Here is a 95,437-nt window from a genome sequence, read left to right on the forward strand (position 1 = left end):
TTGCACCAGCTGCAGTTCACACAAAGCATTCTGTAGTTGAAAAAACTACTTCTGCACCAGCACTCTTGACGCACTCTTCAATGGCTGGACCTGGAATACCATCTCTGTCACCAAGAATAGCCACTTTTTTTCCTTTAAGCATTAACATTAAAATTCACCTCATTTCTTGGTTCTTTATAATATTGCTACCAGGCTGTCAATATCTGACTGGCTTAGTTTGCCGTCAATACGGTTGACAAGCTCTCCTTTATTAAAGAGCAGTACTGCAGGAACCTGCTCAACGTGATACCTGCTGGCCACTAGATGATTTCTATACAGGTCGATTTTGACAAGCTTGGTATTTGGGTATCTGTCCTTATGCTGCTCTATAGTAGACACTGCCACAATGCTTTCTTCATTTTGGGGCGCCCAGAAAACAACCATTACTGGTTCTTTGGCATCAAGAACCTGCATTTTAAAGTTTTCTTCTTCTGCAAGATATTTGTCTGCAGCAAAGGCGGCGACTGCTCCATCAGCTACTGCTGTAACCACCTGTCTTAAAAACTTTTGATTGGCATCCCCTGCTGCATAAACTCCGGGCACTGATGTTTCCATCTTTTCATTGACAATTATATAGCCGTTATCATTGAGTGCTACCTTACCCTTTAAAAATTCAGTATTAGGTACATAGCCCACAAAAAAGAATACACCATTTGTTTCCATTTCTGTTAATTCACCAGTTTTAAGGTTTTTAATTACCACCTGTTCAACTAGACCGTCGCCCCTGATTTCATTAAGAACAGAATTCCAAACAAAGTGTATTTTAGGATTGGCATAGGCCTTTTCCTGGCTTGCCTTGTTGGCATCAAGGATGCCTTCATCATGTATGACAATAATGGTTACCTTATCTGCAAATTTAGTCAGGTAGATGGCTTCTTCAATGGCAGCGTCTCCATTACCAACTACAACAACCTCTAGATCCTCATAAAAGTCAGCATCACAGGTTGCACAATATGATACACCCTTGCCTACAAAGGCCTTTTCTCCCTTGATTCCTAGAGTTCTTGGATTGGCACCTGGGGCTAATACTACTGCCTTGGCATGGTACTCCTGCCCCCTTTTGGTGCGAATTACCTTTACCTCACCCTCTAGTTCAAGATCTGTCACCTGCTCTTTTTCAAAAACTACTCCAAAGTCTTCAGCATGCTCCCTAATGGATTTCATAATCCCGGGACCTGTTGCTCCCCTACCAAAGCCAGGGTAATTCTCTAGTTCTTCTGTAGTAGCCGCCTGTCCGCCTGTACGACCCTTTTCAAGGACTACTGTCTTCAGCCTGGATCTTGCACCGTAGATGCCTGCTGCCATCCCTGCAGGGCCTCCACCGACCACGAGCAAGTCCCATACTTCCTTAATCATATTGCACCCTCCATTCCTATTTAATGCTTTTTTTAAATCTTAACAGGGAATACTGTTTGTTCAGTAATTTCTGTAGTTAAAGAGTCTAATGCCACTCCCACCCTATGGTAGCGTAGCTTCCATTGTTCTTCCTTTGGGGTATTTGGATTGCCCAGGGGATAGGGAATGGATATGGTTGGTACCATTCTATTAGAGCCAACTGTCTTAGCAATTGGAAGCAAATTAGCCATTGTTACAATTGTAATGCCTTTTCTTTCTATTTCCTTGTTTATCGTTGCACCGCAACGCGTACAGGTGCCTCAGGTGGCGGTAAGGATAACAGCGTCCACACCAGCTGTAACCAATTCCTCAGCAATTTCTTGACCCATACGCTGGGCTTCTCCCTGGGTGGTACCTGTACCTACAGTAGTATAGAAATAGTCATGGACCTTGCCAATCTTGCCTTCCCTTTCATACTGTCTTAATGCATCTAAAGGCACTACCACATTTGGATCAGCATTTGCAGCTGCCGGGTCATAACCAGCATGAATTGTTTTGTACTTTCCTGCTTCAAACCTATCCAGCTTTGAAATATCATATTTACCCCATTTGGTAGCAGAAGCAGATTGAATTCTATCTGGATTGTCAACTGGAACTATTCCACCGGAAGTAACAAGGGCAACAGTTGCCCTGCTTAGATCCTTAATAGCAGGAGCTATTGGCACAAGGTCTGATTTTGGAATTGGCAGCTCTGTTTCAAAAGGCTGTCCAGTAACTTTTTTAATAAGCATGTCTACAACCCTGTCAGCACTTCTTACTGGAGGGTTAGTCCATGTTTGATGGCGTTTTCCACGACCAAAGTAGCCTTCCTCTTTTGCTGGCTTAAGCTCGTCTCCTCTAATAATTTTATCTCCAAAGGAGGCCATTTTTCCCAGGTCTTCTTTCATTTTACGAGCACTATTTCCACCTTCAAAGATATAAACATCTGATCTAAACATGTTCACCGCTGGGTTTTCCACATTCATGGACGAAATCACTGGCACGCCAAATTTTTCGTGAACTACTTTGCATATCTTCCCACACGCTGTTCCATATCTACCTGCCAGAAATGCAGGGCCCGCAAAAAACATGTCAAACTCCTTATCCTTCAGAAATTCTAGGATAGTGGCAACCGCCTCTTCTTCTCTGGAACCCATGAAGTTGTCACCACATATAATTGTATGTGTAATCTCAATTTCTTTTAGGGCTTGATTTAAGCCCTGGGCAGGACCCACCAGACCATCATGAATAGTTGGCGCATAATCCGCCTTGTCCTCTCCACCAATCTGACCAAAAAACTGATTAATATAGTGAATTCCCTTTTTCACAATTCCACCTCCTAGTATTCAACACAAATCTTGTAGTAGAGTCCTGTGTTTCCATCTGAACAGAACATGGCGTTGTTTTCCATTATTACCGATCCATCTTCCTTGACACAACCTTCCCAACCACCAGCTAAACCGTCTCTTGCAAGGGCTTCCAGTTCACCGATGACTGTTGGCATTGGGGGAAGCTCAATTATCTCTGATACATTACCAGTAGATACTATTGCATCTGCTTTTTCATCTAGAGCTACCAGGGGCTGTGATCTTCCGTCTCTACCAGTACACTCATTAGTTATGCCAACTGTCTTTACTCCACCATTTTCAAGTTCCACGATGCACTGAATAAAATCAGCATCAGGGTTTCCATAGCCTTCTTCAGCTACTATTGCCCCATCGGCACCTAGTGTTGTAGCAAGTTGTCTTACAAAAAGAGCTGACCTTGTTTTTTCCTCAAGGTTAACATTCAGGTTTGACATTATAACTCCAAGGAAATTGAGTGTTTTTCCGTGTTCTTTATAGAGTCGTTTTATAGTTTCATTGTTGACATGTTCATATGTGGACATTTTAGAGGAGCATGGCATAAAGCTTCCAGATATAATTGCCCCGTCAAGTATTTCATTAGGATGCATGAATGTAGGCAGCATATGGTTAGAATCCCAACCGTATACAAGGGCATTATAGCCATTCTCTTCCATCTGGGATTGGAGTTGAAGCACATATACTACTGAGGGAAGCTTTTGAACTTCTGCTGACCTTTTAGTTACTGGCTCAAGTTCATACGTTATTATCTCTTCAGGCTCTTGATCAGCAACACATTTGCCTATATATTCTGCCAGCCTCATACCTGCCCATCTCAGGGCATGGTTCTTTTTTTGCTGTTCACGCTTCTCAAATTCTTCATCAGTATCTGCCACCAAACAGATATTATTGAGCTGGGAATATATAGTGTGCTTTGCCCCAGGACCGCTCATATCAATTAGCCCATCCTGGAAGCCTCCCCAGTGCTTTCCTACTACAAGGACGCAGCTTCCCTTTAAAACATGGGTCCTACCGCTGCCAGCCATTACAAGCTCATGGGTTACTCCTGGAAACATTACTCCCCCTGAGACCTTGCAGCGAGGTTCTATGGCCTCCTTAACTGGAACAATTCTTACTTGATCTCCAGGCCTTGCCAATACCAGATCAGCTTCAGTAATGTGTTCATCTTCCCTGACAACCTGTAGGGCTTCTTCTTTGTTGATGGTTAAAACCCCATTAGCATAAGATGTTTTCGGCCCGAAAACAATTTCCTTTACAAAAAAGTTTCCGTGTTCAAGTTTCATTTATTTAACAGCTCCTTTCATGTTGTTCCATTCTTACTTTTTTTGTTCAGCAGCATAAAAAAATTAAAGCATTGTCTGAATTGTTTGTTTAAAAGTTTATCATAGTTTTCTAAACATGTATATATTTTAAACATGTTTATATTGCCTTTAAGTCTATGTATTTAAACTTTAAATATATATAAGAAGAATCTATTTAATCTGTCCATAGCTTAATATTTAGTTTGAGCATTACTTATATGACTTATAAAAAATATTATTTATTATTATTGGTAACATATGGGATTTAATCAGCAGTTAAAACACACTTTCTCCTTGTGGGCTAAAATGGAAAACCTAATAAAAAAAACCGCACAATGAATGCACGGTTCCTTTTCCAAGACAATTTAAATTATTTATGTTCCATGTAGCTTCTTATTGCTCTTTCCACATCTTTGTCCAGGAAATTAACTTCTTCAGATAATCTCTCTTTCATCTTGATCCTTGCCCTTGCTGCTGTATCATGTCTTTCTATTCCCCATACATCATAGGCAGACCTATCTGATAGGCTGGCAGGGAAAAACTCACTTCTATGATGCTCAAAGGTATGCATGGATGTTAAAAACTCGCCTCCTGGACCAACTTGCTTTATCAAGTCAGCAGCCAGGGTGTCTTCATTTACAACAATTCCTTTTTTAATTCTTTTAACCATTCCACAAACCTCTTCATCTATCATAAACTTTTCATAACTCATTGCGTTGTAATATTGTAAAATACCTGCCGCGTGTAATACAAAGTTTATACCTGACAAGGCTGTACCGAGCATAACTGCTGCTGCTTCATAGCTGGCCTGATTGTCAGGAATTTTGGAATCAGTGAGAGAGCCCCCGCCTCTAACTGGTACCCCATAGTATTTTGCCAGCTGGGCACTTGCACTGATAATCATCATTGACTCAGGAGCACCTATGGACAGACTTCCATATCTCATTGCTGTAATTGATGATGCAGCTCCATAGACAACTGGGGTTCCAGGATTAATTACCTGGGTCAAGACCATGCCCGCAAGGACTTCAGCATTTTGTACAGCTATTGTGCCTGCAAGGGTAACAGGGCTTGTAGAACCTGCCATTGCCAAAGAAGCTGTTATAACCGGCTGCCCGGCTTCAGCGTATTCCACAAGGGCTGCCAGCATTCTCTCATCATATTTTAAAGGTGTTAATGAGTTAATCAGAGATATCATAACCGGTCTTTGGGCAACAAACTCTCCACCAAAGACCATCTTTGCTATTTCTATAGTGTCTTTTGCTTCCTCTTTACCAGAAGCACTTCCCATAAATGGTTTTGGTGAACATTTCAAAAGGTTATAGGTCATTTCCATATGCCTGATATTTACAGGTATATCATTAGGCTCTACCAATACTCCCCCTGTAACATCAAGATAGGGGCTGCTGCCTGCCAGCTGGGCAAACTTTTTGTAGTCCTCCAGCAAAGCCTTTCTGTTCTTACCATCATCCATAACAAAGGGCGCACCATATCCAGGTGCTAGACAGATGTTGTCCCCTCCAATTATAACATCTTTCCCTTGCCTACCATAAATGGTGAATTCCCTTGGAACAGCTGCTAGATGCCTCATTATTTGTTCCTCAGTAAAGAAAACCCTTGTGCCCTGCACCTTAAAACCAGCCTTTTGAAAGTAATCTAACGCAGGCACGTATAAAAAGTCTATACCAGTATTAGTAAGAATATCCACAGACGACTTATGAATTTGCTCCAGCTGCACCTCACTTAACATCTTTTGCATTTTTTAAGACCCCCTGGTATTTTTATTAGATTCGCAGATTATACAACCCCAATTTTTTTGAAATACTATGACTTCTTAACTTCTTCACCTAAGGCTTTAATCAAAAAATACATCATGACAATTAACCTTTTGTCCCATTTTAACACTCCTTAAAATATTTTGTTAGTTTAAATATATCTAATTTTCTTGCACTTTAAAGCAAAATACACTTTATTTTATCCGATGGTTAACCACCACTAAGACTCCACCTGAAGACAAGAATCCTGTTTATGGCATTTCTATCTTCCTTTTGAAAATAGAAACCTTTAATCATGTATATATTTTAACATAAACATGTTTATTTAGTAAGCATATATATTTATTATATTTTGATTATTTTATTAATTAGTCTGGTATTATCCAATACATTGTAAAATTTAAAACAAAATCTAAAATTAATCTGGATGTTATAAAAACCTGGATGTTATTTCAATATTATTGTATCATTAACTTATAAATGGTATAATTTATAACTAATTTATGTCTTTATATCAAGAGGGAATTATGAGAGAAATTCAAAAGCAAAGAATGATGCGCTACTTTATTGATGGAGCATCACAAATCATTGAAGAAGAAGGCATTGGTGGGGTAACAGTTAGAAAGGTAGCTGACCTGGCAGGCTATAATAGTGCTACCCTTTATAACTATTTTCAAAACTTAGATCACCTTGTTTTTTTTGCATCCATGCGGTTTCTAAAAGAATATGCCCAGAGTCTGCCTAGCTATGTCAAAGAGTCAGCCAATGCCCTTGAGAGATATTATCGCATCTGGGAAGCATTCTGTTTTCATTCTTTTAACAAACCTGAAATCTATAATGCTATCTTTTTTACAAAGCTGGATATTCCCCTGGAAGAATCTATTAAGGTTTTCTATGAACTATATCCTCAAGACCTGGGAGAACAACCCCAAGAGCTATTGCCCATGCTTTTAAAGCAGAATATATATGATAGAGCCAGAACCATTGTAGAGGCCTGCGTAAAGGAAGGCTTTATAAATGAGGAGCATATAGCAGAGGTAAATGAAGCAGTATTACTTATATATCAAGGAATGTTAACCAGGATCATTAACAAGCAGGTTGATTATTCTGTTGAAGAGGCGGTGGAAAAGACCATGGGCTATATTAGAAAAATAATCTATGCTTATCAGTTAACAGACTAATCAAATGACAATACCTTATACAACACCTTATCTATCATAATATCCTTGACAAATAATAATAAAGCGTATAATATATCATAAAACTAAATAAATTCTTATCAAGAGTGGTGGAGGGACTGGCCCTATGAAGCCCGGCAACCCCTATAAAGGAAGGTGCCAAATCCTTCAGTATTTTTATACTGAAAGATAAGATGCGGATGCTTATAAAAGAGCCTTTCTTATCGAGAAGGCTCTTTTTTAATAATAAATTAACAAGGCGGGTGTATGGATATGAAAAGGTTTTTAGCTGACAGAGCCTCTGTTTTAGGAACAGAGGCAGCATTCGAGGTTCTTGCAAAAGCAAAGGAACTTGAAAGGAGCGGAATAAAGGTTATTCACATGGAAATAGGCGAGCCTGATTTTTCTTCCCCTTTTAGAGTTATAAATAGCGCTATTACAGCGATGAATCAAGGCAATACAAAATACTGTGCAGCCGATGGTCTTATTAATGCTAAAGAAGTAATTGCTAACCATGCAAGCAGACTTAGAGAGATAGAATTTACTCATGATGAAGTTGTAATTACTCCTGGAGCAAAGCCTATCTTATTCTATTCAATGCTTGCATGTATTAACCCGGGAGATGAGGTGATTTATCCTAATCCTGGCTTTCCTATATATGAATCATTAATTCATTTTTGCGGGGGCAAACCAGTTCCTGTTCCAGTAGAGGAAATGAATGATAATTTTTCCATAGATATCAATAAGCTTGAACAGCTTATATCAGATAGAACCAAGATGTTAATACTTAACTTCCCACATAATCCAACTGGTGGAATATTAAAGAAATATGACCTGGAGGAAATTGCTCACCTTTGCATAAAAAACGACCTTTTAGTTATTTCAGACGAAGTTTACAACAAGATATACTATGATGAAAAACCCATTTCAATAGCATCCTTACCTTTCATGAAGGAAAGAACTATTATTGTTGATGGTTTTTCAAAAACCTTTTCTATGACTGGTTGGAGACTAGGTTTTGGTCTAATGCCTAAAGAACTTATCCCCCATATTACTCGATTAATAATTAATAATTACAGCTGTACTCCACCCTTCATTCAACTGGCTGGAATTGAAGCATTGCTTAATTGTAGTAGTCATACTGAAGAAATGGTCAAGGAGTTTGCAAAAAGAAGAGATATGCTTGTTAAAGGATTAAATTCCTTATCAGGATTTTACTGCCATAAACCAAAGGGTGCTTTTTATGCTTTTCCAAACGTTAATGGTACTGGAATATCTAGTTCTGTCCTGGCCTCTGAAATATTAGAAAAGGCAGGAGTAGCAACTATAGATGGAGCTTCTTTCGGAAAATACGGACAAAATCACCTTCGTCTTTCCTATGCAACATCAATGGATAACATTTGTGAAGCAATTAATAGAATTGATATGTATCTAACCAAAAACAATAAATAATCTTATTTAAAACTCAGCGAATAAAAAGCTAACTATCTTCACTGCAAAAAACACACAAGGGATATGTAAAAACAGCTATTACACATCCCTTAATTTATTAGAATGGGCCTCATCCTCTAATTAATTATTCCTTGATCTTTTTCACTAACTCGTCAGGCAGTGCAGGTATGTAAAAGCAGGCCATTTTCATGCTTTCGGCTGAATAGTTTTTACACTGATGCTGTACTCCCGCCTTGGCATAAATAACTGAACCAGGCTCTAAATCATAATGCTTGTCTTCTATGATGGCTTCTCCCCTGCCTGTTATTATCAATATCATCTCGTCTACAGGGTGGATGTGAAAATCAGTCTGTCCTGTAAGTGGATAAAGTGTTGACATTAAAAAGGTAAAGTTCTCCATTTCCTCATCCTGTTGGGGTGTATATACCAGCTGTAAATTGCGCATGTTTGGTTCTGGTACAGTTTTGCAAGCAATCTCAAATACTTTTTTAACAAAATCCATGGATAAATCCCCCTTGATATTTTTAATTATATTTTAGTTGTTAATCTGTTGAACATTAGACCTAAAGCCTGGCAACTCCTGATCTTCTTGCAGCAACAGCTACCGCCTCAGCCACTGCAGGAGCAACCCTTTTATCAAAAGCACTAGGTATTACGTAGTCTGGATTCAAATCATCTGCCGATACTAGCTCGGCTATTGCATAGGCAGCTGCTAGTTTCATTTCCTCATTTATATCACTTGCCCTAACATCTAAAGCACCTCGGAATATGCCAGGAAAAGCGAGAACGTTATTAACTTGATTGGGAAAATCAGACCTTCCTGTACATACCACCCTGGCACCTGCTTCGTAAGCTAATTCAGGCATTATTTCCGGGACAGGGTTGGACATAGCCATGACAATAGCATCCCTGGCCATTTGTGAAATCATTTCTTTTGTAGCAATGTCTGGGCCTGATACTCCAATGAAAACATCTGCATCAACCAGCGAACCAGCTAAGTCACCAGCAAATTTTTCCTTGTTTGTAACCCTTGCCATTTCTTCCTTTATCCAGTTTAAACCCTCTCTGCCCTCATAGATTGCACCTTTTCTATCACACATAATTACATTGGAAACTCCTAGGCCCAGCAGCAGTTTAATAATTGCCACACCTGCTGCCCCAGCCCCAGCAATAACTACTTTAATATCTTCTAGCTTTTTATTAACAATTTTCAGTGCATTAATTAGAGCAGCCATGGTTACTACAGCGGTGCCATGCTGATCATCATGAAATACTGGAATATCAAGCTCCTGCTTTAACCTTTGTTCAATGGTAAAACAGGCTGGCGCTGCTATGTCTTCCAGGTTAACTCCACCAAAGCTGGGAGCAATTAATTTTATTGTTTCTATAATTTTTTCCTCATCCTTTGTATCAAGACAAATTGGAAAGGCATCAACATCAGCAAAGGCCTTGAAAAGAATAGCTTTTCCTTCCATTACCGGCATGGCAGCAAGGGGACCAATGTCACCTAGTCCCAATACTGCAGTTCCATCACTTACTACTGCAACCATATTCCCCTTGGCTGTATACTTGTAGCTCAATTCAGGATTAGCTGCAATTTCTTTACAGGGTTCTGCTACCCCCGGTGTATATGCCAAACTCAAGTCTTTTTGTGTACTGACTGGAACTTTAGGTACAATACTTAGTTTCCCCCTGGCAGTTTCATGAAACTTTAAGGCCTCGTCCCTAACTGACATTTTTTATTAACCTCCGCGTGGTATCTCGTGGTCAGGGCTGTAAAGCCCTGTAACCACGGTGTTTTTTACATCAGCTACATGTAGTTGATGTGCCGCATTTATTCCACGGTCCTCTTGACAATGAGCCTCCACCGGCATGTCTGCAGGCATCACCGGCATCCCCCATGCCAGAGCATGGTTGATGCCTGGCGGATCAGCCTAACATGCCGGTACTCATTGTCAAGAGGCTTTCGCGGCATAAACGCTACTGATTTACATGGGCTACTTGGACTACTATGACTACACACCACGAGATTACATAGTAGTCCATGTGAAAATCATCTACATCGACTACTTTAACTACTATGTTTTATAATCACGAGATACCTTAAAAAATATTTACTACATGTACAATTTAATTGTATTAAAAGATTTGAGGGTTAACAATATATTTTGGCCTTTTCCCATTAATATGATCCAGAACGCCCTGGGCAGCATGAACAGCCATGGCTATTAGAGCATCTTCAGTTAAGGCAGCATTATGTGGAGAAACCAGGATGTTATCCAGGGTGAACAAAGGATTGTCCTTTGCTGGAGGCTCTTCTTCGAATACATCCAAAGCCGCGCCTCTTATCTGGCCAGTTTTTAAGGCTTGATACAAAGCTTGTTCATCTACAATTGAGCCTCTAGATACATTAATTAAATAAGCGGAACTTTTCATCATATTAAACTGCTTCTCGCCTATCATTTTACTGGTAGCATCTGTTAAAGGAGTATGAATTGTTATAATATCTGAATTGGCAAGGAGTTCATCTAAAGTTTCCACCAGGGCAATCTCATGCTTTCTTGCTGTATCAGGATTTACATAGGGATCATACCCAATGAATTCCACCCCAAGACCCCTTAGCTTTTCTACCAGCAGCAATCCTATTTTACCCATACCAACCAGACCAACTGTTTTGCCTTTAATCTCTGTCCCTATAATCTTATTTCTTAGATAAAAATTTCCTTTTCTGGTCTCATTGTCTAATTGAACAAAGTTTTTTGTAACTGCCAGAATCATTCCCAGGGCATGCTCTGCAACTGAATGGATATTTGCTTCCGGTGCATTGACAACCATGATCCCAAGTTCGTTTGCTGCTATTAGATCTATATTGTCAACACCAATGCCGTGTTTTGCAATGACTTTTAGCTTTGGCAGGCTCTTGATTATCTCACCTGTTATTTTAGCACTTCTAATTATAATTCCCTGGCAGTCAGCAGCTTCCCTGATGATAGTTTCTGAATCTGTACTTGAGCCAATTATTACATCTACTTCTTTTTTTAAAAGATTAATTCCATCTTGGTGGATTGGCTCTGTTAAAAACACTTTCTTCATAGGCTCATCTCCCGCTAAAAATAAGTTAATTATTGCGTCATCCCTTTGTCTGTTGAATAATCTGTTTGGCTGCGCCGGCTATCATTCCCTGGTCTGTGCTTATTAACAAATACTGGACACCTTTTTCAATAAATTCTTTCGCCTGGGCAGCAGCGGAAACAATACCAACTGCCTTGCCTGCAGCCAGCACCTTTTGAATTATCATGTCTATACTTTCTAACACCTTTGGATGATTGACCTCTCCTATAACACCCAGGGATTGGGAAAGATCCATGGGCCCAATAAAGATAATATCCAGATTTTCAAGCTTTAGTATTTCATCTAGGTTTTCCATACAGGTTACCGTTTCACAGTGTGCTGCCACAAGGGTATTGGCATTAGATTCTTCTACAAATTTTTTTATAGGGTTCATTCCATAGCTTGCTGCTCTAGTAGTTGGAGAAAATCCACGTTTGCCTATTGGGTCAAATTTCACACTATCAATAAGGTATTGGGCTTCTTCTCTTGTATTAACATTTGGAACCTGTACTCCTAGAGCCCCAGCATCTAAAACCTGCAAAATCTCTACCTGATTATTTTCTCTAACCCTTACAATGGGCACTATATTAACTGAATCTGCAGCCCTTATCATATTTACCATGCTTTCTCTGTTCATGGCTATATGCTCATTATCCAAAACAAAAAAATCAAATCCAGCCAATCCTAAAATTTCCACAGAAGACGGATCATTCATTTTGACAAAGGTACCTATTACTGGTTCGTCATTTTTTATTTTCTTTTTAACACTATTCTCTCGCATCATATTATAATCACCCCAGTGTAAATTACATAATTTCCTAAAATTTTCTAAAGAGGAGGTTGGAGCATGTTAATATATAACCTAACATGCCCCATATATATTGGAGGAGGTTATTTGTCATATTTAAAATGTAAACAAGTTTTCAACATCTGCCAACCAGGCAAACCTTGCATCATACACCAGCTTATAGGTTTTGCATTCTCCAGCCAGGCCCCACAACAGGTAATATGTGCAGCCTGGAACAGTCCATGATGTATGGTAACCCTTTGGAATTGCTATGGCAATATCATCACCATCAACGGTATGATATTCATCCCATTTTTCTTCTAGGCTATAAGTATGCTGTATAGCATAACCACCATGGGGAGCCTTTATTTTAAAGGAAAAAATCTCGTCAAGGGGATATTCATTTTCACAGGTGTTTTCATGCTTGTGTGCCGGGAAGCCAATCCATCCCCCTGGCACAGATACAGACTCCCCTACTATTAATTTTTTTGTAACATTTGATTGAGGACTAAAGATAAAGCGATATTTTCTTTTCCAGTTAAGAGCCCCTGGAATGCCCTCTTTAATATCCTTTGGTTGAACAAAGCAGGGATCGTTGCCCTCTACACAGGGTGTAGAAAAAATCCTGGCTTCCATCCCCCCCTCTGTCTTGATTTTAATTTTACTCCCCGGTGGAAGATATACAGCAGTAGGAAGCTCATCATATACTGATTTACGATTTCCGTATATCTCATCAAGACCTTTTCCCTTACTGTACTCCACAGCTCCTGTAAAGTCTCCTCCCTGTAAGACCACTGCCATCTCTTCTCCAACAACCTCGTATTCTAACTCTTGACCACAACTTAAAAGAATACGGCTAAAATTCATATGTCTAAGATTTGAATTTTCTGGGGTAATAACCCTTTCAAAACCTTCTTTACCTTGAAATCTATGCAGTGTAGTATATCCCATTCTTCTACCCCCTAGGCAGCATATTTTCTAAAACTCAATCCAATCTAAACCTAATTCTGCAATTTTTGCTTTGGTGGGAACGCCCTTATCATCCCATCCTGAAATTGTATAAAAATCTTTGATTAATTTATAAAATTCTTCCTTGTCTATGGCTTTTCCGCTAAGGGGGCCCTTGCCCATGGGTTCAAAGAAACGCTCTGGAAGGGTATCATCTTCAGGACCAAAACCCTCTCTAGTGTTAAATATACGAGCCATAACGTTAGCCCTTTCCCCAACTTTCATAATCTCCCACATTCCAGTATGCCAGCCTGTCACAGCAGAAACAATCTCAAGCACCTTTCCAAAGGAAAAGGTAAAGGCTGGTGCTGTTACTAAATTGCAAAAGCCTACTGAATTATTAAAGCAGTAATACATCTGCAAATACTGGAACAATCTAAGTTTTCTTGCCGTTAAGTCCCTAACATCAATGGGCTCATATATTCCAAAAACATTCATGCTGTCTAAAGCAACTGTGTAGTCTGCAAACCCTCCATCATGGGGCATCTCTAAATGATCAGCACCAGTTGGAGACAATGCAAACCCTAAGCCAACACCTGTCTTGCCCCTTGGATCATGGGCTGCAAATTCCTGTCCTTTGACATGCATTGCATACTTTTCTGCACCTTTGCCAAATTTTTTCGCGGCAGCAACAATCCCCTCACCCAGAATATAACCAATACCCTGGCGATGAGCTATCATCTCTACCAGCTTGAGCATGGCTTCTGCATTTCCAAATTCCAGCTTCAAACCATCCGTATCTCCTTCTGTTATAATGCCCTTTTCATAACATTCCATGGCAAAGCCAACTGCCACAGAGGCAGAAATTGTATCCAAACCATATTTATTGCAGAGCTCATGTGCTTTAGCAACCGGCCTTAAATCAGTAATTCCACATATAGACCCAAAACCGCCAATGGTTTCATATTCTGGCCCACCGTAATAGGGATCTACCTGATATTTTTCATCCTTGGCAACCCTTTTACAGCGAATTGGGCATGCATAGCATCCTTCGTTTTTTACAAGGATTGTATCTGACATAGTCATACCATACAGGTTTTCTGCTCCATCAATTACACCGTCTCTAAAGTTATATGAGGGCAGGGTTCCAGTTTCATGAAGGCCCGGTATGGAATGGGCGGTTCCCCATTTATTCAGTCTTACATTTAGTGCATTATTCTTCCAGTTTTGCGCAAACCATTTTACAATTTCTCTAACCTTTTCCTTGTCAGCAACAGGTACTTCCTGTGTACCCCGAACAGCGATGCCCCTTAAATTTTTGGAACCAAATACAGCTCCCATGCCAGTTCTGCCATTGGCATGTTTAGAATTATTTAACACACAAGCATATTTAACAAGCTTTTCACCGCTTGGACCAATCTGTGCTACTACAATCCTTTCATCACCAAGTTCTTTTCGAATAATTTGCTCTCCCTCACCTACTGTTTTCCCCACCAGGTGAGAGGCGTCTCTAATTTCAGCTTTTCCATCCTTTACCCATAAATAAACCGGTCTGGAAGCTCTTCCCTTTATAACAGCTGCGATAAAACCGGCCTTTCCAAACTCAGGGGCCCACCAACCACCTGCTTCAGATTCCCCAAAACCATTGGTCAAAGGTGATTTGGAAGCAATGGTAAATCTTGATGCCCCTGGTATTGGTGTTCCACTTAAGATACTGGCGGCTACAACCAGCACATTTTCTTCACCAAGAGGATCTACTCCTGGTTTTAACTCATTTAAAAGAAAGTAGCCTGCTAAAGCACTTCCACCCATATATTTCCGAAGTATATCTTCCGGTAAGGTTTCAATTGAAATGCTTTCGCTGCTAAGGTCAACCCTTAAAACCTTACGTTGATTAATTTCTGCCACACTCTTTCACTCCTAACATATAATTGCTCATATTATAGCTTCACAAAACAGATTAACCTCCTGTAAAGACAGGTACAATTGCTACTTCATCCCCTTCTTCTAAAACATAGTCCATTTGCTTTATGTGACCATTGACTACAAACATAACAGCCAATTCTTTGCTTATGGGGATTTTATTGGCATTCATCAAATCTTTTATTGTCATGGTTTCTTTAATCTCAAATTCCCTGGTATCTTCATTCAAATTAAGATGTTTAAGATGCTTTAAAGTAACCTTCATTAACCTCACCCTTGTTTTCCTGACATATACAGGAATAGCTATAATTAGTAGTTAGGAGCTCTCTATAGGGAGAATTCCTAACTACTCAAAAACCTAGCACTTATTAATTTGTTTCAATTTTAACTCCAGCAGGGTACTTTTCCTTAATGTGGTTAACTAAATCAACCATTCTATCAACTATAACTTTTACGTACTTTTCTCCCTTTTCGGCAGTTGCTTTAGTTGGGTCCCCAACAACACCAGCCTTGAGATCCTTGTATTCTGGAGCACTTACCGTACCTTCATCAAAGCGCAGTGGCTTACAGGATTTTTCCTGGGTTGGGCCTGTAACAAACTGGCGGTCTAACAATGGTGTTGCCAATTCTTTAACTGCCCTGCTCATATCCACATACTCAGGGAAAAGGTGGAGTGCTATTGAGGTTTCAGCCTCGTCTGCATGCCAGAAGGGATCTTCAAATATATCGTGATGAACATCTCTAACACTATTTTGGAACATGACAGATAGTACATAGTAGCCTTCCTGCCCTAACTCCTGAACAGTATAATTGGTAACAAACGCCTGACCGTGACCAAAAAACAAAATGAACTTGTTGTAACCAGCAAGGGATACACCCCTTACAATATCCTTGATCATTGCCCTGCAGGTATCATTGGAAAGGGGTACTGTTCCTGGAAAATTATGATGATGGTGCGGATGGGCTCCATACCATGGACATGGCAGCAGCATGGCTCCTGTTCTTTCTGCTATTTCTTCCAACATGGGAAATAGCTGTAAAGTATCATGTCCCGTTGGCAAATGATATCCATGCTGCTCTATTGAACCCAATGGAATTATTGCTATATCACATTTCTTTGCATGCTCCACAATTTCATCCCAGCTTTTATGCTGCCACCAGTGAGAATGTTTTTTACCGCTTTGATTTGTCATTTTTACATCACCTTTCTTGTTTTAGTTTGTTTTATTTAAAGAAAATCTTTATTCGTTATAAAAACTCGTTCCAAACTCGTAGAGAGCATCATAAAATGCTACTATATTCTCCGGAGGTACATCCCTTTGGATATTGTGGATTGATGACAGAACCAATCCACCATCTGGTGCCAGATCATTAACACGTCTTTGTACTTCTGCACGTATCTCTTGAGGTGATTTTCTAGAAAGTATATTCTGGCTGTCACAGGATGCACCCCAGAAACAGAGCTTGTCACCATACTCTTTCTTTAACCAAGCTGTGTCATCCATGCCATTGGCAGAAACCTGAATTGGATTCCATGCATCAAAACCCACATCTATAAAATCAGGCAAAAACTCTCTAATAGCTCCATCACAGTGGTAAACAATTTTAACATCAGCCCTGGACTTAATAAAGGCTGCTACTTTTGCCTGCAAGGGCTTGATAAACTGCCTGTACATTTTAGGTGACATTATGGGATACTGCTGTGTTCCCAGGTCATCTGACATAACAGCCACCTGTACATATTTGCCAACTTCATTAAGTATCAATTCCCACTGACCAAGGTGGTATTCAACTACCTTTTCCAGCATTGCCTCAACCACAGCAGGTTCAGCAATCATTTTAATAAAGAAATCTTCATATCCCATCAACCACTGACAGGGTACATATATTCCACCATATAATGGGCCATTCATCACCAGGCAGTAATCTGTATTCTCATACATGTCTTTAGCTTTTTCTTTAATACCCGTTAGTCTGGCAGTATCCTTTGGATCTGGCCATGGATAATTTTCTATATCCCCTAGGGTACAATCCTTTAATGGAGGTTCTACTGGATCATAATATAGTCCGTCCTGTGGACATTTCCATTTGATTCCCCACTCATCCTTATACCAGGTGGAGCCGTCATTTTCTGTGTGTATCTGCAGCTCCAGTTGGCTGGGTCCGGTAGTATAGATGGGATAGCAATCTGCTTTAAATCTTTTACGTAAAAACTCATCTGGCAGTACAGATTGTGAAAGCATGGAAGTAAGTACTGTTTCATGTTCATAATTAAGATAATTTTTTAAATTTTTATAGGCATCCCTATGCAGGGTGGTCAGGTTAGATATGCCCCCAATATCAATGGGAACCCTGTCAGTTTCTTGATGATTTAATGCCCTGACTACCCTTTCTCTGGATGTTAATGCAGCCATTTTTTATCACTTCCCTCCTGGTTAAGTTTAGTTAAGTATCTTGCATTAAAATCTTAAATTCATTAACTTGGGCAAAGTCAGGGAGATGGCAGGAATATATGTTACCAGGACAATTACAACAATCATGAGAATTATCCATGGAACTATAGCTTTAACAAGAAGATCAAACTTCAACCCGCTAATTTGGCTTGCCATAAACAAATCACATCCTACAGGAGGGGTAATGAAACCCGTAACAAGGTTTACAATCATAATCGCCCCAAAATGCACCGGATTGATTCCTAATTCTATTACTATGGGCAAAAGAATAGGGGTAAGGAGGATTATGGCAGCATTGGTTTCCATGAAGGTGCCTACAATTAGCAATAATACGTTAATCATTAATAATATTAAGATTTTACTTGTAGTTATATCTAATATGGCAGCAGATATTTTTTGGGGTACCTGTGCAATAGTTAGAATATGCCCAAAGCCTGTTGATACACCAATAATAGCTAATACTGGAGCACAGATTAATACTGCATTAAAGGCGACAAAAGGCAGTTTGCTAACTTTAACTTCTTTATATACAAAAACACTTAAAATTATTCCGTATAAGCTGGCAACGGCTGCTGCTTCGGTAGGTGTGAATATACCCTTGTAAATACCTCCTAGCACTACAACAGGAATGGAAAGAGGTAGAATTGCCTCAAGAGAAATTTTTAATGCTTCTCTAGCTGAGTATTTTCGAACAACACCTGTATAACCATGTTTTTTAGAATATATAAAGGTGTAGATCGCAAAAACAATGGCAACTAGCAGCCCAGGACCAATTGCTGCTGCAAACATGGCTATTACAGACACACCAGCAGTTACTGCATATACAATCTGAATGACACTTGGTGGTATTAGTGCTCCCATGCCCCCTGACGCAGCAATAAGTGACGTTGCAAAGGGTCTGGAATATCTATGAGCTACCATAGCAGGTATCATAATAACTCCAATGGCTGCCACAGTGGCTGATCCTGTTCCGGATATGGAAGAAAAAAACAAACATGCTGCTATTGAAACAATTCCCAAACCACCGGTTAGTTTACCTAAGACTAGTTCAGAGAAATTAAGAAGACGTTTGGAAACACCGCCTACAGCCATAATAGTTCCTGCAAAGGTAAACAGGGGTACAGCCATCAATGGAAAGGAATTTAATGCTTGAATGGTTGCTTGGCCAAAGGCTTCCATACTCATGGGTTTAAGTATCCAGATTGTAAAAACTGAAGCTAGGCCTAATGAAAATGCTATAGGAACAGACAACAGTAGAAAGAATAGTAGACCCCCGAATAGTATAGCTGATATCATTGATTACACCCCCCACCTTTTTGTGAAATATCCTCATTAGATTTGGTATCATCGTTGTTATCAGCTTTAAATAAATCTAACAAATGTGAGTCATTATAGTAAGTTCCCATTACATTTTCAAAGCGCTCCATAGGCTGATTTAGGTTCATAATTTTCCATATTATACTTTGAATTACTCTGATTGTTATTAAAACTAATCCAACCAAACCTGCAAAATAAAGAAAATTCATAGAAATATTAGCTGAAATCGCTTTATCGCCAAACTTTGCTATGTCTTGAACAAGACCTGTTACTGAAATAAAAACAACAACAGTAAACAGTAAGAAAAATAAATCTGCTGCTATGGCAAAATATTTTTGTGTTTTTTCTTTAAACAATTGAATAAAATATCTCACTTTTATATGTCTTTGATTCCTGGTAGCGTAAGAAATCCCAAAGTACATTAGCCATACAAACATAAACCTGCTAATCTCTTCTGCCCAAGGCAAACCACCCCCAGCAAACTTCCTTAAAGTGATTTGCACAATGAGAAGGGTTAATAATGAATAAAACAACGTCATCATCATAAATGGTTCAAAATTTGCTTCAAGTCTATACAAAAACCTTTTCATACTTCACACCCCTTTAAAGCACAACTGTTAAGAGAGTTTAAATGTTAGCGTCTAGCGCATAACCCTAAACGCTAACACTTTTAAATCATTTATCAATTATTTTCTTGCAGCTGCAACTTCCGCCATTACAAAATCATAAACTTCCTGTCCACAGAGAGCTATAATATCTTCAGCGATAGCGACGTTCATTATCTCCCCTAGTTTTCTCTTTTCTTCTACAGGCAGTTCGTTTATTGTCACACCTAATGATGCAAGCTCCTTAAGTATTTCTTCTTCTTGATCTTGAAGCATTTGTCTTTCTGCTTTAATTGCTTCCCTTGCAGCCCTTTCTACTAGCTCTCTATCAGCTGCAGATAAACCATCCATGAATTTTTTATTAGCCTTCCATAGAAAGTTTGTATAAACGTGTCCTGTTAATGTCCAATAGGGGTTTGGTTCATAAAACTTTGCATTTTGGAAGCTCACAGTTGCACATTCCTGGCCGTCAATCAAGCCTTGCTGGAGAGCAGTGAATACTTCTGCCCAGGTTAAGCTTGTTGTTTGAACGCCTACTGAGTTCCAGGCCTTCATCATTAAAGGGTTATACCCCCTGATTTTTAATCCTTTAAAATCATCAACAGAATAAAGTGGACCTTTACTATTGGAGAAATTTCTAAAGCCTATTTCCATGTAGCCAAGACCTACAAGTCCCATTTTTTCTAACGGCTTCATTAATTCCTGTCCTGCTTTTCCATCTAGCACACTATGAGCATGGTCTAAATTATCAAACAAGAAGAAACTTTCCCAAACTGCAAATTCAGGAATATTTTGAACGTAATGCTGGGTTGCATTCAAAGTCATTTCAATATCGCCACGACGAACCAGCTCAAGGTTGGCCTGGGCATTACCCATTTGAGAGCCCGGGAAAATGGTAACAGTAATTCTACCATCTGTTTCCTCTTCAACTATCTTTTTAAATACTTCTTCCAATGCTACATGAGAGGGGTGTGCAACTTGACTTTCATGGGCAATACGAATCTCAAATTTTTTAGCTTCCTCTTTTGTTCCTGGATCTGGAGCAGGAGTATCCTTGCTGCCGCCACAAGCAGTTAAAAGCATCATTGCTGCCATTAACAACACAATTAAAACCATTAAACCAATAGTTTTTTTCATAAACTACCTTCCTCCCTGTTTTTCATTTTTAAACACACTCCGAAGTAAAGCAATATTCAAAAAACAAGCTACATTATCACCTCCCCTTATCACAAAAACCAATAACCAATTTTATATACATGTCTTTTTATGAATGCGTTTCCATATTGTTGAAAAAAATATTTTTTAAACTTCTAAATAAATTGTTGTTAATTGTCATTTATCTGAATACGCTTCCATATTTTGCTGCATTTTTGTAGGTTTAATATTTGCAACACATTATTATTTTCTATAACCACACGTGTTGCGTATGATAAGCTGTGGTTCCAAAAGAGTATGAATTGGTTTTATATTATCCGGTCCTTTATCTATCATTTGAATTAACCCTTCTACTGCTAATCGCCCTATCCTTGATTTGTCCTGCGCCACTGTTGTTAAACCTATCCTTTTATGACTACTCATGACAACATCATCGTATCCAATAATTGCAACGTCTTCAGGAATGCTTAATCCCATATCCAGAATTGCTTCCATAACTTTAAAAGCCATAACATCATTAGTTACAAATATAGCAGTAGGTGGAGCTTGCATTTTTAACAATTCCTGTGTGGCCTGGTATGCATATTTGGGACTGAAAGATTGATCTTTAACGTAATCAGAGTTAACAGCCAATCCAGCCTCGTGCAATGTTTCTTGGTAGCCAAGAAATCTTTCATAAGCCGTAGAAATTGTATCAGGCCCAGAAATATATCCTATCTTTTTATGTCCCAAATCTAAAAAATGACTTACAGCCAATTTTGCTCCCTGTTTATTATCCGTAACAATAAAACTTGCTTTTTTAAGTTTAAGTCTTGAGTTTATGAATATAACAGGATAATTATTAGCAATAAGCTCCTCTGCTTTCTTGTCCTTAAGTTTTATAGAAGCGAAAATAATTCCATCAACTCTTCTTTGCTGCAAAAATTCAATATAAAAATTTTGAACACTTTGTACATGATCAGTGTTACACAAAATTATTTCATAGCCTAATTCCTTTGCTTCATCGATTATATTCTTAGCAATTTCGCTGTAAAAAGAGTTAACAATATCAGAAACTATGAGACCTAAAGCATTGGTTTTTCGCAACGCCATACTTCTTGCAACATGATTGGGGTGATATCCTAATTCCTTTACAGCTTTCAGCACCTTCTCTTTTGTATCAACATTAATATAGTGATGTCCATTCAATACTCTGGAAACAGTGGTTTGTGAAACTCCAGCCCTTTTGGCTACGTCTTTCGCAGTAAATCTCATATGCAATTCCTCCTTGTATACTATGAGCAGCCCCCGATTTGGACGTTAATTTCCAGTTGGGACATTGCTCATTTTTTAATGTAGATCTTTAACAACTACAACAACAAGTTATTCATCGTAGCAGGGCTTGTGGGTATGTGGGCAATGCTTTAGCATTGTCCAAGCGATTGTGGACCCTGTGGGCAGGTGCGCAGCAGCTGTCCACAAGTCCACATGAGCGGCATATCCACAAGCCAATAACTAATATGCTATCTTTTTTAAAAAGGGTTTACAGTCCTGGGATGTCTTTGGGAAAATATAGCCAAAGGTGTCTACCAAGGGAATGTTCCATTTCCTCCAGTTGCCCCGTTATAGGGTGTCTTCCATTTTTAGAGTGTTCCCCTGGCCCCATGTTATAGACCTACACGCTGACTGTTTCCCGGTTTGCCTCTCCCTCTGTTAGCAGACGGAGGCCAGTGCACCGAGGGGATCCGGTGTATTCCTATAGCTCGCAAGGCTGTCGTTCATGGGTTTCCCAGGGACATCCCAAGACTGTAGACATCTATATATTTTAAAGTGAAGGAGGTGATTAAGATGTCTAACCCTTTGTTTGTCGGTATCGATATAAGCAGCAAGGACAATGTTGTTTGTTGTTTGTCTAATGATGATGAAAAGCGTCCTATAAGCCGGTTTAGTGTTTTTAATAATAGACCTGGTATTTTTGAGCTTAAGGATCGTATCAACCAGTTGGTTAGTAAACATGATTTTGATAGAATACTTTTTGGTTTAGAGCACACCGGTTGCTACTCTACCCATGCTGCCATCTACTTGCATCGCCATTTGGACTTTGCCTGCCCTGATGTTAAGGTCTACATGTTTAACCCTAGTCTGATTAAGGAGTTTAAAAAGGCTCATTTCTTGGATGCTCCTAAAAATGATAGGTTCGATGCCTGGTATATTGCTGCTAGGCTTAAAAGTGGCTATCTGCCTCATCCTTTTACTTGGAGTGAACCTTTGATGGCTCTTCAAAGGCTTACTCGGGCCAGGTACCACCTCATGCAGGCTCTAGTACGTGAAGCTAATTTTCTTATGTCTAACCTGTACCTGAAGTGTAGTGATTACTCTTTAGTCTTTTCTAACAAGTTATCTGCTACTTCTCTGGCTGTTTTGGAAGAGTTTGAGTCCGCTGAGGCTCTAGCAGATGCTTCTTTGGATGATCTGATGGAGTTTTTAATTCAGCATGGTAAAAACCGCTTTGATGATCCTCAGGCTGTTGCTAAACAGTTGCAAAAGGCTGCTCGTTCTTCTTACAGGTTGCCCAAGGCCATGTCTGATTCTGTTAACTTGGCCATGGCCTCTAGTATTAGGGTTATTAGAACAATCCAGGAACAGCTGCAGTCTTTGAAAAAGGCTATTGAGGACCATTTAAAGACTATTCCTCAAACTCTAGATTCTGTTCCGGGTATCGGTCCTATTTTTGCTTCTGGTATTATTGCTGAAATTGGTGATATCCATCAGTTTGACAGCCATAAACAGGTAGCTAAGTTAGCTGGTCTTGCCTGGACCCAAAATCAGTCTGGTGATTTTACTGCTAGTAGTACAAGGCTTATTCGCTCTGGCAACCGCATTTTAAGGTATTACCTTATTGAGGCGGCAAGCAGTGTTCGGGTGCACGACCCTGTTTTTGCCGAGTATTATGCCATGAAAAAAGCGGAGCCTAAGCAGTATGCTCATAAACGCGCCCTTGCTCTTACTGCCCGTAAACTGGTACGGTTAGTCTTTTTTCTGCTGAAGTCTAACCAACTCTACCAACCGAAAGGGGGAAACCGACAATTAAATTAGAATAGACCAAAGCTCAGGATTCCTTCCACCTATTTATTGTTATATTTGTAATAAATATACTTGTCATAGGGTGGGCTTGTTTAGTGTTGCCTTTTTTAGGCAAGCACCCCCTTTTGTGCAGCGAATTCTTTGAAAAATTTCCAATTACCTACTTGACATCATACCGCTGCTCTAATAGATTTAAGGCTGTAAAATGTGTGCGTATTCATATTTGTTTTTATTCGTCAATTAATTTAAAATTCCTTCTTTAAAAATAATTTTTTAAAGAAATTTTCAAAATATTTTTTGCAATTATAAGCTTTTATATATCAAGCTTTTCAGAAGCAAGGAGGGATTTTAAGATTTTTGCAAGAAAATTAAAGCTTTAAGGAAGGAAAATAAAAACATATGAAGAATCTTAACTTAATATGCGAGCGTATTCATTTTAGAAAATTCTAAAATATGTAAGGGGGTGCCTTTATTAAGATTACTATTAAGTGCCACGGAGGAATTGAAAAGTTTTCTAAACTTACTAATAAAATAGAAACTTTTACAGTTCCAGATAAAATTAGCGTTAAATCACTGTTAGATTTTTTGTCTTTTCCTAAGGGCTCTGTAGAAATAATTACTGTAAATAAAAAGCTAGCATGTTTAGAAACAGAAATAAGTGAAGGAGATACTGTTGATTTATACCCTATATTTCCAGGAGGATAACACAAAACAAAGTTAGGAGGCCAATTAAATGGCATATGGCTATATGGGCAAGAACTTGATTGTAGATTTAACAGACCAAAGTTTTCAAATTGATGAAAAAGATGAGTTGTTTTATAGAAAGTATTTTGGAGGTCCTGGTATAGGTGCCTATTATGCACTTAAATATATTAAACCTGGAATAGATCCATTATCCCCAGATAATGTTCTAATCTTTAGTACAGGCTTGCTGACTGGTACACCAGCACCTGCCATACCTAGATATACTGTTTGTGCTAAATCTCCATTGACAGGAGCTGTTGGAAGGTCAGAGGCTGGGGGCTTCTGGGGTCCTGAACTAAAAAAGGCTGGATTTGATGCTGTAATAGTAAAAGGAAAATCCAAAAACCCAGTATATCTAAAAATTGAAGATGGAAAATATTCTATAGAGGATGCATCCCATATCTGGGGCAAAACAACTCATGAATGTCAAGAAATTATAAGAGAGGAAATGGGTTTAAGGGCTAGAGTAGCACAGATTGGCCCAGGCGGAGAGAACCAGGTTCTGTATGCTAACATTGTTAATGAATTAGCTCACTTTAACGGCAGAAATGGTATGGGTGCCGTAATGGGTTCAAAGAACCTTAAAGCAATAGCTGTAAAGGGAAGTAATAAAGTTCAATGCATGGATTCTGATAAGGTTAAAGAAATGACCAGGTGGGTTTCTACCAATATGAATGACCATCCCCTTGCCTACGGTTTGTACCGCTATGGAACATCAGCTGGCATTGCCGGCAATAATGCTGGCGGCGGCCTGCCGACAAATAACTGGCAGGAAAATACCTTTGAAAAAGCCTCAGCAATAAATGCAGATAAAATGGAAGAAATTCTTATTCAGAGAAAAGGCTGCTTTTCCTGTCCAATACGATGCAAAAGAGTGGTTCAAATAAAAAAAGAAAACTGTATTGTTGATCCTGTCTTTGGCGGTCCTGAATATGAAACACTGGTCTGCCTGGGTTCTAACCTGGGAATTGGAAACATGGATATTGTGGCAAAAGCTAATGAATTATGTAATAAATACACTCTGGATACTATTTCCCTGGGTATGACAATATCCTTTGCCATGGAGTGTTACGAAAAAGGGTTAATAACTAAAAATGATACCGATGGTATTGAATTGACCTTTGGCAATGAAGAAATTATTTTGAAGCTTATTGAGGATATTGCATTAAAGAGAGGCTTTGGTGGCAAATTAGCCATGGGTTCAGTAAGATTGGCAAGGGAAATAGGAAAAGGTGCAGATAATTTACTTCTTGAAACAAAAGGCCAGGAAATACCTGCACATGATCCTAGAATAAAAACAGGTCTAGGATTGCAGTATGCCCTGGCAAGTCACGGTGCAGACCATTGGAATGCCCAGCATGATCAATTATTTCAAGAAAGCGGTTCTCTTGGTCTTAAAGGAGTAGAGCCCCTGGGCATACTTGAACCGGTTCCTGCCAGCCAGCTTTCTCCTGAAAAAGTACGCTTATATCACTACACCCATCTGCTTACTATAATGTATGACTGTCTAGGTATTTGTACTTTTGGTTTTGTTTCCAGGAGCATTGCTACCCTTGAAATGCTATTTGACATGACAAAGGCAGTTACAGGCTGGAACACAAGTTTATGGGAAATGCTCAAAGCTGGCGAAAGAGCATCAATCATGCTTAGAGTATTTAACAACAGAGAAGGGTTTTCCAGACAAGATGATACCCTGCCTAAAAGACTATTTGCACCCATTCCTACAGGTCCTTTAGCAGGCAAAAATCAAATTAGTGAAGATGATTTTAATAACGCCATCTCTTTATACTACCAAATGGCTGGACTAGATGAAAATGGCAAACCGCTTCCCGGCAAATTGCATGAGCTTGATTTAGGATGGCTAACACAATAACCAGTAGGATTTAGTAAAAAAGTAGTGAGGTAAGAAAAATTGTGCTTGTTTCTTACTGCACTACTTTTTGATTATTTCTATACATACTTTTAAACTCAATCTATTATTCGCCTGCCTACTTGCCTAAAATTTTCATAAGAATTTTTCTTCCATTGTCTGACAACCCCGAATCATCTATTTCATCCCGAAGCATAGCTAGTGTTCCGTATCCGCCAACATACCCATTAATACGGGCAGCTGCTGTAGATTTAACAAAATCCTGAAAGTCAGGATAAATTGCCCTTAACTCCTTCATCAGTTCAGGAATTCTCTGTAAATAGTATTTCTGGTGATAGTCTTCGGCTGGATAAAAGGTATCCAGCTTAGCCACTTCAGTATAAATCTTTTTGCCTGTTTTTCTTGCAAATTCACTTTTTGAATTCATAATAGTTTCTTTTTGCTCGTCATTATTATAGAAAAAGATAGACATGTACTGCCTTGACCAGGAACCTCTTGTAGGGTTATGGCTTTTCCAGAAAAGATCTAATAGGTCTTTCAATGATACTAATACTGGATTAAATTCAACCTCCAGGGTTTCTGTATGGTCACCCATATTCCTGTAAGTAGGATTAATGGTTGTTCCACCTGCATATCCTACAGTAGTGCTAACGACTCCCTTTATTAACCCAAACTGGGCATCAGGACCCCAAAATCAGCCTAATCCAAAGACAGCCTTTTCCAGTTTATCAGGTATATCCAAATCAATTTTAGGCTTACTGTGGTGTTGTTCCATAGTCTACTCACCTTTAACCTTTTCCTTTTGTTCATCCCTTTTAAAATCCATTGCAGCAGAGTTTATACAATAGCGCTTACCTGTAGGTTTTGGTCCATCATCAAAAACATGACCTAAATGACCTTCGCACCGTGCACACAATACCTCAGTTCTTTCCATGCCCAGGGATTTATCTGTTTTTGTTGTAATACTTTCATCTGAGTAAACATCATAATAGCTTGGCCAGCCTGTTCCGGAATCAAATTTCTTGTCTGAGGTGAACAATAGATTCCCACAGCCTGCACAGTAATATTTACCCTTTTCCTTGAGCATAGTACTTGTTATTTACGAAGGGTCTTTCTGTTCCCTTGTGCCTTAGTACATAATAAGCTTCCGGGTCAAGTTGTTTCTTCCATTCCTCATCAGTTTGTTTGATGGTTTCTCGTTTTTTAACGCCAATAGCTTCATTTTCTTTAGAATTGCCCATAAAACCTACACCTCCCGTTTGTTATTTATTATTTTACCCCAATTAAACTAATTTTTTTGTGAATTTTATATGTTTTTATTTTTACTTTCTACATGTAGCCACTGCTAAATAGTACTTCTTGCCTGGTATAGGTTTTTCAATGACTATGTCCTTCTGTAAAAAAATTTCAACCTCATTGAAGTTTTTTTCTAATAGCTTCTGAAATTCTTCTAATGTGTATTGAAAAAAGTGAAAGGGGCAGGTGCAGGGCTTATTCCGGCCTTGTCCCAGGGGTGTTGAGATTATAAGCAGACCATCATCTTTAAGCACTTTTTTAAGATTTTCTATGAAAGCCTCATCCTGCTCTAGATGTTCTATGGTTTCAAAGCTTATTATTGAGTCAAAAAGCCCCACACTTTTATGCAAATTTGTGTCCAGGGCATCGCCTAACACAAAATTAGCTTTTGGGTGGAAATAGTACCTTCTGGCATATTCTATGGAAGCTGAATCACTGTCAAGTCCAATCATTTCCTTTACCAGCCATCTTCCTGGGCCCTTTAAAATAATTTCACTTCCATAGCCTACTCCACAGGCAATGTCCAATACCCTTCCCCATACAAAACTGCCTGCAAATTTATACCTGGCAACATGTTCCATTAATAATCCATTACGAGGATTCATGTTTTTTGGTACTACCCTTTCATCTCTTGGATCTACCATAACAGACGCTAACCTCCCGTTCAGTCTAAAAAACATCTATACCATGGTTTTTATTCATTTCATTTAGAAATACTGCATTGGCTATTCTATCGTCAGAAATAACACATTTCTCAAAAACCATGACAGCCAGGCCCCTAATCTTGGCCTCTAGAGCAGCAAAAAAGACATCTGTATTGGTATATGCACCCACTAGAACTATCTCTGAAATGTTTTTTTGGCTAATTATACTTTCAAAGGATGTATTATAAAAGGCGCTTAAGGTTTCCTTATGAATTACATACTCACCATCCACCGGCTTAACTTCTTCTTTAATTTTGAAATTAAACTTTTGCTTTTTTGTGTCTGGAGTATATGGAAGGTTATTGAGATAGATAACAGGGTTTCCAGCTTTTCTTGCTATTACTAACTTATCATGGATATTTCTAACAACCTCTTGACAGTTGTTGCCTATATATTTTTCACCATTATGGTCAAAGTATTTATTTATACAGTTTATAATGACTAAAGCCGAATTAATAACCATCACCTTCTTAATAGATATATCCAAGTGCTGTATTGAAGTACTCTTATACTATATTTTACCACACGGGCCAGGAAAAATAAAAAACGAGAGTATCCTTCAAAACTTAATGTTGCTGATAAATTTGTTACAACATATTTAAAATACCGGAAACTTTTTGAATGAAAATGCCTATATGTCTTAATATATTCCTTTATTCGACATTTTTTGCTAAAGGAATTTCATTACAAAGATTGAATTAAGCTTAATGAGTCTCTTTTTAGGTGGTGGCTACATGCCCATTGTAAGGTGGTATGGTTCATCAGGAATGCAGAGAAAAGCTTACCATAGTAAGATAAAAGCACCAGAAGCCGTAAAAGCCCCCTATTCTAGTAAGAATACATTTGAAGAAGAACTTAGCCTGTCAAAAGAGCTTTTCTACAAGGCTTTTCAGAACAACCCAAACCTACTATTCATATCCACTATGGATGGTGAGCTTATAGATGTAAACAAGGCTGTTTTAGAAGTAATAGGTTATTCCTGGGATGAGCTATTAAATATTTCTAAGATTCAAAAGGACTTCTGTATTATAAAAGAAGAAAACGCCCTACCCTCTGAAGAGGAGTCAGGCAATAAATGGGTAACCTTTCAAACAAAGCAGGGCCAAATTAGAAAGGGCATATTAACAGTAGAACATTTACATGTTAATAACAATACATATGTTTTAAAAGAAATAGTAGACATTACCGAAAAGAATAAATTTAACCAGGAAATGGAGCATTTGGACAGACTTAGCATTGTTGGTAAAATGGCGGCTGCCATTGCTCATGAGGTTAGAAATCCTCTTACAACTGTTAGAGGCTTTCTGCAGCTTCTGCAAAAAAAACAAGAATGTTCCCAGTATATGGACTATTTCAATATTATGATTGATGAAATTGATAGAGCTAATAAGATTATAAGTGAATTTTTATCCTTTGCAGGCAATAAAACAAAGCCCTCTTCCAAGGGTAACCTAAACGCTATTATTGAAGGCCTGGTGCCCCTGTTATATGCTACAGCAACCCAGGACAGCAAGGATATTAATGTCCAGCTCCAGGAAATTCCACCAGTTCTGTTAGAAGAAAGTGAAATTCGGCAGCTAGTATTAAACCTTGTAAGAAATGGCCTTGAAGCAATGGATAATGGGTGTGAACTAATTTTAAAAACCTTTTTAGAAGACAATTCAGTTGTTTTAAGTATTATTGATGAAGGGCCCGGTTTTTCCAAGGAAGCTTTAGAAAATCTTGGCAATCCCTTCTTTACTACAAAAGATAAAGGCACCGGCCTTGGACTTTCAATTTGTTACAGTATTGTCCGCAGGCACAATGCCAAAATGGAAATAGAATCTGTTCCGGGTAGAACAAATGTTATGATTAAGTTTCCTATAATTAATAATTAATACTTAACACCTTTAACCCCCAATAGTGGCTAAAGGTTTTTTAATGTTTATCTTTTCACTTTAACCTTTGCCAGCTTCTCAAAATATTGAATCAGTGCTCCATGATCCGCTTCTCCTAATCCATCTGTCTTGAGTGCCTGCATCATCTCCATTATGGATGCAGTTAAAGGTAATGGCACACCAACCTCATGACCTGTATCCATTACATTTCCAAGGTCTTTAATATGGAGCTCAATCCTAAATCCAGGTTCAAATTTACGATCCATTACCAGGGGAGCCTTGGCATCCAAAACCGTGCTGCCTGCCAGACCACCCCTAATTGCATTGTAAACCTTATCCGGATCAACTCCTGATTTAGTCGCTAATACCAGTGCTTCACCCATGGCAGCTATATTGCCGGCAACAATAATCTGGTTGGCAAGCTTTGTCACATTACCTGCCCCAATATCACCACATAAGACCGCTGAAGCTCCCATGACCTTTAAAACTGGCAGACATTTATCAAAATCTTCCTGTGCACCCCCCACCATGATGGAAAGAGTTCCTTCAATGGCTTTAGGTTCACCACCACTTACTGGTGCATCAATCATTCTAATTTGCTTTGCCGCTAACTTTTCTGCTATTTCTCTACTAACAAGTGGTGCAATAGAACTCATGTCTACAACAATGGATCCAGGCCTTGCCCCCTCAATAATACCATCCTCACCTAACACAACCTGTTTTACCTCTGGAGAATTTGGAAGCATTGTTACTATAATTTCTGATCTGGCTGCCACATCCTTAGGAGAAATTCCAGCAACAGCACCTGCTGCTACAACCTCTTCTACTGCTTCTGGAACAATATCAAAAACCACCAGATCATACCCTGCTTTTATAAGATTTTTACTCATTGGTTTACCCATAATACCCAAACCTATGAATCCAATCTTCTTCATTAATCATACCTCCAGTAATATTATTGGTTACTGCACATGACCAACTACAGTTTATATGGAAAGTTTTTAATCCATTCTAAGGACTCAACAGTATTTGGTTGTGGCTTGTACTCCATGCCTATGTAGCCTTCATAGCCTAATCTTTCAATTTGACTTAAAACAAATTCAAAATCAATAACCCCTGTTCCCGGCTGGTTCCTGCCGGGGCTGTCGGCAATTTGAATATGGCCAATTCTATCAAAAATGTTTCCAAGAATCTCTTTATGGGATTCCCCTTCACGCTCAGCATGGTAGACATCATACTGAAGATATACATTGGAACGGCTAACATCTGCAAGCAGCTTCAATACCTGTTCAGTGGTATTAAGATAAAATCCAGGGACATCGTAATGATTAATGGGCTCAACCATTAAATCGATCCCATGTTTTCCAAGCTCATCAGCTGCATAACAAACATTTTCAACAAGGTTTTCCCACAGTCCATTATCTAAAGTAGGATCGTCTACCTTGCCTACTAAACAATTAACTCTATCAACACCAAACTTTTGAGCAGCCATAATAGTTTGACTAACTCCCTTTCTAAACTCAGTTCTACGGCCAGGGTCTAGAGCTATTCCACGATCCCCATTGGCCCAATCACCTGCAGGAAGATTAAAAAGAACCAGTTGAAGCCTGTGTTGCTTAAGCTGTTTCTCTATCTCGTCTAAATCAAAATCATAGGGAAACATAAATTCAACATAGTTGAAACCTGCCTTTTTGGCCGCTTCAAAACGTTCCATAAAAGGCAGCTCTGTAAATAAAAATGTTAGATTTGCAGCAAATTTAAGCATTTTATCCCTCCTATCTAATTCTCTATGTCTATTCTACCGTATTATGCGTTAATTTCAAATTAATTACATGAAGATAAATCCATTTATTTAATTTACTTTCAACACATCCCTATAAATTCCTGCACAAAATCCAATTGGATAACTCTCTAAATAGCAAAATTAATAAAGGAATAGAAAAAACTTTGTGGAATAATCAGCTTACATGGAATTAAATCTTTATGAATTAAATAGTGAACATGGGAAATAAATATACTAATGTTTAGCAAGAGGGGATTATAATGGCTTATTTTTTACTGCTTTTGGGATTTGTCCTTTTAATTAAGGGAGCAGACTTTTTTATTGATGGTGCAGCTGGGATTGCAAAAGCACTAAAGCTTCCGCCCATGATAATAGGACTTACAATCGTTGCCTTTGGGACAAGCTCTCCAGAGGCTGCAGTAAGTATTAGCGCCGCCATTAAGGGAAGCAGCGGCATATCATTAGGAAACGTTATAGGAAGCAACATTTTTAATATTTCCTTTGTTATTGGAATAATGGCACTACTAAGCCCTTTAAAGGTGGAAAAACAGACAACACGTAAAGAAATTCCCTTTGCCCTTTTATCAAGCATCCTTTTGCTCATTCTAGTTCTTGACAGGTTTTTACAGCAAACTAAGAGCGATGTCATAACAAGGGGCGATGGATTAGTATTTTTAATTTTCTTTTCAATTTTTATTTATTACCTTTTTGAAATGGCTTTAAAAAACTCAAATAACAATCATGAGATTATAGAAAACCCAGGGTATGATAAAAGTGGAAAAATCTTCTATTTAATTATTGGGTTAACTGGTATTATTCTTGGCGGAAAGCTTGTGGTAGATAGCAGTGTTATAATTGCTTTAAACTGGGGTCTTTCCCAAAGCCTTGTAGGCTTGACAATAGTAGCTGTAGGGACTTCCCTGCCAGAATTGGTTACTTCAATAGCTGCTGTCTTAAAGAAGGAAAATGAAATTGCCATAGGCAATCTTATTGGGAGCAACATCTTCAATATTCTCTTCATATTAGGTACTGCTTCTGTTATAAGTCCAATCCATGTAGAACCACTCCTGATCAAAGATACGTTTTTAATGATTTTTTATACCATCTTCTTATTTATTTTTGCAATGAGCCATTATAGAATATCAAGGAAGGAAGGTTTTATTCTGCTTATGTCCTACCTGGTGTATCTTGCCTTTATCATTAGTAGATAGAGCACTTTATAGCATACTTCTCAAATATATAAAAGGGCCCTGCTTATATCATAAGAGAGCCCTTTTGTTTTATATGTTTAATTAAGCAAGACCATTTTGCATTTCACAAGCCATTATTGTCTGCTTGCAAAGTACAACTGTGGTTACAGATCCTACGCCCCCAGGAACTGGAGTAATCTTATCAACTATTGGTTCAACTGCATCAAAGTCAACATCTCCACAGTACTTTCCAGGATTGTCCGGATCCTCATTAATACCAACATCTATGACAACCTGTCCTGGTTTAACATAGTCTGCCTTGACCATTTTGGCACGACCCACAGCAGCAATTAATATATCTGCATCAGCACATACTGCAGGCAGGTTTTCTGTTTTTGAATGACATATGGTTACTGTAGCATTTTCACGAAGAAGAAGCATTGCCACTGGCTTGCCTACAACCAGGGAACGACCAAGGACAACTGCTTTCTTTCCCTTTAATGGAATGTCAAAGAATTTGAGCATGTCCATACATGCTGTAGGAGTACATGGTGGAAAGCCTGTCAGATCATCAGCAAAAACCTTTGCCGCACTTCCCAGAGTCATACAATCCACGTCTTTTTCCACAGGGATTAAGTCCCTGATTTTCTTTTCATTCAAGTGCTTTGGTAAAGGAGCAAACATTAAAATGCCATTAATCTCTTTATTCGCTCCTACCTCTATAACAGCCTTCTCAAAGGCTTCCTGCTCTATGTCCTGTGGATATTCAAAAACCTCATATGCCATTCCTATTGTTTCACATGTCTTCTTTGCTCCACCTTCATAGAAAAGGTCGTCTGGGCGGGCCCCTACTCTAATTATACCTAGTTTAGGTGTTATACCCCTGGCTTTTAGCTCCTCCACCTTTTTACTTAATTCTTCCTTCATTGCATCTGCAACTGGTTTTCCCTTTAACAATTCTGCCATTAAACTTACCTCCTACTTCTTAATTTTATTAATTACTAATTCTAGTGTTTCATCTGCTATTCTACTGCCATCTGTTAAAAGTTGATTCATTTCCTCTGTTGTAGCTTTTACATATTCTTGATCCTTAATAGAGTTAAGGTTAATAATTACATTCAATGATCCGCTAATCAAAGCAGCTTTAAGAAAAACAACTCCACAGCCCACATCAGAGATTGCAATCATAGTACCTATTTGTCCCATTCTCTCGTGTATCTTTATGCCATCATAGGACTTTCGCATTATTTCCATGGGAACTGAGCAGGCTTCCTTGGAGCAGTTCTCTAAAGTTTCCTCCTTGATTTTAGCTTGTTCAGGAGTGTCCTTGGGTAAGCCATACGCCTTTGATAAGGGCTCAAATACCTCTGCATCCTTATCAACTAAAACCTTTAGTTCTTCAATTACTTTATTTCCCTTTTCTATTAAATCTTTTACTTCATCTTCCACCTCTGCATATTTCTTTTTGCCTACAGTCAGATTCCCTACCATGTTGGATAAAGCCATGCCAATAGCCCCGCCACATGCGGCTGCCCCTCCACCACCTGGTACTGGAGCCTTTGAGGCTAATTCTTCCAAAAATTGATTGCAGCTTTTTTCTAACATTGACATAAAAAGTCCTCCTCGTATAATATGTTTTGTAAACCTAAACTTTAGAATTTCCAGTTAGAATTTTGTTCTTTGAAAAGTGAATAATCACTTTTACAGACTAAGGTTAGCCCGTTCACTTTACCCTTGACAGGGAGTGGTCCATAATGGTAGGCTCATTAGCCGCACAGACACCCCAAAGGGGAGGTGGCTGGCTAAGTCTGTGTAATCCATTATGGACAGAGGCTCACTGTCAAGGGCGGGCTCTTAGTACCTACAAACTTGTTTTAAATTAGGGCTTGGATTTTTCGTGATGTTCCCAGACAATAGTCTTAAGGATTATTTGGGGTAATGCTTTTTCCTCCTGTAGCTTTGACTACTTTTAAAAGTCTGTTTCCCCAGTACTCGTTTGAACTTCTAACCCGCAGGCTGTTCCTCCTGGCAACCCATGCTAGAAGACAGCAGCTTCTAGGTAGCCCATGGATCAGGATGAGTTCATATACACGAGGGTGATGATCTACGAGTTCCCTGGGGGCGTCCCGGAAAGTCCAATCCCTTTAATCCTAATTTGAAAGGAGGGATAACCCTTATGAAGTTGTTTGTAGGTATAGATGTAAGCTCTCTGGACTTAAGAGTACGTGTTATTAATTGTGATGGCGATACTCTTGATAAGTTTACTGTAAGTAATAATCTAAATGGTGCCACCCATTTGCGTGATAAGATCATTACTTTAGCAGAGAAGCTCTCTTGTACTAATATTCAAATTGGTATGGAGTCTACTTCTGTTTATAGCTGGCATCCTTCTATGTTCTTAAATGAGGATGAGGCTCTACGTAAGCTTAATGCTAAGGTTTATACCATCAATGCTAAGCTTGTGAATAAGTTTAAGGAAGCTTATGCTGATATGGAAAAAACTGATGATATTGATGCCTTGATAATTGCTGATCGTTTACGGTTTGGTAGACTCCCTTTTACTGTTATCATGCAGGAACAATATATTGCTCTGCAAAGATTAACACGAATGCGTTATCGTCTAGTTCATAATCTGACTAAGGAAAAACAGCATTTTCTTCAAAACTTATTTTTAAAGTGTAATGCTTTTACTTCTGAGGTTGATAGTTCTGCTTTTGGTAATGCCATGATGGATCTCTTTTTAGAAAAGTACAGCCTTGATGAAATATCTGCTATGGATGTTGCTGATTTAGCTAATTACCTTAAGGATAAAGGGAAAAACCGTTTTCCTGATCCTGAAGGTGTAGCTAAGTGTATCCAAAAGGCTGCCAGGTCTTCTTACAGACTCTCTAAGTGTATTGAAGATTCGGTTGATATTGTCCTTGCTACTTCTATTGAGACTATCAGAAGCCTTAACAATCATATTAAACAGTTAAACAAGGCTATAGAAAGAGTTCTTGATGGCATCCCTAATACTTTACAAACTATCCCTGGTATTGGCCCTGTTTTCTGTGCCGGTATTCTTGCTGAAGTTGGCGATATTTCTCGCTTTAAGGATCAGGCTGCTTTAGCTAAATATGCAGGGCTTAGCTGGACTAAACACCAGTCAGGAAAGTTTGTAGCTGATGAAACTAAGCTAATACGTTCTGGTAACCGTTATCTCCGTTATTACCTTGTTGAGGCTGCCAACTCGGTAATGCGCTATGAGCCGGAGTTTAAAGCTTATTACCAGAAAAAGTATCGTGAGGTGCCTAAGCACCAACATAAAAGAGCACTCGTCTTAACTGCAAGAAAACTTGTGCGTTTGGTTGATACGCTGCTGCGTAACGACCAAATCTACTCGCCTAGAAGGAAGGTGAATAGTTAGGTCAACACCCCCTAATTTGCCCTTCGGTTATTTCCAGTTTTTTACTACTCAAACTGGGTTTGTTAAGCATGCCCTTTTTTAGCAAAATTAGCAAATTAAATTTCCAATTTTATTATTTAGGGTATTGACATATTACCGCAGGACTTTAATTCTTTCTTTGTTTATGTAATCATCACTTGATTCAACTATGTATTCGAACTAATATTTTTCCAAAAGAGGTCGAATCTCCTTGTGGAAATCATCATATTAATATATTTTACCATAATTCTCTGCTATATCCCATCTAGCTTGGCCAACAATTATTTTTATTTGTTTACTTAAGTAATATAAGTATAATAGTAAGGCCCCATCTTCGAGGTCTTAAATATTATGGTTCAATACAAGTAAAGATTTTATAAAACTCATATTTAGGGTATATAATTAAGAAGTTGTTTGATAAAATTATGTTTAATAGTCTTAAACATCTAATTAATTGATATCTTCCAATGAAAGGGGTTTTTGATATGGGATATTATCCAGGAGTTTTTGGCGGGAACATTTCCATAGATTATTTGAAAAAGAAAGCACCTGTAACTTTAGCTATCATTGCAGTTAACCTGACAATTTTTGTTTTAAGCTATCTTTTTGGCTATGAAAGACAACTGATACTTTTAGGAGGAATGGCCCCTATTGAACTTGTTCTGGCTTCAGGTGAGTATTGGCGATTTTTCACATCCATGTTTATCCATAGCGGAGCAATGCATGTTATATTCAACATGATTATCCTGCTCCATTCAGGTGGATACCTGGAACCATACATGGGGCAAAAGAACTTTGCTGTATTTTACTTACTTTCGGGCCTACTGGTTTCATTCTTTTCTGGTATTTTCACAAATGCCCTTTCAGTAGGAGCCTCGGGAGCAATATTTGCCCTGTTGGGATTTATCCTGTATTTTGATTTGCAGGCAAGAAAATCAGGCCATAAAACAAGCAGCCTCATTCTGCCTTTAGTAGTGATTAACATGATTATTACCATAATAATTCCCAGGGTTAGCTTTATCGGACATTTTTCTGGTCTAGTCATTGGCTACCTCTTCGCTTATTACAGACACAGATCAATATTAGACAAAATCAAAACTCATTGAAAATCAGGGTTAGACAGGCCTCAGCCTACTCTAACCCTGATTTTGTATATCAGAAACTTTAGGCTTTACTGCTCTAAGTTTTTCAACAATCTGTCTAAAGCAGCTTTTAAAATACTTAAACATTAAAACATTAAGTTTTTATATTTTGAAACATTCGTGCCCTTGTACTCGTCTAATAACCTAAAACCAATAACGGGGAGGTTTATCATATGAGAAACAAAAAAAAGATACTCTTGGCAAGTATAATGTCAGTTCTTATAGGTGTATTTTTAATATCAGCTATTTTCATTAGTCCTGGAAAGGCATCAGACCAGATCAAGGTATACGTTGACGGGAAACAGGTTAGGTTTTCAGTACCACCTGAGCTAGTTGGCGGAAGAACCTTTGTTCCCTTTATGGAAATCTTTGAAGCCATGGGCGCAGAGGTGAAATGGGACAATAAGGAGCAGCTTGTTACCGCATCCAGGGGGACAGACCTGCTCACCCTCCAGATTGGGCAAAAAACCGCCAGTATAAATGGGCAAAAAGTCACCCTTGATGCTGTTCCCAGAATTGTGCAGGGCAGAACCCTTGTCCCCTTGAGATTTATTGGTGAAGCCCTTGGGGCAGATGTAAATTGGAATAAAAAGAACCTCTCAGTCTACATTAATATGGAGAATTTGGCGCAGGGCAACCTGCCTGTAGTAGGCACGAAAGAAAAATTAAAGGAGCTCCTATCCCAGGGACAAGTAAGTGGGGGAAGACTCTCAGGGCATGGTATTTTTAGAACAGGAGCTGATATGGCCCAGGCTGAAGAATCCATGAAAACAGCAGCTAGTCCAGAAACTGTCAATAATTCAGACTTTTCCTCCACAAATATACAGGTTCAAGGTGTTGATGAAGGGGATCTGGTTAAAACTGACGGCAAATATATTTACCAGGTTAATAACCAGCGTGTTGTAATAGCCAGGGCTTTTCCAGTCCAAGACATGAAAATTATAAACGTTATAGACTTAACAAAGGGGCCCTTTCATCCCACAGAGATGTATCTAGACGAGAAATTTTTAGTGGTCATAGGTATATCCGAAAGCTATTACCCCATGCCAAGGGCTTCAGCGGAAAAACTAATGGCACCTGATATGATGCCCCCAATCCATGGCTACAGGCCCATGGTTAAGGCAATGGTTTATGACATTTCTAACAAAGAAAACATTGAGCTTGTCAGAGAAGTTGAATTAGATGGGCACTACGTATCCTCTCGCAAAATTGGCTCTGCTCTTTATTTAGTTGCCAATAAACACATCAACTACTACGTACTGGAGCAGGGAAAGGATCTGGAAAAACCAATGTACAGGGACACAGCCGGGTCCTCTGAGTTTGTGGAAATTGACTATGAAGCTATACGCTATTTTCCTGGATCAATTGAGCCAAACTACTTGTTAGTTGCAGGTGTTGATCTGTCCCAGCCCAGCAAACAGGCCGAAGTATCAACTTTTCTGGGGTCAGGGCAAAACATTTATGCCTCATTGCAAAACCTCTATGTTGCAGTTACACAGTATGATTTTAACGAGAAAGCTTATATAGATAACAGAAGCACCCTTGTTTATAGTTTTAATTTAGATAAGGGCAGTATCAGCTATAACGGCAAGGGCAGGGTGCCGGGCTCTCTCCTAAATCAGTTCTCCATGGATGAGCACAATGGATATTTTCGCGTAGCAACTACAACTGGAGATATATGGCGGACAGATGAACATACCTCAAAAAACAATATATATATTTTAGATAAAGCCTTAAATATAGTAGGCAAGGTTGAGGATATAGCTCCAGGTGAGACAATCTATTCAGTTCGTTTCATGGGTGACAGGGGCTATATGGTTACCTTTAAAACAGTAGACCCCCTCTTTGTCATTGATTTAAAAAATCCTGAAAGGCCGGCAGTATTGGGTGCATTAAAAATTCCCGGCTACAGTGATTACCTTCATCCCTATGATGAAAATCATTTAATTGGCTTTGGCAAGGACGCCGTTGAAGTGGATAATATGGCCTATTATCTGGGCATGAAAATGGCAATTTTTGACGTAAGCGATGTGAATAATCCTAAAGAAAAATTTGTAGAGATGATTGGCGACAGGGGAACCGAATCTGAGCTTTTAAGAAATCACAAGGCCTTGCTTTTCTCAAGAGAAAAAAACCTCCTAGCTTTTCCAGTTACAGTCATGGAGGTTAAGCATGGCAGGGATTATAATTATAAGGGAATCCCCCCTTACGGGGAATTCGTCTTCCAGGGTGCCTACATCTACCATATAGACACAGAAACAGGCTTTAAGCTTAAAGGGAAAATATCCCATTTGTCTAATGAAGATTATTTAAAAGCAGGAAACTACTGGTATGACAGCAATAAAAATATTGAAAGAATTCTTTATATAGGCGATACCCTATATACACTATCAAAGAAAACATGGCAGGCCCACGGACTAAACAAGTTAGAATATAGAAGCTCTCTGGAAATTCCAGAAGCATCTCCAATAAGAGACACAGTATATCCTATAGGTGAACCTGGACAAAGTGACCCAGGAGTCAAAACTGAACAATAATAAACTTGTCAAAAACAATATATAAAACCCTTTATCAACAGAAAGATAAAGGGTTTTATATTTACATACTTTTAAATAAATTTTAATCTGGGTTTTACCTAAATATGCTAATTTAGAAACAAACTCTTTGTCGAATCGGAGATGTTTATGACGAAATTTGCTATGCTTAAATATTTGCAAAATTTACTACAAAAGGGAAAAGGCACAAATAATCCCATGGAAGGTCTTTACTCACTGAGTATATTAAAAAAATCAAAAAGCAACTTTTTGTATAATGTGATCAAGGATAATATAGATGCTGGAAACACTATATATGTGTTTTTCTTTGATATTATTGGTTTCAGCGGCTTTGAGGAAGAATATGGGTCTCATATGTGTAAAAGTATACTCAAATCTTTTAAAAGTATAATTACTGAAATTTCAGTTCAGCAGTTACCTTCTAAAAATTTTTTAGGTTCTATTAGTTTTGGAGGCGATGATTTTGCAGTATACATGAGTTCAATAGAAAATGAACATGATGCAGAAAAAATTTATGAACTCAGCCTTTCTATCAAAACTGCTGTGGATATAAAATTAAATAATAACTTTTCTTCAATTATTAATAAAAAAATAAAAACCCATGTAGGCTTTTCCATGATATCTCCTAATTCCCCTTTTAGCCTTGAAAGCCAGATTTATCATAGCGCCAAGGAAGCCTTGTCCATGGCAAAAAGAGATATAAAGCCTCAGATGGCCAAGTTAAAAATAGAACTGCAAAACATTATATTTCAAAAAAAGATAAAAACTGTATACCAACCCATAGTGTCCTTATCTAGTGGACAGGTATATGGATTAGAAGCCTTGACTAGAGGCCCTGAAGATTCCTTTTTTTACAATCCACTTAATATGTTTGCATTTGCAACAAAGGAAAAACTGGTTTATCAACTAGACAGGGTTTCCAGGGAAAGTGCTATAAAAAACTTTCCAAGAACATATGATAATGATAAAAAGCTTTTTTTGAACATAGACCCGCAAATAGTAAATTCAGGTTCATTTTCAGCTGGATTTACCAAGAAGTTGGCCTTAGATTATAATATAAAACCTCATAATGTAGTATTTGAGCTTACTGAAAGGGAGCACATTAAGGACTACTCTGTTTTCACAAAGGCATTAGAGCACTACAGAAATCAAGGTTATTTAATAGCCATAGATGATGCGGGAGCAGGTTACTCCAGCTTGCAATCCATTGCCGAATTGAGACCCGATTTTATAAAGATTGACATGTCTCTAACAAGAGACATCCACAAAAATTCTATCAAGCAGTCCCTATTAGAAACCTTCATGACCCTTTCACAAAAGATAAATTCAACCATAATAGCCGAAGGAATAGAAAATGAAGAAGAGTTAAATGAGCTTATAAAAATAGGTGTTCCCTATGGGCAAGGGTACTATTTAGTCAGGCCGGCATTTCCCCCTAAAAATCCCATGGAAACAGTCTGTGAAATAATAAGAAGCAGCCATCGAAAATATTTTGATTTTAGTAGCCATGACCTTAAAATTGGCTCAATCGCTGAAAATGCAATAACAATTGACCCAGATTGCTTGACCCAGGTAGTAATTGAATATTTTGATACCATGGAAAACATTGATACGATAGTTGTCCTTGACAATTCTCAGCCCATAGGCATTATTACCAAGGACAACCTTTATCATAAATTAAGCCAACAATATGGTAATTCTCTCTATCCCAAAAGAAAAGTTTCCATGATAATGTGCAAACATCCCCTTGTCATTGAAGAAAATATAACCATAGAGAATTGTTTAAAGCTTGTAGCAGGTAGGACGACCAATAGACTTAATCAGGATATTATCATAACCAAGGAGGGTAAGTTTAAGGGAGTTGTTCCAGTAAAAAAACTTTTAGAAACAATATCGGAAATTCGTCAGGAGAATGCACTTTTTTCCGATTCATTAACTGGTCTTCCCGGCAACATAATAATTGAAAGACAATTAAAAACTAGAACTGCAAGGAGAGAAGAATTTGCCTTTATATTCGTTGATTTAGACCACTTCAAAGAATATAATGATAAATATGGTTTTGAAAAGGGAGATATGATCATAAAAATGACAGCTGATATATTAACAGAAGCTGTTCAAAAAAATGGTTCTACATATGATTTTATAGGCCATATTGGCGGAGATGACTTTGTGTTAATAACAGATATGGATTCTGTTGATGGGCTCTGCAGCTATATCATTGATTTGTTTGATAAAGACATTCTTTCTTATTATTCTCCTGCAGATGCCGATAATGGATATATTGTATGTAATGACAGACAGGGTAAGCTGTCCAAAATACCAATAATGTCCATTTCCATTGCAGTAATTGAAAATAAAAACAACTACAAGAACCACCTGGAAATCAGTGAAAAAGCAGCTGAACTGAAGAAATACGCCAAGAGCCTGGCTGGAAGTGTCTATGTGAAAGAAAGGAGGCAGCATTAATAAAATTACTTGTTAGTTAATTCTTGGATTTTATTTCTGCACAAGTAAAGAAAGCTTGCCGTGGATCTTTGAGCCAAGCCTAATAAATGCCTGGTAGCCTCACTCCTCATGCTCAAGTCTGATTTATCTATGAGCTCTTTATATTCCATGGCTTTAATTGCATTACTATTAATAATTTCTAGAGGACTTGTAAAATCATACTGGGCACCAGCATCTATTCCATAATCCATATAATGATTAACTACCCAATCTTCATATTCCCTATGTCCATGTAATAGCCTGCCAAATACATGCTGTGGTACGCACATATCCTGAATTATGTGCAAAACAGCTCCAATATAAAAGAAAAAGTTGCTGGTGGCTTTTTTCTTGTATGCATCCAAGGCCTGGTCAAAATAGTTTATGAGTTCAGTATCTGCTCCTGTTAATCCCAGAATACCCTTCTTGGACTTGGGGTTATAAAAATGGTGTATATTCTTGAAACCCTGATCGCTCCAGCTGTTTCCCCTGTTTATGGTTCCTAAAAAATCCTTTACAATATCTGCTACATAGGTATTAGTGTCGTTTTTAAGTATTTTTATTGCCTGATAGTTACAAAAAGCATGGACAAGACAAATGGATGCATCATGTTTAGGTAGTGTATTCATAGTGCCTCCTTATTGGTTGTACCAGTTCTTCTAAAATAATCCTGCTGATTTCTCTTGCAGCATAGGGTTTGCTGTATTTTAAACCCTGCTTTGATATTTCTTCCAGGATTTTTGGATTAGCTAGTGCATTATTTACTATTTCAACTAGTTCCTCTGGGCCTTTAGCCCAGTAAGCTCTTTTTTGCATGCAAAAAAATCTAGCATTTTCTTCTTCGTGTCCAGGAATAGGTTTATATATGATTATCGGCAGCCCACAAACAGATGCCTCTGTTAAAGTAACTGCTCCGGCCTTGGTTATTAAAAGACTTGCTTTTTTCATGTACATATCTACCTTGTTGGTATAATCAATGATTTCCCACTTCTTATTATCCCCCAATTTGTTCTGTAAATAGTTATAGAGGCCAGCATTTTTACCAGTCAGCACTGTACCTTTAAATGGAAGGGTTACCTTATCCAGGCTTTCAAGAATTTCTACCAATGAACCTATTCCAAGCCCTCCGCCCATTATCAATAAATTGGGCACATCAATGTTTTGCAAATGCCCTTTTTGGATGGTGGTATGCGCTTTCAAAAGAAATCGCTGGGATACAGGGATGCCGCTTACATGTATGCTTGTTTTGGGATAACCCTTAATAGATAGTGAGTTTGCAACCTGCTCATTACCTGCAAAATACCCTGATATTTGGGGATTATACCAAAAGGGATGAAAATCATAATCTGTAATAATAGCCCATGCAGGAGATAGAGACTTGCTGTTATAAGAAGCTACAGGAAAGGGATGTGTAAAAACAAAAATATCCGGTCTAAAGCTTAGCTGTATCCTCTGCAGGAATTTATAGCACAGGTGATTATAAATACTTAAAAACCTGAGTTTTTTTTGCTTTTGAGACCAGTAGTATGCTTTACTATACACACTAGGTGTTTTATCTAACACCCCCAGGTATACATGTTTTACAAACTGATATATTTTTTGTTCATCCAGGAGATCATATATAACAATCTCAGAATCCGTCATCATACGCTGCAGGTTTTCTTTTACATACTTTGCCACCTGATTGTGACCAGAGCCTATTGAAGCCGAAACGATGGCTACTCTCTTCATTCCTTTCCCTCCATGATATTGATTTACATAATCCTAATGTAATTATAGGCTTAGTAGTTTAAACCAATATGAATTTTTAGTAAAATTATCGTAAAATAGTTGAAAAAAACCCCTGTGATAACAGGGGTTGAATTTGTTTAATGTAAGATTTTAGATAGGCTTCTCCGCCTATATATACTTAGTATTGCTCCTACCGCTAATGCGTTAACAATTAGCTGGGACCCTCCATAGCTTATAAAGGGTAAGCCTACCCCAGCAATGGGAGCAAAACCCAAGTTCATAAAAATATACCATATGAACTCTATAGAAAAAACAGCAACAAACCCCCTTATTAATAATTTCCCATAACTATTTTTAACTACAGTTGCAACATGAGCCATCCTTACCAGAAATGCTGCGGCCATAGCTGCTATTACAAATGCAGCAATCCAACCAAAAGTAAAGATTATATAGGCAAATATAAAATCCGTATGTAACTCAGGCATAACTCCCTTCTCTAACACAAAACCCTGTCCATAGAGACCTGCCGACTTAATTAAATTACTTAACTGCATATATAAATAACCACTACCTAAAGGATCTCCATGTGGATTAATAAATGCAAGCAAACTTTGAAGCTTATATGGACTGTTTAGCAATGGCAGGGCAATAACAGTCATCATTAAGCTCATCATAAATATGCTAACCCGATATCCTGCTCCTGAAGCTGTTAAAACTGTAATACAGGCGATGATATAAATTAACGCTGCGGGAAAAAATGAACCGTTGGCTACCAACAAAACTAATGGCATCAAACTTAGTAATATTCCATGGATAAATTTCTTATTATCACGCCAATCTATATTATTTAAGATTCCTGCCAGGGCTATTACGAACAAGAATGGTGATATGCTTACAATGTCAATGCTAATACCTCCTATACTTAACCAGCGTTTACCGTTTATGATGGGATTTGCTATTAAGGTTAGCACCAACAGCATAATGGAACCCATGTAAATGTTTTTTGAATAGGCTTCAAGCTTCCTATAATCAAAGAAATACAAACCAACTATAATAATAGCGCCAAGTACCGTATAGCTTAAACTTCTTGCAAATAAGGAAAAACCACTTAAACCTTGACTATCCATAATGTGCATTAACAATAAACCTAAGCTAACAAATAAAAGGCTTAGGAGTATGATACTCCATTCTGGTTTAGGCTTATGTACTTTAGCCAGTTCCTTACCCACAATGGATGAATTACCCATATGAGCAATTGCCTTTTCAACTGCCTCATCCATATTAAAGCCTTGGGCCAAATAATCAGCAACCATTTCTTGGATATGACTCATCAGCTCAAGTTTTATTTCCTGGTGAGATTCACGCAGCCTAATTTCTGAACATACACTATTAAGATATGACTGAACTTTTTCATTATCCATCAGCATACATACACCTCCTGTGTAATGACCTTATCCACTGCTGAACGAAAAGTCACCCATTCCTTTTCTTTTTCTTTAAGGTGTTGTTTCCCAGGGCTTGTTATACGATAATACTTTCTTTGGCGGCTGCCTTTACTGCCTAACCAGTAAGACTCAATCATACCATCGGCTTCTAATGAATGTAAAATAGGATAAAGGGTTCCCTCTTTAAAGGTAAATACGCCACTAGATTTCTTTTCAATTTCCTTTATCATCTGGTACCCATACATTGGTTCTTTGTCTAGCAAGCTAAGTACTAGTATAACAGTACTTCCCTTTAGCATTTCCTTACTAATTTTCAATCCTCAAATCCTCCTTTATAATACTTTTTATATCTATGCATAGTATATCTATGTATTATTCTAAGCTATACTCCTTTTTTTAGCAATACTTTTTTTCTTAAAAATAAAAACCTTCCATTGGAAGATTTTTAATATTAGTAGGTTAATTATACGCAATAGTTCCTCACAAGATCTTCAAAACTATCTCGTTTGCGAATCAGCCGATGAGCTCCGCTTTCAGTAATCAATACCTCTGCCGGGCGGAGACGAAAATTATAGTTGGTTGACATAACATGCCCGTAGGCTCCGGCATTCAGAACAGCTAAAATATCACCCTCATGTATTTCCGGCAGGAGTCTTTCCTTGGCCATAATATCACCGGTTTCGCAAATGTTTCCAACAACTGTCACCTGTTTCGCAAGTCCACCAGGCTCTTTTTTGCTGAGAACCTCAACTTCATGGTAGGAATCATACATGGAAGGGCGCACCAGGACATTCATGCCCAGATCTGTACCTATGTAAGTCTTGTCATAATTTTGTTTTATGGAGTAAACCTGGCCCAGCAGGATTCCGCATTCAGCTGCAATGTATCTTCCAGGCTCGATTTTAAATACAACCTCCTTGTTATCATACTCATGAAGAAATTCATTCAATACAGCAGAAAGCTTTTCAGACAGGGCCAGAAGATCAAGACGGTTTTCGCTCTTTTTATAGGGAACTCCAAAGCCTCCGCCAAAATCTATAAATTCAAGACCTGGAAATTGCTTAATGATTTCTAAAAGCCCTTTTACACCATTTATATATTCATCCTCATCTAAAAAAAGGGACCCTATATGCTGATTAATGCCAACTAGCCTCAAGGCATGCTTTTGCAAAATAGTCTTTACTTCATCAACGAACTCTGCCTGGACACCGAATTTTGTGTTCTTTCCTGCTGTAACAACCTTTTCGTGGTGTCCAGCCCCAAAGCCAGGGTTAAAACGTACGGCAACTCGTCCTCCTGCATTGATCTTTCCATAAAGTTCAAGCTGTGAAAGACTGTCAACACTAACTAGAATGTCCCGGTCTATGGCATATTTCATTTCCTCTGCTGATACATTGTTGCCAATATAGAAAATTCTATCTGGTGTAAATCCCGCCAGCTCCTCCACATATATCTCACCAGGAGACATGGCATCAACATTAAGGCCTTCATCCAGAACAATTTTTAAAAGGTGAGGATTGCTGTTTGCCTTGATAGAATAATTAACCTGTAAATTAAGTCCAGGAAGAAGGTTTTTTAGTTCATTACACCTTTTACGTAAAATGGTCTCATCATATACATACAATGGACTGCCGTAGGTTTCAATTAGCTCAAAGGCTGTTTTTTTATCAATAAACATGGTTATTCCTTCCCTTCTCTTTTTAGGCTGATAAGGTCTATTTCATTTCTAAGGGCCTCTTTAAACAGGGTAATTAGGGTTTTGTTTTGAGTAAACAAACATGTTGCCGGATTGCTTTTATCATGCAGATTACCTGTTAATACAAAAGCCGAGTCAGCGATTAAGCGAATTTGAAAGGGCTGTTTATTTGTATAATAGATTTCTGCACCCTTAATACTAAACCCGTCTGAGGTTATAATTACAACCTTCAATCCACGATTAATTGCCGAAGCAAGCTCCTCTTCAATAAGTTCACATTCTTTTGCCGACATGGAAATATACAAGCGCTCCCTGGCATTTTCAACCATATTCTTCATCTTATCAATTATACGCAAATCACCGGAAATGGTGATATAGGCATCAGGGGCAGCAGCACTTGTAGGTGCATTTTCTTTTATGTATGAAAGGATCTTGCCAAAGGCACGCTCCTTATTTCTGCAGTATTCCTGTGGTTCTAGTGGAGAATACCTGATGCTTTCACCGTCAATCTTGTATGCTGCACCCTTTTCCACAAGGCCTTCAAGGGCATTATAGACATTTGATCGTGATATACCGGACAGCTTGGCCGCCTCATACCCGTTTAGTGCCCCCTGGGAAAGCAGGGTAATGTATACCTTTGCTTCATAGTTAGTTAAACCTGTTGCCATTAGGCAGCTTGTTAAATCCATAACACCACCTCAATTTTAGTATTTCTAATTAGTAATACTATATATGCTTGGGTGTTTTTTGTCAATTAAAAAAACGCCCAAGCTATCGGACGTTTCTTACTAAATATTCTATCTTCCACATTATTCAATTTCCACATCTGTGCCTTCGAGGTCTGTTTCTTTTATCCCAAGCTCCTGCATAGCTACATGGGCAGGAATAAAATCCTCTGGTTTGGCCTTTTCTACCCGTTTTTCAGCTTCGATAAACAACCGGTAATTTTCCAGGTTCTCCAGCAGTTCCTCATAAGCTTCGGGGGTTAACAACACACAAGCCGGCGAGTTGTTTTTTAGCACAATTTTAAAACCGGTTTCTTTAAGTTCCTCAAATATTTTGTTGGCTTCCCCTTTATTAAAACGAGAAATAGGTACAAGAGAATTAACCACATCGCTAACAGAAATATTATTAAGCATGATACTAACTCCTTCCATCAACCACATTATTAACATGCTGCCTTATCTTAATAATATTCTATTGTTTATCTATAAATTTATCAATAAATTTGTAGATAAACTTCCTTGCAATAAATCTTCCAATGACTTCAACTCTATGGTTTAACTAATTATATTCTCGATGCCTGTCCCGATGCTGCAAGAGGCAATTACTGCATACCTTTCAAACCGTTTCTTTGCAGTAAAGCCTTTAATTGTGTGGGTAGGTTTACTAAAACTTGAATAATGTATTGCTAAACGTTATACAATAGAATATAATAATTAAAAGGAAAGGTGGTGCTATTATGGCTGCTAAAACAGCAAATGTCCTCGCTCGTGTCGAGCCAGAAATAAAAGAAAAAGCGGAAGCTATTATGGCAAAACTGGGGATTCCGGCTTCCGTTGTTATCAATATGCTCTATAAGCAAATCGTTATGACTAGGAGCATTCCGTTTCCCCTGTCGCTTCCTGCTGCTCCAATGACATGGGATGAAATGGATGTAGACACGTTCAATACAATCATGCAGAATGGTTTGGATGAAGCAAAAGCCGACCATTCTCGTCCTGCTTCTGAGGTGCTTACGGATTTAAGACGGGGATTGTAATTTATGGCAGACAGTACGTATACGGTTAAAATCACCTCGCAGGCAGAGGAACAGTTGGAAGGGCTTAGCTTCGTTTGAAGCTAAGCCCTTCCGTGTTATTTCAAGGCAGACAGTTAAATTACTGCCAGCCTCCGAAATTACCCATGGTTAAAATCTTATACCAAAGGACCAGGCAATAATCTGCCTGGTCCTTTATATTTCTCCTTTTCGTACCTTTTCTATCAAGTCATTTACCTTATCCTTAATTATATCCCTGGTCTGGCGATAGCCTTCAATAGGACCACCAGACGGGTCCTCCAATCCCCAGTCAGTCCTATAGCTGCATGGAATAAAGGGACATTCTACATTGCACCCCATTGTTATGAGTATATCTACTTTGTTAGGAATGTCACTTAGAAGCTTTGGATAGTGACTGCTCATATCCACTCCCGCTTCTTCCATAACCTCTACAGCTAAAGGCTTTACTTCTGGGTATTCTTCAGTTCCAGCAGAATATGCATCTAAAGCATCTGCTCCTAATTTTTTGGCCCAGCCTTCTGCCATCTGGGAACGGCAGGAGTTGTGTACACAGACAAAAGCTACAGTTTTTTTCATTGTTACTAAGCCCTCCCAATATCGAATTTAGTTAAATCTTGTAACAATCTTTTTACTTTATATTCCATCTCATTTTGCATTCAGTCATATTTACCATTAGTATAATAATTTATAGCATGAATAATATACTGCCTCCTATAGCCCCTGTAAGAACTATTATTAATGGCTGCAGTTTCCAGTACTCCAGCATGCCAAAAAGGACTGCCGCAAAAGCAAAATCTAGCGGCCTATTAATTGAACTAGTCCATATAGGATCATACAAGGCTGCCAGCAATAATCCCACTACAGCTGCATTTACTCCAGTTAATGCCCCCTGAACCTTTGGATATTTACGAAGACTGTTCCAGAAAGGCAGTATCCCCAAGATTAATAAAGCTGCTGGGAAAAATACTGCCAGGGTAGCAATTATTGCTCCTGACCAACCTGCCGTTACAGCCCCTAAATAAGAACCGAAAGTGAATAATGGTCCGGGAACAGCCTGGGCAGCCCCATACCCGGCAAGAAACAGCTCCTGGCTAACCCATCCTACAGGTACTACTTCTCTTTCTAAAAGGGGTAGCACCACATGTCCCCCGCCAAAAACCAGGGCACCAGCCCTGTAAAAGCTATCTAACAAGGCCATGGCCTGGAAAGAAAATACCTGTCTTAAAATAGGTAAAACAACCAGTAAACTGAAAAAGAGGGCAATACATACCATGGCAAACCTACGGCTTATGGATAAATTGATACTAGATACATTTGGTATAACTTTATCTTTATAAAGAAAAACTCCTGTTACTGCAGCTGCAAAGATTAAAAAAACCTGGGTAAAAGCTGTATGCCATAAAAGTATTATAATGGCTGTAACAATTGCAATTGTAGCTCTGTCTCTATCCGGGGTCAGCTTTCTACCCATACCAAGGACAGCGTGAGCAACTATTGCTACAGCTACTATCTTTAACCCATAGATGAAACCTGTATTATTTAATTGCAGGCTTTCAAGGAATAGGGCAAAGAAAACTAAAATCAGAAAAGAAGGAAGGGTAAATCCCAACCAGGCAGCAACAGCCCCCATGACCCCTCCCCTCATGGCCCCAATCCCCATGCCCACCTGGCTGCTGGCAGGCCCGGGCAGTACCTGGCATAGAGCCACCAGATCTGCATAACTCTTTTCATCTAACCATTTACGCCTCTCAACATATTCATTATAAAAGTATCCCAGATGGGCTATTGGACCTCCAAAGGATGTAAGGCCAAGTCTTAGCGATACAGTGAAAATCTCTGCAAGCCCATGCAGCCTGGTTGAATTGGCTTTATTCATGGTCATCCCCCATTCCCCATTGCGCGCTTATTATTATCAACTTTCAATATGGTTTATTGTTATTACAGTGCATATGATACTTATGTAATTGATAATACAATTCACAAATTCTTTCAACCTATTGAAAGTTCTACAGAACAGACACTTTTCCTTTGGTATTGTAAAAACTTAACCTGGTCTTAAACTATTCTTAACTTAAGTACTGTTTCTGGCCAGCACAAGGGTAAAATCTACAGTTATCTTCTTAATTTCAGAAGCAATGACTTTATCAAGCCTGTCTTTTGGTACTCCCCAGGATAATGGGGTCATTCTAGTAATCTCTTCCAGCACTTCTCTGGTTACAGCAAATTCATATTTAATTTGCTCCATGTTTATAATGTTAAAGCTGCTGCTAAAATGCTTTATAACCTGCTCATTGGAGTATGCTTCCTTATCAGTTTGATCATAAAAAACACTTCGTAATTCCCCTAGATAATCAGTTCCAGGAACAACCTTAAGCAGCAAACCATTCCTTGCCAGGATTCTTTTGAATTCCTTGTAGTTTGAAGGAGATAGTATATTAAGGATAATATCTATCTTACCATCCTTTATGGGTATTCTGGCAAGGTCAGCCACGCACCAGACTATATGATGGTAGTTTTTAGAAGCTATTTGTATTCCTTCCCTGGATATATCAATACCAATACCCGTTATCTCTTCTGGTGGAAGTTTTCCTGAGTTTTGGAGATCAGCCAGAACCTTTGCCAGGTGGGTTCCCTCTCCACAACCGGCATCTAAAATTTTTATGGACGCAGGCTGAAAACCAGGTATGGCTTCTAAAATTAAACTACTTATCCTTTCTAGTAAGGGATCAAAGAAGCCCCTATCGCAAACCTGCTTTCTAGCTTCCAGCATCTCCTTGTTATATTCATCTTTTCTTGAGCCTGCTAGAAGGTTAACGTAGCCCTTTTTTGCCAGGTCAAAGGAATGGTTATCTGTACAAACCAAACTCCTGGTTTCATTAATTCCCATGTCTTTGCCACATATTGGACATTTAAAAAGGCTGACATTGTCTATAAATTTTTGCTTGCGAAGGAAATTGACCCCCTTGCTTGACATGGGTATCACCTCTTTTTAGCAATTATGATCTTAATATGGGTCTGGCTTCCTTATCCAAGGAACAAAAAATCTGCGCAATTAAAATGGACTAACCAGGGCTGTTCCTTGTCTTTAATGGACTTCCATAAGTCCCTGCTAACTTCCATTTCTATATGCTGCTGCCCCTCTATCCATTTCTGCCCTTGCATTTTTGGATTTTCGTGGAGGTATAAATACAAGATTACTGTATAGGGAGATTCCTTTATACCGGCAAGCCATGCTGGATAAGTATTTTCCATCAGCTTATCAACAATTCGGAGATGGCTTGGCCTCATTCCCACATAAGCAGTATTTTCTGGAACATCCTTATTAACCTTAAATCGGCATTTCCAGTTAACAGCCTCTACCTCATTATTTGCCTTGATTTTAATCTGACTTAAATTACTGCAACCTGTTAAAACGGCTGCAGCATGGGTTTCAGGTTTATAAAATACCTTGTCTCTGGAACCCTGCTCAACGGTTTTTCCTTCTTTAAAGATGACAATCTCCTTGGAAATACGATATGCCTCATCTATATTATGGGTTACAAATATGGAGGCACCTTGATAATTGGAAAGAATTTCTAAAAGTTCGTACTCCATCTCATTTCGCAGCTGGCTATCCAATGCTGAAAAGGGCTCATCTAGTAAAATAATATTTGGCTCAAAGGCTAATACCCTTGCTAGAGCAACCCTTTGCTGCTGACCCCCAGATAATTCATGGGGCAAACTCTTTGCATATCCTTCTAACCTAACCAATTCCAGCATTTCTTTGGTTCTTTGAACTTTATATTTTGCGTCTCTGTTTCTCAAACCAAAGGCAATATTGCCCTCGACAGTCATGTGCTTAAATAGGGCATAGTTTTGAAATACATAACCTGTTTTTCTTTCACTTATGGGAACATTGATACCTTTTTTGGAATCAAAAAAAACACAGTCATCTATTACTATTTTCCCTTCATCTGGTGTCATTAATCCTGCAATACACCGCAAGGTCAGGCTTTTTCCCGAGCCCGAAGCACCTAAAAAACCTAAACTATACTTGTCAGTATGAAAGGAAACATCAAGGTTAAAACCCGGCAATTGTTTTTTTATATCTACAAGTAAGCCCATAATTACCTGCTCCCACGTATTATTCTCTGGCTTTTTTGATTGTTAGTATAATAATTTAAAGCCAAAATAGTCATTAATGATAATATTATTATAATCAAGGTCCAGACTGCCGCTGCAGTTCTATTTCCGCCCTCCACTGCAAAATATATGGCTATGGGAATAGTTTGGGTCTTGTTTGGTATGTTGCCGGCTAACATCAGGGTGGCACCAAATTCGCCCAGGGCCCTGGCAAAGGATAGTATAATACCTGCCAGCAGGCTTGGCCAGGAAAGGGGCAAAAGCACTCGCCAAAAAACCTCCCATTCTGAAGAACCCATTGTCCTTGCAGCATCAAGGACATTTGGGTCAACCTGTTCAAAGGCACCCCTTGCCGTTCTGTACATAAGGGGAAAAGCCACTACTGATGCCGCTATAACTGCAGCGGGCCAGGAAAAGACTATGGTTATATCCACAGCTGCAAGAAGTCTGCCTATGGGCCCAGTACGTCCAAGGAGAACTAATAATATAAACCCAATGACTGTAGGAGGAAGAACCAGGGGAAGTATTAATACTCCATCTAATATTTCCTTTCCCTTCCAGGCAGAAAAAGCCACAAACCTGGCAAATGCCAGGCCCGCAACGATAGCAATGATAGTTGCAACACCAGCCGTTTTTATCGAAATCCACAAAGGCATTAAATCCATTGTCATAATAAACTTTCTCCCAATTGTTTATTTCATCATTATCTTCCATCTGTCAATCTATCAGGACTGAAAAACCATGCCTTGCAAATATCTCCTGGGCCCTAGAAGTGGTAAGAAAATCTAGAAAATTCTGGGCTTGCTCAGCATGCCTGCTGTTTTTAATTACAGCTGCAGGATAGATAATTGGCTCATGAGACCCCTCTGGAGCTTCAGATAGGATGCGAATCTTATCAGCCTGCACAGCATCACTGGCATAAACTATGCCTGCATCCACATTATTGGTTTCGACCCAGGTTAAAACCTGGCGAACATCCTTTCCATAAATAAACTTTGCTTCTATATCCTTTAGTATACCAAAATGCTCAAAAACCTGGGTGGCATATTTGCCGGCAGGAACACTAGCTGGTTCACCTATGGCAATTTTTTTAATTTCATCCTTTACCAGCACTTGAAAATCATCACTTTGAACGACCGAGGCTGCTGGAACAATTAAGACCAGTTTGTTCATGACCAGGTCTATTCGTGTGCCATCCATAATTAAATTCTTTTGCTCAAGGTCATTCATGTACCTGGATGCTGCTGATATGAATACATCAACTGGAGCTCCTTGCTCTATTTGCTGCTGAAGAGAACCAGACCCGGCAAAATTATAGGTGACAGTAATATTCTTATTCTCTTCTGTATATAATTCTTTTATTTCTTCCAGAGCATCTGTCAAGCTTGCAGCAGCAGAAACCAGAAGTTCTACAGTTTCATCCTTATTTTGATTTTGTATACACCCAAATAAAACAAGGTTAGATACTATAAAGCTTATAAGTATTATTATCAAGATCAAGAATTTTTTCATTTCAGACTTCATCCCCCTGAACTTTTCGTTATGTTTATTTGAGTATAACGTTAATTGTTCTTTTTGTAAATCTATTTTTTATATGCTAATTTGTTTATAATATTTGTGAGGTGATAAATGAAACTTGGGGGTGTTATAACATGTACACATATAAGTTCAAATTGTGGTTAGATAAGGAAGGTAAAGTTTTCGGGAAAGGCCCATATGAACTCCTGCAGGGAATTGAAGAAACCGGCTCCTTGATGCAGTCAGCAAAAAAATTAGGCATGTCATACAGTCAAGCCCATGGTTTGCTCAAAAGGATTGAAGAAAAGCTGGGTTTTACACTTATATGTTCCAAAGCTGGCGGAGCACAGGGAGGCGGATCCATACTCACAGATGAAGCTAAAACCCTAATGGCAAAATATAATGCTTTTTATGAAGAAGCAAATGAGATGATAGATATGTTATATAAAAAGCATTTCGAATAAATCTAATTATGATCACTGCCAAAAAGCAGCACTGGAATCAGTTGCAGCTAGATAGCAGAAAAAAGGGGCTCCCCAAAGTTAATTACTCCAAAACTTGAAATAATGCTTTTAGCATTTTCCTTTCTTATCCAATCAGCAAATATAGAAGCTTCCTTGAAATGCACACGGGATATGACTTCAGGGTTGACAAGTATTAGCGAGAATACATTGACCAGTTCCTCATGAACCACCCCATTATTATCTTTGTCACTAATAATGATCATTTTATCCTTAGCATCTGATACTAGAAAAGTTGCATAATCCACAATGGAACATGCATTTTTCCCCACTGCCATTTTTAGAACACCTAAATTGCCCATCAGCCCCGATGTTTCAATATACCAATCTCCTTTAGGCTCAATACCTGCAGCTCTCCAGATTTCTAATTCCTTCAAATGGGTTCCAGATAAATCATTTCTGCTGACAAAGGGAACAGCACTCTTTGCAATTTGTTTAAATACTTCCACTGGGGATATGTTCTGGATTGCTTTTGGGCCTACTATTACATAATTATTGGCCATAACTGGTATTTTTTTTAAGCCATAGCCTTGTGCTATAAACTCTTCTTCCAGCTCTGGTGCATGGGTAAGAACCATATCTGCTCGACCTTCTTTAGCCAGCTCAAGGGCACGGCCACTACCAAGGGCAATATGCCTTAAAACGATTCCTGTATCTTGAAAAAATGCCTGCTCAAGTACATCTAAAAGACCAGTTTCAACAGGTTCAATGGTACTTGCAATAATAAGCTGCTTGTTTAACGATGCAGATGCCGAGTCTTTTTTGTCAGTGTCACTTTCTTGTGACTGTTTATTCAGAAAGCTCTGAAGCTGGCTGTCCACCTCATTTTTAAAGCCTTTATAATTAGCCAGAAGGTTTTTTCCTTCACTTGTTAAAAACGTCCCGCCCCCCGTGCTGCCCCCTACTTTCTTTTCAACCAGTTTAATCCCCATGGTCTCCTCGGCATCTCTTATTAAACCCCAGGAATACCTATAGGAAAGCCCCGTTATGGCAGCTGCCCTGCTTATGGAACCATATAACATTATGTTATCCAGAATGGAAAAAAGGTGGGTTCCTGACAATGACTTTTCTTCCCCCAGCTCAACGGAAACCCGTAAATTAGGCATGGACTTTCTTTTCACACTTATCACTCCCGAACTATTAAGTAATTCCATAGATTTATTATAATTATAAACCAAAATAGTGAAAAAGAAAAAGAAGGCAACATAAAGTTACCTTCAACAAGTATATTGGCTGGCTGTGCCAATTATAATAATCAAGAAGTCTCAATAAGATGTATATTCTTGGGATTAATGCTGACTGTTAATCTGTCATTGTTTTTTAGATTTAACTCAATAAACTGCTGCTTGCTGATAACAACACTTAGTTCAAATCCACAGTCCAACAGTACCTTATACTGAAACCCATGGGGGGATATTCTTTTTACATATCCCTTCAGCTTGTTTTCCAGTTCTGCTCCCAACCCAATATCATCTGATCTAATAAAAGCCTTAAGCCTTTGACCTGAAGTGAAATTTTTGGGCTCAGCTGTATGAACTACCAGATTAGTATAGGATTTATTTAGTCTAATGCCATATTTATTCGGCGAATACCTTTCTGAGATGGTAATCTCATACTGGTTATCAGCCCCTACCAGGCTTGCTACCACTTCATTAACAGGTCTATAGAAAATATCTTCAAGTGGCCCCTGTTGAACAATCTCCCCCTCTGACATTACATAAACTTTGTCTGCCATGAAGGGAATCTCAGAAAAATCATGTGTAATGAATATGCTTGTTATACTTGAGTGTCTTATAAGCAGGTTCATTTCCTCCAACAGCTGTGCCTTTGTTGGTGCATCTAATGCAGTAAATGGTTCATCTAAAAACAAAATTTTTGGTTCTAATGCCAGGGCCCTGGCTATACTGGTTCTTTGGGCTTCTCCTCCAGACAAATTCTTGGGATATCTGCTTTTCAAATGGGATATGTTTAACCTGTCCAGCCAGTAATCAACCCGTTCTTTAATGTTAATATTCGCCTTTCTAAGCTTTAAACCATATGCAACATTGTCATAGACATTCATATTTAAGAGCAGGGGTTCTTGAAATACTACTGCCATCTCTCTTCTTTTGCCTATAATTGAACTGTTACGGCTTATTCCTTGAAAAACTATTTCTCCCGCTGAAGGTTTTTGTAAATATGCAAGAAGTTTAATCAGGCTGCTCTTGCCGCTGCCATTTGGTCCGATTAATGCAACATGTTCTTCAGGGCAGATCTGAAATTTATTGACTTTTACTATGGTTTTGCTATTAACTTTCCACAAAAGGTTTCTTGCTTCTAAAATAGGTGCACCCATTATTTTCTCTCCTGCTGTTGAATTAATGTTAGTGCCAGGGTTATAAAATAAGCTACAGCCATGAGTATAATGGTTAAAGCAATACCTTTTCCGAAATTACCCTTGGCCACTTCAAGAACAGTAGCTGTAGTGAGTACCCTTGTTAAGCCCTGTATATTTCCTCCAACCATCATGGATGCCCCTACTTCCGAAATAGCTGCCCCAAAGCCAGCTATAACAGCGGCTAGCAGGGGAAGTCTTGTTTCTCGAATAATTGCCCAGAGATATTGTATTCTAGATGCTCCCAGGGACCAGATCTGCAGGTGGAGCTTGGGATTTAGCTGCTGTACACCTGCAATTGTAAAGCCTGTGACCATGGGAAAAGCAATAATAAACTGGGCAATTATCAAGGCATAGGGGGTATACACTAACTTTAAATGGCCTAATGGCCCGGTTCTCCAAAGAAATATGGTAACCCATAGACCAATTGCCACGGGAGGAAGGGCCATTCCAGTATTGATGATACTAATCAATAAGCGTTTCCCAGGAAAATCATTTAATGCCAACCATAGGCCTGATGGCACTCCAACTATCAAGGCAAGCAAGGTAGCTGTAGTTGAAATCTGTAGAGTTCTAAAGGTTATGCCAAATATTTCTACATCAAAGGTTAAGAACAGCCAAATTGCCTCTTTAATGCCATCTATGATTAAATCCAATTCTTAAACCACCTATCTGATAATTTCCTTCACTCTCACCTATAATAGCTCTATCTCTATCAATACTTTAGGCCATATTCAGCAGGATCCCTGTGAGCATCGGGGAAAAATAAGGGAGAACCAAACTTGTCTACACCAAACTCACCAATTATTTTTTGCGTCTCCTCTGATATCATAAATTCTACAAAAGCCGCAGCCCCTTCTGGGTTTATAAGTTCATTTTTTTCTGGATTGACCTGCGCCACGTGATAAATATTAAGAAGAGCCGACTCTCCCTCAACAAGGATTTCTAGATGAAGGTTTTGCTTTAATGCCAGGTATGTCCCTCTATCTGTAAGACTATACCCATCCTTTTCTGATGCCACATTTAAGGTCTGCCCCATACCACTGCCTGTTTCAATATACCAGCTGCCCCCTGGTTCAATACCAGCTTTCTTCCATATGGATAGCTCTTTTTTATGGGTTCCAGAATCATCACCCCTGGAAACAAAAAGGCTCTCTGATGCAGCTATTTTTGCAAATGCATCGGCAGACTTTTCCATGCCCCTAATACCAGCTGGGTCAGCACCTGGCCCTACTACTACAAAGTCGTTGTGCATTACCATTCTATAATTAAGTATATCACCAGCTTCAAGTAATTCCAACTCTGCTGAAGGAGCATGTGTTAATAACACATCTGCTTCACCTCTTTTGCCCATTTCTAAAGCCTGACCGGTGCCTACTGCAATTGTTTTAACTATATAGCCATGCTTTTCTTCAAAAATGGGTATCAGCACATCTAGAAGGCCGCTATCCTGTGTACTGGTTGTCGTGGCCAGGATTATTTCCCCTGGAGTTGTTGTATTGTTTTCTGTATTGCTATTGTTATTGATGCAAGCAGTAAGGGTTAACAGTGTCATGACAATTAATAATGATATGAGTATTTTTTTCATAAAGTACCTCCAAATATTAAAAATGTAGTTTTACTTTAGTAAACATGTAAAATTAAATCCTAATAATACTTTTTTAAAAACAACACCTCCCTTCATGTTAACATGTGAAAGGAGGTATTATATCATTCATTTATACAGCTTCTCTCCTTTCCACCATGGGAGGCAAGCAGGTTTCCCCAGCCTGCCCTACGACTAAATATTCCTGCCAATTGGATTAGAATATTTAGTTCGGAGATATTTAGTTTTCGTTATGCACGTATATACATATTCGGCAATTGTTCTTTATTTCCTTCTTATTTGTAAATTTTTAAAGGTTAATTAAAACCTTTCATAATGAACTTTATCAAAAGGTAATTTGGAAGCATGGTGAGCCTCTTTGTCCTCACCCTTATAGCCAATACCAATTATACATTCAACTTTATACTTATCAGGTATTCCAAGAACCTCCCTGATATAATCCTCTGCTTTTTTGCTATCCGAGTGCATTCTTTCCCTCACCTGCACCCAGCACGAGCCAAGTCCTAGAGAGTGGGCGGTAAGCTGGATAATAATTGCGGCAATGGAAGTATCCTCTACCCAAACATCACAGACTTCTGGATCAGCTATGACTACTATGCCCAGGGGAGCCCCTTCTAGAAATTGTGAGCTGTGCTCTCTACACCTGGACAATTTTTTAAGGAGTTCCTTATCAGTCACAACAATAAACTCCCATGGCTTCCTGTTCCTGGAGGATGGGGATAATAAAGCACCCTTTAAAATGGCATCAACCTTTTCCTTTTCAATATTTTTATCCAGAAATTTTCTTATGCTTCTCCTAGTTAATAATAAATCCAGCATTTTTTACTCATTCCCTTCATTATTATATTTTTTAAACCAAAATATATAATCCTAAACTTCTGTTGTTTATATCCAATTCTTAGGATAGAACAACACAAAAACTGTGAATATCTCTAATCGTCCTATTAACATTAAAAATACAAGAAAATACTTGCCCATAACAGGTATATCTGCATAGTTCATGGCGGGACCGACTATTCCCAAGCCTGGTCCAATAACCCCAATACATGCAAGAACAGAGGTCAGGGCACTTTCTAAATCCAGACCAAAGCTTGACATGACAATAGTGCTGATTCCAACAATACTTATATATGCAAAAAAGAAAATAAAAGTATTAATTACTATTTTGTCATCTACTGAGTTATTGTTTATCTTCAAGCTTCTCACTAATCTAGGGTGAATGGAACGAACTAGTTCTGATAGTGTGTATTTAATTAGTATTAAAAACCGACCGATTTTTATACCGCCAGCTGTAGAACCCAGGCTGCCCCCAATAAATAGCAAAATAAACATTACATTTCTTGCAAGATTTGGCCACACATCATAATCTACAGTTGCAAAACCCGTAGTAGTCAAAATAGAAACCACCTGAAAAAGTGCTGTAATAGGAAGTATGCCCTGACCCTCTGGCATATTTAAATAAAGGCTTATACTTACAAGCACTGTAGCTATAATAACAATCTTAAAGTACAGCATGAACTCTTCATTATGCAGGAAAACCTTTAATGTCTTATTTTTCAATACTAAATAGTATAAGGCAAAGTTGGTGCCTCCTAAAAACATAAACAGTATAATGATTAACTGAATAAATGCATTATCCAGATAAAACCCAATACTGGCATTTTTTGTAGAAAAACCACCAGTAGCGATAGTAGTAAAGGTATGTGACATGGCATCATAAAAGGTCATACCTGCAATAGCTAAGAGTATTATTTGCATTAAAGTAAAAATCATATAAAATTTCCATAGGTTCTTGGCAGTATCACTTATCCTGGGAGTTAGCTTTTCCAAAACGGGACCTGGGGCTTCAGCATTAAAAATTCTATTAGCACCTGGTCCAAAGCGGGCTACCAGGGCGACAAATAATACTATTATTCCCATGCCTCCCAGCCACTGGGTCAAAGAACGCCACATGAGTATGCCTTCAGGCATTGCTTCGACATCTTTTAAAATACTAGCGCCAGTAGTGGTAAATCCAGACATTGTTTCAAATAGAGCATCAGTAAAATTCATTGTTCCAGAGAACAAATAAGGTAATGTCCCAAATAAGACAACTGCTAACCAGGCACATGTTACTATCAAGTAACCCTCTATGTAACGCAAGTGAGTATTCTCTAATGGAAATAGGATATATATTATTATACCGCTGCCAATGGTAATAACCATGGAATATACAACAGCCGGCCAGCTGCCATCATTAAAGTATAACGCCCAAATTAAGGGAATTGTCATGGACAGGCCAACGACTATTAAAAGCCTGGACAATGAAGCCAGAACCATTTTCCATCTCATCTTTAAAACCTCCAAACCTATATATCTTTTTATTTTACACTTTTGTATGTACTTGTGCAAAAAAATTTAAAGAAATACTCCTCAACATCCATTATCAAGAAGCATTTCTTTTAAAAATATAACACCACATATTCATCTAAAAACTATAATAACCTCCTAGATATAAATATCCATAAAAATATCTATAATTATGGATATTACCAAAAAAACATTGTAACCCTTTGACATTTTAATTGCCGGCTTCATCAGTTATCTGGTCTAATAAGTGGCTTATACCTACAACCCTCTCAACCTCTAAAACAAAGGCAATGCCCTTCCCAGGCTTGTTTAAATCTGTTGCTTCAACAATAGCACTTAAGACCTTTTCACATATTTCCCTTTTGATTAATGTTAGGACTATTTCTTTTTCTGGCTCGATTGTGATGCCAAAGAGCTTGGCATGCTCATGGATCCCAGTCCCTCTTCCGCAAAGGAGAGTGCCTCCCTCAGCTCCGGCTTTTTTTGAAGCTTCTACCACGTTTTTAGAGTTTCCCTTGTTCACAATTGTGATAATTAAATCATGCTTTATATGATCCACACCAGTAACCTCCCTATGGGTTTTACCTGACATATGCATACAGCCGGCAAGCTTTTTTACATCAATGACAAAAGCAATTCCATTGCCTGGTTTATTGAGTTTACTAGCTGTAATTATTGCATCCAGGACTTTGTCCAAGATTTCTTCAACGGTAAGGGTAAGCACTATCTCCTTTTCCGGTTCTACATCAATGAAAAACAGCATCTTGGCTTCATGAATGCCTGTGCCAGTTCCCATAATTATTGTAGCCCCTTTAGCTCCCGCTTCCTTAGAGGCTTTAACTATCTTTTTGGCTGTTCCCTTTTTTACGATTGTCATTATTAACTTCTGTTTCAAGTTCACATTCTCGTTCAATTTCTTTCTCCTTTCTACCATACAGTATACCTAGTATTAATACAGATAATATAGGGGAGAGGGCTACTAAACTAATCATGCCAAAACCATCCAGCAGTGGATCTCGCCCTTCAACAGCTGAAGCCACTCCAAGGGCCATAGCTAAAACAAAAGTAACAGTCATGGGCCCTGTAGCTACTCCCCCAGAATCAAAGGCTATGGCAACAAAGGTTTGGGTTGAAAACCTGATTAGAATAAGGGCAATTAAGTATCCTGGCACTAAAAAGTACCAAAGAGGAATACCATATATTATTCTTCCCATGGATAGAGCTATGGAAACTGCTACCCCAATGGATAGAGTGTAAAGCATTAGCTGTTGGGGAATGTATCCACTAGATACTTTTTCCACCTCATAGTTTAAAATGCGAACTGCCGGTTCAGCAAAGGTGGCCACAAAGCCCAGTACAAATCCTATGACAATTAGTATCCATTTATTTGGTAGGTTTCCTAGAACACTGCCCATTTGCTCACCTACGGGCAGAAAGCCTATATGAACACCTTGAAGAAATAAGGCTAAACCTATAAAAGTAAGCACTACACCAACAGCCAGATTAATTAGCTTCTGTTTTGATAGCTTTAAGTAAAAGATTTGAAAAAACACAAATAAGATTAATAACGGTATAAGGGCAAAGGCAACTTCAATCAACATATGACTAAATCCATAAAAGATCTTTATATCTCTCAACCAAATATCACCCCCAGCAGCATCACTGCCAATACTGGTCCGATTGACGCTAGAGCAACTAAACCAAATCCATCTGCAGAAGCGGATTGGCCCCCTAGAACCCTGGCAACTCCAACTCCTAGAGCAAGTATAAAGGGAACAGTCATTGGCCCTGTAGTTACCCCACCTGCATCAAAGGATATTGGTATGAAATGAGGAGGAGTAAAGGCAGCCAGTATAAATATTGATCCATATCCTATAACTAGTATATAGTTGATAGGTATATTTAAAATAATTCTCAGCATGGCCAATCCCACAAATATTGCTACACCCAAGGCAACCACAAAAATAAGCAGGTTTTTAGAAATTTCTCCTTGAGAAACAAGATCTATCTGTGTGGCCAATACTCTTACATCTGGCTCAGCCACCGTTACAACAAATCCCATTAAAAAACCAAAAAGTACAACCAGGTAAGCCTTGCCTGTATTGGGTAAAGCCGAACCTATCATTTCACCAATAGGCAGTAATCCAATATGCACCCCTACAAAAAACAATATTAAACCTACCGTGACCATAACGAGCCCTACTAAAAACTGCAGGAAAATCTCCATGGGCAACCAGATTAAAGTAAACTGCAGTATGAATACCACTACAGCAACAGGCAGCACAGCAAATATAACTTCATGTATTGTATCCTTAATGCTCTGCATATATATCTCTCCAAAATAATTATTTGCAATTTGGGTAAGATACAAAAACCACAAAATATATGATTGTGGTTTTGTTTCTTAAGCTAATACTATAGACTATATAATTATAACATAAAATCAAGAAACCCTTAAATGTTTTTAATGCACATAAATTCTTTAACATTTTCACAGGTCATGCCGCTTTTCTTGTATTCTTTAAGTTTATCAATATCTCTTTGAAGCTGTCCATCCTTTCCTAGCTCCTTATTTAGTAATTGTTTGAGGAATGGATATGTTTCTAAAGTGTTTTTGTTAATTTTATAGAAGACCCATTGTGCCTTTTTTTCATTAGTTATAATCTTTAACATCCAAAGTTTATTTAAATGTCTAGATGCATTTGATTGATTTATTTCCAGAAGGTATTCCAATTCGCATACACATAGCTTTTCCTGATTTAGTAAATTCAGTATTCTTAATCTTGTTTCGTCTGCTAATGCTTTTATGATCTGCACTAATTCCAAGTTTATTCACCTCCATAGCCAGCCCTTTTCCTTGGGAACCAATGCTTGGTCTTTAAGCAGATTCTTACTAACATAAGCATTACTGGAACCTCTATCAGCACGCCTACAACAGTTGCTAATGATGCACCAGATGCAATGCCAAAGAGGGTTGCTGCTGTTGCAATGGCTACTTCGAAATGGTTACTGGCACCAATCATGGCAGAAGGGGCAGCGTCCTCATATGTTAGTTTTAGCATTTTGGCAGCGCCATACGCTAAAAAGAATATGAAGAAGGTTTGGATTGTAAGGGGTACTGCAATCATTAATATAACTAGAGGCTGACTTAGTATTACCGACCCCTGCAGCATGAATAAAGTAATTAGTGTTAAAAGCAGTGCAGTCATGGAGACCTTGCCAGTATACTTTAGGAAAATACTTTCATACCATTCTATCCCCCTGGACTTGATTAATTGGGTTCTTGTAAAATAACCAGCAATTAAGGCTATACCTACATAGAAAAGGATGGATAACGCCAAGGTAACAAAGGGAATAACTATATCACTTATTCCCAATAGAAAGCTACCAAGGGGTGCGAATAAAAACAGCATTGTTAAAGAGTTTACCGCTACCATCACAAGGGTATGACCCATATTAGCTCTAGCCAGGTAACTCCATACAAGAACCATTGCTGTACATGGCGCAATTCCAAGGAGAATCATGCCAGCCATATATTCATCAGCCATATTTTCTGGAATAAAGGGAGCAAATATAACCCTCATAAACAGCCATGCAAAAAACACCATGGTAAAGGGCTTAATTGCCCAGTTAATTACTAAAGTTAAGGCTACTGGTTTTGGGGTTTTTCCTGCTTCAATTACCTGTCTAAAATCAATTTGCACCATGATAGGATACATCATAAAAAATAATAGTATTGCAATTGGAATGTTAACCTGTTCAATAGATAAACTATTAATTACCTCAGCCGCTCCAGGAAATAGTGCACCCAGGCCTATTCCTATAGCCATACATAGTATTACCCACAAAGTCAAATACCTTTCAAAAAATCCTAGTTCCCTGGCTTTTTCACCTACCGATTGTGTACTCATAATCATAGCCCTCCATTTTTGCTAATATGTGTATATGAATCTATAATCATATAGTAATTTGCATTTTCCCATTTGTCAATTTTTTTATTATATATTAGCTTATATAAATAGACCAAAACTTTGAAAAATCTTCATTTGATTTTTGGAGAGAAAGTGATAAGCTTAAAGTAATAGTAATTATCGTTACTAATCAATGCTGTGACATAAAGGAGGCAATTTTTGTGAAAGGTAAAGGAATTCTAGTTATCCTTATGGTTTTATTAGCAGGAATAATATTAATTGGTTGTACATCTTCAAACAACTCCAGTGACCTTGAAGCACAGTTACAGGAAAAAACAGCCTTAATTAACCAGTTAACAGCCGAAAATGAAGCATTATCAGCTGAAGTGGCAGAACTACAATTGATACTAACTTCTCAACAGCAGAATTCTCTTTTGATGACCGCCTTGACTGTAGTGGGATTGTTGGAAAATCAAGACATGGAAGGCCTGGCTTCCTATATCCATCCTGTGGAGGGAGTGCGTTTTTCACCCTACACATACGTGGATTTACAAGCTGATCTAGTATTTAGTGCCCAGCAAATTGAAACCTTACTGCAGAGTACCCAGACTTATAATTGGGGGAGCTTTGATGGCACAGGGGACCCTATAGTTTTTACTTTTAGCGATTACTATGATAGATTTATTTATGATCAGGACTTTGCAAATCCCCATCTGATTGGTAATAATGTAGAAATTGGCACTAGCAGTATGATTAATAATATTATACAAGCCTATCCAAATGGAATGTTTGTAGAATTTCATTTTACAGGGTTTGATCCTCAATACATGGGAATGGACTGGAGAAGCTTAAGGTTAGTTTTTGAAGATGTAAATGGTTCCTGGCATCTAGTGGGCATAGTCCATGATGAATGGACCACTTGATAAACTTCTTTTACACTCAAGGACTAGCTATGGAAGCTAATTTACTAAACCAATAAAAACCAAGGAAAACAAATAAGTAAAAAAGGAAAGGGCTGTGAGTGTAAAGTGCTGCAGCCCTTTTAGTATTTCAAGATAATTGTCATCCGTCCATCTTCTCTTTTTCATTATTTTTTTCTTTATTCTCATTGCCCTTGCGGGAGGCTAAAAACCATTTCTCAGGATCTGGCAGCAAGGACCTGATTTCCATGGGCAGGGGAAACAGTATAGTGGTGCCTTTTGAATCAGCTGCTTCAGAAAGAGATCTAAGCATCCTTAGAGTCATGGCTCCTTCCTGGGCACTTAGGATACCAGTAGCCTCTGCTAGCCTTTCGGCAGCCTGCCTTTCTCCTTCTGCCTGTATTACTATGGCTCTCCTGTCCCTTTCTGCTTCCGCCTGTCTAGCAATGGCTCTCTGCATTTCAGTGGGCAGTATTACATCTTTGATTTCTACTGCAGTTACTTTTATGCCCCATGGGTCTGTAGCCTCATCAACTATTCTTTGAATTATTTTATTGAGCTTCTCTCTTTGTGACAAAAGTTCATCCAGATCTGCCTGGCCCACAACGCTTCTTAAGGTTGTCTGGGCAAACTGACTTGTTGCATCATGAAACTTTTCCACATTGACAATGGCTTTTTCAGGAGCAACGGCCCTGTAATATAAAACTGCATTAACCTTGCACGTTACATTGTCCTTTGTAATTACCTCCTGGGGAGGTACATCAAATGTAATTGTACGCAAGGAGACTCGCTCAATCTTGTCAATAATGGGAATAATAATTACTAATCCTGGACCTCTTACTCCAACAAGCCTGCCTAATCTAAATAATACACCTCGTTCATATTCAGGTAAAATTTTTATTGCCATGCTTAAAATAGCTAGTATAAAAGTAGCTACTACTATTAGCGATAACAAACTTTCTGAAATAAACAGCATTTTTTATTCCTCCCTTTCACTAATATTTGTTCTTTCGGGTTCAACAACTAAATACATACCCTTTCTTCCAATGACCCTGACATTTTCACCCTGGGAAATGCTTATGCCACCTTTGCTTACGGCTTTCCAAATCTCTCCCTTTACTTTTACTAATCCTTCTGGATTAATGTCTTCAATTACTGGCACAACTTGATTGGAAAACTCTTCATCACCATGGATTTTTTGTACCTTGCGCAGTTTTATTATTCCTGAAAGTAAGATTATTAACAAAGCCCCACTTACAATGCCGATACCTATAGCCGTCATTCTAAATCTTGAAAACCAATCAGTTGGCATCATGGGCTCTATGGGCAAGAAAATACTGCCCAAAACAATACTAATCACTCCGCCTACCCCCAGGACCCCATAGGTTGGAGTAAAGGCTTCTGCAACGAGGAGCAATATCCCTATAATTATCAATAAACCTGCAAGAATATTTACTTCAAACAGGCCCAAACCATATAAAGCCAGTATCAAACTTATTACACCCATTACTTCCGGCAAAAAGGTACCTGGAGAATTAAAGCCAATTATAAGCCCATATACACCTAGCAGCAAAAGAATAAAAGTGACCTGGGGATTGCTGACAAAATGGGTTATTCTTTCAGAGGTCTTCATTTCAACAGTTTGAATATCTGCTCCCAAGGTATTTAAAACAACAACCCTTTCTTGAATGGTAATTTCCTTGCCATGTATCATCTCTAAAAGTTCTCCTAGATTGACAGCAACATGGTCAATTACCTGCTTTTCCAGGGCTTCTTTGTAATCTATAGTTAAATTTTCTTTAACAAATTTTTCAGCTATATCTACTGGACGTCCACGTTCTTCAGCAATACTTCTCATGTGGCCTGCTAGAAAATTGATAGTTTTATCATCAGCACTTTGGGTTCCTTCTCCAGTAACTGGAGCCATTGTAACTGGCATTGCAGCACCACATGTAGTTGCTGGGCTCATTGCGGCCACATGACCACAAATAAGAATAAATGTACCTGCTGAAGCAGCAATTGCCCCTGGCGGGGTGACATACGTAATAACTGGAATTTGGGCAGCTGAAATGTCCTGAATAATGTCTAAGGTTGCGGTAACTAATCCCCCTGGAGTATTTAGTTGTATTACTACTGCCTGGGCCCCTTGCTTCTCTGCAAGCTGGATGGCTCTTTTAATGGTGCTTGCTGTACCGGCGGTTACCATATCATCTACTGCGACAGTAATTACCTTTGGTTGAACAGCAGCTCCTGCAGAAGCAGTAAATGTTAATAAAAGACATAAAACACACAGCATGGTTAGTTTGCAAATTTTCCGAATCATTTGCCTCCCCTTCTCTTTATACTCTTTGGTTTTCTTCTTTTGACAGGGAATTATGTAATTAATTGTAATCCAATTATACCATAATTTTTGCTAGTTTTTGCACAAATAAGGACATTTCCATAATGCTTTAGTATTTTATTAAAATTTTTCTTTGGGTATAGGAAGCATTACATAGCAATAAAGGCACTCCCAATTAAGGAAATGCCTTCACTTAAAACAAAACTCGGCTTGCGTCAAGTCTTTGACGCTGGCGGAAGCCTTAGTCTTTGTGGTTACTATCTACCTTGTGGAACTTATACTTTCTGCCCTGATAGTGTAAAAAATTTATTTACTTGGAATGCTGAAGCCAAATGTACTTCCTTTCCCCTCTTGACTGCTTACCCAGACATTCCCTCCATGTGCTTCAATAATACTCTTTACGATAGCTAATCCAAGCCCTGTACCTGTTTTGCCCCTTTTTCGGGATTTATCAGCTTTATGAAACCTTTCCCATACTAAATCTAAATCTCCTTGGGGGATACCGCAACCGGTATCACTAACTTCCACATGAATCTGTTTTGAACTGTCTGTATATGCTTTAAGAGTTATTTGACCTTCTACTGTATGATTGAGGGCATTTTCAACTAAATTAATCATAACCTGATGCAGTCTATCATAATCACCATCAACATCTGGCAAATCTTTTTCAATAATTGTCTCAAACCTTAAACCTGTTTTTGAAATAGCAGGTTTGTACTTCTCCTGAATTGTATTTAAAAGACTGGCAATAGAGATTCTTGTCTTTTCTAAAGTAAAATTTCCAGTTTGCAGCCGTGAAAGATCAAAAAGCTCATTTACCATTCTTTTTAATCTTAGAGTTTCTTGAAATATAACTTTAGCATATCTATCCTGCTCACTTGTATCTTCAGCTACGCCATCAATTATGGCCTCGGAATATCCCTGCAGCAAGCTCAAGGGAGTTCTTAATTCATGGGATACATTGGCAATAAAATCTCTACGCATCTGCTCCAGCTCTCTTTCCCTGGTAACGTCCTGCAGCACTCCAACTACTCCTATAACTTCATCTGTTGTATTATCTATTAATGGCGCCATCCTTGCAGATATGGTCTTTTTAGTTAGCCCAATATCCCTTTGATTAATTGATTTGCTTTCTATAACCTTGCTAAAAAGCTCCTTAAGCTCGGCAAAACCAGGATTCTTAAAAAAGTTACCTCTAAGCTCCAAATCCTTATTTTCTTTCTGAAACAGTTTTTCTGTTTGATTGTTTACCAGAATCACATTACCTTTATTATCTAGAGTAATAACTCCATCAGACATGCTGGCTAATACTTTCTCCAGTTTAGACTTTTCATGGGAAAGTTCGTTTATTTTACTTTTTAACTGGTCAGATAGGTTATTTAAACTAGCCCCTAACAATCCTACCTCGTCATTACTATTAACTTCCATCTTATTGTCAAAATTGCCCTTGGCCATTTCATTTGCCACTTTATTCATCTGCACCAGGGGCTTTGACAAGGTTTTAGATAAAAAGTAGCTGACTACACTTGCCAGTATAATAGCAGCCATTGCACTATATATGATCAATCCTCTCATTGAGTTAACTGTATCTGTAATTGGTGCAATGGGCCTAAACATCATTAGCACATTTTCCACTTCATCGCCCTCATAAACTGGAATAGCAACAGAAAGCATGGGTCCTTCAAAGTGATGGTGATGAAAACCTCTTTTGATAATACTTTCTCCTGCAAAGACCTTTGCCAGTTCTGCAGTGGTAAGAAAATGTCCCGTAGGCGGTCCCATCATTAAATCACATGCTTGTGTTGTTCCATCCCTATCCACTATAATTATATGGGCATTAAGAAATTCACTTAAAAGGGTTAATTCATTGGTTAAATGTGTTGGATCATCTTCTTTATTAATAATGCTCGTTAACTTGTGACCACTTTCAATAAGGTCAGAGGATATTTGTGAATAATAAAAGTCTTCTAATAACCTAATTAGTCCAAAACTAAGAAACAAGAGTATAATCATTATAAGCAGGATAATGGCTACCCACTGTTTTAAAATTATACTCCTGCTAATCATTGGCAGCCTCAAATTTATATCCTACTCCCCAGACTGTACTTATATAATCAGGGCCACTATTTCTGCCTAACTTTTCTCTTAGCTTTTTTACATGAGTATCAACAGTTCTAAAATCTCCAAAAAAGTCATATCCCCATATATTTTCAAGAAGCTGTTCACGGGTAAACACCCTGCCTGGGGAACTGGCTAAATAATACAGCAAATTAAATTCTTTAGGAGTTAAATTTAGCTCCTTCATGTCTAACAGAACTTTTCTCGTTACTGGATCTATTTCCAGACGAGTAAATTTTAGTGCTTTTTCTTGTTTATTAATAGGCAAGGTTCTTTTTAACATAACCTTTACCCTATGAGCTAACTCTCTTGGACTAAAAGGTTTCACAACATAGTCATCACACCCTAATTCAAATCCAAGTATTCTTTCATATTCTTCTCCGCGGGCTGTGAGCATAATTATTGGCTTGTCACTAAAACTCCTTATTTCCTTCACCAGGCCAAAACCATCCATGCCAGGCATCATTACATCTATTACAAATAAGTCATATCCAGTATCCTCTATTTTTTTTAAGGCTTCTTTTGAATCTGCTGCTGTATCAGCAGCTATTCCTTCTTTTTTTAAATATATTTTAACCAGTTCTCTAATGCCATCTTCATCATCAACTACTAAAACTATTGGTTTATCCACATTTACACCCCCAAACACTGCCAACTAAAATATTTTTCATTATACCATAAAGCTTTTAAATACATTCAAGGCTTTTATGATCCTTTTAATATTTTTCTTTTGTGTTTATATTCCGCCTCTGTAATTTCCCCAGAAGCCAGTTTCTCATCTAGTATTCTAAAAGCTGAGCTCTTATCCTCTTTTGTTGTTATTTTATTTACCAGCAGTACAATTCCTACAATTAAAAATACCCAGAATAACATGTGTGCCGCCATCCAAAGCCATCCACTTCCAAAACCGTATCCAAACATTGGCATCATATATCATCTCCTTCAAAATTAATTTATTTGTTAAAACAAAGTTAGTTTGCCTAATACTAATTATAAAAGTAATTTTTGACGAAACTATGATTATAATTAGTAGTTTTTGTTGCAAAAAGAGAGCTACCTAACGTCTAGATGAGCTCTCTCCCTGGCTATCCTTTTTAAAAGTTTAAATACTACCAACTATTAAATCTGATTTTGAGTACTAGTACACTTTACTTTCATTTCTTTGCTGTAATAAGCTTTACAATATCAGATAGCAGGTTTTTTACTTCAACTATTGATAAACCGGCCTGCAGCATATTAGCTTCTGTTCTTCTGTTTATATTAACACCTTGGAATCTAACTGTTAATGGGTTTAATAAATCCATCACAGTCCCCACTACTGCTCTTTCACTTCTTACATGTTCCAGGAGGTACAGCCTGCCATCTTGTTTAACTACCCGTCTTAATTCTTGAAAACCTTTCACTGGAAACGGTACAGAACAAAAGACACAAGCAGTTATTATGGTGTCAAAGGTATTGTCAGCAAATGGCAGCTCCTGGATATCAGCTAATTTTAATTCAATGGGAACCTTAGCCTGGGATATTTTGCTTTCTGCTATTTCTAACATGCTCTGGCTAAAATCTATTCCTATGACTTTTACCCCCTGAGGATAATATGGAAAATTGGCTCCTGTCCCTACACCTGCTTCCAGCACTAAACCCTTTGCATTTTTGCACAGCATTTCTCTCCACTTTCCCATCATCATCCTGTCCATGGGGCCCATTATTTTGTCATAATTCTTTGCTTTTTTATTATACTTTTCTCTCACCTGCTGTGTAGTTTCCCTGTCAAGAGTTTCATAGTCCAAAATAATCACCCTCTTGTTTTTTATAGATTTCAATATGACACTATCCATACTATTTTACCCTTTTGTCAATGAATGTAAAAGAAAGAAATGCCCGATCCTGCTTGTGCTGCTTTATCCCCCCTTTAGAAATTTTCTTGGGTTTATCTAAGTATAGAATGAAGATTTGATGAAAATATGACCATATTTAGAACATTTAAGTATAAATGAAAAAGCAAGAGGTGTATATTACTCACACCCCTTGCTAAGGTAACCAATCCTAATGCATATATATCAGTGCCAGGAAATAGACAAGCCATTCCTTTTTCATGGAACATTGCAGGCAAATATTTATTTCTTTGTACCTTGCGAGACCACAATGGGAGCAAGCACACTATCCTTTAGAAGTTCAACACATTGACCCATGTAAGCCCCAATTTTTTCTGAAGGGTCATTAGTAGGAATTCCTATAGCTCTAGCCACCAGTTCTGTTAAATCCATTTGCTTAACTTTTGTACCCATGGCATGGCAGGTAGCATTAAACTGGGAACCACATCCGGCACAGTTTGTAACCAAATATTCTGCTCCGGTAGCCTCTGCTTCCCTTACCCTTGTCATTCCACTGTGGGCAACAGATGGTAAAGAATCAAAAGCTGAAACAAGCCCGCAGCATAAGCCTTGTTCTTTCACATGCTCCATTTCACGTAGTTCAAGTCCGGGAATGGCCAGTATAATATTTCTTGGTTCATGGTAATGACCAAACCAACGTCCTACGTGACAGGAGTCGTGATAAGTAACCTTGTGATTAAGGGGAGTGGTAAATGTTAATTTACCATCTGCAATCAACTCACTAAGATAAACTACTATATGTTTAAAACGAATATTACATTCTAGCCCCATTTCTAAAGCCATTTGGGGATAGTTTTCATTAAATGTAGCATAACACCCTGGACATGAAAAAACTATGGTTTCAACACCAGATTTTTTAAACATTTCCAAATTGCTTTTTACTAATTCTTGAAAGTCTTTTTTGTAACCTCCTAGAGCTAAATACAACCCGCAGCAGCGTTCATCTTCACCATAGTGGACAAAAGGTATTTCTAAATGTTCCAATATTCTTGTGGTATTTTGGGCCATATTGTCCATGATTGTTGCGGCCCAGCAACCTGACCAATAGGCAATTTCCCCATGTTTTTCTGTTGCTACATCCAACCATTTTAGTCTCTCCTGGGCAGGTATTCCCCAAAAATTACCTGTTGTTAAAACATTGTTGCGAATAAACTCTAATCCTGTATTATGAAGTTTATTTTTATAAAACTCGTAACGCAGGGCCATCCAGTGGTGCGCATTATGGGCACGAATTTGGCAGACTGTATCACACTTTTTGCAGGTCGTACAAGCATATAATGCTTTTCCTACTTCATCATCCATAGGTATCTTTCCCTTGATATATTGATTAAGCAGAAAATATTTACCTCGCGGCGAATTACTCTCCCAAGGCATAGCATCAAATACCGTACATACATTTCGGCAGTAACCACACATTGCACATGAAAATGTATCGTCTGTAAGATGTTCATCAAGGGGTGATTCAAAATTATTCCCCTGCCATTTACTGAGCAGTCTTCCAGCAAGACCAATCAAACCACTGCCGGCATTAGCAACCTTCATGGCAGTAGTAAGCTTTTTTGTAGGGGAGTTTTTGTCTATAGACGGGGGTATAATCTTTCCAGGATTCATTAAGTTTTCCCTGTCAATTGACTGTTTGTATCTCCAAATCTCATCCAATTGCTGCACACCATAAAAGTTCCTGGCCCTGTCTGTAAAGTACATACCAATTGAGAAAACCTTCCCATCATATTTTTCTCCGGTATCAATGACATCTAGAGCACAGGCATAAGCCAGGGGAAAACCTAGTTTACGCTCGTCTGCCAACATGAATCCCAGTATGGAAATCTTGTCTGAACCTACCATGGTGCCTTCTAAAGCAAATTCGCCCTTGTACTTTCGTTCAATCTCACTGACAAAGCTCTCTACTTCCTTGATTGGGATGACAACCTCACTGGCAACCAGAGTAGGTCCTAATTTTTTAAAGCGCATGGGATAAAATTTGTCTTCCCATTCTTCTTTGGCCAGTTTTTCCCGCATAATTTTGCCGTTATAAGCAGCAGTTAGGTCTTGAATTTGTTTTTCAACAGAAGAACGACGCGGTTTTGGAAAAACCATGGTTACAAGATACTGATCTTCAGGTAAGACATAGTGTTCTAAAGCTTTTTGCTTCAAAGCTGTATAGGCAGGAGTAGTCAAACTCACATTCCACAAGAGAATTTTTTTCTCCGAGAGTCCATTTAAAAATTTTGCCGTGCTTTTCATATCTGGAAAAGCGGAAAGAATTACACTTTCTTCATCCTTTTCCCGGGCCTTGACCTCAACCTTAACAATCATACCTGTAATGCCACAAAGATTGTATATATATTTTAAGCCTTCACCGGAAAAGGTTTTAAGCTCTCCATTAGGCAAAACCACATCTGCAGAAATAATATTTTGGCTGCAATCACCAAATTCATAACTGCCATATCCACTTCCCCCCTGAGCAACCCAGCCCGCCACAGTTGAACTGTTAGCACTGGACGGATAAGCTCTTAATGCTAATCCACGCTTATTTAATTCTTTTTCCAGATTGCTCCAAATAACACCTGGTTGGACGCAAGCTGTCATTTTTTCTGTATCAATAGCCAAAATCTGATTCATTCTCACAAAATCAACCACTACACCTGCTTTTGCCGGGACACTTCCTCCAAAGCCAGCACTGCCTGCCCCCCTTGGCACAAGGGGAATATTTTCTTCACACGAGATTTTACATAAGGCAATAACCTCTTCCACATTGATTGGTTGGACAACAGCATCAGGTACACATTCCATCAAACCCCTGATCTGTTCGGGCATAATGCCCATGTCATGGGAATATACTATCCTTTCCACTTTGTTAAAGCGCACGCGCTCACCAAATATTTCTTGAATTCTTACCATCTGCTTGGCACTCAAATTATTTTTCATGATTCACTTCTCCTCCTTGGTTTTATTTTAAAAGGGTTAAGACCCTTAATATGTTTTGTTCAATAAAATTGTTCTATTACTAAATCATTGGTTAAAAAAATATAAAATACTTGATGAAGTGAATGCCTTTTCTTGAACCTTGGTTCAATTTAATTGAACTTATTTTTAATTTATTATTCGTGATAGGATTTTATATTCCTGCAAATATGGGCTTGTTTTTAAAGATTTTTTTAAAATAACCAAAAACAAAAAAGCTGCCGCAGCAGCTAGATAACTATATTTTTTCCATATTTCTGTTTCCATTTAAGGTTCCATTTAATAGGGGTTTGTTACGTTTAAAAAATTGGATATAGTTTAATATAAACTTCAGGTCTCCGGCTTCCAAATCCCTTATTGCTCTTAATACAGCCTGAACCCTTGGATCACCCAACAGTGATAAAAGATCAGAATTAAGAGAGGAAATGAGATTTTCCACATCTTCCTGTTCTAATAAAAAATAGCAAACAGACACGCCCAGGGCTTGAGCAATACTTTCCAGAGTATCTAATGACGGTTCGCTCTGATCATTTTCTATCTGGCTCACCATGGCAGGACTGATATTTGCTTTATCAGCCAAAGCCACTCCTGTTAGGCCTAATTTTTCTCTTTCCCTTCGAACCCGTTCTCCAATGGACACACTATCGGCATTCTTCTCCAAAAAGTATCTAATGGTAACATTCAGTGTTTCAGCCAGGCGTTCTAAAGTATCCAAGTCCGGTTCCTCTGTTCCTTCTTCAAATGCTTCAATCTTATCTGCAGAAATTCCGGACAGATCACTTAATTCTTCAATACTTAAGCTTCTACCCCTTCTAATAAACCGAATTTTTTCACCATAAACTTTTTCTGCTTCAAAAAGGTAGGTAGGTGAAATATTTAATATGTGTGATAATTTTTTCACCATAGCAATGGAAGGCTTTTTAACGTCCCGTTCCACAGCGCTCAAATAAGAATATGAAACTTTTAATTGCTCAGCAAGTTCTTTCAGCTTCATCCCTCGCTGTTTACGAAATCCACGTAAATTTTTGCCTAAACTCATTTATTTCACCCTGTCCAATAATTAATTAACTTAAACTATAGCATATACTGAAAAGAAAAACCAGCAGTTCCAAAGTCTCTCCATACGAAACCCATATGCTTACTGATGACTAGAAATTACAACGGTGTTTTTACCAGATTTTTTAGCCTTTAACAGTGCTTCATCTGCTTTCTTAATCAGCTCTTCCTTATTATTTATATCAGAATTCAGTGAAGAAATACCTGCACTAATAGTTATTTGTGATAAATCACCATTTTTAAAATTATTAATACCTATATGATTTAGAAAATTGACTAATTTAGTTTTTAGAGATAAATTTTCTTTTATTTCATCTTTTGTTTCTATAATAGTTTCTCTGTCAATGGTAAAAATATGTTCTTGTATTTTCAGCCTTAGTCTTTCCATTAAATTATATGCATCTTGCTCATTTGTTTCTGGCAAAATAATTACTAATTCATCCCCGCCATACCTGGCAAGAATATCTGATTTTCGTAAATTGTTTGATACAATAGCACCAAGCTCTCCTTGAACTTAGAATTGTCTACAAAGCTATTATACAGTATAAGCCATAAGTCAGATATTATTTTTTAAAAAAGTTAGGCTTCCACCTTTTGTGTCGGAATTAGTAACAGTTTGTGAACAATTGGTGAACTCTATTTATTTACTAAGAATTTTAAAGTAGAATAAAGTCAGTTACCAAGACCCAGTAACACAGCAATCCAACTTCCTTTGTTCAATTCTAAAGCACCACATGGGAAACCAAAGTGGTGCTTTAGATATTATCACCTGAAAGGAGAATTATAGTTATGAAAGAGCTATTTTCCATAGGTCCATTTACAGTGCATTTCTTTGGTGTAATGATTGCAATAGGTGTGATTGTTGGTCTGCTAGTGGCTTTACGTGAGGCAGAAAGAAAAAATCTGGACCATGCCAAAATATTTAACTTACTATTGTATACACTATTAGGAGGATTTCTCGGTGCCAGATTAGTCTATGTATTCATTTACAATCCAGGATACTATTTATCCAATCCAGTTGACATACTATATGTACACCAGGGTGGTTTATCAATTCATGGTGGTATCGCTGGAGGTATTATTGCAGGAGTTCTTTATGCACGAACTGCAAAGCTACCCTTATGGAGAACATCTGATGCTCTTATTCCCGCTTTAATCTTGGGACAAGCTATTGGAAGAGTTGGCTGTGATGTCTTTGGTGTTCCAATGGAAAATCAATATTTCTGGGGAATCCAAGTCCAAAACTCCCTTCTGCATCCAGTACAGGTATATGAATTTATTCTGAACTATTTGCTTTTTGGATACCTATGGGTTAAAAGGTTAAATATAAGATATGATGGACAGCTTTTGGTAAACTATTTATTGTTTTTCCCAGTAATCAGGGGCATAGTAGAATTGTTTAGAACTAATCCAATTTTTTTAGGAAGTATAAGTGTAGCCCATTTAATGAGTGTTATTTTTATAATTTTTGCTCTAGGACTTAGAAGTGTCCTGATTAAACATTCATATTATCCTAAAAAAGCTACAGGCCTTAAAAAATCTGAAGTCCTTAAAACAACCATTTTCATCCTGGCACTTATAGTGTTATCTTTGATGATTTTTTATGGGGTACAAGGAGTTTAGACTAAACTAAGCAGGATAAAGCAACAGGTCATATACCCTGTTGCTTTTTTAGAACAGACCCATGTAATATGTTCCCTAGTCAGTTAGTTCTGAAGCAGCCTTAAAGGTTTTTAACCTCATTGTATTAAGGACTACTGAAAGAGAACTAAAGGCCATTGCAGCAGCCGCAAGCATTGGGTTTAAGATTATACCAAAGAGCGGCCATAGTAACCCAGCTGCTACAGGTATTAATACAATATTATAGGCAAAGGCCCAAAATAGATTCTGCCAGATCATAACCATGGTTGCCTTGGAAAGTCTAATAGCTGTGGGTACTCCCCTCAAATCACCCCTGATTAAGGTTATATCAGATGCCTCCATGGCCACGTCAGTACCGGTACCAATGGCTATCCCTACATCTGCTTGTGCTAATGCAGGTGCATCATTAATCCCATCACCAACCATTGCAACTATTTTGCCTTCCTCCTGGAGCTTTTTCACCTCTTGTGCCTTGTGTTCTGGTAATACTTCTGCCAGCACACGGTCAATTCCAACCTGACGTCCTACAGCATCAGCTGTACGTCTGTTGTCTCCTGTCAGCATAATAACCTCTATACCCATCTTTTTAAGCTCTTTAATAGCTTTTATTGAAGTTTCCTTCACCGTATCTGCAACAGCAACCACACCTGCTATATTTCCGTCTACAGCTACAAACATGGGTGTTTTTCCTTCATCAGCTAATGCATCAGCATTAGCCAGCATGCTGTCAGAAATCTCAACATTTTTGGATTTCATTAAACGAAGGTTCCCTATGAGAATAATCTTTTTTGATACCCTGGCCAGAATTCCATGGCCTGGAATTGCTTCAAACTCTTCAGGTTCTTCCAGATTAAGTCCTTTTTCCCTTGCACCTTTAACAATTGCCTCCCCTAATGGATGCTCTGACCCGCTTTCTACAGAGGCTATCAATCGTAAAACCTCATCCTCATGAAAACCGTCATTTACTATTAAATCTGTTAGAGAAGGCTCTCCAAAGGTAATGGTACCGGTCTTGTCGAATACAATAGTATTTATCTTATGAGCTGTTTCCAGACTTTCAGCACCTTTTATCAAAATACCATTTTCCGCACCTTTACCTGTACCTACCATTATGGCTGTAGGAGTAGCCAGGCCCAGGGCACAGGGGCAGGCAATAATTAATACTGCGATAAAGGTAGTTAAACCAAATATCAAGGATGGTTCCGGTCCAAAAGCCCACCATAGGACAAAGCTTAAAGCTGCTATGATTACTACACCTGGAACAAAATAAGCTGATATAACATCCACCAGCTTCTGAATTGGTGCTTTAGAACCCTGCGCTTCCTCAACCAGTCTTATAATCTGGGCTAACATGGTGTCCCTGCCAACTTTTGTTGCTCTAAACTTAAAAGTACCAGTTTTATTAATTGTAGCACCAATTACCTCGTCACCCACTGACTTTTCAACTGGAATGCTTTCTCCTGTTAGCATGGATTCATCTAAAGCTGAACGGCCGCTTACAATTTCACCATCCACAGGCACCTTTTCACCGGGACGAACTATTACTATATCACCTATGACTACATCCTCAATGGGAATGTCCACTTCCTGCTCATTTCTAATTACCCTGGCTGTCTTTGCCTGCATACCCATTAGACGGCGAATGGCTTCTGATGTTTTACCCTTGGCTTTTGCTTCTAATAGTCTTCCTAGAAGAATTAGGGTGGTAATTACTGTAGCCACATCATAGTAAAGCTGATATGGAAAGCCTAGTCCCGTTAAAAAAGCAGGGAACAATGTCATGGCTGCACTATAAAACCAGGCTGAAGAGGTACCCATTGCTACTAAAACATTCATATCACTAGTGCCATGGGATAAGGCTGCATAGGCTCCCCTGTAGAATCTCCATCCTGATATAAATTGAACTGGAGTTGTTAGTATTAATAGTGTTAGTGGCATTGTTAAAACTGCGGGAACCCATTGTCCCCAACCCTCCATCATATGAGGCAGAGAACCAATTAGAACTATAGTTGTCAATACTGCTCCCAGGATAAAATCAAGGGTTAGCCTTTTCATTTCTTTTTCTCTTTCTAACCTTTCCCTGTCTTCACTAGTCTCCCTTTGCCCATCAAAAACCTGGTAACCAAGTTTTACTATTACCTTCTTAATATCAGCCAGAGAAATTGCATCACTATCATACTCTACAGTAACCCTTTCTGCTGCCAGGTTAACTGAAGCAGAAAAGACTCCTGCCACCTTTTTAACTTCATTTTCAATACGCCGTACACAAGAAGCACAGGTCATACCCCCAACAGGCAGGGTCACTTTTTCAACATTAGCTGGATAGGCATTATATCCAATTTCCTTTATAAAATTAACTATTTCCTCCACCCTAACTACTGTATCGTCATAATCAATAGTAACCTTCTCAGTACTGAGGTTTACATTAGCTTCAGAGATACCATCTAACTTTTTAAGACCTGTTTCTACCCTGCGAACACAAGACGCACAGGTCATGCCTTTAATTTTTAAAGCTATGTGAGCCATAATAACATCTCCATATCTTGTATATTTATTTTTTATACCAATTCTACTTTGCATATTTATCGATAAGTTCAATAACCTCATCTATCTTTTCATCGCCATGACCTTCTGAGAAAGCCTGCCTAACACAATGCTTAATGTGTTGATCAATTATTCTTAAGTTTGCTTTCTTAAGGAGTGCCTGTACTGAAAGAATCTGTTTAGAAATATCAACACAGTATCTATCATCTTCCAGCATTTTAATGATACCCTCCATTTGCCCTTTGGAGGTTTTTAAAAGATTCATTACCTTTACTTTTTCCGACCTTTCCATAGCTAAACACCTCCAAGCTTATAATGCCCAACTATCAAAATACAATTGCCCATCCCCTCATGGGGTGGGGTTATGGTTATAATTATAATACCTTTTTCCTATCTGTCAAGTAAGAATTTTAGTATTGTACTTTAACTCACATTACAGGTCTAATAATTCCCTCTGCTTTTACAAATAATAACAACCATAAGAAGTAATATTGCAGGTATTTAAAGGTGGGAGGTTAAGAAAAAGCAAATGAATAATTATCGAGGAATAATTATTGGCATTATAGTACTTGTAGGCCTATTTTCTATACCCTTCTGGTATAATACAGGCCAGCAAAACGAAAGGCCGGAAATAAGTTTAGATACCCCGGAAATACAGGCATTAGAAGTAAAGGAATGCATAGAGGACACAGAATATATGCGTGCAAACCACATGAAGCTCCTTGCTGAATGGAGAACTTCAGTAGTTAGAGATGGCGCCAGGATTTATGCAGCAAGTGATGGCCAAGAATACGTGAAATGCGTTCAAGAAACCTGCTTATATTGCCATTCTAACAGGGAACGGTTTTGTGATGCTTGTCATAGTTTTGCAGGAATAGAGCCTAATTGCTGGGACTGTCATGATAGTTTATAAAGCTATTGTCTCTTTCTGAGCATTAGGACTATGGTAATTATTAAAATAGTGGTAAAAACTACAGCCAGCCAAAAGCTGCTAAGTTGAATAATTTGATAGGCTACTAAAACTTCGAGTGCAATGGAGGGTAATTTCCCCAGGGCTGTAGCAACCAAAAAAGGCAGAAGATGCATGTTGCTTACAGCCCCTGCCAGGGTTACTAAACCAGATGGCACATAGGGAAGCAGCCTGGCCTCAAATATTAGGATATTAATTTTAAACCCTTGGGCCTGAGTAATCTTTTTAATTAGTGGGTAATTCATTCCTATTTGTTCTGTTCGATGTTTAAATCCCCAGCGGTAAAGCTTAAAAGAAATACCGGCACCAATGACTTCTCCGAGCCATGAAATCAATAGTCCATTATAAATACCAAAAAACAAGACATTTGCTCCTGTAACAAAGATTGACGGCAGCACACCTAATATGGCAATCAGGATGCTGATTAATAAGCTTACTACTATTGCCCAATTATGCCATTTTTCTAATATATGTAATACCCACTCTGTTGACAGCATTTTAAAATGTCACTCACTTAAAAAAGATTTAAAAAAAAGACCTTTAACATAACCAATTTATACTGATTATGCTAAAGGCTTGATATTAAATATACAATTATTAATAAGTATTGTCAATTTATTAAAGAATCATATGCATATAACTAATGATTACAGCTCCCGCATCCACTGCATGTATGTTTTACCAGGGTAAAGCACCTTGGACAACGAATGATTTCGGAACTGGTCAGAATCATCTTGCAGTTTTCGCAAAGAATGTCTTTTTTCTCCTTCTCTTGAAATACATCTCCACCCTTTATGATCTTCCCAATTAAAGACATTATCACTTACTCCCTTATTTAAGACTATATTAATACTTGAGCAAGTATTCCACCAAACAAGAACGCCAGTATTATAACTGAAATCCAGATAATAGCTGCAAGCTTTTTATTAAGTTCTTTAATTATAATCATTCCAGAGGCAATGCATGGAACAAATAGTGATATTGTAACCGATGCAATTAAGGTTTGCATTGGTGTTATAGTCAAATCAAATAAACCAGCAGCTCCAAAGTCTCTCCGAACAAAACCCATTATAAATGCTGTTGCAGCTTCCCTGGGCAGCTTGAGCCAGCCTTCAGTTAATGGAGCCAAAGCAACTTGAATCATTTCCAGCAATCCCGTTAGATCCAAAATACCAAGGATAAGAGCTCCGATAGCAAATAAAGGAGTAGCTTCCTTCAAAAAATGCCATGATTTAGTAATGGTCTTTTTTAATACATTATCCACTCGCGGAATGCGCAAGGGCGGTATATCTATCAGCAGATGAGTAGATTCTCCTGGAAACAATTTATTTAGGATTGTTCCTACAATTACCAGTATAGAAAACATTATGGCAATATAACCAATTACATAGTTTAATCCCAAGCTTCCAATAAGCACCGCTATTACACCTATCTGAGCTGAACAGGGTATGGCTAATGCCAAGAGAAAAATGGCAATTTTTCGCTCGCGATCAGATCCAAGTAGTCTAGTTGTAATTGTGGCCATTGTTACACAGCCAAATCCAAGAATAAAGGGAATTATAGCCCTTCCATTTAGTCCTATAAAAGCTAAAGCCCTATCAACCATAGCTGCAACTCTGGGCAAATAACCTGAATCTTCCATGGCCGATAAAAAGAAGTAAAATCCCAGGACAAGGGGCAGCAATAGACCTAAAATATAAATAACAGTCATGGTTAAAATGCCAAATTCACCTATAAGCAAAGCCCCTATGAATGATTCCTCTGAAATTAACCTGCCAACTAGATTGATGATAAAGGGCTGATAGATTTCCCCCATGACCATGCCCTCGGTAAACTCAACTACTGTTTGGGCAATAAACACAGCAACAAGTTCATACATTAAATACATTACCCCAAGTAAAATTGGAATACCAGTTAGAGGATTAATCATCCAGCGACCCAGTTTGGTTGCAAAGGAAGCTCCTTTGATTACATCCTTTGAAACATGTTGAATAATATCATTGACACGTAAACGTCTTTGCATATAAATCTCTTCTCTATAAGGCTCTGGCTCTATTCCATGGCGTCCTGCTACATGGGGATCACCTTCCAAAACCAGCAGTGCCTCACCTTGAGTACCTACCTTTTCCAGCAACTTGGTCAGCTTCCTCTGGAGTTCAGGCTCAATATGCCCAACCCTCGCCTTTTCAATGCTCTGTTTAATTTCATCCAAGCCTTCTTTTTTCACAGCAACTGTAGGAATAACAGGAACGCCAAGTAAATCAGAAAGCAGGTCCACATCAATCTCTATTCCCTGCTTTTTTACTTCATCAAGCATATTCAATGCTACTATCACTGGTATACCCATATCAATAATCTGCTGGGTTAAAAACAAATCTCTTTCTAAATGAACTGCATCAATTACATTAATGACAATATCCGCGCCTAAAATCACATCTCTAGCAACAATTTCTTCTTGATTAAAGGATGATACTCCATAAACACCTGGAGTGTCAATTATTGCATATGGTCCCACTATACCATAGGAAATATCCAGGGTAGTTCCTGGAAAATTAGAAACATCAACATACAATCCTGTAAGTGCGTTAAAAACAACTGATTTGCCCACATTTGGGTTGCCAACTAGAACAACTTTTTTTGCATTTTTAGGAATATTAATATGATTACTTAAATCATGACAATGCATACCTTTACTTCCCCCTATAATCTAATTATGAAGCCACCTGTTCAACTTTTATTTGCCGAGCAAGGTTGCGCCCAATAGCAATTTCCTGTCTGTTACGACTAACTATAATTGGTCCTGTAGGAACAACTTCCTCACATGTGACTACTGACCCCTCCATAATCCCAAAACGAATTACCTGCGACCTAACTAGTTCATCAGGTATATTTACAATCTTAATCAACATTCCCCTTTTGCCTTTGTCTAAAGTCATACGGTTTTCCTCCTTTGCTAATAATAATTTCGCACTTAATGATAATTCTTATCAATTAAGCCTTAAAAAAATATGTATTTCTTGGAATTGATATTCATTTTCATTTAATTTTTCCTTGATTTTATTGTAACTTAGCAATATAAGTTATGCAAGACTTTTTTTTAGCAAAAATTAATGAAAATTCGTCTTAATTGTATGCAAAAACTATTCATAGCTGAGTAATACCCAGATTATTGACAAAAACAGATAAAGGCACTTCCCTAATGGAAATGCCCTCACTTACCATTTGATTTATCTTACAGCAGTAACGTTAGCTGCCTGTGAACCACGATTACCCTCGACAACATCAAATTCAACACTTTGACCTTCTTCTAAGGTCTTAAAACCTTCGCTTTGAATGGCAGAGAAATGTACAAAAACATCTCCTCCTCCATTACTCTCAATAAATCCAAAACCTTTTTCTGCATTAAACCATTTTACTTTTCCTTGCATAGTATTATGGCCCCCTTAAAAATAATTTGAATCAAAAAGCAGAATAACGTAAAACATCTTTTTTTCTGTAACAATAACCAGAGGCCAAGAAAGTTTAAGTTTTTCACATCTTCTTAAAACTATGTATAATAGTATCATATGAAGTTTATAATTGCAAGCAATTTTTGGAAGTATTTACCCAAGTTTTAACCTTCTTTATTTCTCCTACGTCCTGAATATTTCACTTGCCATTATCTCTAAACCTTCGAAAAAATAAGAAGTTATAGTGTCTTCAATTTTATAAGTGGTATACTCATCGATTTCAAAATCCTTAAAACCGTATACCAGAACTGAATATTTAAAAGGGTCTACGATCCAGAACTCTCTGACACCGGACAACATATAAGTATTGAGCTTATCAATCATATCTTTTGAGCGGGTGCTTTTTGATATAATTTCAATGCATAATGTTGGGGTCCCCATATATCTTCCTTTTTCATTAACAGTATCCTCCATATCACATGCAATGAGCAAATCCGGCTGCATAACATCAGGCGTATCAAAATCCTTTTTATGAAAATGCACATCAAAGGGTGCATAAAAAACCTTGCATTTCTTGTTATTCAGGTATGTTCTTAGATGAATGTACAGATTACCAGAAATATCCTGATGAAAGGTGTCAGGAGAAGCTAAAAGTACTATTTCGCCATTGATATACTCCATTCTTAGCTCGCTTTTTTCATAAATCTCCATAAATTCTTCATATGATACTTTCTTACCACCGTACTGATAGTCCAATGCATTTTCCTTAACCATAAAGTATCGTTCGATTTCTGTAATATAGGGCGTAAGTCTTACGGCTTTTTTGCCGTTTTTAGTAATAATAACTTCATTATTATCAATTACATAGTCTAAATACTTTCCTAGATTTGTTTTAAACTCAGTGGCTGTAATAACTTTTGTGGTATCTTTCATTTTCAACACCTCGCACGAACATTATAGCATATCGCACTAAATTAATAAATAATATTTATATCGTGCGATATGCTATTTAAAACCCCGATCAGAAACCTAGCACACAAAACTATAAGTAGCTTAAGATCCTTTAATATCATATGAAGGTATGAGGCTGTTATAGTTTTTGTAATCAATTAATCCGTCATGCTGTAAACGACCAATTAGTATAAATGGAGCTATGCCAATCTTTGCTGCATAGTCAATAATTTCACTCTTATCATCATAGGAGTGTTTTTCTATAAAACTTGCCCACATTTCCTCAGCTTCTTGCAATGAAATTTGTTTGTTCCTAATCTTTTTTCTAAAAATACTCCCTATTTCAGCCCATGCAAAAGCTGGTAGAACAATAATTTGATCATTTTCTATGACTTTCAGCATTAACTCCCTGGCTTTAAAGCTATCCTCTTCTTCAAAAAATAATTTAATTAGGACCGAGGTATCAATACAAATATATTTACTCATGTCGGTTGTTTCCATCTCTTAACTTTCTAATTAATTCTACGGAGTCTTCTTGTCTACCAATTTTACTAGCAACCCGTTTTTGTAACTGGGTTATTTCTTCTAATTTTTTTTTCCGATTCTCCATTAAGTAATTTTCTCCTTGAAAATGCATTTTAGTATAACTCTCTGCATCAACAATATAGGCGATATGCTTGGATCTTTGTAAAATAGCGATTGGACTCTTTGTTCTTGTCAAATCTGCCAAAACTGCTTTGGCATTTCTCCGTATCTCGGTTATGCTAACCATTCGCATAGTAATATCACTCCTAAATGTGTCTTTAAAAGCATTATAGCATATTGGCTTTATTATTCCAATTATACTGCGCACATAATCTATATCTACTACGTCATATGTGGAAAACCGCAACATATCTGTACTTAAAGTGTGCACATTGTTAAGACAAAGATTTTATTAACTACATAGAGACTTGGTATAATTCAAAAAGGTCTCACAGCAGTTTAGACTACATGTCACCCATGGAATATGAAAAATATCATAGGGAGAACCAGTCACTAGTAGCTTAAAGAACCACAGACATTGCAGGCAGTCAAGGGCCGGCTTTAGCCGGGCGAAGCTTTACCCTTTACTGCCACGAAGGCAATACCCTATTGTTAGTTGGTCTTGCAAAGCATGACCAACTGCCTACCGGCGAGGGCGGGTGTGGGCAGAGCCCACAAAATAGACAAAAAAGAGAAACAGAGTATTTGTATGAAATAAAGAGAAAAGGAAACTTTATGCGTGTCCAGCTAGGCCTGAGCACTCCACCCCATTATTTCTAGTTTCCCTTTCCAGATTTTCTGGTACCAAAGTGATGTCATCTTCGTAATCATTTAAAAGTTTGGAAATTCCAATAGTTTTATAATCTTTTTCGTCATTTTCCAGGTTAAATTGTAGGTTGCAGCTTTCACATTCTAAATCACATTCGTTATGTCTGTAGTCGTCTGGCATCTTATAGGTGGTAATTACTCCTTCATAGTTTCTGAGAACTACTTTGTTTGTAGACCAGGAGATAAGATAATTCGGCATTATCGGGATTTTTCCTCCTCCACCCGGAGCATCGATAACGTAGGTAGGAATAGCAAAACCGCTGGTGTGACCTCTTAAGTTTTCCATGATTTCTATCCCTTTACCAACATTTGTTCTGAAATGTTCCAAGCCTTCCGATAAGTCACATTGATATATATAATATGGTCTAACCCGGTTTGCAGTCAGTTTGTGAACCAGACTTTTCATGATTCTCGGGCAGTCATTTACATCTCTTAAAAGTACCGACTGGTTTCCTAAAGGGATACCTGCTTTAGCCAGTTTTTTTAGTGCACGTTTTGAGGATCCTGTGATTTCCCTGGGATGATTGAAATGTGTATTAAGCCATATGTTGTCATACTTCTCCAGTACTTTGATTAAATCATCAGTTATTCTGTAAGGAAGCACCACAGGCATCCTTGATCCAATTCTTATGACTTCAACATGAGGAATTTCGGCTATTTTACTAAGTATCCAGTCAAGATAATTGTCAGGCAACATTAATGGATCCCCACCTGAAAGCAAAATATCCCTGACCTCAGGATTACTTTTTATATATTTTATACCTTCCAGAACTTCATCTTTTGAGGGTATGGAATCTACATCTCCTACTTTTCTTTTTCTTGTGCAATGTCTGCAATACATGGCACATACATTGCAGACATGAAATAAAACTCTGTCCGGATATCGGTGAGTGATTAATTGGACAGGACTATCTTTGTCCTCGTGAAGGGGATCAACCATGTCGCAGTTTGAAAGGCTCAGTTCTTTGATGTTAGGGAAACATTGTCTAAATACGGGATCTTTTTCCGGATCATCTGTATTGACTAATGATAAATAATATGGTGTTACAGCCATAGGAAATTTATCAATGGTCCTCTGGATGGCCTGTTTTTTTTGCTGTGAAAATTCTATACCTAATATTTTTTCCACGGTTTCTACTGTTCTAATGGTATTTTTTATCTGCCATCTCCAATCATACCATTTGTCTGTAATTTTTTTTGGGAGTTCTTCTTTGTTGATTTTATTCTTTGTAATACTAATTGTTTCTTGCATTGTTTCTCCTTTCTAAGATAAAATGTGTTTTAAAAAGTTATATAAAACAGTTTTTTTAAAATAAAAAGCACTCTAACACTGAATAATCAGAGTTAAGGTGCTTATAACCCCAAAATAATAGACCAAAAATTATAACAGCATGAACATACATAAGTTAATTTATATTTTGCAATTTTAAAATTTAGTGTATTATATCATTCCTAGAAAAGATTGTCAAAGTTGGATCACAAAATACAGAGCTTTTTCATTTTAAAATGCCCATTTCTTTCAGCGTCTTTTTTGTTACCTATCATCCTGTTTCTTATACTCCTCTGTATATTACATCCATGGTATGCTTTGCTCCCGCAAGGTTTCTATAAAATCAGCAAGGGTTTCTCCAGATAATTCTGCTGGGCTTTAATTTCTTATATTTAATACATTAGGTTCCTCAACTTCTGGACATGAGATGTAAAGTTCTTCAGGATCAAGGTCAAGACAATTAGCTGGATCATAATTACCTGTAATATCCCATGCCAATGTGTTATTCATAACTGTACAAGTATTCATAAAAAGGTCAATGTCTTGAAGCTGCTTAATTAAAGTGTGCACATTGTCAAGACAAAGATTTTATTTTTTAAGTGAACCAGATATTTCCAATTGCCATGCTTATAAAGATAACAGTTGGCGGGAGTCAAGGGCGAGCGTAAGCGAGTTCATCTTTGACCCTTGACTCCCCTTACTAACCCAAATCCTATTAATAGGTGGTCGAAGCCAGACCACCTGCCCTCCGGCGAGGACGGGGTTTGGGGCTGGCCCCAACAATATTAAGCCGCCACTTTACCTAGATACACTTAGTATGGAGTACTATAATTGTGCGTTTGATGAGGGCGTTCGTTGTTATATTCCTGGACATATTCACGGATTCCAATTCGTAGTTCTCTTGGTGAAGTGAATTCATAAGGATATATCCGCTCTATTTTAAGGCTACGGAACCACCGTTCAATGACAACATTATCAATCCAACGTCCTTTACCATCCATGCTTTGTTTAATATTTTCTTGTTTTAAGTAGCTTGTATACTCATCGCTAGTAAATTGACTGCCCTGGTCGCTGTTGATGATCTCTGGTTTGCCATATTGACTAATCGCCTTCTTTACTGCAGCGAGAACCGGTGCTGTATCCAGAGTATCTGACAGTTCCCAGCCAACTATGTAACGGCTGTACCAATCAATGATAGCTGTCAGATACATATGGCTCCGACCCATTTTGATATAGGTGATATCCACTTTATCCAAATATCGGAATAATGGAGATTATCCCGATGAAAAAGTTATTCCGACACTTGACCAATATTAAGCTGATTTAGTTAAATGTGACCAAAAAAATCGGAATAACTTTTGAATCATTACTTTAAACCATAGAGCCGTCTTAGAGTATCATCATCCAATTCGGCAGCATTAAATTTCTGAGCATTTCGAAGCGGATGATTGGCTACTGTTGCTTTTTCAATCGCATTCCGTTTCATTTCTATGTCAGCGTAAGCGTAAATCCAAGTAGTTTGAAGGTTTGAGTGTCCAAGCCATTCAGAAATAAGAGGTAACGGTACCCCTTTCCTGTACAGATTAAGCGCTCTACTGTGGCGAAACATATGAGGAGTAACTCTGTCAGGAACTTCAGGACATGAGTTCTGAGCCTGCAAGGCATATTTCTTTACGAAACGTGTAACGTTATCATCAGACATAGGTTGCCTATTACCATGGATTTCTGTATAAAACAAAGGAATATTATCCATCGAGCCATTATGGAATCGACTCATGTAGCTTTTGTAGTGTTGTACAGTTTCTTTCACGATGGGAACTAAGCGTATTTTTTTACCTTTTCCGTGAATAATTATGTAGGGCGATTCTGTATCAGCCACTACGTCTTTAGGAGATAGATTTAGGATTTCGCTGTTGCGTGCACCAGTATCATACATTAAAATCATATAAAATAGATTTCTGTGACCTTTCATCGTTCGAGGGTTGGGCTGACGGAGAATAGCATCCAGCGCAGTCTCGCTGAAATGATCAACGGTTAATTTCTTTTCTGTTTTTCGTCGGGCAACCTGCCCGGCTGATAGGTTGATTCAATGTGGTTAGTCCACAATGCCGTTCCGTATCCAACCATTCTAGGAAAGCATTAATGCTATCGCTAGAAATGTTATTGAACGAAAGATCCTTCAAAGATTGTTTGCCGTAATTACAAAGAAACTGAAGATAAAGATTCATTGTTTCTTTGTAAGACTTTACTGTATTGGAGCTTACAGTCCTCTGCATCGGTAGGTAGACTGCAAGATATTCCCTAATAAGTTCGAATAAACGTTAACTACTATGATTTATGACCACGAGTTATCTGACTACAGTTCCATTCGGTCAGTGTTGAATACTTAAGATGTCTAGGAACAAGATGAATATAATAAGCGGTATATTCTAATGATGAATGCCCCATATAGGTGCTCAGGTAGGGAAGAAGATTCATTACATCCTTCTTTTCATTCATCCATTTCAAGATTACATGGGTAGCAAAGTTGTGGCGCCAGTCGTATACCCGAGGTTTACGATCTTTTGTGAATGATATACCAGCCTCTTTCCAACACCTATAAAATTGTTGCTGAATCCATGCAATTTTGTATGGTCCACCATGCGGGTTTTGAAAAAAGTACTCTCTGGAGGGCATCATATTCTGCATGTGTGTGTCATATTTAATACATAAATCAAATAATTCCTGTGACATTGACACAATCCTATCCATATTTCTCTTGGAATCGGAAATATAAAAAGTTCCTTCATCTAGATTTGTATCGCTTACCTTGATGTGTCTTACTTCCTGGGGACGCAAACCGCAGCAATAAAGAACTCTAAACATCACAGGAACAACATATTCCCTGAATGGTGACAATGGATGTGATGGCAGTCGATCTGCACCAACAAAAAAATCGCTGAGTTCAATATCGTTATACAAGTATGGAATGAATTGTTCGCCTTTTCCGGCGAAACCATCGGGAATAATATACGCATTCTTTCCGATACTTACTAGATATTTGCTAAATCCTCTAATTATATTTGTTCGAAGCTGTAACGTTTTAGACTTTTCGTTTGGTTTCTTGGTACACCAAGCTTCAGTTATTTCTCTAGATAGAACATCTTCATGTGGATACTGTTCTACACAAAAGATATCAAATGAATGGAGCCTACGTGCGTAAGTATCTTCCTCATTACCCAAAGAGACCCTTAGTTTTATATATGCTACAATGTCATTAGCAAACAGACTTTTAAAGTGATATTTCATCTGTATACCTCCGACTGCACTGGAATTGCATCAAATCCAAGTGCACAGATATTGAGCTTAGATGCCTCGAGCGGAAGATAACGTTTTAATACACCCTTGCCGCGATGTCCCAATATTTGTGAAATCATCTCTGGTGAAGAGGATGTATCGAGCAACCAAACTCCCATGCTTCGCCTAAACGCATGAAATGATTTTCCGTCATATGCTTTCTTTTCTATACCAGCAACTTTGATGTGCTTATTAAGGATATTAGATACGCTTGATTTATCGCTTAGTTTTCTGTATGGAGCAGCTTCTGTTAAAAACACATATGGGCTTTCTATATCGGGGCGTCCGTTTAATATGTAGTCCGCAACAGCAGCCGCAGCGCTAGAATCAAATGGGAGTGAAAGTCCATATCCAGTTTTGTGTTGGACAAAATGAATAGTCATTTCCATCCAGTTAATGTCAGTCAACTTTAAATTTGCTATATCAATTGCTCGTATCCCTGTAACAGAAGCAAGCATTAGTATTGCATAATCTCTTTTCCCAGCGTGCGTCTTTGTATCAGGACTTAAAAGTACCCTTTCCATATCTGTTCGGTTAAAAGACGGAAGAACTTTCTTCATGGAAGGCGCTAAAGCAAAAGGCAACAACTCAGTCGGCATGTTATGAAATCCTTTGTTGTGAAGGTGCTTACAAATTAATCTGACAACATACATGACGTTGTGCATACAGCCCCTATGATCCTTATATTCCTGCATCAGAAAGTCATAAATGGTTTCTTGATGTATAGTTCTCAAATCAGAAATTTTCAACTGCTGAAGATAATAGAAAAAATCTCTGGCAATGGAATATAGTATTGGCACTGTACTCTTTTTTACAGTCAGACTACCTTTAAAGTCTTCGGCAATAAATTCATAAAAAGGTTCCAGCTGATGTTTGTAGCGGCTCATAATCGGATACTTATAATGAATTGGGAGCCCCTTGTAATAACCATCAAGCATTCCCAGAACACGAAAGACGTATCTTTCTCTGTTGTACTTGAAGGTTTGATTAACAGATATCTCCAAATGGAGTCCTTGACGAATCTCCTCGTTGATGTCTGCGCAATAGTTGATATGTTGTTGCTGATGGTAATACTTCTGGATGAATTCACAAGCTTTTGTATATTTTCTTACTGTTTCTCGACTGCGGAAATCTTTGCAAAATTTCATGACCGCATCAATTCCGTTGGTGATAAGTTGTGATTGCATTAAAATCCCCCTCTCTTGTTGTTGGTATAAATATAAACCACAAGATAAGAGTATAATAGCAATCAATATATAGCTATAAATTATTCCGAGCTTTCATACAGGTTACTCTTTATTATCATGAATTTGAATTAAAACATCGGAATAACTTTTTCATCGGGATAATCCACTGCCCAGACTTGATTAGAGCGGTTAATTTCAAGGTTGCGTAGCAAATACGGGTAGATCTTATGCTGCTTATTACGCTTTGAAAGGTTTGGTTTTGGGCACATTGCATATATGCCCATCTCTTCCATGTATCGTTTGATTAGCCTGCGTCCGACGGGAATTTTATCTATTTTTTGCAGCTTGTCCCGGAGTTTCCTGACTCCCATATATGGCATCTTTGTATGCCAATAGTCAAGCCTGTTCTTAACCATATTTTCAAAGTCACGGTCAGGTTCTACAGGTGTGTAATATACACTGGTCCTGTTAACTTCGAGTAATTCGCATTGTCTGGTCACCGAGAGCTTATCTTCTTTTGAAACCAGATTTAGTCTCCCATTCGGAGCCAAACATTTCTTTAGATTTTTTTTCAGCCAGTCATTCTCAATTGTGAGCTGACCGACTTTTGCCATTAGTTCATGTAGTTGTTCGTCCATTTCTTTTTCTCTAACACGTAGTTCTTTTTCTTGGCTGCTCTCTGAAAAGACCTTTGGTGCGTTCTCCAGAAACTCTTTTTTCCAGTTTCTTAGCTGAGTTGGACTGATGTCATGCTCTTGAGCAATCTCACCGAGCTGCTTTTCTTCTCGGAGTAATTCTAGTACAAGCTTAGTTTTGAATTCTGCTGAAAATGTTCTTCTTTTCACCATTGTATGCGAACCTTCTTTCCTGACAGTTTCCTGTCTTGTATTATATCAGGTTCACTTAGGTTTTAGAAAATTATGTCTGGTTTTATGTGTACATTATAGCATGCCGGTGTAGCCGCAGATCTTACAACCGAACATGTGAAAAAAAATTTCCCCGGAAAGTGAATTAGTGGTAATATTTCTCAAAAAATTGTCAATACTAATCATGTGATTGGTTTTAAAAAGGGGAAGTTTGGTGTTGTGCCGCTTCCTCTTTTTCCTTTCTATACTTTTTTAATAAAGAGTATTGACAGATTATTTAATTTGCATAACTAAAAGGCAGATTATTTAATTTGATATAGTTTTTAATGGTGAAAATATTTTGCAGTTTTCATCACAGATATGGCTAGTATATTTTGCTGTTTTACACAATACTAAAGACCTTACTACCTAAAAAAAAAGCCGGATTCACCAGCTTTAAAACAAATAATAACATTGAAGGTATATTGCGGGTTATTCTTCTAGGTAAATACTGTTGAGTACTTAAAACTAGCAACAGGCATTTAGCTTTGATTCTGCCCTTTCAACTACCGCCCTAATTTTCTTTTGAACATCCTTTGGCAGTGGCTCTGGCTCGTAATTCTCAATTATATC

Annotated in this window: 93 protein-coding genes, 3 pseudogenes and 2 riboswitches (1 of these 98 running past the window's edge); of the genes and pseudogenes, 17 read left to right on the forward strand and 79 right to left on the reverse strand. The window is 38.2% G+C overall.

Annotated features, from left to right (window positions below; all coding sequences use genetic code 11):
- The 5 genes from grdA to K364_RS0102610 form a co-directional block, all read right to left on the reverse strand.
- Positions 1-142, reverse strand: partial view of a glycine/sarcosine/betaine reductase complex selenoprotein A gene (grdA, locus tag K364_RS0102580; RefSeq protein WP_277995531.1) — the 5' portion only. Its footprint begins 320 nt before the window's first position; only the first 142 of its 462 coding nucleotides appear in the window; the start codon lies at positions 140-142; its stop codon lies beyond the left edge, outside the window.
- A 32-nt stretch (positions 143-174) separates the two neighbouring features.
- Positions 175-1,395: a thioredoxin-disulfide reductase gene (gene trxB / locus K364_RS0102590; protein WP_207640815.1), complete on the reverse strand. Its 1,221-nt coding sequence runs from the start codon at positions 1,393-1,395 to the stop codon at positions 175-177.
- Between the two features lie 32 nt (positions 1,396-1,427).
- On the reverse strand, positions 1,428-2,741 hold the full coding sequence (gene grdH / locus K364_RS0102600) for a betaine reductase selenoprotein B (protein WP_084295454.1): 1,314 nt from the start codon (positions 2,739-2,741) through the stop codon (positions 1,428-1,430).
- Between the two features lie 11 nt (positions 2,742-2,752).
- Entirely contained in the window at positions 2,753-4,060 is a 1,308-nt protein-coding gene (locus tag K364_RS0102605; protein ID WP_028306724.1) for a glycine/sarcosine/betaine reductase component B subunit, read from the reverse strand.
- 388 nt (positions 4,061-4,448) lie between these two features.
- Positions 4,449-5,837: a trimethylamine methyltransferase family protein gene (locus K364_RS0102610; RefSeq protein WP_028306725.1), complete on the reverse strand. Its 1,389-nt coding sequence runs from the start codon at positions 5,835-5,837 to the stop codon at positions 4,449-4,451.
- A 543-nt stretch (positions 5,838-6,380) separates the two neighbouring features.
- Here K364_RS0102610 and K364_RS0102615 point away from each other — a divergent pair.
- Together K364_RS0102615 and K364_RS0102620 are read left to right on the forward strand one after the other, a co-directional pair.
- On the forward strand, positions 6,381-7,034 hold the full coding sequence (locus K364_RS0102615) for a TetR/AcrR family transcriptional regulator (RefSeq protein WP_035267650.1): 654 nt from the start codon (positions 6,381-6,383) through the stop codon (positions 7,032-7,034).
- Between the two features lie 92 nt (positions 7,035-7,126).
- Positions 7,127-7,227, forward strand: a riboswitch (SAM riboswitch).
- A 77-nt stretch (positions 7,228-7,304) separates the two neighbouring features.
- Entirely contained in the window at positions 7,305-8,483 is a 1,179-nt protein-coding gene (locus K364_RS0102620; RefSeq protein WP_035267688.1) for a pyridoxal phosphate-dependent aminotransferase, read from the forward strand.
- Positions 8,484-8,607: 124 nt separating this feature from the next.
- Here K364_RS0102620 and K364_RS22600 read toward each other — a convergent pair whose 3' ends face one another.
- The 14 genes from K364_RS22600 to K364_RS0102690 all read right to left on the reverse strand — a co-directional run bounded on the left by K364_RS22600 (position 8,608) and on the right by K364_RS0102690 (position 22,036).
- Positions 8,608-8,985 carry a cupin domain-containing protein gene (locus tag K364_RS22600; protein WP_035267653.1) on the reverse strand — a complete coding sequence of 126 codons (378 nt, stop codon included), beginning with the start codon at positions 8,983-8,985 and terminating at the stop codon, positions 8,608-8,610.
- A gap of 61 nt (positions 8,986-9,046) precedes the next feature.
- Positions 9,047-10,219, reverse strand: a complete 1,173-nt coding sequence (locus tag K364_RS0102630; protein WP_028306728.1) for an NAD(P)-dependent malic enzyme — start codon at positions 10,217-10,219, stop codon at positions 9,047-9,049.
- A gap of 6 nt (positions 10,220-10,225) precedes the next feature.
- Positions 10,226-10,372, reverse strand: a complete 147-nt coding sequence (locus K364_RS26540) for a hypothetical protein (RefSeq protein WP_156946381.1) — start codon at positions 10,370-10,372, stop codon at positions 10,226-10,228.
- A gap of 250 nt (positions 10,373-10,622) precedes the next feature.
- The gene (locus tag K364_RS0102640; RefSeq protein WP_028306729.1) at positions 10,623-11,576 is read right to left on the reverse strand and encodes a hydroxyacid dehydrogenase; all 954 of its coding nucleotides are present in this window, start codon (positions 11,574-11,576) and stop codon (positions 10,623-10,625) included.
- Between the two features lie 37 nt (positions 11,577-11,613).
- Positions 11,614-12,378, reverse strand: coding sequence for an HpcH/HpaI aldolase family protein (locus K364_RS0102645; protein WP_028306730.1), 765 nt, complete (start codon positions 12,376-12,378; stop codon positions 11,614-11,616).
- A 120-nt stretch (positions 12,379-12,498) separates the two neighbouring features.
- Entirely contained in the window at positions 12,499-13,332 is an 834-nt protein-coding gene (locus K364_RS0102650) for a 5-deoxy-glucuronate isomerase (protein ID WP_028306731.1), read from the reverse strand.
- A gap of 27 nt (positions 13,333-13,359) precedes the next feature.
- Positions 13,360-15,237, reverse strand: a complete 1,878-nt coding sequence (locus K364_RS0102655; protein ID WP_028306732.1) for an aldehyde ferredoxin oxidoreductase family protein — start codon at positions 15,235-15,237, stop codon at positions 13,360-13,362.
- Between the two features lie 52 nt (positions 15,238-15,289).
- Positions 15,290-15,517, reverse strand: coding sequence for a MoaD/ThiS family protein (locus K364_RS22605; protein ID WP_035267656.1), 228 nt, complete (start codon positions 15,515-15,517; stop codon positions 15,290-15,292).
- 103 nt (positions 15,518-15,620) lie between these two features.
- On the reverse strand, positions 15,621-16,445 hold the full coding sequence (locus K364_RS0102665; RefSeq protein ID WP_028306733.1) for a creatininase family protein: 825 nt from the start codon (positions 16,443-16,445) through the stop codon (positions 15,621-15,623).
- Between the two features lie 48 nt (positions 16,446-16,493).
- Positions 16,494-17,666 (reverse strand): uroporphyrinogen decarboxylase family protein, encoded by a 1,173-nt coding sequence (locus K364_RS0102670; protein ID WP_028306734.1) that lies wholly within the window; start codon positions 17,664-17,666, stop codon positions 16,494-16,496.
- A gap of 45 nt (positions 17,667-17,711) precedes the next feature.
- Positions 17,712-19,001: a TRAP transporter large permease gene (locus K364_RS0102675; protein ID WP_028306735.1), complete on the reverse strand. Its 1,290-nt coding sequence runs from the start codon at positions 18,999-19,001 to the stop codon at positions 17,712-17,714.
- The gene (locus K364_RS0102680; RefSeq protein WP_028306736.1) at positions 18,998-19,612 is read right to left on the reverse strand and encodes a TRAP transporter small permease; all 615 of its coding nucleotides are present in this window, start codon (positions 19,610-19,612) and stop codon (positions 18,998-19,000) included. Before K364_RS0102680 ends, K364_RS0102675 begins: the two co-directional genes overlap by 4 nt.
- Before the next feature lie 96 nt (positions 19,613-19,708).
- Positions 19,709-20,764, reverse strand: a complete 1,056-nt coding sequence (locus K364_RS22610; protein ID WP_035267659.1) for a TRAP transporter substrate-binding protein — start codon at positions 20,762-20,764, stop codon at positions 19,709-19,711.
- A 261-nt stretch (positions 20,765-21,025) separates the two neighbouring features.
- Positions 21,026-22,036, reverse strand: coding sequence for a LacI family DNA-binding transcriptional regulator (locus K364_RS0102690; RefSeq protein WP_035267662.1), 1,011 nt, complete (start codon positions 22,034-22,036; stop codon positions 21,026-21,028).
- 573 nt (positions 22,037-22,609) lie between these two features.
- Between K364_RS0102690 and K364_RS0102695 the strand changes: the two genes are divergently transcribed.
- The 3 genes from K364_RS0102695 to K364_RS0102700 all read left to right on the forward strand — a co-directional run bounded on the left by K364_RS0102695 (position 22,610) and on the right by K364_RS0102700 (position 26,462).
- Positions 22,610-23,857 carry an IS110 family RNA-guided transposase gene (locus tag K364_RS0102695; protein ID WP_028306738.1) on the forward strand — a complete coding sequence of 416 codons (1,248 nt, stop codon included), beginning with the start codon at positions 22,610-22,612 and terminating at the stop codon, positions 23,855-23,857.
- Between the two features lie 471 nt (positions 23,858-24,328).
- A complete protein-coding gene (locus tag K364_RS27780; protein ID WP_422857198.1) occupies positions 24,329-24,550 on the forward strand; it encodes a MoaD/ThiS family protein in 222 nt (73 codons plus the stop codon).
- A 28-nt stretch (positions 24,551-24,578) separates the two neighbouring features.
- On the forward strand, positions 24,579-26,462 hold the full coding sequence (locus tag K364_RS0102700; RefSeq protein WP_028306739.1) for an aldehyde ferredoxin oxidoreductase family protein: 1,884 nt from the start codon (positions 24,579-24,581) through the stop codon (positions 26,460-26,462).
- 115 nt (positions 26,463-26,577) lie between these two features.
- Here K364_RS0102700 and K364_RS27695 read toward each other — a convergent pair whose 3' ends face one another.
- The 5 genes and pseudogenes from K364_RS27695 to K364_RS25380 all read right to left on the reverse strand — a co-directional run bounded on the left by K364_RS27695 (position 26,578) and on the right by K364_RS25380 (position 28,922).
- Entirely contained in the window at positions 26,578-26,757 is a 180-nt protein-coding gene (locus K364_RS27695; RefSeq protein ID WP_340622494.1) for a hypothetical protein, read from the reverse strand.
- 24 nt (positions 26,758-26,781) lie between these two features.
- Positions 26,782-27,141, reverse strand: a pseudogene (locus K364_RS27700) (peptide-methionine (S)-S-oxide reductase MsrA); the annotation flags it as partial.
- Between the two features lie 96 nt (positions 27,142-27,237).
- Positions 27,238-27,700: pseudogene (gene msrB, locus K364_RS27785) on the reverse strand (peptide-methionine (R)-S-oxide reductase MsrB).
- An 81-nt stretch (positions 27,701-27,781) separates the two neighbouring features.
- A complete protein-coding gene (locus K364_RS0102720) occupies positions 27,782-28,399 on the reverse strand; it encodes a class I SAM-dependent methyltransferase (RefSeq protein WP_028306741.1) in 618 nt (205 codons plus the stop codon).
- Positions 28,400-28,424: 25 nt separating this feature from the next.
- Positions 28,425-28,922, reverse strand: coding sequence for a cysteine hydrolase family protein (locus K364_RS25380; protein WP_028306742.1), 498 nt, complete (start codon positions 28,920-28,922; stop codon positions 28,425-28,427).
- Positions 28,923-29,193: 271 nt separating this feature from the next.
- On the opposite strand from K364_RS25380, the gene K364_RS22625 reads away from it, so the two are divergent.
- Positions 29,194-30,336, forward strand: coding sequence for a two-component system sensor histidine kinase NtrB (locus K364_RS22625; RefSeq protein ID WP_051533765.1), 1,143 nt, complete (start codon positions 29,194-29,196; stop codon positions 30,334-30,336).
- Positions 30,337-30,383: 47 nt separating this feature from the next.
- On the opposite strand, the gene garR is transcribed toward K364_RS22625, so the two are convergent.
- Entirely contained in the window at positions 30,384-31,271 is an 888-nt protein-coding gene (gene garR / locus K364_RS0102735; protein WP_028306743.1) for a 2-hydroxy-3-oxopropionate reductase, read from the reverse strand.
- Positions 31,272-31,315: 44 nt separating this feature from the next.
- The gene (locus tag K364_RS0102740; RefSeq protein ID WP_028306744.1) at positions 31,316-32,101 is read right to left on the reverse strand and encodes a hydroxypyruvate isomerase family protein; all 786 of its coding nucleotides are present in this window, start codon (positions 32,099-32,101) and stop codon (positions 31,316-31,318) included.
- A gap of 278 nt (positions 32,102-32,379) precedes the next feature.
- Between K364_RS0102740 and K364_RS0102745 the strand changes: the two genes are divergently transcribed.
- Positions 32,380-33,330, forward strand: coding sequence for a calcium/sodium antiporter (locus K364_RS0102745; RefSeq protein ID WP_028306745.1), 951 nt, complete (start codon positions 32,380-32,382; stop codon positions 33,328-33,330).
- 81 nt (positions 33,331-33,411) lie between these two features.
- Here the strand turns inward: K364_RS0102745 and K364_RS0102750 are convergent, their stop codons facing one another.
- Together K364_RS0102750 and K364_RS0102755 are read right to left on the reverse strand one after the other, a co-directional pair.
- The gene (locus K364_RS0102750; RefSeq protein WP_028306746.1) at positions 33,412-34,275 is read right to left on the reverse strand and encodes a bifunctional 5,10-methylenetetrahydrofolate dehydrogenase/5,10-methenyltetrahydrofolate cyclohydrolase; all 864 of its coding nucleotides are present in this window, start codon (positions 34,273-34,275) and stop codon (positions 33,412-33,414) included.
- Positions 34,276-34,287: 12 nt separating this feature from the next.
- On the reverse strand, positions 34,288-34,920 hold the full coding sequence (locus tag K364_RS0102755; RefSeq protein WP_028306747.1) for a cyclodeaminase/cyclohydrolase family protein: 633 nt from the start codon (positions 34,918-34,920) through the stop codon (positions 34,288-34,290).
- A gap of 565 nt (positions 34,921-35,485) precedes the next feature.
- Here K364_RS0102755 and K364_RS0102765 point away from each other — a divergent pair.
- From K364_RS0102765 to K364_RS0102780, 4 genes are all read left to right on the forward strand, one after another.
- Entirely contained in the window at positions 35,486-36,715 is a 1,230-nt protein-coding gene (locus K364_RS0102765) for an IS110 family RNA-guided transposase (RefSeq protein WP_028306748.1), read from the forward strand.
- A 503-nt stretch (positions 36,716-37,218) separates the two neighbouring features.
- Positions 37,219-37,839 carry a rhomboid family intramembrane serine protease gene (locus tag K364_RS0102770; RefSeq protein ID WP_028306749.1) on the forward strand — a complete coding sequence of 207 codons (621 nt, stop codon included), beginning with the start codon at positions 37,219-37,221 and terminating at the stop codon, positions 37,837-37,839.
- A 209-nt stretch (positions 37,840-38,048) separates the two neighbouring features.
- Positions 38,049-40,412, forward strand: a complete 2,364-nt coding sequence (locus K364_RS22630) for a beta-propeller domain-containing protein (RefSeq protein WP_242841639.1) — start codon at positions 38,049-38,051, stop codon at positions 40,410-40,412.
- 147 nt (positions 40,413-40,559) lie between these two features.
- The gene (locus tag K364_RS0102780; protein WP_051533766.1) at positions 40,560-42,896 is read left to right on the forward strand and encodes an EAL domain-containing protein; all 2,337 of its coding nucleotides are present in this window, start codon (positions 40,560-40,562) and stop codon (positions 42,894-42,896) included.
- Between the two features lie 5 nt (positions 42,897-42,901).
- Here the strand turns inward: K364_RS0102780 and K364_RS0102785 are convergent, their stop codons facing one another.
- The 7 genes from K364_RS0102785 to K364_RS0102815 all read right to left on the reverse strand — a co-directional run bounded on the left by K364_RS0102785 (position 42,902) and on the right by K364_RS0102815 (position 48,925).
- Complete coding sequence (locus K364_RS0102785) at positions 42,902-43,543, reverse strand: zinc dependent phospholipase C family protein (protein WP_028306751.1); 642 nt, start codon at positions 43,541-43,543, stop codon at positions 42,902-42,904.
- A complete protein-coding gene (locus K364_RS0102790; protein ID WP_028306752.1) occupies positions 43,527-44,645 on the reverse strand; it encodes an MGDG synthase family glycosyltransferase in 1,119 nt (372 codons plus the stop codon). The genes K364_RS0102785 and K364_RS0102790 overlap by 17 nt, the downstream gene beginning before the upstream one ends.
- A gap of 137 nt (positions 44,646-44,782) precedes the next feature.
- Positions 44,783-46,072 carry an FtsW/RodA/SpoVE family cell cycle protein gene (locus tag K364_RS0102795; RefSeq protein ID WP_028306753.1) on the reverse strand — a complete coding sequence of 430 codons (1,290 nt, stop codon included), beginning with the start codon at positions 46,070-46,072 and terminating at the stop codon, positions 44,783-44,785.
- Positions 46,066-46,407, reverse strand: a complete 342-nt coding sequence (locus K364_RS0102800; RefSeq protein ID WP_028306754.1) for a PadR family transcriptional regulator — start codon at positions 46,405-46,407, stop codon at positions 46,066-46,068. Before K364_RS0102800 ends, K364_RS0102795 begins: the two co-directional genes overlap by 7 nt.
- A 146-nt stretch (positions 46,408-46,553) precedes the next feature.
- Complete coding sequence (lysA, locus tag K364_RS0102805; RefSeq protein ID WP_035267663.1) at positions 46,554-47,768, reverse strand: diaminopimelate decarboxylase; 1,215 nt, start codon at positions 47,766-47,768, stop codon at positions 46,554-46,556.
- A 2-nt stretch (positions 47,769-47,770) separates the two neighbouring features.
- Positions 47,771-48,475: a TrmB family transcriptional regulator gene (locus K364_RS0102810; RefSeq protein ID WP_028306756.1), complete on the reverse strand. Its 705-nt coding sequence runs from the start codon at positions 48,473-48,475 to the stop codon at positions 47,771-47,773.
- A gap of 120 nt (positions 48,476-48,595) precedes the next feature.
- Entirely contained in the window at positions 48,596-48,925 is a 330-nt protein-coding gene (locus K364_RS0102815) for a hypothetical protein (protein WP_028306757.1), read from the reverse strand.
- A gap of 323 nt (positions 48,926-49,248) precedes the next feature.
- Between K364_RS0102815 and K364_RS0102820 the strand changes: the two genes are divergently transcribed.
- Positions 49,249-49,548 carry a type II toxin-antitoxin system RelB/DinJ family antitoxin gene (locus tag K364_RS0102820; RefSeq protein ID WP_028306758.1) on the forward strand — a complete coding sequence of 100 codons (300 nt, stop codon included), beginning with the start codon at positions 49,249-49,251 and terminating at the stop codon, positions 49,546-49,548.
- Positions 49,549-49,740: 192 nt separating this feature from the next.
- Here the strand turns inward: K364_RS0102820 and K364_RS0102825 are convergent, their stop codons facing one another.
- The 6 genes from K364_RS0102825 to modA all read right to left on the reverse strand — a co-directional run bounded on the left by K364_RS0102825 (position 49,741) and on the right by modA (position 55,200).
- Entirely contained in the window at positions 49,741-50,142 is a 402-nt protein-coding gene (locus K364_RS0102825; protein ID WP_028306759.1) for an arsenate reductase ArsC, read from the reverse strand.
- 109 nt (positions 50,143-50,251) lie between these two features.
- Complete coding sequence (locus K364_RS0102830; protein WP_035267665.1) at positions 50,252-51,448, reverse strand: chromate transporter; 1,197 nt, start codon at positions 51,446-51,448, stop codon at positions 50,252-50,254.
- Positions 51,449-51,637: 189 nt separating this feature from the next.
- Entirely contained in the window at positions 51,638-52,540 is a 903-nt protein-coding gene (locus K364_RS0102835; protein WP_028306761.1) for a putative RNA methyltransferase, read from the reverse strand.
- 50 nt (positions 52,541-52,590) lie between these two features.
- Positions 52,591-53,670, reverse strand: a complete 1,080-nt coding sequence (locus K364_RS0102840) for a sulfate/molybdate ABC transporter ATP-binding protein (RefSeq protein ID WP_028306762.1) — start codon at positions 53,668-53,670, stop codon at positions 52,591-52,593.
- A 2-nt stretch (positions 53,671-53,672) separates the two neighbouring features.
- Entirely contained in the window at positions 53,673-54,359 is a 687-nt protein-coding gene (gene modB / locus K364_RS0102845; protein WP_028306763.1) for a molybdate ABC transporter permease subunit, read from the reverse strand.
- Positions 54,360-54,405: 46 nt separating this feature from the next.
- The gene (gene modA, locus K364_RS0102850) at positions 54,406-55,200 is read right to left on the reverse strand and encodes a molybdate ABC transporter substrate-binding protein (RefSeq protein WP_028306764.1); all 795 of its coding nucleotides are present in this window, start codon (positions 55,198-55,200) and stop codon (positions 54,406-54,408) included.
- A gap of 140 nt (positions 55,201-55,340) precedes the next feature.
- On the opposite strand from modA, the gene K364_RS0102855 reads away from it, so the two are divergent.
- Positions 55,341-55,670: a winged helix-turn-helix domain-containing protein gene (locus K364_RS0102855; RefSeq protein WP_028306765.1), complete on the forward strand. Its 330-nt coding sequence runs from the start codon at positions 55,341-55,343 to the stop codon at positions 55,668-55,670.
- 47 nt (positions 55,671-55,717) lie between these two features.
- Here K364_RS0102855 and K364_RS22635 read toward each other — a convergent pair whose 3' ends face one another.
- From K364_RS22635 to arsB, 11 genes are all read right to left on the reverse strand, one after another.
- Positions 55,718-56,848 (reverse strand): substrate-binding domain-containing protein, encoded by a 1,131-nt coding sequence (locus K364_RS22635; protein ID WP_051533767.1) that lies wholly within the window; start codon positions 56,846-56,848, stop codon positions 55,718-55,720.
- A 134-nt stretch (positions 56,849-56,982) separates the two neighbouring features.
- Positions 56,983-58,062 (reverse strand): ABC transporter ATP-binding protein, encoded by a 1,080-nt coding sequence (locus K364_RS22640; RefSeq protein WP_084295459.1) that lies wholly within the window; start codon positions 58,060-58,062, stop codon positions 56,983-56,985.
- Complete coding sequence (locus tag K364_RS0102870) at positions 58,062-58,757, reverse strand: ABC transporter permease (RefSeq protein ID WP_028306766.1); 696 nt, start codon at positions 58,755-58,757, stop codon at positions 58,062-58,064. Before K364_RS0102870 ends, K364_RS22640 begins: the two co-directional genes overlap by 1 nt.
- Before the next feature lie 59 nt (positions 58,758-58,816).
- The gene (locus K364_RS0102875) at positions 58,817-59,689 is read right to left on the reverse strand and encodes an ABC transporter substrate-binding protein (protein ID WP_028306767.1); all 873 of its coding nucleotides are present in this window, start codon (positions 59,687-59,689) and stop codon (positions 58,817-58,819) included.
- Positions 59,690-59,816: 127 nt separating this feature from the next.
- Positions 59,817-59,935, reverse strand: a riboswitch (molybdenum cofactor riboswitch).
- Between the two features lie 72 nt (positions 59,936-60,007).
- Positions 60,008-60,526, reverse strand: a complete 519-nt coding sequence (locus tag K364_RS0102880) for a nitroreductase family protein (RefSeq protein ID WP_028306768.1) — start codon at positions 60,524-60,526, stop codon at positions 60,008-60,010.
- A 66-nt stretch (positions 60,527-60,592) separates the two neighbouring features.
- A complete protein-coding gene (locus tag K364_RS0102885) occupies positions 60,593-62,038 on the reverse strand; it encodes a TrkH family potassium uptake protein (protein ID WP_028306769.1) in 1,446 nt (481 codons plus the stop codon).
- A 229-nt stretch (positions 62,039-62,267) separates the two neighbouring features.
- Positions 62,268-62,933 carry a P-II family nitrogen regulator gene (locus K364_RS0102890; RefSeq protein WP_035267671.1) on the reverse strand — a complete coding sequence of 222 codons (666 nt, stop codon included), beginning with the start codon at positions 62,931-62,933 and terminating at the stop codon, positions 62,268-62,270.
- On the reverse strand, positions 62,893-63,693 hold the full coding sequence (locus K364_RS0102895; RefSeq protein WP_028306771.1) for a DUF1538 domain-containing protein: 801 nt from the start codon (positions 63,691-63,693) through the stop codon (positions 62,893-62,895). The genes K364_RS0102890 and K364_RS0102895 overlap by 41 nt, the downstream gene beginning before the upstream one ends.
- Complete coding sequence (locus tag K364_RS0102900; protein WP_028306772.1) at positions 63,690-64,382, reverse strand: DUF1538 domain-containing protein; 693 nt, start codon at positions 64,380-64,382, stop codon at positions 63,690-63,692. The genes K364_RS0102895 and K364_RS0102900 overlap by 4 nt, the downstream gene beginning before the upstream one ends.
- A gap of 128 nt (positions 64,383-64,510) precedes the next feature.
- Positions 64,511-64,882, reverse strand: coding sequence for an ArsR/SmtB family transcription factor (locus K364_RS0102905; protein WP_028306773.1), 372 nt, complete (start codon positions 64,880-64,882; stop codon positions 64,511-64,513).
- 2 nt (positions 64,883-64,884) lie between these two features.
- Positions 64,885-65,967: an ACR3 family arsenite efflux transporter gene (gene arsB, locus K364_RS0102910; RefSeq protein WP_028306774.1), complete on the reverse strand. Its 1,083-nt coding sequence runs from the start codon at positions 65,965-65,967 to the stop codon at positions 64,885-64,887.
- Between the two features lie 221 nt (positions 65,968-66,188).
- Here arsB and K364_RS0102915 point away from each other — a divergent pair, with 221 nt between their 5' ends.
- On the forward strand, positions 66,189-66,890 hold the full coding sequence (locus tag K364_RS0102915) for an FtsB family cell division protein (protein WP_028306775.1): 702 nt from the start codon (positions 66,189-66,191) through the stop codon (positions 66,888-66,890).
- A 139-nt stretch (positions 66,891-67,029) separates the two neighbouring features.
- On the opposite strand, the gene K364_RS22645 is transcribed toward K364_RS0102915, so the two are convergent.
- The 9 genes from K364_RS22645 to K364_RS0102960 form a co-directional block, all read right to left on the reverse strand.
- The gene (locus K364_RS22645) at positions 67,030-67,863 is read right to left on the reverse strand and encodes a slipin family protein (protein WP_084295460.1); all 834 of its coding nucleotides are present in this window, start codon (positions 67,861-67,863) and stop codon (positions 67,030-67,032) included.
- Between the two features lie 3 nt (positions 67,864-67,866).
- Entirely contained in the window at positions 67,867-69,210 is a 1,344-nt protein-coding gene (locus K364_RS22650; RefSeq protein ID WP_051533769.1) for an NfeD family protein, read from the reverse strand.
- 324 nt (positions 69,211-69,534) lie between these two features.
- Positions 69,535-71,295, reverse strand: a complete 1,761-nt coding sequence (locus tag K364_RS0102930) for an ATP-binding protein (protein WP_028306776.1) — start codon at positions 71,293-71,295, stop codon at positions 69,535-69,537.
- Positions 71,288-71,977 (reverse strand): response regulator transcription factor, encoded by a 690-nt coding sequence (locus tag K364_RS0102935; protein WP_028306777.1) that lies wholly within the window; start codon positions 71,975-71,977, stop codon positions 71,288-71,290. Before K364_RS0102935 ends, K364_RS0102930 begins: the two co-directional genes overlap by 8 nt.
- 74 nt (positions 71,978-72,051) lie before the next feature.
- Positions 72,052-72,276, reverse strand: a complete 225-nt coding sequence (locus K364_RS0102940; RefSeq protein ID WP_051533770.1) for an SHOCT domain-containing protein — start codon at positions 72,274-72,276, stop codon at positions 72,052-72,054.
- 224 nt (positions 72,277-72,500) lie between these two features.
- Complete coding sequence (locus K364_RS0102945) at positions 72,501-73,133, reverse strand: class I SAM-dependent methyltransferase (protein WP_035267718.1); 633 nt, start codon at positions 73,131-73,133, stop codon at positions 72,501-72,503.
- Positions 73,134-73,460: 327 nt separating this feature from the next.
- A complete protein-coding gene (locus K364_RS0102950; protein WP_028306780.1) occupies positions 73,461-76,166 on the reverse strand; it encodes an FAD-binding and (Fe-S)-binding domain-containing protein in 2,706 nt (901 codons plus the stop codon).
- Between the two features lie 274 nt (positions 76,167-76,440).
- Positions 76,441-77,241 carry a helix-turn-helix domain-containing protein gene (locus K364_RS22655; protein ID WP_051533772.1) on the reverse strand — a complete coding sequence of 267 codons (801 nt, stop codon included), beginning with the start codon at positions 77,239-77,241 and terminating at the stop codon, positions 76,441-76,443.
- Positions 77,242-77,340: 99 nt separating this feature from the next.
- Positions 77,341-77,751 carry a GGDEF domain-containing protein gene (locus K364_RS0102960; protein WP_156946384.1) on the reverse strand — a complete coding sequence of 137 codons (411 nt, stop codon included), beginning with the start codon at positions 77,749-77,751 and terminating at the stop codon, positions 77,341-77,343.
- Between the two features lie 296 nt (positions 77,752-78,047).
- Here K364_RS0102960 and lgt point away from each other — a divergent pair, with 296 nt between their 5' ends.
- Complete coding sequence (lgt, locus tag K364_RS0102965; RefSeq protein ID WP_028306782.1) at positions 78,048-78,881, forward strand: prolipoprotein diacylglyceryl transferase; 834 nt, start codon at positions 78,048-78,050, stop codon at positions 78,879-78,881.
- A 75-nt stretch (positions 78,882-78,956) separates the two neighbouring features.
- On the opposite strand, the gene K364_RS0102970 is transcribed toward lgt, so the two are convergent.
- Together K364_RS0102970 and K364_RS0102975 are read right to left on the reverse strand one after the other, a co-directional pair.
- Positions 78,957-81,425 (reverse strand): heavy metal translocating P-type ATPase, encoded by a 2,469-nt coding sequence (locus K364_RS0102970; RefSeq protein ID WP_028306783.1) that lies wholly within the window; start codon positions 81,423-81,425, stop codon positions 78,957-78,959.
- A gap of 43 nt (positions 81,426-81,468) precedes the next feature.
- Complete coding sequence (locus tag K364_RS0102975) at positions 81,469-81,735, reverse strand: metal-sensing transcriptional repressor (protein ID WP_028306784.1); 267 nt, start codon at positions 81,733-81,735, stop codon at positions 81,469-81,471.
- A 237-nt stretch (positions 81,736-81,972) separates the two neighbouring features.
- Between K364_RS0102975 and dsrJ the strand changes: the two genes are divergently transcribed.
- Positions 81,973-82,356, forward strand: a complete 384-nt coding sequence (gene dsrJ, locus K364_RS0102980) for a sulfate reduction electron transfer complex DsrMKJOP subunit DsrJ (protein WP_028306785.1) — start codon at positions 81,973-81,975, stop codon at positions 82,354-82,356.
- A 2-nt stretch (positions 82,357-82,358) separates the two neighbouring features.
- Here the strand turns inward: dsrJ and K364_RS0102985 are convergent, their stop codons facing one another.
- The 8 genes from K364_RS0102985 to K364_RS0103020 all read right to left on the reverse strand — a co-directional run bounded on the left by K364_RS0102985 (position 82,359) and on the right by K364_RS0103020 (position 87,591).
- Positions 82,359-82,907 carry a TVP38/TMEM64 family protein gene (locus tag K364_RS0102985; RefSeq protein WP_051533781.1) on the reverse strand — a complete coding sequence of 183 codons (549 nt, stop codon included), beginning with the start codon at positions 82,905-82,907 and terminating at the stop codon, positions 82,359-82,361.
- Positions 82,908-83,053: 146 nt separating this feature from the next.
- Positions 83,054-83,230 carry a hypothetical protein gene (locus K364_RS26550; protein ID WP_156946385.1) on the reverse strand — a complete coding sequence of 59 codons (177 nt, stop codon included), beginning with the start codon at positions 83,228-83,230 and terminating at the stop codon, positions 83,054-83,056.
- 24 nt (positions 83,231-83,254) lie between these two features.
- Entirely contained in the window at positions 83,255-85,099 is a 1,845-nt protein-coding gene (feoB, locus tag K364_RS0102995) for a ferrous iron transport protein B (RefSeq protein ID WP_028306787.1), read from the reverse strand.
- 25 nt (positions 85,100-85,124) lie between these two features.
- Complete coding sequence (locus tag K364_RS0103000; protein ID WP_028306788.1) at positions 85,125-85,349, reverse strand: FeoA family protein; 225 nt, start codon at positions 85,347-85,349, stop codon at positions 85,125-85,127.
- 291 nt (positions 85,350-85,640) lie between these two features.
- Positions 85,641-85,841, reverse strand: a complete 201-nt coding sequence (locus tag K364_RS0103005; RefSeq protein WP_028306789.1) for a cold-shock protein — start codon at positions 85,839-85,841, stop codon at positions 85,641-85,643.
- Positions 85,842-86,045: 204 nt separating this feature from the next.
- Positions 86,046-86,795 carry a type II toxin-antitoxin system Phd/YefM family antitoxin gene (locus tag K364_RS0103010; protein WP_028306790.1) on the reverse strand — a complete coding sequence of 250 codons (750 nt, stop codon included), beginning with the start codon at positions 86,793-86,795 and terminating at the stop codon, positions 86,046-86,048.
- Positions 86,796-86,915: 120 nt separating this feature from the next.
- Entirely contained in the window at positions 86,916-87,299 is a 384-nt protein-coding gene (locus K364_RS22660) for a type II toxin-antitoxin system VapC family toxin (RefSeq protein WP_051533773.1), read from the reverse strand.
- A complete protein-coding gene (locus K364_RS0103020) occupies positions 87,292-87,591 on the reverse strand; it encodes a type II toxin-antitoxin system Phd/YefM family antitoxin (RefSeq protein ID WP_028306791.1) in 300 nt (99 codons plus the stop codon). Before K364_RS0103020 ends, K364_RS22660 begins: the two co-directional genes overlap by 8 nt.
- A 158-nt stretch (positions 87,592-87,749) precedes the next feature.
- Between K364_RS0103020 and K364_RS26555 the strand changes: the two genes are divergently transcribed.
- Entirely contained in the window at positions 87,750-87,863 is a 114-nt protein-coding gene (locus K364_RS26555) for an IS3 family transposase (protein WP_156946388.1), read from the forward strand.
- 208 nt (positions 87,864-88,071) lie between these two features.
- On the opposite strand, the gene kamA is transcribed toward K364_RS26555, so the two are convergent.
- From kamA to K364_RS22685, 8 genes and pseudogenes are all read right to left on the reverse strand, one after another.
- Entirely contained in the window at positions 88,072-89,418 is a 1,347-nt protein-coding gene (gene kamA / locus K364_RS0103025) for a lysine 2,3-aminomutase (RefSeq protein WP_035267676.1), read from the reverse strand.
- A gap of 396 nt (positions 89,419-89,814) precedes the next feature.
- A pseudogene (locus K364_RS27790) lies at positions 89,815-89,967 on the reverse strand (DUF2442 domain-containing protein); the annotation flags it as partial.
- 281 nt (positions 89,968-90,248) lie between these two features.
- Positions 90,249-90,683: an IS3 family transposase gene (locus K364_RS22665; RefSeq protein WP_156946386.1), complete on the reverse strand. Its 435-nt coding sequence runs from the start codon at positions 90,681-90,683 to the stop codon at positions 90,249-90,251.
- Positions 90,684-90,802: 119 nt separating this feature from the next.
- Positions 90,803-91,522 (reverse strand): tyrosine-type recombinase/integrase, encoded by a 720-nt coding sequence (locus K364_RS22670; RefSeq protein WP_340622496.1) that lies wholly within the window; start codon positions 91,520-91,522, stop codon positions 90,803-90,805.
- Positions 91,464-91,742, reverse strand: coding sequence for a site-specific integrase (locus K364_RS27795; RefSeq protein ID WP_422857200.1), 279 nt, complete (start codon positions 91,740-91,742; stop codon positions 91,464-91,466). The genes K364_RS22670 and K364_RS27795 overlap by 59 nt, the downstream gene beginning before the upstream one ends.
- A 22-nt stretch (positions 91,743-91,764) precedes the next feature.
- Positions 91,765-92,724 (reverse strand): tyrosine-type recombinase/integrase, encoded by a 960-nt coding sequence (locus K364_RS22675; protein ID WP_051533776.1) that lies wholly within the window; start codon positions 92,722-92,724, stop codon positions 91,765-91,767.
- Positions 92,721-93,959: a tyrosine-type recombinase/integrase gene (locus K364_RS25385; RefSeq protein WP_051533777.1), complete on the reverse strand. Its 1,239-nt coding sequence runs from the start codon at positions 93,957-93,959 to the stop codon at positions 92,721-92,723. The genes K364_RS22675 and K364_RS25385 overlap by 4 nt, the downstream gene beginning before the upstream one ends.
- Positions 93,960-94,087: 128 nt before the next feature.
- Positions 94,088-94,807: a transposase gene (locus tag K364_RS22685; RefSeq protein WP_051533778.1), complete on the reverse strand. Its 720-nt coding sequence runs from the start codon at positions 94,805-94,807 to the stop codon at positions 94,088-94,090.
- Positions 94,808-95,437 lie beyond the last annotated feature (630 nt).

Source organism: Desulfitibacter alkalitolerans DSM 16504, assembly GCF_000620305.1.
Taxonomy (GTDB): Bacteria; Bacillota; DSM-16504; order Desulfitibacterales; family Desulfitibacteraceae; genus Desulfitibacter; species Desulfitibacter alkalitolerans.

Bases quoted from the DNA above. Each gene is read 5' to 3' on its own strand.
- K364_RS25385 (WP_051533777.1), bottom strand. From the start codon at position 93,959: ATGCAATCACAACTTATCACCAACGGAATTGATGCGGTCATGAAATTT.
- K364_RS22630 (WP_242841639.1), top strand. From the start codon at position 38,049: ATGAGAAACAAAAAAAAGATACTCTTGGCAAGTATAATGTCAGTTCTT.
- garR (WP_028306743.1), bottom strand. From the start codon at position 31,271: ATGAAGAAGATTGGATTCATAGGTTTGGGTATTATGGGTAAACCAATG.
- K364_RS22625 (WP_051533765.1), top strand. From the start codon at position 29,194: ATGCCCATTGTAAGGTGGTATGGTTCATCAGGAATGCAGAGAAAAGCT.
- K364_RS22650 (WP_051533769.1), bottom strand. From the start codon at position 69,210: ATGATTCGGAAAATTTGCAAACTAACCATGCTGTGTGTTTTATGTCTT.
- K364_RS22600 (WP_035267653.1), bottom strand. From the start codon at position 8,985: ATGGATTTTGTTAAAAAAGTATTTGAGATTGCTTGCAAAACTGTACCA.
- K364_RS0102970 (WP_028306783.1), bottom strand. From the start codon at position 81,425: ATGGCTCACATAGCTTTAAAAATTAAAGGCATGACCTGTGCGTCTTGT.
- K364_RS0102690 (WP_035267662.1), bottom strand. From the start codon at position 22,036: ATGAGATTTACTGCGAAAGACGTAGCCAAAAGGGCTGGAGTTTCACAA.
- K364_RS0102815 (WP_028306757.1), bottom strand. From the start codon at position 48,925: ATGCTTAATAATATTTCTGTTAGCGATGTGGTTAATTCTCTTGTACCT.
- K364_RS26550 (WP_156946385.1), bottom strand. From the start codon at position 83,230: ATGTCTTTAATTGGGAAGATCATAAAGGGTGGAGATGTATTTCAAGAG.
- K364_RS27695 (WP_340622494.1), bottom strand. From the start codon at position 26,757: ATGAAGGAGTTAAGGGCAATTTATCCTGACTTTCAGGATTTTGTTAAA.
- K364_RS0102795 (WP_028306753.1), bottom strand. From the start codon at position 46,072: ATGCTGATGGATAATGAAAAAGTTCAGTCATATCTTAATAGTGTATGT.
- K364_RS0102680 (WP_028306736.1), bottom strand. From the start codon at position 19,612: ATGAAAAGGTTTTTGTATAGACTTGAAGCAAATTTTGAACCATTTATG.
- K364_RS0102885 (WP_028306769.1), bottom strand. From the start codon at position 62,038: ATGAGATGGAAAATGGTTCTGGCTTCATTGTCCAGGCTTTTAATAGTC.
- K364_RS0103000 (WP_028306788.1), bottom strand. From the start codon at position 85,349: ATGACTTTAGACAAAGGCAAAAGGGGAATGTTGATTAAGATTGTAAAT.
- K364_RS22660 (WP_051533773.1), bottom strand. From the start codon at position 87,299: ATGAGTAAATATATTTGTATTGATACCTCGGTCCTAATTAAATTATTT.
- K364_RS22655 (WP_051533772.1), bottom strand. From the start codon at position 77,241: ATGAGTTTAGGCAAAAATTTACGTGGATTTCGTAAACAGCGAGGGATG.
- arsB (WP_028306774.1), bottom strand. From the start codon at position 65,967: ATGAGTACACAATCGGTAGGTGAAAAAGCCAGGGAACTAGGATTTTTT.
- K364_RS0102745 (WP_028306745.1), top strand. From the start codon at position 32,380: ATGGCTTATTTTTTACTGCTTTTGGGATTTGTCCTTTTAATTAAGGGA.
- K364_RS0102890 (WP_035267671.1), bottom strand. From the start codon at position 62,933: ATGACAATCGTAAAAAAGGGAACAGCCAAAAAGATAGTTAAAGCCTCT.
- K364_RS0102930 (WP_028306776.1), bottom strand. From the start codon at position 71,295: ATGATTAGCAGGAGTATAATTTTAAAACAGTGGGTAGCCATTATCCTG.
- K364_RS0102770 (WP_028306749.1), top strand. From the start codon at position 37,219: ATGGGATATTATCCAGGAGTTTTTGGCGGGAACATTTCCATAGATTAT.
- K364_RS0102780 (WP_051533766.1), top strand. From the start codon at position 40,560: ATGACGAAATTTGCTATGCTTAAATATTTGCAAAATTTACTACAAAAG.
- K364_RS0102605 (WP_028306724.1), bottom strand. From the start codon at position 4,060: ATGAAACTTGAACACGGAAACTTTTTTGTAAAGGAAATTGTTTTCGGG.
- K364_RS0102810 (WP_028306756.1), bottom strand. From the start codon at position 48,475: ATGGATTTAACAAGCTGCCTAATGGCAACAGGTTTAACTAACTATGAA.
- K364_RS0102825 (WP_028306759.1), bottom strand. From the start codon at position 50,142: ATGAAAAAAACTGTAGCTTTTGTCTGTGTACACAACTCCTGCCGTTCC.
- dsrJ (WP_028306785.1), top strand. From the start codon at position 81,973: ATGAATAATTATCGAGGAATAATTATTGGCATTATAGTACTTGTAGGC.
- K364_RS22610 (WP_035267659.1), bottom strand. From the start codon at position 20,764: ATGAAAAAAACTATTGGTTTAATGGTTTTAATTGTGTTGTTAATGGCA.
- K364_RS25380 (WP_028306742.1), bottom strand. From the start codon at position 28,922: ATGGTTATTAATTCGGCTTTAGTCATTATAAACTGTATAAATAAATAC.
- K364_RS0102645 (WP_028306730.1), bottom strand. From the start codon at position 12,378: ATGATGCGAGAGAATAGTGTTAAAAAGAAAATAAAAAATGACGAACCA.
- K364_RS0102675 (WP_028306735.1), bottom strand. From the start codon at position 19,001: ATGATATCAGCTATACTATTCGGGGGTCTACTATTCTTTCTACTGTTG.
- K364_RS22640 (WP_084295459.1), bottom strand. From the start codon at position 58,062: ATGGGTGCACCTATTTTAGAAGCAAGAAACCTTTTGTGGAAAGTTAAT.
- K364_RS0102785 (WP_028306751.1), bottom strand. From the start codon at position 43,543: ATGAATACACTACCTAAACATGATGCATCCATTTGTCTTGTCCATGCT.
- K364_RS0102880 (WP_028306768.1), bottom strand. From the start codon at position 60,526: ATGCTGGATTTATTATTAACTAGGAGAAGCATAAGAAAATTTCTGGAT.
- K364_RS0102975 (WP_028306784.1), bottom strand. From the start codon at position 81,735: ATGGAAAGGTCGGAAAAAGTAAAGGTAATGAATCTTTTAAAAACCTCC.
- modB (WP_028306763.1), bottom strand. From the start codon at position 54,359: ATGACAATGGATTTAATGCCTTTGTGGATTTCGATAAAAACGGCTGGT.
- K364_RS0103020 (WP_028306791.1), bottom strand. From the start codon at position 87,591: ATGCGAATGGTTAGCATAACCGAGATACGGAGAAATGCCAAAGCAGTT.
- K364_RS0102630 (WP_028306728.1), bottom strand. From the start codon at position 10,219: ATGTCAGTTAGGGACGAGGCCTTAAAGTTTCATGAAACTGCCAGGGGG.
- K364_RS0102700 (WP_028306739.1), top strand. From the start codon at position 24,579: ATGGCATATGGCTATATGGGCAAGAACTTGATTGTAGATTTAACAGAC.
- K364_RS0102900 (WP_028306772.1), bottom strand. From the start codon at position 64,382: ATGCAGAGCATTAAGGATACAATACATGAAGTTATATTTGCTGTGCTG.
- K364_RS0102855 (WP_028306765.1), top strand. From the start codon at position 55,341: ATGTACACATATAAGTTCAAATTGTGGTTAGATAAGGAAGGTAAAGTT.
- K364_RS0102830 (WP_035267665.1), bottom strand. From the start codon at position 51,448: ATGACCATGAATAAAGCCAATTCAACCAGGCTGCATGGGCTTGCAGAG.
- K364_RS0102615 (WP_035267650.1), top strand. From the start codon at position 6,381: ATGAGAGAAATTCAAAAGCAAAGAATGATGCGCTACTTTATTGATGGA.
- K364_RS0102695 (WP_028306738.1), top strand. From the start codon at position 22,610: ATGTCTAACCCTTTGTTTGTCGGTATCGATATAAGCAGCAAGGACAAT.
- K364_RS0103005 (WP_028306789.1), bottom strand. From the start codon at position 85,841: ATGCAAGGAAAAGTAAAATGGTTTAATGCAGAAAAAGGTTTTGGATTT.
- K364_RS0102665 (WP_028306733.1), bottom strand. From the start codon at position 16,445: ATGACAAATCAAAGCGGTAAAAAACATTCTCACTGGTGGCAGCATAAA.
- K364_RS0102620 (WP_035267688.1), top strand. From the start codon at position 7,305: ATGAAAAGGTTTTTAGCTGACAGAGCCTCTGTTTTAGGAACAGAGGCA.
- lgt (WP_028306782.1), top strand. From the start codon at position 78,048: ATGAAAGAGCTATTTTCCATAGGTCCATTTACAGTGCATTTCTTTGGT.
- K364_RS0102765 (WP_028306748.1), top strand. From the start codon at position 35,486: ATGAAGTTGTTTGTAGGTATAGATGTAAGCTCTCTGGACTTAAGAGTA.
- K364_RS22645 (WP_084295460.1), bottom strand. From the start codon at position 67,863: ATGCTGTTTATTTCAGAAAGTTTGTTATCGCTAATAGTAGTAGCTACT.
- K364_RS0102875 (WP_028306767.1), bottom strand. From the start codon at position 59,689: ATGAAAAAAATACTCATATCATTATTAATTGTCATGACACTGTTAACC.
- K364_RS0102740 (WP_028306744.1), bottom strand. From the start codon at position 32,101: ATGCTTAAATTTGCTGCAAATCTAACATTTTTATTTACAGAGCTGCCT.
- lysA (WP_035267663.1), bottom strand. From the start codon at position 47,768: ATGTTTATTGATAAAAAAACAGCCTTTGAGCTAATTGAAACCTACGGC.
- K364_RS0103010 (WP_028306790.1), bottom strand. From the start codon at position 86,795: ATGAAAGATACCACAAAAGTTATTACAGCCACTGAGTTTAAAACAAAT.
- K364_RS0102755 (WP_028306747.1), bottom strand. From the start codon at position 34,920: ATGTCAATGTTAGAAAAAAGCTGCAATCAATTTTTGGAAGAATTAGCC.
- K364_RS0102950 (WP_028306780.1), bottom strand. From the start codon at position 76,166: ATGAAAAATAATTTGAGTGCCAAGCAGATGGTAAGAATTCAAGAAATA.
- K364_RS0102820 (WP_028306758.1), top strand. From the start codon at position 49,249: ATGGCTGCTAAAACAGCAAATGTCCTCGCTCGTGTCGAGCCAGAAATA.
- K364_RS22675 (WP_051533776.1), bottom strand. From the start codon at position 92,724: ATGAAATATCACTTTAAAAGTCTGTTTGCTAATGACATTGTAGCATAT.
- trxB (WP_207640815.1), bottom strand. From the start codon at position 1,395: ATGATTAAGGAAGTATGGGACTTGCTCGTGGTCGGTGGAGGCCCTGCA.
- K364_RS0102610 (WP_028306725.1), bottom strand. From the start codon at position 5,837: ATGCAAAAGATGTTAAGTGAGGTGCAGCTGGAGCAAATTCATAAGTCG.
- K364_RS0102720 (WP_028306741.1), bottom strand. From the start codon at position 28,399: ATGGTAGATCCAAGAGATGAAAGGGTAGTACCAAAAAACATGAATCCT.
- K364_RS22685 (WP_051533778.1), bottom strand. From the start codon at position 94,807: ATGGTGAAAAGAAGAACATTTTCAGCAGAATTCAAAACTAAGCTTGTA.
- modA (WP_028306764.1), bottom strand. From the start codon at position 55,200: ATGAAAAAATTCTTGATCTTGATAATAATACTTATAAGCTTTATAGTA.
- K364_RS0102640 (WP_028306729.1), bottom strand. From the start codon at position 11,576: ATGAAGAAAGTGTTTTTAACAGAGCCAATCCACCAAGATGGAATTAAT.
- K364_RS22605 (WP_035267656.1), bottom strand. From the start codon at position 15,517: ATGAAGGTTACTTTAAAGCATCTTAAACATCTTAATTTGAATGAAGAT.
- K364_RS0102840 (WP_028306762.1), bottom strand. From the start codon at position 53,670: ATGGGCTTACTTGTAGATATAAAAAAACAATTGCCGGGTTTTAACCTT.
- kamA (WP_035267676.1), bottom strand. From the start codon at position 89,418: ATGCAAGAAACAATTAGTATTACAAAGAATAAAATCAACAAAGAAGAA.
- K364_RS0102650 (WP_028306731.1), bottom strand. From the start codon at position 13,332: ATGGGATATACTACACTGCATAGATTTCAAGGTAAAGAAGGTTTTGAA.
- K364_RS0102750 (WP_028306746.1), bottom strand. From the start codon at position 34,275: ATGGCAGAATTGTTAAAGGGAAAACCAGTTGCAGATGCAATGAAGGAA.
- feoB (WP_028306787.1), bottom strand. From the start codon at position 85,099: ATGCATTGTCATGATTTAAGTAATCATATTAATATTCCTAAAAATGCA.
- K364_RS0102940 (WP_051533770.1), bottom strand. From the start codon at position 72,276: ATGATGCCAATGTTTGGATACGGTTTTGGAAGTGGATGGCTTTGGATG.
- K364_RS0102790 (WP_028306752.1), bottom strand. From the start codon at position 44,645: ATGAAGAGAGTAGCCATCGTTTCGGCTTCAATAGGCTCTGGTCACAAT.
- K364_RS0102835 (WP_028306761.1), bottom strand. From the start codon at position 52,540: ATGTCAAGCAAGGGGGTCAATTTCCTTCGCAAGCAAAAATTTATAGAC.
- K364_RS0102670 (WP_028306734.1), bottom strand. From the start codon at position 17,666: ATGGCTGCATTAACATCCAGAGAAAGGGTAGTCAGGGCATTAAATCAT.